Below are 115343 nucleotides of genomic sequence, written 5' to 3'. Positions count from 1 at the left end.
ATTGGCTGCCTGGAAATATGGTCTTCCCGAGGGGCTGACCAACGGGCAGGTACGGAGTGCATTAAGTGCAGTCATGAGAAATATGTTTTCAGTAGATGGAAACTTTGATGACAAGGGATTTCTGGCGCTTGGTTTTGCGGGACATCAGCCGGACTTGGCGAATTATTATACCAATAATGGTAGTTTGTACATGACTTCACTCGTCTTCTTGCCTTTGGGACTTCCTGCCTCGCATCCTTTCTGGAGTGACCCCGCTGAAGAATGGACATCTCAAAAGGCATGGGCGGGCAAAGCTTTTCCGATTGACGGACACCATTCGCTAAAAAACTAAGCGTATTTATCGGAATGAGATAAGTATATATCGACCTTTACAACAAGCATAAAAAAAGAAGTGATGTTACCCCCGTCATTACCCGTGTAAAACGGGTAATGACACATCCTTCTTTTTACATATGATTTGCATATAAGGATTTAGCTTTATTCTTCCGAACTCTGCAACATCTGGAACAACTTATCCAGTTTCGGAGCCATGATAATCTCCGTACGCCGGTTCTTGCTTCTGCCTTCGGCTGTTTCATTATCATCGACAGGCATATATTCACCGCGTCCGCTAGGCTGTATCTGCAACGGATTCACATGATAATTCTTAATCAGGATACGGACAACAGAGGTGGCGCGAATCACACTCAAATCCCAGTTATCTTTGAACTGCACTGTGTTGATAGGCTTGTTATCCGTATGTCCTTCGATGAATACGTCAATATCCGTCTGCTTGTTCAAGACTTCGGCCAACTTGCCAAGCGCTTCTTCACCACGTTTGTCCAAACGGGCGCTTCCCGACTGGAACAGTAACTTGTCCGACATTGCCACATATACTTTTCCGTCTTTCTCGCGAACGGTCAGTTCTTCACTGCTGAATCCTAATAGCGCATCCTTTACGCTGCTCAACAGTTGCTGCACTTTCTCGTTTTGCGCGTTAATCATCTGTTGCAGTTCGTTGATGGTACGTTCTCTTTCGTTCAGTTCATTCTTCTTTTGGTTCAACAAGGCATTCAGTTTCTCCTGTTCGGTCATGTTCACGTTCAGCATGCTTTGATACTGACGGATACTGTTTCCCATTCTTGTCGTATCACGCAGAAGATTCTTGATTTGTGCCGACATTTGAGCGTTTGTATGACGGCAGTCGGTCAATAATCCTTGCAGACTATCTTTGCTTGCGGTGGCTGCCATTTCTGCAAGCATGAATTTCTTTTTCGTCACACACGAAGTACATAACAGTAGCGTAAATAGAGTAAATAGAGTAATTTTCTTCATTGTGTTTTATGTTTTAAAGAGTATGGATAATCAACGTTGCAGAAATTCGCAGAGCTTCTGCACAGCTAACGCACGATGGCTGATTTGGTTCTTTATATCATTTCCCAGTTCGGCAAAAGTCTTGTCGTAACCCTCCGGTTTGAATATGGGGTCGTATCCAAAGCCCGAATCCCCCCGTTTTTCCTTGATTATTTCGCCTTTTATCACTCCTTCGAAGAGATATTCTTTTCCGTCCAGTATCAGTGATATCGCGGTGCGGAATTGCGCCTTGCGGTTCTCCTTTCCTTCAAGGTCATGGAGTAGTTTGAGCATATTGGCTTGTGCGTCGTGCCCTTCTCCGCCTGCGTAGCGTGCGGAATAAACTCCGGGAGCTCCGTCGAGGGCCTCTACTTCCAGGCCGGTGTCATCGGCGAAGCAATCTAAACCGTAGTTGTTAAAGATAAAGGAAGATTTCAACAGGGCATTTCCTTCCAGCGTATCAGCCGTTTCGGGAATGTCCGTATGGCAGTCGATATCATTCAGGCTTAACAGTTCTATCTGCTCACCTAATATGGCGGCCACTTCTTCCAGTTTATGAGCATTGTTGGTAGCAAATACAAGTTTGCGTTTCATCATATTGTTTCTTGTTTTAGCAAAGTTATCCGATAGTTGTTCCAATCAGTTATTTCACTTTCAGTTTGTCAAATCCTTCACCATATACTCCGATAACGGAACTTTGTGAGATAAAGGCATTCGGGTCGATGCGTTTCACCAGGCGGAAGATGTCGAGCGACTGGCGTTTCTTTGCCAATACGACGAGTACTTTTACATTGTTCTTGCTATACCATCCGGTGCCGTCGAGTACCGTTACTCCGCGGTCGGCGTCTTTGATGATGCGGTCGGCTATTTCGTCGTATTTCTTTGAGAAGATGAAGAACTGCACCGATTGGCGGGCACTGTTGATGATCCAGTCAAGCACAACGCCGATGATAAACAGCGTGACAAAACCGAAGATGACACGGCGCCAGTCGTGGAATATAAAGTAGCAGGAACTGATGATGAATACATCACAAATCATAATCATTCGGCCGAGTGACACGTCTTTATACTTGTTGACGATGGCGGCGATAATATCCGTTCCACCGGTACTTCCGTTGTAGTTGAAAGTAATGCCCAAGCCTACACCACACATGGCTGCGCCGATGATACAAGCCATAAAGTCCTGTCCTGCGCCGAGCAACAGCGGTTTGCCGTCCGGTGTCATATCCGGTGCTACCACATAATTGTTTACTATTAATTGAAAAAGCCAAAGCAAAAAGGTCAGTACAAAGATGGCATAGGTGGTCTTTATGCTGAATCGCGGGCCTAATATCTTGATGGCAAATGTCATCAGGATTGCATTGATAATAAAATACGACCATTGGATTGGAAATCCTGTCGCGTAGTAAATGATAGCTCCGATACCGGTGGTACCCCCTGTTGTTATCTGGTAGGGTAGCAGAAATGCCGCCCATCCCAAAGAATAACTTATCAATCCGAGAGTGATATAGACATAGTCTTTCACTTCTCTCATTATTTCCGCTTTTGCCGGTTTATGCATAGGGTTTATGATTATTTCAGTCACGGATTACACGGATTTCACGGTTCTGAATTGACTGTAAAAACTAACAACCGTGTTATCCGCGTAATCCGTGACTGATTTGTTTTATACTACAACGTTTACAATCTTCTTCGGAACAACGATAATTTTTTTCGGAGTTTTGCCTTCAATCCATTTCTGCGAACGTTCGTCGGCCAGTACTGCTGCTTGGATAGTTTCCGAAGCTTCATCTGCCGCAAATTCCATGTTGAAGCGTGCCTTTCCGTTGAAAGAGATAGTGTAGTTGATGGTATCTTCTTTCAAATATTCTTCGTTGTATGCAGGCCACTCGGCGTCACATATGGAAGTCTCGTGTCCGAGTACGTCCCACAACTCTTCGCAAACGTGCGGAGCGAAAGGAGCGAGCACGATAACCAGTTGTTCGAGTACTTCTTTCTTGTTGCATTTCAGGTTGAAGAGTTCGTTCACACAAATCATGAATGCGCTGACAGAAGTGTTGTAAGAGAACTGTTCGATGTCTCCCGTCACTTTCTTAATCAGTTTGTGAAGACTCTTCAATTCTTCTTTAGTTGCCGGTTCGTCCTTTACCAGATATTCGTCCGTGCGACTGTAGAACAGTGACCAGAATTTGCGGATAAAGCGGTGTACACCGTCGATACCGTTCGTATCCCAAGGTTTGGATTGTTCTACCGGGCCGAGGAACATTTCGTACATACGGAGTGTGTCCGCACCGTATTTTTCCACAATCATATCCGGGTTGACAACGTTGAACATGGACTTGCTCATCTTTTCAACCGCCCATCCGCAGATATATTTTCCGTCTTCAAGAACGAACTCTGCTGTTTTGTATTCGGGACGCCATGCCTTGAATGCTTCCAAATCAAGTATATCATTAGATACGATGTTTACGTCTACGTGAATAGGAGTCACCTCGTATTGATCTTTCAGATTCAGTGAAACGAATGTATTGGTATCTTTGATACGATATACAAAGTTACTGCGGCCTTGAATCATACCTTGGTTTACTAGCTTTTGGAACGGTTCTTCCATGACAGACACACCTGTGTCGTGCAGGAACTTATTCCAGAAACGGGAGTAAATCAGGTGTCCGGTGGCATGTTCCGTACCACCTACGTAGAGGTCTACGTTCTTCCAGTACTGGTCTATTTTCGGGTCAACCAGTGCTTTATGATTGCGTGGATCCATATAACGCAGGTAATAAGCGGAAGAGCCGGCGAATCCCGGCATCGTATTCAGTTCCAGAGGGAAGATGGTCACGTTGTCGATTTTTTCGTTGTCTGTGATACATTTGTTCACTGTATCCCAAGCCCATTTGGTGGCGTGTCCCAATGGCGGTTCACCGGTTTCGGTAGGCAGGAACTTGGCAACTTCCGGAAGTTCCAGCGGCAGGCAGCTTTCATCAATCATGTAAGGCATTCCGTCCTTGTAATAAACAGGGAACGGCTCGCCCCAGTAACGTTGGCGTGAGAAGATGGCGTCGCGCAGGCGATAGTTCACCTTTACACGTCCCAGGTTATGCTCTTTCACATATTGTTTTGTCTTTTCAATCGCTTCTTTGATAGTCAGTCCGTTCAGCGAAAGGTCACAGTAAGGAGTGACATCCGGACGCGGAGAGTTGCAGACGATACCTTCTTTGGCATCGAAACTTTCTTCGCTGACATCGCAACCTTCTACCAACGGGCGGATTTCCAGTCCGAAATGTTTGGCAAACGCATAGTCGCGGCTATCGTGGGCGGGTACAGCCATGATGGCTCCCGTTCCGTATCCTGCCAATACGTAGTCACTAATCCAGATGGGCACTGCTTCACCCGTGAACGGATTGATGGCATACGAACCACTGAATACACCCGTAACACTGCGGTCGGCGATACGCTCGCGTTCCGTACGTTTTTTGGTACGGTCGAGGTAAGCGTCTACTTCTGCTTTCTGTTCGGGAGTGGTTAATTGCGCCACCAGTTCGCTTTCCGGCGCCAATACCATAAAGGTAACGCCGAACATCGTGTCTGCACGGGTAGTAAAGATGGTAAATTCGAGGTCGCTGTCTTTCACTTTGAATTGAACTTCGGCACCTTCCGAACGTCCTATCCAGTTTCTTTGGGTTTCTTTCAGAGAATCTGTCCAGTCGATGGTATCCAGTCCGTCAAGCAGGCGTTGCGCGTAAGCAGATACACGCAGGCACCACTGGCGCATCTTCTTCTGAACAACGGGGAAACCGCCACGTTCGCTGACACCGTCCACTACTTCGTCATTGGCCAATACCGTTCCTAATTCGGCACACCAGTTTACCATTGTCTCACCCAGATAGGCGATACGGTAGTTCATCAGGATTTCCTGTTTCTCCTTTTCACTTTTTGCGTTCCATTCGTCGGCGGTAAAACTGATTTCTTCGCTGCAAGCGGCATTCAGCCCTTCGTTTCCGTAGATGGCGAAGGCCTTTTCCAGTTCCTCGATAGGACGTGCCTGTTGTTCGTCATTGCAATAATAGCTGTTGAACATCTTTTGGAAAGCCCATTGTGTCCAGTGGTAATATTCCGGGTCGCAAGTACGGATTTCACGGTTCCAGTCGAAAGAGAAACCTATCTTGTCCAATTGCTCGCGGTAGCGGTTGATATTATTGATGGTAGTGATTGCGGGATGTTGTCCGGTCTGGATGGCATACTGTTCAGCGGGCAGGCCGTAAGCATCGTATCCCATCGGATTGAGTACATTGAAGCCCTGCAGTCGTTTGTAACGGGCGTAAATATCCGAAGCGATGTATCCCAGCGGGTGTCCTACGTGTAGGCCGGCTCCTGACGGGTAAGGGAACATGTTTAGTACATAAAATTTTTGCTTCGAATCGTCTTCCGTAACTTGGTAGGTTTTCTCTTCCACCCACCTTTTCTGCCACTTCTTTTCAATTTCTCTGAAATTGTACTCCATAGTGATAAAGTTTTTATTTATAGTGATTTATACTGTATATTTCATTTTGAGGCACAAATTTACGTGTTTATTTTCAGATAACCACGTTTTACCTATTGACTTTCTCGTTTTTATTTCGTATATTTGGAATCAAATAAAACAGAAAATAGAATATGAAATATATAAATATTATTACATGTATTCAATAGGTTAGAGGTGCGTAATGCACTATGAGGATAACGAATGGGCAAGAAACTGTGAAGGTTCTTGCCCATTTTTGTTGCAATAATTCTATTTCATCCATCGAAAGCGTCTAAAAATAGTTTATAATAAACTTGGATACCGTTTATAATAAACTGTTTCATTATTTATTATAAACTCGAAGTAAGTTTATGCAGTTTCGGGCGTAAAGTGTAAAGAAGAGGGAGTGCTTGCTATTTAAAAAAGGAAATATTTGATAAACAAAACGTACATGAAAAGGAAGCTGTAATGGTTGACGTATTATTTTACAATATACAGTTTATACATTGTCTTTTTCTTCCTTCTCTATCATCTTGTCATAATATGCCATACATACGGCACATTTCCGGATAGTCACTTCACGTAACACCTCTGTTCGTACCGGCATATACTCGTATTTTTATTTATATGGAGGATTTTTTGCACATATATTCTCAATTCCCCGTATCTTTGCACCCTATTAAAAAACATTACCGTCATCTATGGAATTGAAGCATGGATATTATCATCTGATTGCTATACTTGTAGTTGCTGTCTGGGGACTGACCTTCATATCGACCAAAGTATTGATTAATCACGGACTGACCCCTCAGGAAATATTCTTCTATCGTTTTCTCATTGCTTATCTGGGCATTTGGGTAATTTCTCCCAAACGTCTGTTTACGAGTAGTTGGAAAGACGAACTTTGGTTGATGGCAGGAGGTCTTTTCGGCGGTTCACTCTATTTCTTTACAGAGAATACAGCTTTAGGCATTACGCAAGCGTCGAATGTCGCCTTTATCATTTGCACAGCTCCTTTGCTTACCACCATCCTTTCCCTTCTCTTTTATAAGAGTGAAAAAGCCACCAAAGGTTTGATTTATGGTTCCATATTAGCTTTAATCGGAGTGGGACTGGTGGTTTTCAACGGTAGTTTTGTGCTTAAATTATCTCCGGTAGGGGATTTGCTGACTTTACTTGCCGCCCTGTCGTGGGCATTTTATAGTCTGGTGATAAAGAAAATGACAGGGCGTTACCCTACGGTATTTATCACCCGTAAGATATTCTTTTATGGAGTATTGACCATACTTCCCGCCTTTCTGCTTCATCCGCTGCAACCGGATTTTGATGTACTTTTAAAGCCGGTGGTATTGTCCAATCTCCTGTTCTTGGCGGTTCTTGCTTCTTTAATCTGCTATATTCTCTGGAATGTGGTTTTGAAACAGTTGGGGACGATGCGGGCTTCCAATTATATCTATTTGAATCCGCTTGTTACGATGGTGGCTTCGGTACTCATTCTCCACGAGCAAATTACGTGGATTACTTTGATGGGAGCGGCTTGTATTATATTGGGAGTTTATCTGGCAGAAAAGAAATAGGAGAATATGACTTCTAATGGGAAGTTTAGAATAAATAATGATATTGTGTTCCTAAGAATTTCCGGATCTGTTTCAGTGCTTTCGTAATTTGCGCCTCTACTGTTTTAACGGATATGTCCATTGATTCTGCAATTTCCTGATTTGTCAGATTTTTCGTACGGCTTCTCAGAAACACTTCACGGCATTTGTCGGGAAGCGAGAGGATAGCTTCCTGAATCAGATTGTTCAGTTCTTCTGTTTCCAGTGAATCGGTGACGTTTACTTGTGGGGTATCCTGCCCGTTGATATCATCCAGTGATACAGTAGCCTTTCTATCCCGTATGGCGTTCAGGCATCTGTTTTTGGCAGCCTGGAAAAGATAAGCCTTGAAAGTGAGCCTGATCTCAAGTTTTTTCCTGTTCTCCCATACCGACACGAAGATGTCACTTGCTATATCTTCCGCTTCTTGGGTATCCCCTAAATACAGATACATAAAACGGCAAAGAGCTGTGAAATAAGTATCAAAGATATACTTGAACGCCTGTTTATCATCATTCTTTATTAATTGTAAAAGGAAGATATCGTCCATAGTGTTTGTAGTTAGGTTAGTAGAATGTTGCAAAGTTAAAGAATATTTTTTTAGTAGAAACTAAAAAAAACGCTTTTCTGAATAAGGGTATGATTCGTTTTTTGTGTCATAGTATCGGTAACAGTTAAAAAAGACAGCGAAGCATGAAAAAAGAAATACCTTGGGAGCTAATCATTTCCGACTTGAAACAGGACATATCCGATGCTGGCAAAAAGCAGTTGGAGGAGTGGTTGTCTGCCGCCGAAAACCGGGAAGTGTATGAAGAACTACGGGGAGTTTGGGAAAAGGTACGTGCAAAGGTTATCAGTTATACGCCGGACTTGGATTTCTACTGGAAAGAGTTGATGCAGCGTATGGAGAAGTGTGAAGAGGCTGAACAGAGACAGGCTGAAGAACAGGAAAAAGCGGAAAGTAAAGTTGAAGTGAGTTTCAAGGACAAGGGACAATCCGTTCGTTTGTGGGTTTCCTCCCGTTTTCAGCGTTATGTGGCAGCTTGCATAGTTATAGCTGTTTTTCTTTCCGCTTCTTTATATATAGGTATAAAGATTGGGCAGCCGGAAATGGCCCAACAAACCTATTCCAACTGGGGAGGAAAATCGGAAGTAGCCTTACCCGATGGATCGAATGTATGGATTCATTCGGCCACTTCGCTGACTTACAATACAAACTATTATTCGAAAAACAGAAATGTACGTTTGAGTGGCGAGGCTTACTTTGATGTGGCACACGACAAGGATCATCCATTTGTAGTTGAAACCGAAGGAATGAAAATCACGGTACACGGAACAAAATTCAATGTAGAATCCTTTCCCGGTTCGGAAAATACATTTGTCAGTCTGAAAGAGGGTTCGGTTTCGTTGGAGACGAAGGCGGAAACGCGCTTTCTACGACCGGGAGAAGTGGGTACTTTCAATAAACGGAACGGGCGGCTTCAGATAGAAAAAGGAGATATCGAACTGGCTGTCTCATGGGCAAGTAACCAGATTGTATTTAAAAACAGACCTTTGAATGAGATTTGCCCTCTTCTTTCCAAATGGTATAATTTAGAGATACATCTGTCTCCCGAATTACAGGAACAGTATAGATACACATTTACTTTGCGACACGAACCATTGGAAGAAATTATGAGAATCATGTCGCGCATCCATCCTATCAACTATGAATTTAGTGATGAGAATGTGTTGACGATTTTGCCGAAACAGAAATAATAACAATGAAATCATTTTTTTATAAACCGGATTACAGCAACAATTCATAGGCTGACCCCCTGTTAAAGTGAGTGGTGTTGTAATCTAATAGTTAACTTTTAATATTTAATCATTATGAGCATTTTTTTAAAGGGCGCAGAGCAGATTCGCCGGATCTCATGGGGTATGATACTATTGTTGTCGGTGCTCTCATGGTGGTCTTGTAGCGACAATGATGATGCGGACGAACGTAGCGGCTGGGTAAGAGTCCTGCCGTTGGATCTGAGTTTCAATTCTTCCGGTGGAACAAAGGAAGTTTATCTGGTAGTGACAAAAGATGTCGAGTTGAGCGGACTGCAATGTGCAGTGGCGCAAAACGGGCAAGACTGGTGCACACTGGAGTTGAATGATAATTTGCTGAAGGTGACCGTAGATCCTACGTATTATGAAGAACCACGTGCAACAGTAGTCACCCTTTCTTACGGTGAGCTGACCAGAGAGATACCTGTCAGTCAGGAAGCTTCTTCCGGCTCTGCCGATGTGCAAATTACCGTAAGCAGTGCGACGGCTACCACAGAAGAAGTGGAATCGGAACAACGCGGCATTGTTTGTTCTTTTGACGGTGACTACACTTCTTACTTTAATTCCAAGTTTGGGGCATTCACCGATTGGCCTTTCCAGATTACCTATACGCTTGGGAACTGTACATCATTGGATTACATCATCTATCATCCCCGTACGGATAACGGTACAAAATATGGAGCATTCAATAAGTTTGATGTTCTGGTATCTACTGCGGCGCATCCCGAATTTGTCAAAGTGAAGTCTTTTGAGCTGGAAACCAACTATACGGCTGCTTCCGTACTGCAACTGGACGAGGCTGTAAAAGATGTGAAGAAAGTACGTTTCGACATTCACGCAGCTCACAATAACCGTATCAGTTGTGCTGAAATGGAATTTTTCCAGACCAGTGATAATAAATATGATTACCTTCAGATTTTTACAGATAACTCTTGTTCCGAACTTCGTGAGGGCATTACGGAGAAAGATATCAAGAAGATGCCGGGCGAAACATACAAGAAACTTGCTACTGCCCTGCTGGGCGGAACCTATAATCCGGAATTCAGAGTTGCCGAATACCGTCCCTATCAGAATCCGGGTATCATGGCTGCTGTCAACAAAACAGGGCCTTATAGCCTGCGGGACAACCCTACCGGCATTTATGTAGAGCAAGGAGAGGAGATTCTGGTATTGGTAGGTGATACTCACGGACAAAACATATCTATGCTAGTTCAAGATTTGAGTCTGGGATATAACAGCAGTAAATCTTATCCTCTTCTTCCCGGTGAGAATAAGCTGAAAATGGCTATTGGCGGTTTGGTTTATATTCAAAATATAACTAATGACAATATTCCGTTAGAGTTGAAGACAGAAGCGGATCAAAAAGCTGCTGCTGCCAAATCTGTAAAGATTCACTTCCCGTTCGGTAAAGTGAACGGCTATTTCGATGCACAGACCGGAACGCAGGCTCAATTTGAAGAAATGCTGCGTAATGCGAAGTGGCTGGACTTGGATGTACTGGGTAAATATGTACATGTCACCTGGACTGTACTTGATTACAAACAGGCCAATACTCCTATTTTGGATGTAATGAATTTATTGGACGAGGTAGTTCGTTTGGAGTGGGATTTCATGGGATTATTCAAATATAATAAGGAGTTCGGCAACCGTATGTACCTCCATGTAGAGCATAATGCCAAGAATCCTTATTCGGCTTCCAATCATACGGCTTATTTACCGAGTTATCGCGATGTATTCTGTACGGTGGAAGGAATGAAAAACCGTGTTTGGGTATTGGGACATGAAATCGGTCATGCCAACCAGACCCGTCCGGGATTGAAATGGTCGGGACTGACTGAAGTGACGAATAATATTCTTGCCAATTATGTAAGGACTTCTTTTGGAAAAGGTTCCCGCTTGATGGATAAGGATACCGGCGTGACTGTTTACGAAGAAGCTATCGCCCGGATTGTGACGGCTCAACAACCGCACTGTCTGAAGAATGCATCCGATGAATTTTATGTGAAACTTGCACCTTTCTGGCAGTTGAAACTCTATCTGATGGATGTATTGGGCAAAGAGGATTTCTACCGTGATTTGCACGAGCACTATCGCGTGACTCCCGATCTGGATACAACTACTGCTACGCAAGGTATCTTGCAACTGGACTTCGTACGTCAGGTATGTAATCTGGCAAAAGTGGATTTATTGGATTTCTTTGAAAAGTGGGGATTCCTTCGTCCTGTAGATCTTGTTATGAATGATTATGGAGACAAACATTTTACAGTGACCGATGAGCAGATTCAAGCACTGAAAAAAGAGATAGAAGCAAAAGGATATACGAAAGCTCCGGAAAACTTATATCTGATAACGGATGAAAATGTAAACGATTATAAATAACGCAGAAAGATGAATACTATCAAATATATCACTAATTATTCCTTGTGGCTGGCGTGTGCATTGTTTGCTGTCCTGTTTACAGCTTGCGACGATGATGAAACGCCAGCACTGAAAGTCAACCGTTTGGCAGTGGCCGACGTGGCAGAAGGCACTATTTCATTGATTGAAGGAGACACATACGCTACTACTGTTACTACTCTTCCCGCGGATGCGGTAGATGCCGGAGAATACGCATACCGTTATACGAGCGGCAATGAGAAGGTATTTACCGTAGATGAATCCGGTGTTGTTACGGCTACCGGAGTAGGTGAAGCCGTATTGAGCGTATGGTCGCTCAATAATACGGATTTATGGACTACCTGTCTGGTGAAAGTGGAGAAGCGTATTTATCCGGTTACTTCCATTACCGTGGCCGAAGCATACAAAGACTATTATGTCGCCATGGATCGTACAATCAAACTGGGTGAGACGGTAACGGTATTTCCGGAGAATGCTTCCAATCCTGATGTCATTTATCTGTCTTCGGATCCTGAAGTAGCCGAAGTCAATGAATACGGTGAAGTTTATACTAAGGGACTGGGGGATGCGACTATTACCATTAAATCTACCGATGGAAGCGAAGTTGCCGCTACTTGTAATTTCCATATACGGAATGTAGAATATACCGACTATCTGGTACGTACAGATTGGACTGTGGAGACTTCTCATCCTTGGGCTGCTGATAAAACCGCTGGTGGTAACCCTTTAAATATGTTTGATGATAATACGAAAAGTTCCATTCTTTTGGTGAAAGCAAATGGTAAAACATTTACTGATGCTAATAATGTAAAAATAACGGTTCCTGTTGGCGACGTAGTCTATTTCATTATTGATATGCAGACACCACAGACTTTTGACTTTTTTAAATTGACTCACCGAACGGATAATAATACTGACAACCTTCGTGTGAAGAAAGTGTCTGTTTACGGTAGCAACGATAATGAAGAGTTTACCGAAATTCTGAAAGGTGCCGATATACCGGTAGCCAAGACGATTAGTGATGTAATAGTCGACCTGCCGATGAAAGTAACTTACCGTTACTTCAAGATTACACTGGACGCATGGAGCAGTAACGGAAACACGATGCAGATATCAGAATTCAATATCGGTAAGATGAATTTTATGGCAAACGAATAAGGGGAAAGGCAAGCCTATGATATAATCAAAATATAAAATAAAACAAGGGGGAAGTTCCGTTTCCGGTTTTCCCCCTGCCAATCAAGTTTTTATTAACCGAGGAAAGTGGGTGAACATTAAAATCTGACCCATTTTAACACACCCTCCTTACAGTTAACTTTTAACATCGCAAAAATATGAATTTAAAAAAGCATTTTGCACTTTTGACGCTATTATTTTTTAGCGTTGTACTTTCTGCACAAGTAAAAGAGAAGATGATAACGATAAGCTTCTCGAAGATTCCATTGTCCGAAGCTATGGCGCGCATTGAAAAAACGAGCGGTTATACCTTCTTTTATGACGCAACACAAGTAAATGTAAAACAGGAAGTCAGCCTGAACGTGAAGCGGGTTCCTGTGTCCAAAGCAGTAGGGGAAATGCTGAAAGGCATTGACTTGTCATTTGAGGTGACAAGCACACAGATTGCTCTGTTTCCCAAAAAGAGCAGTCCGGCACAGACGGGCAAGGCGACTACAATCATCGGTAAGGTTGTAGACGAGAACGGTGAACCCATTATCGGAGCTAATGTTTTGGTAACAGGCACGACAACGGGTGTGATTACCGATATTGACGGTAACTACAAATTGGAAGCTCCTTTCGGCGCATCCCTTCAGGTATCGTATATCGGCTACACTACCCAAACGGTGAAAGCGGGACAGAAGTCTATCATTAAGATGACAGAAGACTCCAAGACACTGGAAGAGGTGGTTGTGGTAGGTTACGGTACGATGAAGAAGAAAGACCTGACCGGAGCAGTAGCATCCTTGAAAGCCAGTGACCTTGAGAAAGAACAGCCAAAGACCGTTCAAGACATGCTCCGTACGGGTGTAGCCGGACTTTCGGTAGGTATCGAGACCGATACGAAAGGTAACTCAAGCATGATGGTTCGCGGTAAGAACAACTTGCGTGCGACCGATAATGATAAATCTTCTCTTGAGCCGTTGATTGTACTGGACGGAGTCATCTATTCGGGACAAATGACTGATATCAACCCTAACGACATTGAACAGATAGACGTATTGAAGGATGCCAGTTCTACAGCCGTCTACGGTGCGAAAGCGGCTAACGGTGTTGTATTGATTACTACCAAAAAAGGATCGAACACGAAAAAGCCGGTTATCAATTTCAGTGGTACATGGGGACTTTCACTAGTCAATTCCTTGCCTGAAGTTTATGAAGGAGAAGATTTCATCAACTTCCGCCGTGATGTGGAAGTGAGCAAGAATCCTTCGAAAGCTGCTACCGGATATTTTAACAATCCGGCTAATATGTCCAATGTGGATTTGGCAAACTGGATGGGCAATGACAAGGGTGACCCGACAAGTATTTGGTTGACTCGTCTCGAATTTACCAATACGGAAGTGAACAACTATCTGGCAGGACGCCTTGTAGATTGGCGCGATGTCATTTATCAGGATGTAGCGTTACGTCAGGACTACACTGTCAGCGTAGCAGGAAAAAAAGATGAAATGTCTTATTATTCATCTATCAACTACCTGAAAAACGAGAGTAACGTACGTGGTGGTGGATATAGTGCTATCCGTGCACGTATTAATCTGGAGAACAAAATACAAAGTTTCCTTACCTACGGTGTAAACGCACAGTTTACTTCACGTGACGAAGGATATATCAGTAACTCGTCCGATAATTACAACTCTCTTTCTCCTTTCGGAAGCCTTTACGAAGACGACGGAGTGACTTTGAGACAATACCCCACCGGCAATAATAATCAAAGTAACCCGCTGATTGCTCCGGCTTTCCAAAACAAACGCAATGATATTGAGAACCTGAATGCAGCTCTTTATCTGAAAATCACTCTTCCGCTGGGATTCTCTATCCAGACAACTTATTCTCCGCGTTTTGAATGGACAAACTATCTCTTCCATAAAGCAGCCGCTTCTCCCGATGCCGGAAAACAGAACGGCCGTGTGGAACGTAAACATACGAAAGACTTTTATTGGCAATGGGATAATATGCTGAAATGGAACAAGACATTCGGCAAACATGCTTTTGACTTTACTTTCCTTGCCAACTGGGAGAAGTTCCAGCGTTGGCACGACGAGATGACGAATGAGAACTTCCTGCCTACTGACGAATTGGGATATGGAGGTATCGGCTTCGGAACAACTCCGAACGTATCCAGTGATGATATTTACCGTACAGGAGATGCATTTATGGGACGTCTGCATTATGTATATGACCAACGCTACCTGATTACCGCTACCGTACGACGTGACGGATATTCGGCTTTCGGACTTGCCAATCCGCGTGCCACTTTCCCGGCCATTGCGTTGGGATGGGTCTTCTCCGAAGAGAAATTCCTGCACCGTCCCGATTGGTTTGAATATGGTAAACTGCGTCTCTCATGGGGTAAGAACGGTAACCGTGCCGTAGGTACTTATGCTGCATTCATGCAATTGTCTCCACGTAAATACATCTATGTGGATCCGTCAACCGGCGAGTTGATTACCGCCAACACTTTCTACGCTTCTACCATGGCTAACCCCAACCTGAAATGGGAATCGACTACTTCATGGAATGCCGGTATGGACTTGACTTTCCTGCAAGGCAGACTGAGTGCCAGCGTGGATGTGTACAAGAAGATTACAACCGACCTGCTCGTAAGCCGTGAGTTGCCCAGTTTGATTGGTTATACCTCTGTTATGTCCAATATCGGTGAAGTACAGAATACCGGTGTCGAACTTTCATTGAACTCGACGAACATCAAGATGGATAAATTTACCTGGCGCACTTCTCTTAACCTCGCTTACAACAAGAACAAGATTACTCACTTGTACGGTATTATGGAAGACGTGAAAGATGCTGACGGTAATGTTATCGGCCAGCGTGAAGCGGACGATATCAAGAATAAGCGTTTCATCGGACATGATATTGATGAAATATGGGATTATAAAGTAGTGGGAATCTGGCAGGAAGAAGACCGTGAAGAGGCTGCCAAGTACGGACAGCAGCCGGGCGATGTCCATCTGTTGGATAAGGACATGAACTACAAGTACGACAATGACGACAAGGAATTTATGGGAACCAAGATGCCGCGGCTTCGTTGGAGTATGCGCAATGATTTCACGTTGTTCAAGAATCTCAATATCTCCTTCAATATGTACTCTTACATCGGGCATAAACAAAGTTTGGCGCGTTTTACCAACGACAATGCTTTGCTGAATGTAACGAATCAGATCAAGCGTGACTATTGGACACCGGAGAACCGTAATAACGAATATCCGCGACTGGCGAACAAGAAGCCGGCAGGAGTTTCATATTCGATTTATAAGAACGCTTCTTTCCTGCGTTTCGATAATATCTCTATCGGATATACTTTCCCGAAGAAGTTGATAGAACCGCTGAGAATCCAGAATCTGAACGTCAACGCGACGATGAAGAATGCGGGTTACATCTCCGGTTGGCCAGGTTATGACCCGGAAAACAGCGATAAGAATACCCCGAGAGTAATTTATTTTGGAATTAACTTGACTTTATAATATCTACAGACTGATGAAACTAAATAATAAGAGAACAGGCATTGCCTGTATGATTGGATTAGCTGTATTAGCAAGTAGTTGTTCGGATTGGCTGGATCCGAAGCCACTGTCATTCTATACGCCGGAAATATCATTTGCCGATTACAACGGTCTGAAGACCGGAACGGATATGTTGAACCGTGATGTCCGTTACTTTGACTTTTATCCTACGGCAGGCTCTGCCGACCCTTGTATCCTTTCCGAATATTTCTTCTCGGATATCAGTGTCAACGGACGTACGGATGCGGCAAATTCTCCGCAGGACTTGAAGCGGCAGATTACGCCCAGTGCTTCACTGACAGGAAACGGCAGTCAGATTAATAACTACTGGACTTATCTGTATAAAGGTATTAAAGATGCCAACACTCTGCTGACCCGTTCGGAGACAGCCCAGTTTGACAATGAAGACCAGCGCAGGGAAGTGGAAGGACTGGCTTGCTTCCACCGTGCGTATCGTTACTACCGGTTGGTGCATCAGTATGGCGATATCCCGTTCATCACGGAAGAAATCACCGGTCCCCGTTATGACTTTTACTCAACGAGGCGCGAAGCCATTTTGCGCTATTTGAAGAATGACTTGGATCGTACGGCTCCCTATCTCAAGAACAACGTTTATATCGGCATGGTGACTCAGGCTGCGGCTTACCACCTGTTGACAAAGATAAATCTTGCATTGGGTGAATTTGACGATGCTGTCGAATCGGCAAATAAAGTTATCAACGACGGAGTTCACCACTTGATGACAGAGCGTTTCGGTATCGATAAGGCCGACAATACCAAAAATGTTATTTGGGATTTGCATCAATCGGCCAATAAGTCATTGCCTGAGAATAAGGAAGTGCTCTATATGGTACTCGACCGTTATGATGCAGGTGAGGATATCCGTTCGACTGCCGGACTGGAAATCAAGCGTCAGGTATTGCCTTGGTTTGCAAAAGATGGAGAAATCAAGACACCCGATGGCAAGAACGGATTTACCGACAATGATGCCACGAAAAATCCTTATCTGGAGCAATATGGTCGCGGAGTATGTACGGCACGTTCTACGTGGTATCATACACATATGATCTGGACATTGGATGACACTGACCTCCGCCATGCTCCTGGCAATTGGATAGAAATGACCGACTTGAAGTATAATAATCCTGCACTCAAAGGTACGGAATGGTATGGACAACCAGTCCGTTTCAAGGACGACAACGGGAACATTCTGGTAAATGATACAATCCGCGACTGGGTGGGATGGCCGCATTATAAGACCAATATTGCCGACCAGAAGGATAAATGGTGGCGTGGCGGATGGGCCGACTGGTATATCTTCCGTATTGCCGAAACATATCTGCTACGTGCTGAGGCTTATATTTGGAAAGGTGATGCTGCCAGCCTTCAGAAGGCTGCCGACGATGTGAACGCGGTACGCCGCAGGGCGGGAGCCGATGAACTGGATGCCAGTCAGATGACAATCCGCATGATTCTTGACGAACGTGCCCGTGAACTTTATTATGAAGAACCGCGTAAGTCAGAATTGACCCGTATCGCATTCATCTATGCCAAGACCGGAAAGGCTGATGACAAAGGCCGTACTTATCGTTTGGACAATTTCTCCCAAAAGAATTTCTTCTACGACCATATCATGGATGTGACGGATTTTTATAACAAAGGGGTGAAAACACCGATTGGAAATGAATATACCATTGCACCTCATAACGTATTGTGGCCGATAGCGTTGAATGCTATCTCTACAAATGTTCAGGGGCATATCAACCAGACACCGGGATATGCTGGTTCGGAAAATAATATCGAGCCGTTGGATATTGATTTCAGCAAGTGATGATATTGGTTTACTGATGGGGTAATGTCCCGTTAGTCTTTAGTTTGTCGGGCATATATATCCACCGTAGTGGATATATATGCCTACCATGCTGAATATATAGATTCACCACGCTGGGTATATATATTCACCAAATGGCTTAATTATGTCCGGTATTTGGCGTATATTTGTATTCAGCCGGCCGGATATCGGAAGAAGAGCAACAGCACAACAACTCCCATAATATTATAAACGAATGAATTTAAAAAGAAAAGCAGGAATTATTACCGCCTTATTGTTTGCTGTCGGCATACAGGCACAGGATATGCCTTTTCGTAAAGCGGAAATAAAAGAAATGATGAAGAAAGTAGCCGACTGGCAAATCGCCCATCCGAACAAGGGAGCCGAACATGGTGACCTGAGTTGGACAAATGCCGTACTTTATGTCGGCATGCTCGACTGGGCGGAACTGGCGGAACGCGAGGATGGCAACAAGGATTATTTTAAATGGCTTACCCGCATAGGGAGCCGGAACGGATGGCAACCGGACAAGAGAATGTATCATGCCGACGACATCGCTGTCTCACAGGCTTTTATCGACCTTTATCGGAAATACAACAATAAGTATATGCTTAATCCTACCATCGCCCGTACAGACTGGGTGATGAAGAATCCGCCGACAGACAACTTCAAACTGGATTACCGCAAGCCTGAAACGCTGGAACGCTGGACTTGGTGTGATGCACTTTTCATGGCGCCGCCGGTATACACCAAATTGTATGTTCTGACAGGTGACAAAAAATATATCCGTTTCATGAACCGGGAGTTTAAAGCTACTTACGACCACCTTTTCGATAAGGAAGAGAATCTTTTCTATCGTGACTGGCGGTATTTTGACCAACGTGAGGCCAACGGTCGGAAAGTATTCTGGGGGCGCGGTAACGGTTGGGTACTCGGCGGACTGGTGGAGATATTGAAGGAACTTCCCGCAAAAGATAAGAACCGGAAGTTCTACGAAACGCTGTTCGTGAAACTCTGTTCCCGTGTGGCAGGTTTGCAGAATGAGGATGGGTTCTGGCACGCAAGCCTGCTCGATCCTGCTTCTTATCCCTCGCCTGAAACAAGCTGTACTACGTTTATCGTCTATGCGCTTGCTTATGGCATCAATGAAGGATTGCTCGATAAAGAAACTTTTCTCCCTATTCTTGTGAAAGGTTGGAATGCACAAGTCTCTGCTGTAGATGCAGACGGACAGTTGGGCTATGTGCAGCCTATCGGTGCCGATCCTAAGAAGGTGACACGGGATATGACCGAAGTTTATGGTGTAGGTGCTTTCCTGATGGGCGGATGTGAGATTTATAGGATGGCCGAGTAACAAACACAATTAATAAAATGGTGAGAAATACAATGATTGTATTACTGTTTCTGTTGGCAGGAGTGGTGACAAACGGTGCATTTGCCCGCGACGTAATCTCCTTCAATGCCGGTTGGCAATTCAAACGGGGACCGTTCTCTGCGGAGCCCATGCGGGCTTCTGCCCAGTGGGACGGTAAGTGGGAAGAAGTGACCATCCCTCATACTTGGAATGCGAAAGATATGCAGCAGAAAGCTGATGCATTCTATGAGGGTGTGGGTTATTACAGAAAGAAACAGTTCTTCGGTAATGAATTGGCGGGCAAACGCGTCTTCCTTCGTTTCGAAGGGGTGGGAGCTTGTACGGAAGTCTATGTCAACGGTAAGTTGGCAGGGACGCATAAAGGCGGTTATAGCGCTTTTGCATTTGAGATAGGCGCAGCCTTGAAGTTGGGAGCTGAAAACGAGATTATTGTTAAGGCTGACAATGCGGCGCGTGCCGATGTGATTCCTGTCAATCAGAGTTTGTTTGGGGTGTATGGTGGCATATACCGTCCCATGTGGCTGATAATTACGGAACAGAATACTATCACAGTGACCGATTGTGCTTCTCCCGGTGTTTATATTACTCAGAAAAACGTATCGAAACGTTCGGCAGACATCACTGTCAGAGTGAAGTTGGACAACGGCAGTCTGACTCCCGCCCAACTGGTTCTTGAGAACTATATCTATACGCAGGAAGGAAAAAAAGTTGCTTCCCGGAGTATGCCGATTGAACTGACTCCGCAGGGGACACAAAGCTATATATCGACCTTTAAACTCCATAATCCTCATCTTTGGCAAGGTAGGGAAGATCCTTATCTTTACAAAGTGGTGTCGCGCCTGCTTGCGGACGGTAAAGTGATTGATGAGGTCACGCAACCTTTGGGCGTTCGTCACTACGAGATTATTGCCGGGAAAGGTTTCTATCTCAATGGCGAGAAATATCCGATGTATGGTGTCACCCGTCATCAGGACTGGTGGGGGCTGGGGAGTGCGCTGACCAATCGCGAACATGATTTCGACTTGGCTCAGATTATGGATATTGGTGCCACTACCGTACGTTTTGCCCACTATCAGCAATCGGATTATCTTTATTCGCGCTGCGATTCATTGGGGTTGATAATCTGGGCGGAAATTCCCTTTGTCAACCGGGTGACGGGCTATGAAGCGGAGAATGCACAGACGCAACTCCGTGAGCTGATCCGTCAAAGTTTCAATCATCCTTCCATTTATGTATGGGGACTGCATAATGAGGTCTATCATCCTCATGAGTACACAGCCGCACTGACCCAATCACTTCATGACCTGGCAAAGACGGAAGATCCCGACCGGTATACGGCTGCTGTGAACGGTTTCGGACACGCTAACCATCCGGTGAACCAGAATGCCGACATACAGGGGATGAACCGTTATTTTGGCTGGTATGAGAAAAAGTTGCAGGACATTGAGCCTTGGGTGGAAGGACTTGAAAAAGATTATCCGTGGCAGAAACTAATGTTGACCGAATATGGAGCAGATGCAAACATCGGTCACCAGACGGAGTATTTGGGGGATGCACTGAACTGGGGAAAACCTTATTATCCCGAAACTTTTCAGACTAAGACACATGAATATCAGTGGAGCGTGATTGCTAAACATCCTTACATCATCGCCTCTTATCTTTGGAATATGTTCGATTTCGCCGTGCCTATGTGGAGCCGTGGCGGTGTACCGGCACGAAACCTGAAAGGACTGATGACATTCGACCGGAAAATAAAGAAGGACTCTTATTATTGGTATAAAGCGAACTGGAGCAAATCTCCCGTACTCTACCTGACGCAGCGACGTAATACAGACCGCGAACGGAAACAGACTTCCGTCACTGTTTATTCAAATATCGGGACGCCTAAAGTTTACTTGAATGGTAAAGAACTGACAGGCATCCGCAAGGGATATACGGACGTGCATTATATCCTTGACCAAGTGACGCTTGATAATGGGAAAAACAGGCTCAAGACCGTTGTGATATATGGTGGAAAAGAGTATGCCGATGAGATTGAGTGGAATTATGAAGGCGAAAAGAAGCGCGATGCGGATTCTCACGAGAACAAAAACGAACATGCCGGATGGTAAATCCGGCAATTTCTTACTATGCAGTTTTTACGTTTCCTCTATGCAATAGCTTAGAGGAAACGTACAGGCATAAAAAAAGGAGCAACGCCTTGCTCCAACCTTTGTTAACCTTAAATCTAATACTATGAAAAACACATTGCAAAGATACGGACTCTTGGGAAATTAGCAAATTATCCAAGAAAAATAGTATGTTTTATAACACGTTTTAATAGTTTTGTCCTGTTTGTTAAGAAAAACGCTGTTTCTTTTTAAAAGTATGCAACACTTATTTTGAGAATAGAATCGGGGAGTACCGTTGATTCTCTGCCGGAAAACCATTATCTTTGTTCCGATAATCACAGTATATATTCAATAAAAAAGAAAAGGAGAGAACCGTGAACGAAGAAGAAATCGTCCTCACCCCGATGATGAAACAGTTTCTGGATTTGAAAGCACAACATCCGGATGCAGTGATGCTGTTTCGTTGCGGCGACTTTTATGAAACATATTCTACGGATGCCATCATCGCATCCGAAATTCTAGGAATCACACTGACAAAACGTGCCAACGGAAAAGGAAAAACTATTGAGATGGCGGGATTCCCGCATCATGCTCTCGATACATATCTCCCGAAACTGGTTCGTGCCGGAAAACGTGTCGCTATCTGCGACCAGTTGGAAGACCCCAAAATGACCAAGAAGTTGGTGAAACGGGGGATTACCGAACTGGTGACTCCGGGTGTTTCCATCAATGATAATGTACTGAACTATAAGGAGAATAACTTCCTGGCTGCCGTTCATTTCGGCAAAGCTTCCTGTGGAGTTGCCTTTCTTGATATATCTACCGGTGAGTTTCTTACTGCAGAAGGGCCTTTTGACTATGTGGACAAACTGCTGAATAACTTCGCTCCGAAAGAAATTCTTTTCGAGCGGGGCAAGCGCCTGATGTTTGAGGGAAATTTCGGCAACAAATTCTTTACCTTCGAATTGGACGACTGGGTGTTTACGGAGACTACTGCCCGTGAGAAGTTGCTGAAACATTTTGAAACGAAGAACCTGAAAGGTTTCGGAGTGGAGCATTTGAAGAATGGCATCATCGCTTCCGGTGCTATCCTGCAATACCTGACGATGACACAGCATACACAGATTGGGCATATCACTTCGCTGGCCCGTATTGAGGAGGACAAATACGTCCGCCTGGATAAGTTTACGGTGCGCAGCCTTGAGTTGATTGGCAATATGAATGATGGCGGAAGCAGTTTGCTCAATGTCATCGACCGGACGATCAGCCCGATGGGGGCACGTCTGCTGAAACGCTGGATGGTCTTTCCTTTGAAGGATAAGAAACCGATTGACGAGCGGTTGAATGTAGTAGAGTATTTCTTCCGTCAGCCGGATTTTAAAGGACTGATTGAAGAACAGTTGCATCTGATAGGGGATTTGGAGCGTATCATCTCCAAAGTGGCTGTCGGGCGTGTATCACCTCGTGAGGTGGTGCAGCTAAAGGTGGCTTTGCAGGCTATCGAGCCGATAAAGCTGGCGTGTTTGCAGGCCGATAACGCAAGCTTGAACCAGATAGGAGAGCAGTTGAATCTTTGTGTCACTATTCGCGACCGGATTGCCAAGGAGATTAAGAACGATCCGCCGTTGGCTGTCAACAAGGGGGGAGTCATTCAGGATGGTGTGAATGAAAATTTGGACGAGCTGCGCCGGATTTCGTATTCGGGAAAGGATTATCTGCTTCAGATACAGCAGCGTGAGAGCGAAAGGACGGGTATCCCGAGTTTGAAAGTGGCTTATAATAACGTATTCGGTTATTATATTGAAGTCCGTAATGTACATAAGGATAAGGTTCCACCCGAATGGATTCGTAAACAGACACTGGTCAACGCTGAGCGTTATATCACACAGGAGTTGAAGGAATACGAAGAAAAGATTCTCGGAGCGGAAGATAAGATTCTGGTTCTGGAAACGCAGCTATATACGGATTTAGTACAGGCGTTGATGGAATTTATTCCTCAGATACAGATTAACGCGAATCAGATTGCCCGTCTGGATTGCTTGTTGTCATTCGCCAATGTGGCTCGTGAGAATCGTTATATTCGTCCGGTCATTGAGGATAATGATGTATTGGATATTCGCCAGGGACGTCACCCGGTGATTGAGAAGCAGCTTCCGATAGGCGAGAAGTATATTGCCAATGACGTAATGCTGGACAGTACTACACAGCAGATTATCATTATAACTGGTCCCAATATGGCGGGTAAGTCAGCGCTTTTGCGTCAGACGGCATTGATTACGCTGCTGGCACAAATCGGCTCGTTCGTCCCTGCGGAAAGTGCGCATATCGGACTGGTAGATAAGATATTTACCCGTGTGGGAGCGAGTGATAACATTTCCGTAGGTGAATCTACTTTCATGGTGGAGATGAACGAAGCAGCGGATATTCTGAACAATGTTTCTTCCCGAAGCCTGGTGCTGTTTGACGAATTGGGACGCGGTACATCTACGTATGACGGTATCTCTATTGCCTGGGCGATTGTGGAATATATCCATGAGCATTCGAAAGCGAAAGCGCGCACATTATTTGCCACGCATTATCATGAACTGAATGAGATGGAGAAATCTTTCAAGCGTATCAAGAATTATAATGTATCAGTGAAAGAGGTGGATAACAAGGTAATCTTCCTTCGTAAACTGGAACGTGGCGGCAGTGAGCACTCTTTCGGTATCCATGTGGCAAAGATGGCAGGTATGCCGAAGAGTATTGTAAAGCGTGCGAATGAGATATTGAAGCAACTTGAATCCGATAATCGCCAACAGGGAATAGCAGGCAAACCACTGGCGGAAGTGAGCGAGAACCGTGGTGGTATGCAGTTGAGTTTCTTCCAGTTGGATGACCCGATTCTCTGTCAGATTCGCGATGAGATATTGAATCTTGATGTGAATAATCTCACTCCTATTGAAGCGTTGAATAAACTGAATGATATCAAGAAGATAGTCAGGGGGAAATAAGAAGAGTTGATAAATGAAATAAGAAGAAAGGGATTAGTGACTCAAACATCGCTAATCCCTTTTTTGTTGCCTTAAGCTATTTTCTTTTTCTTCTTGTCATAGAAGAACATGAAGTAGACACCTATTATTATAAACGGAACGCTTAACCATTGTCCCATATTGAGCATCATGCTGTTTTCGAAATCTTCCTGGTTTTCTTTCAGGAATTCGATGAAGAAGCGGAAGACAAAGATGTAAGTCAGGCAGAGTCCGAAGAAGAAGCCGCGGTGTAGTTTCTTGCTGTAATTCTTATACAGGTAAATCATGATGAAGAACAGGATAAGATAAGCAATGGCTTCGTAAAGTTGTCCCGGATGGCGGGGAATTGCCGGAAGTATTTCACCGTTTGCTCCATATTCTTTCACACGTTCGAAAACGAATGCCCAGGGCACATTGGACGGTTTGCCGATGATTTCGGAGTTCATCAGGTTGGCAAGGCGGATGAAACAAGCCGTGATGGGAGTAGCTACGGCAATCATATCCAGCACGTCCATATAATGAAGTTTTGTCTTGCGGCAATACAGCCAAAGAGCGATTATCAGTCCTAATGTACCGCCGTGGCTGGCAAGTCCTTCATATCCGGTGAATTTCCAGTTTCCATCCGGTAAGAATTTGATGGGAAGAATCATCTCCCAAAAATGGGACAGGTAATATCCCGGGTCATAGAACAGGCAGTGTCCCAGACGTGCACCGATCAGAATACCAAAGAAACAGTAAAAGAAAAGCGGGTCAAACTTCTTCTCCTCTATCTTTTTATCCCGGTACTGGTAGTGAACAATCACATAAGCAAAGAATATTCCTACTGCCCACAGTAATCCGTAATAACGGATAGAAATGCCGAACAAGTTGAATAGTTCGGGATTCGGGTTCCAGTTGATGGATAATAGCATGGTATTCATTCTATATTGGATTAATGTTAATGATTAAATTCTTTGAATTTCTCCGCAACCATCCGGTAGGTCGGTATATCTATTCCTTGTTCTTCGGCTGCCGCAATCATGTCGAAGAGCAGTCCTTGTATCTCCGAGTCGTGTCCGCGTGCCAGGTCTTTCTGCATGGAAGCGGTACTTTCAGGGTCAAGCTTGTCGATGACTTTCAAATTGTAGCCGACGGGGTCTTCCGGAAATTCAACCCCCAGCTTCTTTCCTAAAGCGGCGCTTTCCGTAGAAAGTCCGATAAATGTATCCCGTACCTTTCCCGGTTTCTGTACTTCTCCCATCGGAACGTCGTAATAAGCGCCTGTTACAGCCATTGCGGAGATGAACGACCATTTGATGAACGTATCCCGGTTGATGTCCGGTGACAGGTCTGCCTTTATACCTGATTCCAGCAAATCCTGCTGTATGGCTTCCAGCAATCCGGGTTTTACAACCGTGCCGCGATGGGCGCCATATACCAGCCGGAATATCTTTCCCATTTGAGTAATTTCTCCTGTGCCGGAAACAAAACCTACGATATAGATGCATCCGTCGAGAACGGTGACTTCCGGAACCAGCTTTTGTATGCGCGGCCCTGTACCGTACACATTTAGAATAGGGATGATAACTGTGTCTTTGTGTGCAGCCCTCTTTATCAGGTCTACGATAGAATCGACCGAATAACCTTTCACGCATACAAATATCACATCTGCTTTCCCGTTAAATTCTTCAGCGGTAGTAGCCGGAATCCGGAGCGTATGTTCGCCCTTCAAATCCGACTTCAGTTTCAAACCGTTCGTTTGAATCGACTGCAAATGAGCTCCACGGGCAATACAAGTTATATCTTTGCCTGCCAGCGACAAGAATCCTGCAATACTGCCGCCTACACCTCCCGTTCCTGCAATGAGATATTTCATATTGTTAGCGAATTAGTAATTAATAAGTCGTCGGTGGTTATTGATAATCACACGTTGAAACGGAAATGCATGATGTCGCCATCCTGCACGATATATTCTTTTCCTTCCACACCCATTTTTCCGGCTTCCTTCACGGCTGCTTCCGAGCCGTATTGGATATAATCTTCGTATTTGATAACTTCCGCACGGATGAACCCTTTCTCAAAATCGGTATGGATAACACCTGCGCATTGCGGAGCTTTCCAACCTTTCTCGTAAGTCCAGGCACGTACTTCCTGTACGCCGGCTGTGAAGTAAGTCTCAAGGTTCAATAACTTATAAGCCGATTTGATAAGACGTGCTACGCCCGACTCTTCCAGACCCACTTCGGCAAGGAACATCTGGCGGTCTTCATACGTTTCCAGTTCGGCGATGTCCGCTTCTGTCTTGGCTGCGACAATCAGGATTTGGGCATCCTCGTCTTTTACAGCTTCACGTACCATGTCTACGTATTTGTTGCCGTTTACAGCGCTTGCTTCGTCTACGTTACAAACGTACATTACCGGTTTGCTGGTCAGCAGGAACAGTTCACGGGCAATCTTCTGTTCGTCTTTGGTCTCGAAAGTAACGGTACGCGCCGATTTCCCTTGTTCCAGAGCGTCTTTATATCGCACCAGTACGTCATAAGCCTGTTTGGCGGCCTTGTCGCCACCTGTCTGTGCCTGTTTCTGTACTTTCTGAATACGGCTTTCGATGGTTTCCAGGTCTTTCAACTGAAGTTCGTAGTCGATGATTTCTTTGTCGCGGACAGGATTTACACTTCCGTCTACATGCGTCACGTTTTCATCGTCAAAGCAACGGAGTACGTGAATAATTGCGTCTGTCTCACGGATATTGGCAAGGAACTTGTTTCCCAGTCCTTCACCTTTGCTTGCGCCTTTTACCAGTCCGGCGATATCTACGATTTCTACGGTTGTAGGGACAATTCGTTGGGGATGCACTAACTCTGCCAGTGCATTCAGACGTTCGTCGGGGACGGTGATTACACCTACATTCGGTTCAATTGTACAGAAAGGGAAATTTGCCGCCTGTGCTTTCGCGTTCGACAAACAGTTGAAAAGTGTCGACTTACCCACGTTCGGTAGTCCTACAATACCACATTGCAATGCCATATTAATCTATTATTACTTTTGTTACCAAGTTGCTCATTTTAGTTTGCAAAGATAATCATTTTTGAACTAATAAAGGAAATTTGGTGCACTTTCTGTCTTTTCCTGCTGCTCTGGTGGTTTTGAAAAGAACGCAGTTTGAGCATTAGAGAATAGAATATAGGTAGAAAGTTTCAGTTTGTTTCGTTCATTATATCATATCCTAGAAAACGATATGCATTGTTCAATCACATTCAAAAGTCTCAAAGACTCAAAGACCCCAAGATGGTCAAGCTGGAAATGATTTTCTACAAGACCGGTTACACCCGCATTCCACGGGTCGTCAACATTACCGGAGCTTACAAATACTGGAACAACGAAACCCAAAGTTTTGAATCCGCCTCCAGCTCATCAACGCCAGAATCGAATACTTCGAGAACCATGAGAAATTCAAGAACGTTAGGAGTATCGGCACCGACGGCATGTACAAGCAGTTCCGCACCTCACTCTCAACCTTTTCCTTTTCAGCTTTTACAGCGGCGGTATGGCTAACGTCGATGTCGTCAACTTGACATGGGACATGATTAACGAAAAGGAAGGCATGATTGTCTATGCATCGACAACTACGTTTTCCCGATCTATACCGAAAAACACTACTACAAAAACACCAAGCAGGAAGAATTGCGCCAGCGCATGAATGCCCGTTACGGTAGCTGGAGACAATAACTCGATTGAAAACCATAAAACATACGCTGCAATGAAAAAACGAATATGAGCCGCAGAGAAATGAAATCATTTCGTTATATTTGCAATCGGAAATAAAACCAAAGCATTATGACAGACGAACAATTAGGCCCGATGAAGCTCATATTCAATTATAATGATGTATTTTACAGCTTCTTCTACGACGACCTCAGCGGGTGCATACACCGCTCCCGTGAATATGCCATCAATTATGTCTATTCGGGTGAGATGATTCTCGACAACGGGACTGAACAGATTCATGTAGGGAAAGGCGAATGCGTGTTTATTCCGCGCGACCATCACATCACGATGTATAAAAAGACAAAGGATGGCGAACGTTACTGTGGTATCTTTCTGATGTTCACGCGTCGTTTCTTGCGGGAAATGTACGGCAAGTTGGAACAACGTAAAGTATCGGTCAGTACTTCCAAACTCGATTCGGGCGTAATCAAACTGCCGAAAACAGTAGAGCTCGCCAGCCTGTTCGCTTCCATGACCCCTTACTTCGATCCGGAAGTGAAACCCAAAGACGATTTCATGAACTTGAAATTGCAGGAGGGGCTGCTTGCGCTGCTGCATATCGACAAGCGGTTCGCTCCAACCCTCTTCGATTTCAACGAGCCGTGGAAAATCGACATCATGGAATTTATGAACGAGAACTACATGTACGAGTTCACGATGGAAGAGATGGCGCATTACACGGGACGCAGCCTTGCTACGTTCAAGCGGGATTTCAAGAAAGTCAGTGACCTGACACCCGAAAAATGGCTTATCCGAAAACGGCTCGAAGTGGCCTATGCCAAAATGAAGGAGGGCGGTAAAAAAGTCGTGGATGTCTATGCCGAAGTGGGTTTCAAGAATCCATCGCACTTTTCGACCGCTTTCAAGAAACAATACGGCATATCGCCGACCGCCGCATTCGTGTAACTCGAATTGACCTTTTGGGAAATCTTATTTGAGCCTCACAGCAATTCCGCTGTGAGGCTTTCTCTTTAACTTTGCCACCGAAATCAGAAACATAAAAAGAAATAGTTATGATAAAGTGGTTAATATCTTTCATGATGGTATGTAGCCTGTCCGTTACGGTAAGTGCTTGCAACTCCGATGATTCTCCGAAAAAGACAGAGAATACGGTTCCCGAACCTGAACCGAATCCCGACCCGACACCTGAACCTGTAACCGGAAACGGAATGTTCGACCTGCGGGCTGTCAAAGCCGGAAAAATCCGGTTAGTCGGCGTGTCGAACTATTATATCAGGGAAATGACGGATTTTCTACCTCAAGTGACCATAAAGCCGGTATTGGTTCAAAATGAAATACATCCTTACTATTAGGAAAAGGAAGTCGTAAAATTCATGCACGAGAACGTCATCGTCATCGAAGGCTGGTATCCGCTCGGAGGCAGAGGTTATACGACGGCCATGCTCGGCAATGAAACAATCGGCCGGATTACGAAAGCGCATGGCAAATCGCCTGACCAAATGACCGAAACGAGAAACACGATTGGTATTAAAAACAATGATAAAATAGATTCTTATGAAAACGAACATGAATTTCCGCTCTGTTTTATCGCTGTACCTTTGCATTATAAAACAGAATGATATAATAGTAGAATGAAAACAACGACTCTGAAAATCGCAGCCATTACAGCCTTGTTCGGAATAGGACTGCTTGCCGGCTGCACGAACAGTATAACAAATCAAAAAACAAGTGATAATATGAAGACATTGAATTTGACACAGGAATGGGACAAGACCTTTCCGCAGAGCGACAAGGTGAACCACAGTAAAGTAACATTTACCAACCGCTATGGCATCACGCTGGCGGCCGATCTTTATGAACCCAAGAATGCCACCGGTAAACTGCCCGCCATCGCTGTCTGCGGGCCGTTCGGGGCAGTCAAGGAACAGGCAGCCGGACTGTATGCACAGACAATGGCCGAACGCGGTTTCCTGACCGTTGCTTTCGACCCCTCTTACACCGGAGAGAGTGGCGGCGAACCCCGCTATGTAGTGTCGCCCGACATCAACACCGAGGATTTTTCGGCGGCCGTCGATTTCCTTGCGACCAATGACAAGGCAGAGCCCGAACAAATCGGTATCATCGGCATTTGCGGCTGGGGCGGGCTGGCCATCAACGCTGCCGCCGCCGACCCGCGCATCAAGGCTACCGTCGCTTCGACGATGTACGACATGAGCCGCGTCAGTGCCAACGGCTATTTCGATGCCGATGACAACGCCGAAGCCCGTAATGCGCTCCGCAAGACCCTCGCCGCACAACGTACCGAGGATTTCCGTAACGGCTTCCCGAAACCGGGCGGTGGTGTTCCCGATGAATTGCCTGCCGATGCTCCGCAGTTCTTCAAGGACTACCACGCCTACTACAAGACCCCGCGCGGTTATCACGAACGCTCGCTCAACTCCAATCAGGGACGGAATGCGACGGAAACCATCCCATTCATCAACTTCCCGCTTATGAGCCGTGCAAACGAAATAGAGAATGCCGTACTTATCATTCATGGCGAAAAGGCGCACTCCCGTTACTTCGGCGAAGATGCGTTCAAGAAGTTGAAAGGTGACAACAAGGAACTGATGATTATTCCCGGTGCAAACCATACAGACCTTTACGACAATTTGACCGTTATCCCGTTCGATAAGATGGAAACATTTTTCAGGTCAAATCTTAAATAACAGACGGCATGAGAACGAAACTTTTGATACTTCTTTAATCCTAGAATATGAGGAATCAATCGATGTAACTTAGAATGTCGTAATTCCTTTCCGATAGAAGAATTTAACCTTTTCATTCTCTCATTAATCAAATAAAAGAAGTATATTTGCTTAATTATTAAACTATAAGCAATATGACTATCATCGCCAATCCCATTTACGACGCTGTCTTCAAATACTTAATGGAAGACAAGAAAGTCGCCAAGATATTTCTTTCCGCATTGCTCAAAAAGGATATTATAGACCTTGAAATGCGCCGCCACGAGTATACTTCCATGGAACATACTCGCATCTCATCTTTCGTATAGACTTTTCAGCAAAGATTCGTGAGAATGACGGTGCAGAACACCTTGTCCTTATCGAACTGCAAAAGACTTGGCTCATTACTGAAACCTTGCGCTTCCGGCAGTATCTGGGCACGCAGTATCTCAACAAGGAGAACATTATCGAAGAAAAGAATGAGCATGGACAAAGGCGTACATATGGTTTGCCCATCATTTCTATCTACATTCTGGGACACCCCTTGGGTAACCTGACCGAGCCGGTGGTTTACGTGCACCGCCGCTATCTGGATTATGATGACAATCCTCTTCCTTCTCCCGACCCCTTCATAGAGAGTCTGACTCATGACAGCATCATCGTGCAGATTCCTTTCCTCACCGGACGAACTCGTAACCGTCTTGAACGTCTGCTGAGTGTATTTGACCAAGAATATCGGCAGGCTGATAGCGAACACTATCTGGAAATTAACGATGAGCATCTTGATGATGAAGTGAAGTGTGTTGTTCATCGGCTGCTGAAGGCTGCCGCTGCACCCAACGTGCGGCGTGCCATGGAGATAGAAGACGAAATTCTTTCTGAAATAGAGGACAGGGATACGACAATTATGATGAAGAATAAGGAAATTGAGCAGAAAGAGCAGTTGATTGAACAGAAAGAACAGTTGATTGAACAGAAAGAACAAGTGATTCGTTCAATGATTAAGATGCTCTGTAAAAATGGGACATCGATTGAAGAGATATCCAAACAATTGTCAATGCCAGTGGAGTTAATCAAACAATACATTGATTAATATATTATGCTCCTCTGATAAAGATATAAACACTATAAAAATAGCAGCAAGCTACTCTTACAAACATGAGTAACTTGCTGCTATTTTTTCTGTTATTGTGGTATTATATTTTCGCTTTTCTTTGGCATATAAACCAGCTCGCTTTTTTATCTAAAATGTAAATACATATCGCGCTACGACCATGTAAAGATAAGAGATTATTGAATCAATAACCGTCCAGTTCTTTTTTTCATTTAATTGCTTGATTTTCTTTTTTTCGGGTATAACCGTTTCGAGAATATTTAGTATTTGGCTTGATATTTCTTATAGAAAATCAAAAACAGAATTTTATTCTGTGGGTGGGGCATGGAAGTTTGTCTTTATATTGAATCCCTGAAAAAGGGGACATATATTTAATTCACTTTGCTAAGGTATTATTACATGAAAAAACGAAGATTGCTGAAGAGGGCGCTTCAATTGATGGTATTCCTGTTAGCCGGAACCATTTGGGGCCCTGTAGCAGAGGCGCAAGATACTAAAGTGAGTATCAACGTCACAAAACAGCCGCTGGTGAAAGTCCTGGACGAACTTGAACGCCAGACGGAGTACACTTTCTTCTACAACAACGACCACATTTCCAAGGCTGCCCCGGTGACGGTCAGGATAAAGGACAAGCCTTTGTCTGTTGTACTTCAATCGATCCTTTCTGAAAGGAAACTCACTTACAGACTGGAGAGAAATCACATTATTATTTCGGAACTTCCTGCAACTACTCCCTCAAAGGAAAAACAAAAGCAGGAGACATCAGGAATTATAGTAGAAGGAATAGTTACCGACAATTCCGGAGAGCCGCTCATTGGTGTGTCCGTCATATCCGGAACGACAGGTGTCGTGACGGATGTAAACGGAGCCTACACCATTGAAGTCGGTCCAGGAGCTGTACTTTCCTTTTCTTGTATAGGCTTCAACACCATCAAGCAAAAAGCAGTGGCCGGAAGAAAACTGAATGTGATAATGACCGAAGATATAGAACTTCTGAATGAGGTTGTTGTTATTGGTTATGGTACTATGGATAAGAAAGAGGTGACCTCGGCAGTTGCACATATCGGTGAGAAGGATTTTCTTAAAATCAGTTCTTCAGACCCTGCAAAACTTATTCAGGGCAAGGTCGCAGGTGTTTCGATTGTTAATATAGGTGCAGCTGATCCGAACTCGACCTCAAGCATACAGCTCAGGGGTGTGTCTTCGCGTCAGTCGGGACTCGGCCCTCTTGTTGTCATTGACGGTGTGCCTCACAGCAGCATGAATGATGTCAATCCTCAGGATATTGCCTCTTTTGATGTGCTGAAGGATGGTGCGGCATCCGCCATTTATGGAACACGTGGAGCCAATGGTGTCATTCTTATTACCACCAAACGTGGCAGTCAGGACGGAGTTATCCATACAAGCTATTCCAGTGCTGTCTCTTGGGATGTTATGAAAAAGGAACTTGATATGATGACCGCCGACGAATATCGTCGCTATCCTGCGGCTTGGGGCGACACAGGCACTGACTACGGAGGAGATTATGATTGGCTGGATGGAGTAAGCCGCACTGGTTTTACCCACAAGCATACTCTCAGTCTTTCAGGAGGCAACAGCCGCACAAACTACCGCGTGAGCGTAGACTACAGGCAGGCACATGGTATTGACCTAAAATCAAAGCGTGAGGGATATGGCGGAAGGGCATCTATTATGCATACCACCAAAGACGGACTCTTTACTTTTACTGCAAATCTCGCTCCGAGGGTTGTAAGCAAGGTGTATGCCGAGTGGGATGTGTTCAGATGGGCACTTGAAGCCAATCCTACAACTCCTCTTATGGATCCTGAGGATCCCACCCGTTATTTCAATTTCGATAACCAGATTATAAAATATAACCCTGTTGAACGTCAGTTGCTTAATAAAGCCGGCGTAGACGAAAAAGTTATAGACTGGGACGCAACTGCAAAGCTCAATCTTCTGCCTGTCCTGCTTAAAGACCCCACTCATGACCTTGTTTTGAACACGCAGGTGACTCTTGCAGATTATCATTATGTGAGTGACACCAATTCCTATATTCCTTCTACATCCAATGATGCAATCAATGGTGGTTTTGAAGGTGAGGCTCGTCGTTCATCAGATTTCAGCCGTATGAAAATGCTGGAGTGGATAGGTAATTTCAGTGGAAAGTTCGGTGACAACAGTGTTAAGGCAGTGCTTGGTTACAGCTACAATGAGTGGGAAAACAGCGGACATTCTGCTATGAACCGCGATTTTGCCAATGACGGAGTCACTTCCGATAATATAGGTTCAGGGTCTTATGCGACTGAAGAAGGTATAGTTGGTATGGACAGTTACCGCAATTCCAGTAAACTGATTTCCTTTTTCGGCCGTGTGAGTTATGATTGGAAAAGCAGGTATTTCATAACGGTGTCACTACGTCGCGAGGGCTCTTCAAAATTCGGTGCCAATCACAAATGGGGTAATTTTCCAGCAGTTTCACTTGGATGGCGCATTAATGAAGAACCGTTTATGCAGGGTGTTGTTGATTGGTTGGATGAACTCAAATTGAGGGGTGACTACGGAGAGACAGGTAACCAGGATTTCAGCAGTTATCAGTCTATCCCGGCAATGAAAGGCTATGGCTACTATCTTATTGACGGAAAATTCACTCAGGTCTGGGGAACAGCGACTAATGTCAATCCTGATCTTGGTTGGGAGAAAAGCCGTAATATGAACATCGGTATTGATTTCTCCATGTTCAAGGGACGCTTCTCAGGTTCGCTTAACTTCTATAATCGCAAGACTACCGACCTGTTGGGAACATACGAAGTCCCTATGCCACCATATACACATGCCAATTCAACAGTTAATGTCGGAACTATGTCCAATCTTGGTTTTGAGTTCAATCTCAACATCGTGGCGGTGAATATGAAAGACTTCAACTACAATTTTGACCTCGTGGGTGCGACCAACCGCAACCGCTTCCTCTCTTTCAGCAACAGTACCTATGTGGGAAACAAATACTATGATGTAGCAGGAACTGAGGGCCCTTTCGGGGGATTCTATCTTCAGCGCATTGAGGAAGGACAACCGGTGGGAAATTTCTATATGTGGAAATATGCAGGCATCAATGACAAAGGCGAATGGATGGTCTATGACCGTGACGGGGATATAATCGAGGCCTGGATGGCAGATGAGAATGACAAGCAGATCTGTGGAAACGGTCTGCCTGAATTTACTTTTTCCACCACCCATAACTTCCGTTACAAGAATTTCGACCTTTCTCTCTTTTTCAGAGGAGCTTTCGGTTTCGATATTTTCAATATCCATGATTTCTATTACGGCACCCGTAAATTCAATGGCAATATGCTTACCAAAGCTTATAGCAAAAATTTTGATATAAGCCCTACATCTCCTCATGTGGCAACGGATTATTTTCTTGAAAGAGGAGATTATTTCAAACTCGAACAGTTGACCTTGGGTTATACGCTCAAATTGAAAGATGTACGTTTTATCGAGAGCCTGCGAATTTACTGCTCTGCCAATAATCTGTTTACAATCACAGGCTTTTCAGGTATTGACCCTTCATTATATAATGTCAATGGTCTTACACCTTCAGCCACTGGCAACCGCAGATTCTATCCGTCTACAAGACAGTATATGTTAGGTTTGCAGATTGATTTCTAAAAATGACGCTAAAATGAAACTGACAGTTAAAAAAATGATTTTAATGCTTCTTGCCTGTGTGGCAATGGCATCGTGTACCAATCTTGACGAGAAACTATATGGTTCAATAGGCTCGGACAACTACTATCACAAAGCGTCTGACATCAAACGTATGGTTTATCGTCCTTTTGAACATGCATACTGGACAATTACTGCCCGTATGTTTACTAATGAACTTACGGCTGACCAGATTATCTGCCCAAAGAGGGATGACGGCACTTGGGATAATAATGGAATGTGGCGCCGTCTTCATACCCATGATATAGACCCTACGATAGAACTCTATCCAAGTGAGTGGAGCAGTTGCTTTCAAGGCGTTGGAGAATGTAATTTCTCTTTGGAAGAATTAGACAGACTTAGTCCTGAAGATTTTGGACTCACTAAAGCTGAGTTTGACAACTGGAAATCCCAGAACCGTGTGCTCCGTGCATGGTTTTATCTGAGACTTTTGGATGCTTATCGCAATATTCCCCTGATAACCTTTTACACAGGAGCTACTATAAAAGATACAGAGCAGGTGGCACCCGAAGTGACTTTTAAATTCATAGAAGACGAACTTCTGGACTGTCTCAATTATATAGAGCAGAAGCAGGCGCTCGGTACCCAGGCTTCGATTGAAGGACGCTGGACTAAAGCCGGGGCGGCTGCTCTTCTTGTGAGACTTTATTTGAATGCTGAAGTATATCTCGGTGTGGACCGTTATGATGATTGTGCTTTATATGCTCAGAAAATTCTTGATGGCGAATACGGACCTTATACAATCGGAGACGGCTGGGATGAGATTTTTGATTGGAACAATGATACCAGCGATGAGATGATTTTCGGTTTTCCTTCTTCTGGAGGCTATACTTTCTGGGTCTATGATCATGAGGTCGGAGGAACTTATTGGAATACCGTGCCGTATAATTCCAATAAATATTTCGGCGATACAAAAGCTAATGCCGGAGTCCACAATCAGCGTTATTCCGTTTCTCCAAGCTATTCAACCTATGGAGAGCTCTATAATTTCGAACTTGGAATGCCGGTGCAGAAATTCCGTAAATATCCTCAGGATGCACGTATGACCAAATACCGCAATCTCGGAAACGGAAAGCGTGAGGGTATGTTCCTTTACGGCTATCTCGAATATGAAGAGGATGGTGCGACCAAACGTATTACGGCTGGCGACCAGTATGACATCTATCTTCGTGACGCAGTGGGAAATTTCGGTAGTCTTGACGCTGACAGTTGGCTGGGCGGCACCAGCGATATGACTACTGCCGACCGCAACTCGGGTTGGGCTTTTGTCAAATATCCTTTCTACGGCGATGATGAGAAAAGATATCAGTTGGAGGCTGATTTCGTTGAAATCCGTCTGCCTGAGATTATCTATTCGCTTGCAGAATGTAAACTGCGCCGGAATGACGTCGACGGGGCAGCAAGACTGCTGAATTCAGTCCGTCGCCGCAATTATCCTGAAGAAGTCTATGATGAAGTTCTCTATGCTCCTGAAGGAAGCGCAGTGCTCGATATGAATGAAATGCTTGACGAATGGGGCAGGGAATTCTTTGCCGAAAGCCGGCGTCGCATAGATCTGATAAGGTTTGACAAATTCTCTTCGGGAATATGGTGGGAAAAGTCGGCGGACCCTGACAAGCATTGCGAGATTTTCCCCCTTACTGCTACCATGCTCTCGCAGAACCATTATTTGAAACAGAATCCCGGTTATTCACATTAATAAAGCGAAATGAAATGCGTAGAATAAGACATATATTATTGATTCTCTTCAGTTTTCTGATGATAGGGGGCTGTAGTACAGAGAAAGACCTGATACACATCGGCAGTGACCGTCCTTTCAAACTGAAGAACTTGTATCTTCTGGGAGATGTGACTCCGGGCAATGACAATATGGACATCAACCGTCCGGAGCCTCTGGTTCAGGATGAGGACGATCCTTTTATCTGGCGTTATAGCGGATTGTTGAACGAAGGTATATTCAAACTCTGTTTCAAAATCGGCACATGGGACCAGCCAAATATTCATCCTTGGGAAAAAAACGAGTATATAGGAAAAGATCCTATTGTTGACAGAACCATGCAGCAGCCACGCAGCCGCGGTGAAGATGAATTGTGGGTTGTGAGTTATAGAGGAATGTATACTCTGACCTTCAATCTCCGCGACTTCACTTATAGCAGCGAGTTCCTTGGAGAAGCTCCGTATGACCTTACGGCTCTTTTCATTCTGGGCGCAACCCCTGATAATCCGGAAATGGATCCGACTTTGGCTGTTGCTTTCAAACAGAGTGTGAACGATGCGAATGTCTGGATTTATGAAGGTCCTCTTGTTGAAGGAATTTTCAAAATTGCAGTCCAAAACCGCGATTGGAACCAGCCTTTCATCCATCCTACTGAGAATGCTGAGCAGATAGGTGCGGATGATATAGTCGGTCGCCCTTTTAACGGGCCTTACAGAGGCGAACCTGACAATTTGTGGAGAGTTGTCAGGGCTGGCAATTACAGGCTTGTATTCGATTTCGGTACCAAAACTTATAATTGCACATACTTAGGAAAATAATAAAATTCAATTATGAAGAATATCAATATATTTTTAACATACTTTATCCTTTCCATCCTGCTCCTTTCTTTTGCATCCTGCCAGAAGGAGTATGAAATGCGTCCGCCATCCACGGCGCCGTATACAAAATTACCGGACGACCTGCCTGACGTGGGAAATATCCACACATACAAAGCCCCTTTGTATTGGTCTACCTATGGCTTCAACCGTGCTGGTTCGAGAGCCGGTAAGGCAAGCAATGACTGCCTGCCTACTAAAGAGGAATATTCTCAGATATTGGATTGGCTTCAAGAGAATTTTGTCCCTTACGGCTATGATTTGATTTGTACTGATGGTTGGGGGAATTTCAACAATATCGACGAAAACCATCCATATACGACAAGTCGTGGCTCGGGAAAGACCGAGGTTGAGATAAAATGGCTGGTCGATGAGGCAAACAAAAGAGGTATCAAGACAGGTATATATGACAGCCCGCTTTGGTACAATTGTGATCCTGAAAAACTCATACCGGGTACATCCTATACAGTCGGCTCGCTTGCTTTTGATCCTGAAAAGGATTATTCCGAGCACAAGCCTGATCATGAGGTGAATTCCTACAACTGGATTATTTACAATCATCCCGGGGCTCTGGAATACATAGAGGGCTTCTTCAAGCATTATAATGACTTGGGAGTTAAAATGATCCGTATTGACTTCCTTCTTTGTTACGAGGATGGCTGGAGCCGTATTGATTATGACTGGAATGGTTACGGATATGGCCGTGTCAATTACGCACGTGCATTGGGAAAAGTGGCACAGGAGGCTAAGAAACACGGAATCTTCACATCTCTTGTAATGCCTAATCTCTACAATAATGCTGAGGTTGAGGGATGCTATGGCAATATGGCGCGTATTACAGGAGATGCATGGGACGGTACCTGGACCATCACTTCGTCCAATTATCGTGGACAATCATGGTTCAATTTCCCGAATTGCCGCAACCAGTTTGACGGCTTCACCTATTGGAATCATGTCATGGGCGGTAAGGACAGAATCATTCCTGATGGCGACCCTCTGATGTTGCATACCTATGCTTCAGACGCTGAATGTGAGTTCGCTGTGTCGCTTCAACTGATAGCCGGTGGCCCTGTAGTTATCGGTGACTTGCCTTGGGACAAGGGTATAGAGAACAGAATCAGATTCTTCCAGAATAAGGAAATGCTTGCCCTGAATGCAGACCGTTTCTGCGCACATCCTTTGGATAGTAAAATCAACAGCGAAGGCAGCAATATATGGTATGGAAAAATGAGCGATGGTACTCCTATTGTTGCGTTCTTCAACCGTGATGACAGCGCCAGGACACGCACTCTCAAGTTGAAAGATGTCGGTCTGGACGGAGAGTGGTATGTCCGCGACCTTTGGCAACATAGAACAGAGACAACGAAAAAAAACGAGCTTTCATATACTCTTGGAGCCCATTCCTGCAAAATCATGAAACTGAGCCGCACTATTCCGGAGGAAAACAATTCATCGGATATTGACAGTAGTATAAATGACGCCGTTCATGAAGAATGGAATTATTAGAAAGGAGGACAAAATGAAAAATATCATCAGACTTATAGTATTGACAGCTATTGCAGCATTTGCATTGACAGCTTGCGAAAAAGAAAACAATTCAGTTGAACAGGGTGTGGCCACTACTCATACCCTAAACATAAATGTATCTTCATCCCAGTCTGACACCAAAGCGGCTTTCGGTGAACTGACAGAGGATAATAAATATCCGGCTTATTGGGAGAAAGGCGATGTTCTTCCTCTTTATGTCAATTCAAGCAAACTTATTGATTTGACTATTCCTTCTGATGGTGACGCTGCACATTTTGCTGAAGACGTCAAGATAACTGAAACTCAGGATGGCTACACTTTCTATTCTATCTATCCTGCAACGGAAATTTCTGCCGGCACAGCTACAGTTAATATTCCGACAGAGCCTGCTACCGGCGCTACCGTTGTCATGAATCTGGCTGCCAAGACCAAGAAGTTCGAGCAGGTACCTACAGACATTGACTTGACTTATATACATGTCAATGCTTATGCAAAAGTCAATATCAAGAATCTCGAGAATGAAGGCTCGGATGTCATATCATCTGTTACGATTAAATCGACTGAGGATATTTCCGGTACTTTTACTTATAGTTTTGCAGATGGCAAACTTTCTGCTTCAGAGGCTTTCAAGACTCTATCTCTTAATACCTCGGCATTGGAAGGAAATTTCTTTGCCTGCGCTCCTCAGACAGAGGCAGCCGAGTGGATTGTGACTGTGACATCCACCGGTGGAAAGACTTGGACCAAGAAATTCACTTTGGGCAAAGCTTTGCGTGCAGGTCTTGTTGCGGGAATGAATATTGATTTTGCCGGAATCAAGGCTACTACCGGAACGGAAGAAAACACTAAAATTTATGTGCGTGGTGCAGGATTCACTGTCAATGGTAAAGCTGTCAATTGGGGATTGGCGGGTGAGCCTGCTGTTGATGATTTGTGCTTCCCGGTGGTGGACGGTTTCGTAACGCTTGACTTTGTCATGAATTCTATTGATGCCGCAACTGAAATTTATATTTCCACTGCACCGGGCGACAGTTTTGATGCCAATCAGATTATGCCTGCTTCAATGTCCAACCTCAATGTTCTTCAGGATGTTGTCAGGAATACTGAAAAAACAGCTATTCCGTTTTCAGTGGAAAATGCTCCGGGATTTATGAACTGGACCTTGGAATTCAGTGTTGATCTCAGTCAGGTTAAAGTAATACGAGGAGCTTATGAGGCTCTCTACATCAGCGGATGGGGTATGAAAATCAACAATGCAGATATTAAATGGACTCCTGCTGATAATGCTCCTGTGACTCCGGAGAACGGCTGGTTCACCATTAATATCACCGATTGGAGCGGACAGCTTGGAATATTACTTAAGAATGAAGAGGGATATGGTCTTTCATACGATGAAAGTGTGGTTGTGGCAAGGTCAGAATGTCCATATGTTTCTCTCAACCACTTCAATGAAACATTGAAACCATCATTTGATAAAAGTAATGTTTATGTTTACCCTCCTTACAGTGGTTCATTCACAGTCAGAATCAAGGACGACCTTTCAGAAATGATTTACTCTGTAGCCGAACCTCGTGAAGTCTATATCAAAGGTGTTTACAAAAATGAATACGGCAACGATGAGTATCCGTCATACAAGATGACGACTACTGACGGTATCACATATACCTGTGTTATTGATGGAGAGAAAAACAAGATACCCGAAGGTTCCGAAGTATGGATAGAACACTCTGAAAGAGGCTGGAAGGGCGTGGCAGGCTTCAAATTCGGAGAGCATCAGACTTGGATACAGAGTGGTGAGAATGTGGTTATACCAGAAGAGTTTGTCGGTACGATTACAGTAGTGATGACCTGTGTGCCTACAACGCAACCTGGGGATATGGGCGGTTATTGGAACACCGGGTGTGATGTCATTTTTGAACCGGCTAAACAATCATGACTAATCATAGAAGATTACAATACCTTCGACTCCTATCATCAACGATTTGAGGAAGGCAATAAATGAACTTTCACGATAAAAATATAAGAAATGAAAAAAATACTGATATCGATATTGACTTTGTTACTTGTGCTGCCGTGCTTTGCGCGTGAGTGGTCACTCGCTTCACCTGACGGAGCATTGGAGATTACAATTACGGACAAACTGTCATACTCTGTAAATTACAGGGGTACTCATTTATACGGAGGAACAGCTTCTCTTACACTTGTTGGTGAACAGACGTTCAGTAGTGTCAGAGCTCCGAAATCTGCAAAGGTGGATGAACTTATTCCGTCTCCTTTTTATCGTGCTACGGCTATCAGGGATTGCTACAATAGTTTGATTTTCATTGCTGCAAAGGACTGGAAAGTGGAATTCCGTGCCTATAATGACGGCCTTGCCTACCATTGGGTCTATACTGGTCAAAATCCAGTGAATGTGAAGGAAGAAAGTATAAACTACACATTTGTCGAAGATGCACGTACTATTGTGTCATATATTCGTTTTGACAGATGTAAGGATAAGGAATCGCAATTCTTCAATTCTTTTGAAAACGAGTATGAGGAGGCGGACTTATCCAGGCTCAATCCTCAGCGTATGTCATTCCTGCCTGTTGTGGTGAAACCTTCGGACCGGGTGCGTGTGCTTTTTTCTGAAAGTGATCTTGCCGGCTATCCTGGAATGTATTTGCTTGGTGGAAACGGTACGACCCTCAAAGGAGTTCAAGCCTGCAAACCGAAAAAGGAGCATGTCGGAGGATATCTTGACATCCAGAAAATAGTGGATGAAAGAGAGGATTTCATTGCTACACTTGATGGTCCAAGAGGCCTTCCATGGCGTATAGCTGTCATTGGAGATGATTTGACACTCGCATCAAGTCAGCTTACATACCAGTTGGCTTCTCCTTGCCGTATAGAAGACACATCATGGATCAAACCTGGCAAGGTCGCTTGGGATTGGTGGAATTACTGGAATATCAAGGGGGTGGATTTTGAGGCAGGAGTAAATAATGAGACCTATAAATACTATATTGATTTTGCTTCTAAAAACGGTATTGAATATGTCATCATGGATGATGGCTGGAGTTGTCCTGGCTGTGGCAATCTCTTCGATATAGTGCCGGAAATTGATATGCCGGGTATAGTGAAATATGCCGAAGAACGTGGTGTCGGTATTATTCTTTGGGCAGGTTATGTACCTTTCGATAAAGACCTTGAAGAAGTGTGTCGCCATTATTCCGAAATGGGCGTGAAAGGTTTCAAGGTTGATTTTATGGATAGCAATGACGCACATGAAACTGCATTCCTTGACCGGGCAGCCGAGACAGCCGCCCGTTATCATCTTGTTCTTGATTTCCATGGCTCGCATATTCCTGCCGGCATCAACCGCAAGTGGCCTAATGTGTTGAATACAGAAGGTGTAAATGGTCTTGAAAGACTCAAAGGTTATGATATTCGTCTCGACCAGGTTCGTTACGACACTCAGATTCCTTTTATCCGTCAGGTCGGCGGTCCTATGGATTACACACAAGGTGCTATGCGCAACGGTACGCGAGAGAGTTATCATCCGAGCAATACCCAGCCTATGAGTCAGGGCACAAGATGTCATCAGTTAGGACTTTATGCTGTGCTGGACTCTCCTCTGAATATGCTTTGTGATTCTCCGACAAATTATGAAAGTGAGCAGGAATGTACTGATTATATTGCGGACATTCCTACCGTTTGGGACGAAACACGTGTTTTGGATGGAGTAATAGGGGAATTTATTGTGACTGCACGTCGCAAGGGCGGAGACTGGTATATTGGAGGTATTACCAATTGGACAGCTCGTGATGTAACAGTTGATTTATCCTTCCTTTCGCCTGATGCTCAGTATGAAGCTGATTGGTATCTGGATGGAGTCAACGCCCATCGGGATGCTACCGATTACAAGAGGGTAAAGGAAGTTCCTTCAAGTGCCAGGATTGTTCATATGGCTCCTGGAGGAGGCTTTGCAGCTAAGATTTCATTGAAATAGGTTTGACCCCCGGATTGTATCCTGATGAATGAAGTTAAGACAAATGATGACAAGCAATTGTTAGAGGCGTTGGGCAAAGGTGATCACAAGGCTTTTGATTGTATTTTCAGAAAATACTATGTCGATGTGGTGATGTTTTGCGGGCGTTTTATGGACAGAGTCGAGGACTGTGAGGATATCTCGCAGTCCCTCTTCCTGCATATCTGGGATATGAGAGAGATGATTACCGTCCATATCAAATTTCAGGTCATATCTCTTGAGAAGTGCCCAGAATATGTGTCTTAATGAATTGCACCGTTGTGACATTAAGAGTCGTTTCCGCTCCGACCAACTTCTTCGTGTGACTCCGTATACTCTCGGTGATGAAACGAACAAAATGCTGTTTTACAGCGAACTGCAGAAACTTTTAGCTGCTGCCGAAGCTACCTTGGAGGATAATGAACGTGAGGCGTGGCGTCTGAGCAGGCATGAAGGGCTGAAGTATTCCGAGATTGCCGTGAACTTGGGAGTTTCTGTCCGTACTGTTGAGGATCGTATGAGAAAGGCAAAGAAGCATTTTCTCAAGGTTCTGGACCGCTATTGGATTATTGTATTAATATTTTATTCTTTTCTGCAGCTATGAATGTAACAGAAGAAAATGTAGAATTGTATTCACAGATGGACGCCCTGATCGATAAGCTGCTCAGAGGCGAAGCCAATATCAGTGAGATCTCGTTAGTTGAAGAATGGGTGGAAACTGATGAGTCCCACCGTCGTTTTTTCGAAAATAAGAGGACTTTGCAAGCAGCATGTGATCCTCCGTTCAGTGATACTGATATCAATATAGACAAAGCTTTGCGGAAAGTGCATAGACAAATGCGGGTACGCAAATTCAGACGTCTGACATGGATGTCGGCTGCAGCTGTGGCAGCGGTTTTATGTGTAAGTGTTACTCTGGCTGTAATGCTCGGTAAGAAAGAACCGACCCCAGAGCGTTTTATCAGTCTGAGCTCTCCTTATGGAGCGAAGGTTGAGGCGGAGCTGCCTGATGGTTCTCATGTGTGGCTCAATTCCAATACCAGGCTTGAATATCCTGAGGCGTTTGACGGGGACAGAAGGCGTGTATCACTTGATGGAGAAGCTTATTTTGAGGTGCATGCTGACAAAGCATCCTTTTGTGGTCAAGGCCGGCGATATGGAGGTATGTGCAACCGGTACTGCTTTCAATGTCAATTCCTATGGCGGGAAATATCTGAATGTGATGCTTGCCACGGGTGTGGTTGATGTCACGACGGCTGAGTCTGCACACATAAAACTGGCACCTGAGGATAATCTTCATATAGGCAGTGACGGCATCCGCGTTATTCATCATGCAGATATCGGGAAGTACTGCGGATGGAAAGACGGACGTATTTGTTTTGACAACGACAATCTTCCAAGTGTGCTTGCGAGGCTGTCTCAAATTTATCCTGTAGAATTTGTCATAGTCGATTCTACACTTGTGAATGCACGTTTTCATGTCACTTTTGTCAACGAAGGGCTTAATGATATTTTACATTTGCTGGAGGTTGGCATTCCTATGCGCTGTGTGCATCGTCCGGATGGTGATTCTTCAGGTAATGCTGTGTATGATGTGTATGCCGTAAGGAAATGATTATATTCTGTTATTCAACGTATTTGATATGAATTTTAGTATTTTGATGAAACATATATTAGGGATGTTGCTTGCAGTTATGCCTGTCTTGTCTGCTTTTGCATCCGACATTTTGCCTCTTTCGGGGGATAACTGGACGGCCGTTCTGGATGCAAAACGCGGAGTTCTGTTGGAATATACTCAGTACGGCTCGGTTGTGCCTTTCAGGGTGGATGATTTTGCGGGTCCTACATGGGAAGGAGTGGAAATGTCGCCATGTGACGGGGCACCGCTTTCTTTCCGTGGCAATAAGGACGGGAATGTCTATACGATAAAATATATTCCTATGTCAGACCATTTGGCAGTGGAGTGTGGGATGCTTAACGAAACCTCTTCGACTTTCGCGCCTATGAGGGCAAGTCTGGTCATTGGCACGGACTCGGAAATGCGTTCGTATCCATTGTGGAATGACAAGTATTTCCCGACTCTGCTGCGTTGTGAGCGTGATTTCGCATGGGGCTATTTCATGTCACCGCTTGGTGGCATTATGGCAGTCGGTGTGGAAGACCCTGTAGCTTCTTATTCTTTGAATTATATTTACAGGGATATTAAGGAATGGAAATGGGGACATCAGATTTATACGGCCAGTTGGGATATGCTTCATTGCGGTCCTCTTCCATCCCGTCATCCCTCCGGTATGGCGCAGTTGCTCCCTGGAGAGAACAAGACGTGGACCATGCACTTGGGCTGTGTCGCTCGTCCGGAAGACGTGAAACCTGCTCTGTCTTCATGGTTGTCCGCCCCTTTGATGGAGGCAGATAAATATACGCTTGTCTGTGGAGAAAACGACAGACTGACAGTATATTCTTCATCTGACCTCACTTCATTGACCTTTACGGATACCAAGGGAAGGTCTCATAAGTTGAAAGCAAGTCATATTCAGGATAGCGTCTGGACGACTGTCCTTCCTGCTCTTCGCCAGGAAGGACAATGCCGGATTGTGGCTGTGAATGCCTGTGGAAAGCGTTCGGAAGCCATTCTGAATGTACGCGGAGACTGGTCACGCTATCTTTCTCAGGCGCGTGATTTCGTAATGAAGTACCCTCCTGTGATGGGTAATTCCTGCGAGATGTTCTATGGATATTATCCTGCTTTTCTTGCTTTCCGCCACTTCCCGTCTCAGGATGACGCCATTCTTGAAGAAAGGTTATTGCGGGATATGACCCTGCTCATAGAACCTGAGACTGGTCTTCCGGCTAAAGACGCCAATCCTCACAGAGTTCAGAATTTTTCCTCCTTGATGGGAATACTGGTGGATCTTTACGAAGCAACAGGCAAGGAGGAATATCTGCAGGTGGCTTCGCGTATAGGGGATTATATTTCAAGCGAAAGTATCCAGGCTGCAGATGGCTCTTACCGTTCGGGCAACATCCATTATACCGCAGTCATTTATCCTGCCAAATCCATGTTGGAGCTTGCCGAAGCGGAAAAGGCCCATTTTGAGACGACTGCCGACTCGACTTGGCTTGCGCACTATTCGCAACACTATGACTCCGCAATGAGGGCTGTTGAGGATTTGGCTCGGCGATTGGACAATATTGAGACGGAAGGTGATATGACTTTCGAGGACGGAATGATAAGCTGTTCGGCCTTGCAACTGGCTTTGGGCGCGCTCAATGCAGAAGATACTGCCACTCGAGATAGATACTGCAATGCGGCTTCATATATGCTGGAAAGACACCGCTGTCTGGAGCAGAACCTCATTCCTGACGCACGTATGCGTGGCGCGACCCTTCGTTACTGGGAGGCTCTTGATGTTTATTTCACTCCAAACCAGGTTATGAACTCTCCTCACGGCTGGACAGCATGGAAAATCTATGCGGTTTACTATATGTACCTGCTGACAGGGGACTTAAAGTACTGGAATGATTTGAACGATACGCTCGGCTCCTGCGTTCAGTTGATGACAGCAGACGGTCATCTGCGCTGGGGCTTCATTCCTGACCCTTATATGGACGGACGAATCTGTGTCTCGGACGGAAAAGGGGGGATCGACTACAAAGATAAGGTAATAGGCGAGCAGTATCTGGAGATGATAAGCCCATGGTTGCGTCCTGCAGATGAAACGAAACTCTGTAATTTCGGTGAAATCGGAGGAGCCGGCGACCACACAGTCTATGAGATTTTCAAGGCTTTGGAGGAAACCATGATTTCAACAGCCTATGTCCGTGTTGAGTCTGACGGCAGGTTCAATGCTTTGAACTGCAGGGCAAGACTTCGCGGAGACAGTCTGTATGTATCTACTGACCGCCACATCAGACGCCTTCATGTCTGTACTTCAAACCCATTGCAACTATCTGTCAATGGAGGAGAAACACAGTCTTTGTCTTCATGCTCTGTAAACCTAACCACCGCTCAGTGAACTGCAGCGGGTGATTGGTTATTTCAAAAGCTTTCTGTTGTTATCTTCATTTTCCAGTACGCTCATTTCTTCATACCAAACTCAACCTGATACCTGTTACTTTTTACCTTTTCTTTTTTGCGGGTGCAAAGGTAAAACAAAATCAGCCAGGATGAGTTTGGTATGAAAAATTTTGATTTAAGTCAATTCTTATTCGTTAATTACAAGATTGCGGATTACACATTCCGTACCTTTACTCTTCGTATTTTTATCTTTGGAGATACGTACGGTTAGTTTGTGCGTCTTTTGGGAATCCAGTTCCGAATCCAGTACATATAGCCAGGGAAGATAGAGTCCCTTGCTCCATTTGGTAAATGTATCCGGTTTGCGGAATTCCTTGCCGTCAATGCTGTATTCGATGATTCCCGAATATGGACCGCAAGCCATGAACAAGCCTACTGCTTTTCCTTTGAAGGAATACGTGAAAGTTGCTTCCGGAGTATCGGAGTACAGCATCGGGACATCGACAAACCCTTTTCGTGTACCCGTTTTCTCTTTCGGTTGCCAGGAAGAGAGGATGCTCCAGCCTTTCTCAATCCGGGCTTCTTTCAAGTCGACAAACTTTCCGTTGGTGTAGCTGTATTTGTCCAAAGCCTTTGCAGGTATTTCGTGCGGTTGGCGCGTGCAATTCTCCGGCAATGACCACATTTCGTCCCATAGTGCTTGTATGTCGGCTGCATAAAACTTGTGTCCGAACCATTTAGGATGTACACCGCCGAATTCTTTCCAGGTGAATTCTTTATCTTCTATCCGCTCTGAAACTTCTTGTGCACAATTAATAGAAGGAATCAGATAATGATTGGCAACCCTTTCGTGGTTCAGGATAACATCCGGTGTCTGCCCTTTGGGGAACATCTGAAGGAAAGGTTCATATACAAAGTGCAGCATGATAATGTCGGTATGAGGATTTGCTGTCAGTGCATGGCGGACTACCCCTTCCATTCCCCGGATTTGGTCGCGTGGCGAGAACCCGTTGGTATGGTCGTTTACGGCACCTTCGATAAACAGCAGGTCGATATCTCCTCTTGACAATACGTCGTTTTCCATTCGGAAGGCATGGGGAGTTGTTCCGGTTGAAGGTATGCCGGCATCGACAAAATCGAATTCGGTGAAAGGGCAACGTTGTTTCAGTTGGTCTTGAATCATATTTCTCCAACCGCGCATCTCTGTGATAGAACCGCCAAAGAAAGCGACACGGCCTTTCCGTTCCTTCTCAAAACGGATGAAAGAGTTTGCCAGGCATTTCCTACATTCAAGCGGGTGAGGATGCATGGTGGGAATCCCAGGAAATCAGAAGTATACGGTTACACAGCGTGGAATGAGAAACAAGGATATATCTCCGTTCATAACCCTTCGGAAGAGCAACGTGAATATAAGATAACCTTGGATCGTAAGACTGGATTGATTCCGGATATGAAGAGAGCTTACCGGGTTTCTTCTGTATTGGGGGATAAGTCGGATGTGGCTCGGAAGCAGTATCGTTATGGTGATGTTCTTTCGTTGACACTTCGCCCGAAAGAAGTCTTATTGTTGGATTTCGCAGCATATTGATAAATTAGAGTATAAAAATTTTTAATCTTGGGGAGTAATATAATGAGGATAAAAAGACTGATAAGTTTTATGGTCTGTTGGCTGGCTTTGTATTCGGCAAACGGACAGGTGCAATGGGAGCAGGTGGAACCGGGCGTATGGAAAGGTACAGTCGGTAAGCCGGAAGCGTATTCATTGTTGGGAGTGTCGGGAGCCACTCCTTTGAAAGAGGGGTTCAAACGGCTGCCTGAAGTTGGATTACCCGGTTTGGCCGGCCAGGTTGTCGGGCGGATTGAAGGCGGCAGGACAACGTTGCGTTTGCCGCTTCGTAAGGAAGAACAATTGTACGGTTTCGGGCTGAACTGGTTCTTCGTCAAATTTGGTGGTACTTCTTCTATTGTGAATAAAGAATCTTGGCTCTCAGTAGTTTAGTTCCTGCCCTATTGTACATCTGTCTTTTTACCGCTTTAATTTTATTCACTGGAGGTTGTGTCAAAACGTTGGCACAACCTTTTTTATGCACAAGGAGATGTGCCTTAGTTTTGACACACCCCCTTGTTTTGCTCCGGTTTCGTCTATATACGGAAAATCAATAGCCTTCTGATAAAGTGCGGACATTCGCGAGACGAGTTCAGGAAAACTTTCCTCATAATTCAGGGCATGGGTCTGAGCGTATATTCCCGATATTTTCACAGAGATATAATTAATATCGGGTGATTCCAGCGCTTCTAAATAATGGTGGTAACGATGGTCGGCTTCCCCGTTACCAAGCACTACTTCACCCAGCAGATTTACGTTCTGCCCGATTTTCTCTTGTGCACGGGTGGCGAGATGCTTTGTGAGTTGCGGACGTTCCTCATTGATGATGACTTGCGAGGTATCCATGCGCAAACGCTTTTTGATAATCGGGATAGCGATAAAGTCGAAATGATAGCCGAATGCCTGATACATTTTGAAGAGGAAAGCATCCCGTTTATTCAGAAATTCGGGTACGCCGTATTGGTCGAGAAGAGTCTTGATGCGTTTGGCGAGTATTCTCCGGTCACGGATTTGTGAAGATTCATCGAGCATCTTGACCAGGAACTTCTTGTCCTGCGGGCGCTGCACCATAACGGCGTATTTATGCTGTTCCCGTCGTTCGGCTTCAGTAATGGTATCTTCACAAGTCTGATATAGTTTGAGTACCCAATCCTGTACTTCAGTGAGGGTCGGTTGAAATTGTTTGTCCATAAGAATTTGTTCTATGTAGATGGTGGAAAATGAAGAAAAGAATCTCAAATTGCAATTTACATATCACGGAAGGTGGGGCTGAACATAACAGCACGGTAGCGATGCAGGGTTTGCAACGCTTGCTGCGAGAAGCGGTCGAACAGATATTGTTGTTTCATATTCGTCGTTTTTTAAAGTTATTAGAAACAAAAGGCTACACTTCTCACAAAGATAAAAATAAATTGTTGATTTTCAAGTAAAAGGAGAAGAAAATGCAACTGTGCTGAATTCGAATTTCAAAAGATTTAGTCTGAGTTGGTTTATGACTGATGCGGAAATGAACTAAATATTTCTCCATATAAAATGAAAAGGTTCTTCGTCAAATTTGGTGGTACTTCTTTTATTGTGAATAAAGAATCTTGGCTCTCAGTAGTTTACTTCCTGCCCTATTGTACATCTGTCTTTTTACCGCTTTAATTTTATTCACTGTCCCCTCCAGTAATCCGTTACTGAAGGGGATATCAATAGCTGCCTGTACTGCCTCCCAGTCTTTTTCAATACCATATGCAAAGTTCGTCAGTGCCATATTCCGTGTTGCCTTCGCTTTTTCAATCCACTTTCTAATATCCTTATCATAAGTGTTCCCATTAATCATATCTCTGAAATTCTGACACACGCCTAAGAGTTCTTTAATCTGTGGTGAGGACTTATACAGTTCCGCTAGTTTAGGATTATCCGATTCTCCCTTTAGAATGTATTTGCGTATCTGATTCTGTGAAACTCTTTGTGTTTTACTTCCGTTTTCAATGCTCTCATTATGCTCCTTGACTTCCTTCCTCTTTTGTTGATACATTTTTCGCAAGCTGGATGTTATCCTTCTAATAAGTGCGCCACTGATTTTACTCCCCATTTTTTGTGCCAATATTTTTCGGGTAATACAGCCCGCACTAATGATTGTAGCCAGTTCGGATACATATTTAAGAGCTGTCTTCTGTTGCTCATTCAAGTATGCCCCTATTCTCCTGTTGTGAATGAGCTTATAAATGTAGCGACTTTTCTTGCCCAAATGTGTGGCTGTCTGCTCAATGGTCATCCCCTGCATTTTTAAGTTCAGGCTTTCCCTGTATATCTTCAATTTTTCTCTGTGTCGGACATCTCCCATGTTAAATATGTCCTGAAGAATTAACGAAGAAGCCGTGTCTCTGTCAGGATATTCGTACTTGAGCTTTTTCTTGGTCTGACGAATCATTTTCTCTATTTCCGGTATCATCGTGTCCGTCATATTCTTGATTAGATGGAACCGGTCGCAGATTTGTGTAACACCAGGGATTATTCTGTTTATAGCCTCTGTGAAACATCTTCCACGGTCTCTCGTTATATATTGTATTTGAGGATTCCGGATGAGCCAGTTATCAAGTGCTTCTCCGCTTCTATCCTCTAACAAAGCAATAGGTATGTGTGTCATCTGGTCTACGACCACACTCATATAATCCTTACCTTTTTTATAGGCAAAATCATCAATACCTACATAAATACTTTTATTATGCATAGGATTATGTTGCCCGCACTGTTGTAGGATGCGTAAGCAGGAAGAGCTACTGGCCGTTATATGGAACAGTTGCAAAAGAGAAGAGGCCTTTCGGGAAGTAAGTTCCAAGCTTATCGATCTGATGCGTTCCTCAACAAGATAGCTCCGTCTACCATACCGACGAGCCAGAAAAGACAACGGTTCGCAGAATATTTTTTGCGGACAAGAAACATTGTCACAATAATATTTACCAACCTTGATGACTAACTCCAAACTATGACCGTAAACTTCAAGATCCTGAATATGACGGGAGTAGTAACTGTGCAACCGGTGACTGAAATGTCCGCAATAAGGACAGGAAGCCCCCTTGCCAGCCGTATGTAAAAAGACCCTCAATGAGCCAACTGCTTCAGAGATACCATCTTGTTGCAGATTATCGTAGCCAAGACTGAATCTGAAATCATGGAATAATCCCCTATTTGTAGGAGTATTTTCTTTTTTTGATGTATATTTGTACGTTGTAGATATGGCTTGTTGCATGGTAACTCTTAATGATGTGGTGTCTTTAAAGTTACTAAAAAGCAAACATATCTACAACTTTTTATAGGATTAAGGAAGAAGAAGAGGAAAACCATCGAAATAAAAAAGAGATTACCACCAAATTTGACGAAGAACCTTTTTCATTTTATAAGGAAGGTTATTTTGCTCAAAACCGTACGGAAATAAACAAACTCATCCCTACATAGTTTTGTTCTACTGTAGAAATGAATAAGATTTTAAATCGTATTGATAGTAGTCTAGAGCAGTTGCTCAACAACTTGAATATAAAGTCTTTTTCTTCTTGGGCGGTCAGATTCTTTGAGTACTGATTATCTCATTTCTGCTTTCTTTATTTTGTTGCTAATTAGATTCTTATTCGCTGGATTGTATGCGTTGTTCTTTATCTTAAATCAAATTTTACACTTTTGTGTAGTAATAAAATTAAAGCTAAGCCTTATCTTTACGCAAAACAATGTTTTTATGGAAGAAAGATATAGCCGTAATTGGATTTATGTAAGTGAAGCGGAACAGAATTTGCTTAAAAAATATCGCATAATATTAGGCGGAGCCGGTATTGGAAGTATTATTGCTGAATGTGCCATAAGGTTTGGATTTGAGTCTATTACTATTGTTGACGGGGATAGGGTTGAACTTAGTAATTTGAATAGACAGAATTATGATATGTTAGATGTTGGGCAATATAAAGCTGAATGTCTATCCAAAAGACTATTGAATATCAATCCGTCTGCGAGTATTAATTATCATAATTGTTTTATTAATAAAGATAATGTAGAAAGCTTGATTAAGGATCACGATGTTGCAATTAATGCGCTGGATTTTGCATCTGATATACCATTCGTATTTGATAATATTTGTGAGAAATATAATATATCTGTGTTGCATCCGTATAATTTTGGGTGGGCTGGATTTTTGACGATAGTTAAGCCTGATGGAATTAAATTATCGCAGTTGGCAAGCACGCCAGAAAGATTTGATTTGGAGGTAGCTAAATATGTTACTCATTATGGTAATTTTGGGAATATGCCCAAAAAATGGCTTGAACAAGTAATAGACACGTATCAAAAAGAATATGGTATTTCACCAGTTCCGCAGCTTTCTGTAGGATCCTGGATTGCCGCTGGGCATTGTGTTCACGCTTTATATAATTTAGCGACAGGCAAAGAACTTAAGTTTTTTCCGAAATTTTATTTGTCTTCTATTTTTTATGATAATAATTAGGCTATAATAATTTGTAATTTGTAGCAAAAGATATGGCTTCGGCAATGTTTTTAACATTCAATTTCTGAAATAATTTTCGTTTGTAGAATTTTACTGTATCTATTGCTACGCATAAATAATCAGCTATGTCATTCATGGTATATCCTCGTGCTGATAATGATAAAATATCCTTTTCTTTTTCAGTTAGAATTATTCCTGAATTTTCTATCCACTTGTGATTATCTAATACATATTCCCAGAATGATGTTTGTCCTTGTTTTCGTATTTCAATGTGACCAGGTGATTCATGGGCGGATAGCGATACCACACAGACCGCCAGCCAAATTCTATTATCTTTGCTTAGGGCGATTGGTGTCAGTTTATGATTGATGAGGGTTTTCTTCTTATTTGATATAATATGAAAGTCATACGATATGCTGTAACTCATACGTTCTTCTATTGGCAATCTTTCATAAAAATTAAATCCACTTTTATTTAGTTCTACTAGCATTTTTTGTTCCTCATTTGGCACATGTTTTATATAGAACATGAATCCCATTTCTTTTATTTCATCAGCGGTATGTCCACATAATAGTAATTGATTTTCTGAAACATATAGGAAATCGTTTCGGAAATAATCTATTATATAAAGGCTTTGATAAGTTGTGCGTGCTATAGCGTCTAATATAACTAATAGTGATTTAGCTTTATCATACTCCTCTTCTGAAATATTCTCTATATGTTTTGTTGATATAAGGAAGTCTTCTATTATAGCCATGATTTATTGTTTTTACAAAAGTATAAACTTTATTCTTTAAATGTGTCTATTTACTGCACAAAAGTGTGTTATTTATGTGATTTTGTCATATTATACACTTTTGTGTAGTTGATTTCGTCTTGTGGCATAGTAATTTTGTGCAGTCAAAAAATAATAAATATGAAAAGACTTTTAATAACAAATACTAATTATAATATCTTTCAGGTTGATAGATCTTATTTGTATAAAATCGCTGATTTTATAGTTCGCGAAAATTACAAACATCATATAGGGGATACTTGTTTAGTGAATTTTGAGCAAGAAATTCAATATATATATGAAGAGGAAATGAGATATGTGTCTTCATCATATCTTTTTGTAGCAGAAGATACTCAAGGTGATTTGATAGGGTGTATTCGAGTAATGGCATGGGATCGCCATTCTATACTGCCGATACAGAAAATATTTGATATTGATCCTCTTAAAGAACTTCATAATTCAAATCAATTCTCGTTCTGGCATGTTGGAAGATTTGCTGTTCATTCATGTTGTAATGCCTCATCATTAATCCTTTTTAAGCAGTTAATGATGCTTGCCATTCATCCAATTGTTAGTCACACCAATAGTTATATGTTGGCTGAATCGGATAGCAAATTATTGCGAATCATGAGAATGTTATCTATTGATGTAAAAACACTTGGCAGAGGGTGTGTATATCTTGGTTCTGACACTATCCCAATATATTCTTCTTCTGAAGGGTTGAGAACATTCTATAAAAAATATGAGTTGCTACTAATATCTGAAAATTCAAAACAAAAAGTCGCATAATGTAAGTGGAGTTTAATCTACCTTGAACTTGTTGATAACAACATTAAATATTATAATAAATGGAACTAATTAAACAAATTTCTCCAAGAACAATATCTTTACTAACAACTTATTATTGTACGGCTGCTTGTAAAAACTGTTGTTTTGAGTGCAATCAAGACCGTAAAGGTAAAATGTCTTTTGAACAAATAAAGATGTATATTAATAAATGTACAGAAGCCTTTCCTACAATACAATTGGTAGTCTTTAGTGGTGGAGAATGCTTTTCTTTAAAAGATGATCTATATCATGCCGTGCAATTTGCAAATGAAAGAGGTCTTATGACTAGAGTTGTTTCCAATGGTTATTGGGCTTCCAGTTATGATAAAGCATACTCTATATTAAAAAAAATGAAGGCATTAGGTTTGAATGAGCTGAATCTGAGTACTGGTGATGATCATCAGGTTTGGGTTCCTTTCAATAATATAGTTAATGCAATTAAGGCATCTGCTGAATTAGATTTAGTTTGTTTGGTAAATATTGAAACTAACCCCAATTCAACTTTTAATGAAAGAAATTTTCGTGAGCACGAAGAATTGAAAGAGTATATTAAAAATAATAAGGTCGCTTTTTCTTCTGGTATATGGATTCCATTTAATTCTGAAGATAAAATTAAACGAGATATAAATTATAATGAATTGCTTCAATGTAGATGTTTGCAACGTCCTGTTGTACCCTATGGATGTACTAGTTTATTTGAAAGTATTCCTATTGATGTGGAAGGGTATGTATATGCTTGTTGTGGATTAGCTTGTAAAAGGGTTAAATATCTAAAATTGGGTAATATTAATTCCAAAAGTATTCAAGAAATATATGCAGAACAATTTGATGATTTTTTGAAAGTATGGGCATATGTTGATGGACCAAAATTTATTTTAAAGAAAATAGCCGAGGACAGGAATGAAAATATTGAAATTAATGTAGATATGCATAATTGTGAGGCTTGTCTCGCCCTATTTAATGATTGTGATAAGATAGAATATGTGAGAAAAAACATACACAAATATGCATCCAATGTGATATTAAAGTATAATGTTAAACAAAAAAACACTGAAAAAAATGAAAAGTAAAATTTTGTCAATTGGTGTTGGAGCAGCGATAGCTGCTACTTCGCTGCAATCTTGCAGTAATTCAGATGGAATACTGAATGTGGACTTACCTAAAAATGAGGTCGTAAATCCTGATGCTACTGCTATTTCAATGAAAAATCTGTCAGAGTATGAAAGAAACTATATTCAGGATATGGGCTTACTATCTCAATTGATTTTGAATGAAACCACTGCCGCTGATTCTTTTTATAAAGACCCTGTAGGATATGCTCAATCTTTGGGATTGAAAACAGAGATAAATGTAGATGACGGAACTGTACGTTTCTTATTAGCAATTTGTCAGCCTGAATTTAGAGATGCAATTGAGAAGAGAGATATTCGCCGATTTGTTACTTTATGTGAAGATAATGATGTATTCAAGAATGCAGTATCTTCTAATGTGAATCTTTTGAAGAACAGTATGACTAGAGCTTCAAGACCAGATACAGATGTTTCAATGGGTTTTTGGTGGATTGGTGAATGGATTTTGATTGGAGTTGCGTATGCAGGAGTAGGGCTTGAATATAATGCAATTGGTGGTCCTAGTGGTCCTGTCGTGGCCGCTACTAATACTATTAATAGCGAAACTGCATTACAAGTATGGGATGCTCAAACGCAGGATGGAAGTGTGTATAAGTTAGCTGATGAATATAACAACCTGTATATTCAAGATGTTGTGTCTTTAGTAAAAGAAAAGCATCCGGAAGTCAAAGAACAATATACTGATAAGGAACTTGTTGAATTAGTTCAGAATGCATTAAATTTGTGATTATTATGTATAAATCAGATTATCAACCTGTAATGAAGCGTATGGAATTCTGGCTGAAAGCTATTTTATTAGTAGCCGGTTTGGTGTTCTTAGCGAAATCGTATCTGATGCAGTCTGTGTCTGATAAGCTACTAAGTCTATTGTTGGCTATAACTTTGCTCTCAATTTTTGTTTATATGTTAGTTGTAATTCCACAGGCTATTTACTTGGGAGAGAAACAACTTTTCATAAAAAGGGCTTTCAATAAGAAAGGTATTGTGTATTCTTCTATCAAAAAGGTGATTCCCTATAATGAGGTACAGAATGATATTCGTTACTTTGGGAGTAATGGTTTCCTTGGATATATAGGGGTAATGGGGAGTACGCAATACGGCAGATATTATTCTTATGTGAAAAATGCGAAACAACAAGTTCTTATCTTGACTACAGGCAAAAACTATCTACTTAGTTGTAATGATAGAGACAGCTTTATAAAAGAACTATCAAGAAAAATAGTCCAAGATACGCATCATGAGTAAGCTATAAATAGAACTTTGGTATTTCAATTAGTTGATAATAGGGGTAGGGAGAAAAGTCTAGAAGTTTTCTCCCTACTTGATTTTTGTTTTTTTATAACAAATAACTGCACAGAAATGAACTCTAAATTATCATTTCATTCATAACCCTACCGAAAAGAATTCATTCATTCCTAATTAAAAAATGAATCTTTCAGCTAAAGAGGAACAGGCTGGATTAAAGTGTACTCAATCTCGTTTCTAATGGGATTTACAAAAATAAGGGGAACAGCCGGATAAATCCATTTGCTCCCCTTCGGGTCTCGCTAAGCCTTGATAGAATTTTGTAAAAGCAAGTAGCAACACCTTCGAGAATATTAGTATCTGGCTTGATATTTCTTATAAAAGATAAGGAATAAAATAAATCCAATCAGCGCGAAAGGAACACCTGTGAGGGCGGGGTAACGATAGCCTTCACTGATAGCGAGTCCGCCTGTATAAGCACCGATGGCATTTCCCAAATTGAATGCAACCTGTACGCAAGCGGCTCCCAACATTTCACCGCCTTTTGATACACGGATAATCAATATTTGTTCAGGACTGGATACGGCAAACAGTCCTGCCGTACAAAGACACATTAGCAAAGCTGCCGCCCATTTGTAAGGCGAAAGGAAGAATATAAGCAACAGCATAATGCAGATAAGTGCCTGCGCGGCGGTTCCCACCTTTCCGGGAGTATGACGGTCGGAGAGACGTCCGCTAATCAGATTTCCCATTACCATTCCGAGGCCTGCAAGAATCATTAAAGGAGTAATACTTTCGGCAGAGAAACCGGAAACATGTGTCAGCATGGGATTAATATAGCTATACCAGCAGAATACACCACCATTTCCTAATGCCGTAGCGCCGAGAATCAGCCACGGCGCCGGAGTTTTAAGAAAGCGGAATTGTCCCTTGAAACCTGTATCTTTCAATCCTTCCACGTGAGGAACCCAACGCCAGATATAATACAAGATAACAACTCCCCAAATACCTACCAACAGGAAGGTGGCACGCCAGGAAAGCATAGTGCTAAGGGAAGTTCCCAGCGGTACGCCGAAAAGGTTGGCAATAGTCATTCCGGCAATCATAATCGAAACAGCTTCCGAACCTTTTCCCTTGTCGGCCAGTTTCTCGGCAACAATGGAACCCACGCCGAAGTACGCTCCATGAGGCAGACCGGAGATAAAACGGGCAGCAAGCAACACCCAATAATTGGGAGCCATAGCCGCGCAGATATTACCTACCATAATCAAGGTGACTAATACTAAGAGAATATGTTTCAACGGATATTTGCGAGCCAGTGTCAGTACAGGTGCGCCAATACAAACGCCTAAGGCGTAAGCTGAAATGAAATGTCCCGCCATAGGGATGCTGATACCTAAATCTTTTGCCACGTCGGGCAATATTCCCATCATTACAAATTCGGCAATACCTAATCCAAGCGTACCGAATGCCAATGCAATAAGACTTTTCTTCATACGAAACTATACCTGATACCTGATTTTATTTTTACCTTTTTCTTTTGTGGGTGCAAAGGTAGAACAAAATCAGTCAGGGTAGAGTTCTGTATGATGGATTTTGATTTAGGTCAATTTTTACAATGCTGTGTATTTAAGGCTATGGATTTAATGTACTATAGTGAATCATAAAGAAATAGGAGTGTGGTATCAGCGAATGCTGTTCGGAAAGTATAGCATTGATAGGCTCATTGTTTCTGTATTCATTCGGTAATATCTTTCTTGAATGGCTGTAAGGTTCATTGTCACATCCACTTGGATGTCCTTTTCTCCGTTTAGAGCGAATACCGGACATTTTACTTTTTTCATTGCTTCAGCCGGGGCATATCTCATAAAATGAAGATACCACGGTGAAGTCATTGAACTTATTTGGGTTGAAATTTTCTGTACAGTAGTCAAGTCTTGCAGTTGTTCGGACGATATGTTTTTGGTAACGTCTGCATATAACTTCTTTTGAAGTTCATCCGTTGTCTTGTCTGTTTGTAGCAGTATGGTATATCTGTTTCGTATCGACGGTTTCATTCCTTGCCAAAGCGCATCCGGCATTCCCTGGGATTTAAAAATCATTTCTACTTGTTTCAGCATTAGGCTGTCGCCTCTTACACTGACTCCTGCCAATGAAATAATAAACGCGACCGACGGGTCTTGGGCGGCCACGATGAAGGCAATGGTTCCGCCTGCACTATGTCCGATAATGCCAATATTTTTTGTATTTATTTCTTTTCTGCTGCGCAGATAGTTGATAGCGGCTTCCGTATCTGTTACAAAATCCTCGTTGGTAGCTGTTGCGTGATTGCCTTGTGAAGCGGCTGTGCCACGGTCGTTACATCTTAATACTGCAATTCCGTTCCGCGTCAGGTGGTCGGCAATGACAAGGAAAGGCTTGTGACCCATCATCTCCTCATCCCGGTTTTGTGCGCCGCTTCCTGTCACCATGACTACTGCCGGAAATTTGTTTCCTTTTTCTGGAAGAGTCAGTGTTCCCGCAAGATTGATGCCGTCCTGTTCGTTTTTTACTGTGACTTCTTCGGTCTTATAAGGAAAAGGCGGCTGAGGCTCTTGCGGGCGTTTGGGGTGGTTTACTTCGCCTTTTTTCAGATTCAACGGCATGGGCATTCCTTGTGTGAATGTTCCGGTTATCTTGTTGTCATTTGTGCACAGAGGGAAACAGGGATGAGGAATCCGATGATTAATCCGATAGCAATAGCTATTCCGGATTTTTGTTTTGGTTGTTTCATGAATATAATCGCATTAATTTTCACAAATATACTGATTCTATTCTATTTCTTATGGAAAATCAGCTATTTACCTGAAGTAGCAGTATTAAATGTGGATACTTTTGTTTCACAGTTATTCTCTATAATCCATGAATCCTTCCATTCAATGACTAATTCTTCCGTCTCAAAACGGATAGGCAACCAAATGTAGCGGGAATTTATCAAATCCTTTTTCATCCAACGGTCGAACATGGCGATATAAGTATCTTCCTTGCCTGCTACGGGTAGCACATGGGTACTTTGCCCATAAAATGTTTTTTCGGCATCTTTCCCACGGCAGGGATTACTCTTTAATGTCCATGGCCCTAAAACGGAATCAGCAACAGCATACATAGCTTTATTGGGTGACCAGCCGGTACAACCGGAAGTAATCATATAATACTTTCCTTTTCTTTTAAAAACAGCCGGTGCTTCCCGTGATTTTCGCTCAAAATTCCGAGTGAATGTACCTGTATGGTCAAGATAATCATCTGTCAATAAACTGATATGCAATGTGGCATTCCCCTCGGATGAATATAAGAGATAGGCTTTGCCGTCATCATCCTTAAACAGTGTCATATCACGGCTCATACTTTGATTGGGGCGCATGGAACGTATATACTTAAATTCTCCTGCAGGAGTATCACAGACGGCCACTCCGGCACATGCTTTTGAATAATCATCACTATCGACATGCAACCACATCACGAATTTTTTGGTCTTTTCATTATAGATAACCTTGGGACGTTCCAACACATTGGAAGGATGCAGGTCGGAGGTTCTATCCGTTAAATCCGGCTTTAATACCACGCCTTCAAAAGTCCAGTTATAAAGGTCTTTGGACGAATAGCAAGAAATTCCTCCGGCTTCCGTACGGTAACATTCCCAGTTCGGTACGTTCGGATTCCAATAGGTAGAATCGCCTTTCAACTCTCCATACCAGTAATAGGTTCCTTCATGATAAAGAATACCTCCTCCATGTGCATTAATCATCTGTCCTTTCGTATCTTTCCATAAAGCGCCGGGTTCGATGTTCCGCTTCTCTTCCACCAATTCGAATACGCTGCTCGAAGTATGGCGGTTGGATAGAACTGATAGCCCGACTGACATTAAGTAGTCTCCGGAATAAACTTTACCGGAGACGGCACTTTTTCGTTGCCCTTCAGGTACGTTAAGTTCATCCAGACGATAAAAGGCATCCGCTTTGAGCCCTTTCAAGCGTACATTATTCAGGGGCGAGGCATAACGGGGATGCAGGTTGTAAATAAACAACACGCCTCTGTCCTGTTTTTTAGCCGTATATAAGAAAGCGGCATGATCTGTTTCATAAGGAGAGACAAGCCGATATTGGTCCCCTTCCAGAATGACGGGCTTCAATCGGTTAAAATCGCTTACCGCCTGATGACAAAGTGAGAGTTCTTTTTCTGTCATCTGTTGTGTACGAATATCAAAGCCCAGTTTACACATCATGGCGACATCAAGGCGGAATTTCAAAGGTTGTTTCCCCCAACCGGTCACATGAGCCGCCATACTTTTCACCGGAAAGAAATGAGAAAATCCCCATTGGATGAAAATACGTTCTATAGGATCGGTATTGTCACTAGGCCAGAAATCCGTAAAGTATTTAAGTGCTTCATAATCAGAACGTCCTCCTCCACCGGAACAAAGCATCATCGGTAGGTTCGGATATTTTGCCTTAATACGGTCGAGTATTCGATATAAGCCTCTTACATGTCCGATGTATAAATGAGTTTGCTTATTCTTCAGATAGGCGGAGTAGATATTCGTGATGGGGCTGTTGCAGTCCCATTTGAAATAAGCTATCCCGGGATATTTAGTCATCAGGTCATCTACCACTCCGAATACGTAATCCTGCACATCCGGATTGCTCAGATCTAATACCAGTTGATTACGGAAATAGTATTCTTCCCGGTTTGGCAGACGAATCACCCAGTCACGGTGCTTTTCATAAAGCACACTCTTCGGATTTACCATTTCCGGCTCAATCCAGAGTCCGAATTTGATACCTTTATCAGTGGCGGTCTTCACTAAATAGCCGATTCCATGCGGGAGCTTGTCTTTCGTCTCTTCCCAGTCTCCCAGTCCCTGATGATCGCTGCTACGCGGATATTTGTTCCCGAACCACCCGTCATCAAGCAGAAACATGTCTACGCCCAACTTGACGGCTTCATCCATAATATCGGACAACTTCTGCTCATCAAAATTAAAATAAGTGGCTTCCCAGTTATTCAGTAAAGTCATCCGGTCGCCCATTCCCTCTTTTAACTGGTACTTACGTGCCCAATCATGGAAATGGCGGCTTGCCGTTCCTTTTCCGGAAAGGCTGTAGGTGAAAATAAACTCCGGGGTGGTGAATGTCTCGTCCGGTTTTAATTCATATTCCGAAGCATACGGATTGATGCCGGAAAGTACACGAAGATGATTCTGATGATCTTGTTCGAATGTGAACCGGTAGTTGCCCGTCCATCCGAGCGTACCCAATAATACCTCTCCTTCATCCTCGGCTGCCGGCTGACCGAATGAAAGTACGAAAAAGGGAGAGCAGAACATATTCGCCCTGCTTCCCAGCTTTGTATCCAACACCTTTTTACCATAAGAAAGTTGAGATTCGGTCATATTCACCTCGTGTGCCCAGTTACCCGTAAATTCGGTCAGATAATAAGCCTTGCCTGCGAAATGGAGCAAAGAGGAAGCATAGTTGTATAACGTGACGGGCTTCTTTTCGTGATGCCTTATTTCCGCATATGTTTTGATGACATCTTGTTCCGGATAGGATATATAATGCAAATCTACTTCTACCGGATAGGCTTCATCACGCAAGCGGATTACGGTTGCCGTACTGCCATCCTCATTCTTCGATAACTGGTGGCCTGCATATTTTAGCAGCAAAGAAGGATTCCCGTCATTGTGCAATATGCGGATGGCCGGTTCATAATAATCTTCCATGCCATGTGTCAGATAGATTTCCTTTCCTGACGGAAGATGCTTGAAATCTGATTCAAACTGCAGGCGCTTGCCTATATATTGCTGATAGACACGCCCGTTACCGGCTATCTTGTAAATAAGGTCTATATTCCGGGTAGATATACGAATTATCTCTTTCTCGCCACCGCTTGCCGGGAGTATCCATCCCAGCAAGCAGATTAACAAACAAAACTTACTCTTCACTATTCTATTGTTTTTTATACGGTTATTGTTTTAACTTCACTTGTTCCAGACGAAGTTGCAAATTCAGCAGGACTTGCGGATATTCCGAAGCACGATTCACCTTCTCTTCTTCATCATCGGACAACCGGTAAAGTTGAGGCTCCTGGCTGTTGCCCAATTCTATATTTGCCGCTGTATATCGGGCGGCTCCTTTCCCCGGTGCAATGTATTTCCAGTCACGGGTCCGGATGGAAAGATTGTTGTTTACATTTTGTTCGATGACATATTCGCGTCCCGCTTTATCCTTGCCCAACCATGCATCCAATTGTTTTTCACTGTCCGGCCCGGCACCGGCAGGTAAAGTTACATTCAGCAACTGGGCAAAACTACTCATCCAGTCTATTTGGCTCACCATAGCATCGGAGACGGCGGGCTTTACCGTTCCCTTCCATCTTAAAATGCACGGAACGCGGGAACCAGCTTCATAGCTGCTATACTTTCCTCCTCTTAAGTGTCCCCACGGACGGTGATTTCCCAACAGTTCTACCGCCTGGTCTTTATAGCCGTCATCTACCACCGGTCCATTATCACTCGATAAAACGATGATTGTATTTTTATCCAGTTTCAAGCGCTTCAATGTTTTCATAATCTCTCCTACGCACCAGTCGAATGAAAGCAACGCGTCTCCACGGGCTCCCATACCGCTTTTCCCGCGGAAGCGGGCGTGAGGGATACGAGGGACATGAATATCATTTGTTCCCATATACAGGAAAAAAGGATTTCCCGATTGCTGGTTTTCTATAAAACCAATCGCATGTGCCACGATACTGTCTGCTATATTTTCGTCTTTCCAGCGTGCCGAATGTCCGCCCTTCATATATCCGATACGTGAGACTCCGTTTACAATCGCTTGATTGTGTCCATGCGAAGGATGAAGAGTCAGAAGTTCGGGATTGTCCTTTCCGGTAGGTTCACCCGCTATCGGTTTATTATAACTAACCTCTATCGGATCGGAAGGATCCAGCCCTACCACCCGGCCATTCTCCATATATACACAAGGAGTACGGTCGGCAGTAGCAGCCATGATATAGGAATAATCGAATCCCAAGTCCGAAGTATTGGGAGTTACCAGACCGTTCCAGTCCTGTTTACCGGTTTCTGCTCCGAGCCCCAAATGCCATTTGCCGACGACCGCCGTTGCATATCCGGCATTTTTGAACATATCGGCAAGTGTATAACGTTCCGGTGTGATAATCATACCTGCGTTTCCGGCTGCAATTCCTGTTCCCGGACGACGCCAGGCATATTCTCCCGTAAGCATGGCATAGCGTGCGGGGGTACTTGTTGCTGCTGCGCTGTAAGCATTGGTGAAACGAACTCCCTCGCTGGCCAGTTTTTCCACATTGGGAGTAGAAATGGTTTTCACCGTCTGATTACAACTCAAGTCACCGTAGCCGATATCATCCGCGTAGATGAATATAACGTTAGGTCGTGATGATATTTCTTTCTTCTTTTCCGCTTCCTCGTCTTTGTCGGCGGGAAGTCCGTCGGTGGTATTGTGGCAAGCATATACGGAAGTCAGTGAAGAAGCGACAACAGAAAAGGTTGCCAACGGGTATAATATGGATTTTCTTTTCATATCTTCTTATTTTTTATTTTCGATTATTCGTGCGGTATATCATATACAAGCGTACGTGTACCGTCCCATGCAACGGCTTTGATGCAAGTAGAGCCTTGAGGATAAGACACTATGGTAGAACCGCCATAACCGAAACCTGTTCCACAGATAGCAGCCTTGGTCAACTGATTGCCTGCATAGGTTTCATAAGCAACCGCATTTTTCCAGACATCAACAGACACAGTACGAAAATTCTTGTTCTCCTTATCATCAATTATGGAGTTCGTCACCCCTTTGTTTAGTGTACCCGTCACGGTCAGCTTGTCACGGAACATTTCCACACTATTGCCCGAGATATAATTCAACACGGTTGTAGCAGGTTTCGGATACTGCGAGGCATGAGTTTTCATAGTCTCGACATCGGCAGCAGTAATCACCAATTTAGCCTTGTTACCGTAATCATTAACCTGCAAATCCACTTCTTTCAGCATACCGGCTTTCTCAAAAAAATCCGTCAAGTCCTGTTGCATGATATCGCATGCATTCTTTATAAAATTGAGTTGAATCTTACCAGGTCCGGACAGGTTAGGAGCTTTCCATGCCTTTGTCAGCAAATCGGGATAGAAATCTTCAGGTCCCATTTTAGCTATTTTTGTATATAGTTGCAACTGCCAAAGTGGTATTAGGCTGACAAACACGTTGCCGTTCGCCGAGTCTAACTGACCATACCCTTTTTGGAACAGCCACGGATCTCCTCCGATAACTCCACTCAAAAGATAACTGCTGTAACGACCTCCGATTAATTTCGGGCTACCCATTCCGTTGGAAACATATTCATGCTCCAAGCGCAATTTATGGGGTGAGTAGTTATATTGTACCCACATTGAATACAAATTATTAGTAATCTCAGTTGTTCCATGCCACTTCATGTTGGGACGTATCTGATTGATGTGTCCCAATTCATGTGCTATCACCCAGCACATATTTCCTATATTGTCCGGATTCAGAGGCACATCCGGCAAAGAGATGCCGCGGCTGTTGGCATTCGGGCTTCCTCCATAGCTCTTACGACCAAACATTCGGTTTACAGGTCGCCAATTATGTTTGTACATGCCCATCATTTCCTGTTCCAAGCGTACAATTTTATCATATTGTTCAATCATTTCCCGCCCACGTTCCGGACATTTCTTCGTCAAGGAGTTTTTGTCTATCGCTAATTGGATGTACTTGCCGCGAATATCCAAAATATCACATTCCGACTGTTCATTGTTCAATAGCTGGATCCACTCCGTTTTATCATCTCCCCGCTCATAGTCGAACCAGCCGTTCATTTGCCCGGTAGCAATATGGATTTTCACATCGGGCACCGTTTCCGAAGCCTTCAACCAATTATCGATATAAGCGAGTCCGTTCTGCGACACGGTGAACGTATTGATACCCATCGCCAACGGATAAACACTTGTCTTTTCGCCTCCTTCCTTGCTCCAGTCTACCACTTTCATGCTTAATGTCTGTTGGCTTTCTCCTACGAAAACCATGGCCAAATCTCCCGCTTTGAAATAAATGCCGGTCGGATTCTCAAAGCGATTATATGCACCCAATTTCTTGGTACTTGCTTCCATATCCGGATAAGCCTGATACATCTGAATGCGTTTCATATCATACGTCTTGTCATACAATGCCAAAGCAATCTGTTTCAGTAATGCCGAGCCGCCTTCCGGCAGAGCCTGTATCTGTTCTTTCGTCACTTCCGGCCTCAATTCCGAGCAAGTAATATCCGTAAACAGTTCGACAGCCGTTCCTTTCGCCTTCTTGTAAAATTGCATTTCAGCGCAACTAGCTTGATCGTTGTAGCCGGATTTGATAATGAACCGAACCGCTTTAGGGTTCTCTATGGGCCGTTCTAGAATTTGCTTAGTATAAGTTGTTTTTTGCTGAAAGTCAAAATCACCAACATGAACAAACTCTCCAGTTGCGTTCTGATACAACATCTCAAACTCTCCCCAGTTCCCGTTCTGGTTTTTGTCCTGACGAGGGTAATAGATAAAATAATCAATACAATCCGGCTGTTCTTCTGCGAAATAATAGGTCACTGTAACAGGCAGATAACCTTTTCCCTTCGAATTGAAGTGTGTTCCCGGTTTTCCGTCAAATGACAACTCTATTTTCTGATTCTGATACCAGAACTTATCCGTCTCCACTTCGTCAATAAATCCCGTAGCCGTTGCAGAAGAGATTTTAAACATTACATCCACAAATTCCTCGTTATCAAAAGGGTCTGCATTTCCAGGCTCTTCCGGTTGTTCCAAATCAGCAGGAGGATTCTCTATCAATTCCTCACTACTATCACTACATGCGGTAAACAGAGTTACACATGTCAGACTTAACAGTAAAAATAAGTTTTTCATAATCGTACTTGTTATTCAAAGTTATAATTAAAAATAGGGTTCTTTGTATGTGCTTGCTTTATCAATGCCTTCAGTTGTTCCACACGGTCGGGATGCAAAACGGCTACATTATGCTGTTCCTTGGGATCAGTCTTCAGGTTGTACAATTCATAGTGAGTCTTCTTAGGGGCATTGACCTGCAAAGAGATCAGTTTCCAATCATCTTGAATGACTGCCTGCGTACCTTGTTTTTCATAGAATTCATAGTACAGATAATCATGTTCGGGCTGTTCCAGCCCTTTCAGTACAGGCAAATAAGAAATGCCGTCTATATCATGGGGAGTGGAAATGCCTGTTATATCACAAACAGTCGGCAGAAAATCCCAAAATGCGGAAACATGCTGGTTCCGGCTGCCGGGAGCTATCATTCCCGGCCATTCTACAATAAAAGGAGTACGGATACCACCTTCATAAAAATCCCGTTTGATGCCTCTCAGTCCTGCATTGCTGTTGAAATACTCCGGGTCATGACCTCCTTCTTTATGTACTCCGTTGTCCGAAGTGAAAATGATGATTGTGTTCTCATAGACTCCTTTTCGTTTCAGCAGCTCGATGATTTGTCCGACATTTGTATCCAGCAATGTGACCATTGCCGCATAGGCAGCCCGTGGTTTCGGTTGTGCGCAATAATGTCCGCCGGCGAAAGGTTTTTCCTGAAATTGCCCTTCGTATTGTTGCATATTCTCTTCGGGCACCGCCAGTTCGGCATGAGGAATCGTAGGGCTGAAATATAGGAAGAACGGGTGTTCTGCATTTTTGTCTATAAAGTCTAATGCTTTCTCCACTATCAGATTATGAGAATAATGTTTCTTTTCCAGCATAATCTTTTCATTATTCTCAAACAAGAAAGGCGGATAGTAAGAGTGAGCATGTCCTTGTCCCAGATATCCATAGAAGTAGTCAAATCCATGACGGTTAGGATGCCCTTCGCTATCCGGGCCACCCATTCCCCATTTTCCGATACAAGCTGTCCGGTAGTTTTTTTGTTTCAGCAATTTGGCTACCGTCACTTCCTTAGCAGGCAATGGAGTATCGTATTTCTCTCCATCTGCCAATGTCACCGGTTTGTTACCGCGGATCGCCGCATGTCCCGTATGTTTTCCGGTCAATAATGTACAGCGTGAGGGTGCGCTGATGGACGAACCTGAATAATGCCTCATAAACATCATTCCATTGCGGGCCAGTCCGTCAATACATGGAGTCTTTATTTGCTGTTGGCCGTAGCAGCCTAAATCTCCTATTCCCAAATCATCCGCCATAATATAGACAATATTGGGAGTCTGCATGGGAACTTTCCCGTTATCCTGTACATTTTCCGATTGACAGGCGACAGGAACCAGAAGTAAGGTTGACACAAGAGTTTTGTTCATCATGTTTTTCATTTATAGTTAGTTATACGAATGGTTAGTATTACTTTTTTGCGCAAAAATACGGAGGATATACCGGAGTGGCAGCCCCTTCTTGTAACACATTAAATCCCCTCCAGTAACATTCGTATAAAAGTTCGTTAATGATAAGTTTTCAAGAAAAATCTGTTTGTAGTCTCATTCTCTCTTTTTATCTTTATCCTCGAAATAAGATAAAATGCTATGCTAAAAAAGACACATTTACTCCTATTCTTGTATTTATCATTGTTGTTCCATAGCCTGTCATTGGCTGCTGTCTCCCCACTCAACAGCAATCTCCGTTTCGATCATCTGACTATTGATGACGGATTGTCACAATCGGATGTAACTTCTATCATACAAGATCAGACCGGATATTTATGGATAGGAACCAATAACGGACTAAACCGCTATGACGGTTATCGTTTCACTAAATGGAAGTGGGATCCTAAAGCTACGGAAAGCACTATTTCCGGCAACACCGTTATGTCTTTATGTGCAGGGAAAGACGGAAAGGTATGGATTGCCACCACCACCTCTCTCGATGCTTACGACCCCGACATGGCAGGATTCATCAATTATAAAGAAAAACTAAAAGAAGTAATCCCCGGAACCAACACTTTCAGGATCAATGCAGTCTTCTGCGACGACAGTGGAGACATTTGGTTGTGTTTCCGCAATAAATTACTGAAGTTTGATTCATCTTTGCAGAAATTCGACTTATGGACTATTCAGGACAAAGATATTACACCTTATTATATACAGGATATTAAAGCCGATTCCCATCATAATCTATATTTAGGGAGTAACCGGGGGCTTTTCCTTTTTGATACCAAGTCCGAGACTTTCCGTTATTTATACGACAAAAAACAGCCGGAACACTATCTTCGCAACCAAATCAACTCTATATTAATAGAACCTACCGGGAATATACTCGCCGGAACCGTCAACGGGCTTTGGCTATTGTCTCAACGGGGAGAAATTATAAAAGAAATTCCTTTGGAAAACCAGTCGAATAATGTGATAACCACTTTATATAGGGATTCACAGAACCAAGTATGGGCGGGAAGCCGCAAAAACGGGCTGTACTTGGTCAACAATGCCGGCATACGGCAGTTCAGGACTGAGAGTTCCCGCTATAATAACCTCAACAGTAATGAAATACTATCTTTATACGAAGACGGATCCGGTATTTTATGGATAGGAACGGCTACGGGCGGGATGAATAAGCTGGTTCTCAACGAATCTCCTTTTATCAATATCCAGCATCAGACGGAAATGGCAAATACCATAAGCGACAATCTGGTACATGCCATTTATACAGAAGACAACGAAACGGTCTGGTTCGGTACCCAGAATGCTGTTCTCAACCAATGGAACAAACAGACTAATAGATTTCACCATTATATTTTTCCCAACCATATCACTGTAATCAACAGACGAAACGCCGATGAACTTTGGGTCGGTACAGGCGGAGGGCTCAAAACATTCAATAAGAAGACAAAGATGATAAGTGATTTCTTACCGGAGAACCGCATCAACCATTCGTTTACCAGCGTACTTTACAGGGACAATGAACAAAACCTGTGGTGCGGAAGCGGTGGAGGGATATGTCTCATTGACAAGGATGGGAACACTGCGCCGTTGCTTACTGACGGCAATCCTTTCAAAAGAAACACACGAGCTATCACACAGACAAAAGACGGTGATATGTGGATAGGAACTCGTGACCACGGAATTATCCACCTGAGGCGTGACGGGAAAGGCTTCCGGTTTATGAACAACGGAAAAAACCGGACGATGTATACTGACATTTCCTATCTGTTTGAGGACTCGAAAGAACGTTTGTGGGTAGGGACATGGGGAGCAGGATTATATCTGATTACTAATCGTGACACGATTGGTTTCCGTAATTATTCCGAGACCGACGGTTTATCGGACAACCTGATATATAGTATTTATGAAGATTGTAACGGTCAATTATGGATAAGTACCTGCAACGGACTCACTTGTTTCAATCCTGACAAAGAGTTGTTCTATAAATATACCTCCTATGACGGGCTGCCGAGCAATGAATTTGCAAAAGGAGCACATTTTCAGGATGCGCAAGGGATGATTTATCTTGCCGGAATCAATGGAGTCACTATTTTCCAGCCCGAAGAGATTCATATCCGGCAACAAGCCTCGAAAGTAGCTATCACCGGACTGCAAGTATATAATACTGACATACGTCCTGGAAAAGAATATGAAGGTAAAGTCATCTTGTCCCGCGATATCACCTCTACCGAGCATATCACACTGAAATATGACGAACGGCATTTTACATTCAACTTTATCACCTTCTCTTACCACGCACCGCAGAAGAATCGTTTTGCATATCGCCTGTCCGGCATTGACAAGGAGTGGATATATACCAACGAGCATAGCTCCGCTTCTTATTCTCATCTGGATCCGGGAACCTATTTGTTTGAGGTGAAAGGCTGTAATTCCGACGGAGTATGGAACGAACGTCCGGCAAAGATGACAGTGACTATCCTTCCTCCTTTCTGGGCGAGTCCGGTTGCTTATCTGGTGTATATCATCTTAGTCGCTGTACTGGGAACTGTTATTATTCTTTGGATTAGAAGAAGGAACGAATTGAAACGTATACTTTTTCAAGAAAGGATATATGAGGAGAACCAAAAGGAGCTATACAATGCTAAAATGAAATTCTATACAAATGTCTCGCATGAGTTACGTACACCTGTGACTCTCATTGTCGGTCTGATTGAGAAGCTGGAAGGCAGTTTCAATACTGAGGGAGAAGAGAATAAAATGCTGGCCATTATCTCCAAGAATGCGCAAATACTTCTACGTCTGATAAATGATTTGCTTGATTTCCGTAAAATAGAAACCGGAAATATGCAACTGGAACAAGCACCGCAGGAAATCGTGGCTTTCGTACGTACCATCTGTTCTTTCTTTGAAGAAAGGGCCGGAGAACGTAATGTCCGCCTGTCTTTCTATTGTGATGATTGCGATCATCTGATTCTGCTGATAGACGCCAATAAGGTACAGCGTATCATTTACAACCTCTTGTCTAATGCCGTCAAATTTGCGCAGACTTATATAGAAGTGTCTGTCAAGCGGGAAAAGCGTAACGGGCAAGAATGGCTGCTGATTTCCGTAAGAAACGATGGAAAAGGCATTGCAGAAGAAGAACAAGAGAAAATATTCTCGCGTTTTTATCAGATTGATGCGGGAGATTCTCCTACACCGGGGTCTGGCATCGGTCTTAATCTTTGCCGGGAGCTGGCTCATTTACATGGAGGTGAAATAGAATTGTTCAGCAAATTGGGAACAGGCGCCATGTTTACTCTATGCTTGCCGGCGGTATATCCTGAAATGGAGCAGTTGCCGGTTGTGATGCAAGAGCCGACCGGCAGTGAGAAAGAAGAGAAACAATTGCCCATTTTACTTGTCATTGACGACAATGAGGATATACGCTATTATATGAGGCATTTGCTTTCGGACGAGTATGAGGTGCTGGAAGCAGGAGGAGGTGTGCAAGGGTGGGAAATGGTACAACGTTATCTGCCCGATTTGGTGATTAGCGATGTCATGATGCCGGATATGGACGGCATTGAACTGTGCCGCCATATCAAAACTTCACCTGATACCTGCCATATTCCGGTGGTATTGGTGACCGCCAAACTATCTGATTCGTCCCAAATACAGGCTTTGGAATATGGGGCGGATTCTTATATTGTCAAGCCTTTTACGGAAGCACACATAAAAGCCCAGATAGCCAATATTCTGGTGAGCCGGGAGAAACTGAAAGAACAGTTGTTGAAAGAACTCTCCAATAGTATCGGACAGCCGGAAGCTGCTCCGATACAGGACAAACTGCTGCAAAAAATAGTAGATGCCGTAGAAGCCAACCTTGACGACTCGGAATATGATATTGACCGGCTCAGCAAGGATATAGGATTAAGCCGTATGCATCTGTACCGGAAGTTGAAAGGTATTATCGGGCAGACTCCTGCCGATTTTATCCGTGACTATAAATTGGCCCGTGCTGCCGAATTATTGAAACGTCCGGATCTGAATGTCACAGAGGTGAGCGACCTGACCGGTTTTGTCTCTCCTAAAATGTTCCGGATTTATTTTAAGAAAAAGTATGATTTAACTCCCTCCGAATATCAGAAAAAGTATTTTCCGTCATAAAAGCGAATAGAAAAGAAGTAAAAAAGTATCAGTGTTACACATCGGGACGCAATCTGTTACAGGCAATTCCCGTTCCAAAACCGCATTCACCATACATTTGCGGCAGATAATGCTGAATCTAATTACTAACTTAAATGTGGAAAACATGAAAAAACATGATCCAATGAACTTAAGGATTTTCCGAAAAGTAATGGTCGGTTTGAGTGCCGTTACTTGTTTAGTTTCTCCTTCTTATGCATCCGGAGATGCAAACAGCTCTTTCTTTACTGAAAAAACGAAAAACACACCGGCTGTCTATGAGGTCGGGCAAACAAGAGAAAAACTCATTCAAGGTTTTGTACGTGACAAAAAAGGGGAAGCGGTTATCGGTGTCAATATTCAAGTGAAAGATAAGGGCACCGGAGTGATTACCAATATGGATGGTTTGTACCAGATGAAGGTACCGGAGAATGCTGTTCTTATTGTCAGTTGTATAGGTTATAAGACACAGGAAGTCGTTGTTGGTAAGAGTTCCACTGTCAATGTGACCTTGGAAGAAGATGCCAGGCAATTGGATGAAGTAGTAGTCACCGCTTTTGGTATCAGCCAGAAAAAGGAGACTTTGGTAGGTTCTGTCGACCAGATTAAACCTGATGCGCTGAAAGCGCCGACCACCAGCCTGAGTAGTAACTTTGCCGGTAAACTGGCCGGTGTGATTGCTGTACAACGCTCCGGTGAGCCGGGTGCGGACGGGGCTAATTTCTGGATTCGCGGTAAATCGACCTTCAGCAGTGCAGCCGGTGCGAATAGTCCTTTAATTGTGCTCGACGGTGTGGAAATCAGCTCCGGTGATTTGGACGCTTTAGATCCGGAAGTTATCGAAGGTTTTTCTATCCTGAAAGACGCTACCGCTACTGCCCTGTATGGTACACGCGGAGCTAACGGTGTAATGATTGTAACTACCAAACAAGGTGCCGACCTGGCTAAACCGATTATCAATTTCCGCTTTGAAACAGCCATCAATGTGATGAATGAAATACCGGAAATGGTAGACGGTGTATCATACATGAAATTGTATAACGAAGCCCGCCGAACTCGTAGGGAGGAGGGGAAAGTATATTCGGAAGAGAAAATAGCCGGAACAATAGCCGGAAAGAACCCGTATTTATATCCGAATGTAAATTGGTTTGATGAAATGTTCAACAAGATGTCTGACTCCGAACGTTTCAATTTTAATATCCGCGGAGGTAAAAAGGCTGTCCATTATTTCATGAGTGCTTCTATCAAAAGGGACGGGGGTAATCTAAAATCACGAAGTAAGGAGTTTTTCTCGTTCAATAATAACATCAACGTGATTCGCTATGACTTTGTCAACAATCTGAGTATCAAAATGACACCCACCACTAAAGTCGCTTTAGGATTGAATGTCAGTATGAAAGACTGGAAAGGGCCTGCTAAAAGCGCAGATGAGATATTCAGTCTTTCACGGCAAGCTTCTCCTGTCGATTTTCCGGTTTATTATCCGTCTGAGTGGGAAAAACTTTCATATACATTGTGGGGAGGTATGGAAGGCGGCACATTCAATAATGGATATCGCAACCCGGTAGCTGAATATGCAACCGGTTATAAAACGACCTTCTCTTCTACAGTAGACGCGAAGTTCAGGATAGACCAGGATCTTAAAATGATACTTCCCGGACTAAAATGGTACGGGTTGGTGTCTTTCAAGAACTATTCGAGCACTGTCGTTACACGTACTGCCGGATATAACCAATTTCAGATAGCTTCGGACAATGGCGATGGGACGTATACGCTCGGACGTGTCAATGAAGAAGAAAAGGCTGCCACACTTGGAACAAAAGGAAGTTCTTCCGGCGACCGTTGGATGTATGTCCAGACACATCTGGACTATAACCGTAAATTCGGTGACCATAAAGTGAACGTGATGCTGTTGTATGACCAGAAACAGACCAATGTCAATAATCCGGACGGGTTGCTTGCTTCGCTGCCTAAGCGTAAACAAGGGGTGGCCGGGCGCCTTTCTTATGGCTATGACGACCGTTACTTGATTGAAGCGAATTTCGGTTGTACCGGTTCCGAGAACTTTGCTGCCAAGCATCGCTGGGGATTTTTCCCTTCCGTAGCTGTCGGTTACAATATTTCACAAGAGAAATTCTGGAAACCGATGTCGGATATTATCTCCCATTTGAAGTTCCGTGCCTCTTACGGTCTGGTAGGTAATGACGGAGTAGGATCTCGGTTCGCTTATCTGGAAGATATCGTATTAGGTAGTTGGGGATATACCACAGGAACGGCGATGAATACCACCTATAAAGGACCTGCATGGAATCGCTATTATAATCCTGATCTCACATGGGAAATTGGTAAAAAGCTGAATGTGGGTATGGATATTCAGTTATTTCACGATTTCAATTTGCACGTCGATGGTTTCAAGGAAATAAGAAGCAACATCTTTATGCAGCGTTCCAATACTCTACCCAAGTTTGCAGGTACAGGAGGAACTGCCATTTATGGAAATATGGGCAAGATGAAAAACGTGGGGTTCGACATGTCGATGAATTACCACAAACGAATCAATAAAAACTTCTTTATCTCTGCCCGGGGGACGTTCACTTTTGCAAAGAACACCATTCTTGAAAGGGACGAACCTCCTTATCAGCTCTATCCGCAATTATCCAGCGTAGGACACTCTGTAGACAGTTATCTGATTTATGATGCCATAGGACTGTTCAAAGACGATGCGGAAATAGCCGGCAGTCCGGAACAGACATTGGGATATATACCGATGCCGGGAGACATCAGATACAGGAACATTGCGAATGCGGAAGGAAAGACAGACGGAATTATCGACAAGAATGACCGGATATGGGCAGGTTACCCCAAGACACCGGAAATCGTTTACGGATTCGGTTCTTCCATGAAGTACAAAAAGTGGGATTTCTCTTTCTTCTTCCAGGGAGTGGCGCACACTTCATTGTTGATAGAAAACTTCCATCCGTTTGTAACCAAGGATAAGACAACGATCCCTGGTGTCATGAAATTTATTACAGATGATTATTGGAGTGAGGACAATCCTAATCCGAATGCCGCATATCCGCGACTGACGAATGGCGTCAATGAAAACAACCAGGCAGGTTCTACTTTCTGGCTGCGGAACGGTGCTTTCCTGAAACTTAAAAATGCGGAGATAGGATTTACACACAAATGTTTCAGAGCTTATATCAGTGGACGTAATCTATTAACATTCTCCCCATTCAAGTTATGGGATCCCGAGATGGGAGGCGGAAACGGAATGTCATATCCTACACAGCGTACATACAATATCGGTATTCAATTCACATTCAAATAAGTAAGTATATGAAAACGAAATATATATTATTATCTATCGCAACTGCCGTTCTGATGTCCGGATGCAACTATCTGGATATTGTTCCCGAAGAGCGCAATACTCCTGAGGATACTTATAAAAATCCGGCAGCAGCCCGGGGCTTTTTGTACTCTTGTTATAGCAAACTGCCCAACTCCAGAAAACCTGAGCATATTGACAAATATTCGGCTGGGGAAGTTTGTTTTCCGATGGAGAAGAATGACTTTCAGACTTTTCCGCGCGGATACTATTCACCTGTCTTTTTAAGTATCACAGAAAGTTATTATAATAATATTTGGGAAGGTATCCGTCGTTGTTACGAATTTCTGAATGTCATAGATTTAACGCCCAATATGGTAGAGGATGATCTGAAGTATTATAAAGCAGAGGCTACCTTTCTTATTGCATACTATCATTTTCTTGCATTGAGAGCTTACGGACCAATACCTATTATCAAGGCTCCGCTAGATCCGACGACAGATGCCGGCACTTATCCCGAACGTTCGTCGGTGGATGAAGTAGTGGAATTCATAGATAAAAAGATAGAAGAAGCATTGCCTGATATGGCGGAGTCTTTTGAATCGGACGAATACGGTCGTTTCACACGTTATGCAGCCATTGCTTTGCGGGCACGTTTACATTTGTATGCAGCCTCACCTCTTTTCAACGGAAATAATGGAAAAACTGAATTTTATGCCGACTTCAAGAGTAAAATAGACGGGCGGTATCTGATTGCGCAGACGGAGAGCAGGGAGAAATGGGAGACAGCAGAAGAAATTACCCGGAAAGCTATTGAAGAACTGGATACCAAATTCCGGCTTTATGATAAGACGGACGCAGGTACGCCCGATGCTGCCAAGCCCGGACCGGCAGAAGCTAGCCAACGGGCAGTCAGATATACATTTATGGATAATGCGACAGGTATCAATCCGGAATTAATCATGGTGGATACACGTCCGGAAACCCAATATGAGATACAGAACCAATCATGTCCGCGTCAGAACGACAAAGGTTATAAGAATGCATATAATTCTTGTGCGCCTACTTTACAGATAGTAGAATTGTTCTATACCAAAAACGGATTACCGATAGAGGAAGATACCGAATTTGATTATCCCGGACGTTATTCTGTTGTCAATATGCCCAATAATTACGACGGCAACAATTATAAGAACCCCAACGGAAAGACACTCAAACTGCATCTGGATCGTGAACCGCGTTTCTATGCCTGGATTGGTTTCCACAACGGGTTCTTTGAAATAGCCAAATACAACGGTGCCAACACAAATGCTGCCAATAATAAGAAAGCTATCCAATTAAAGCTCATGTGTGGAGAGGCGCAGGGTGCTAAGGAAGATGGCAATGACGCCAATTACTCCGGAACTGGTTATCTGAACAAGAAATTCTTTCATCCGGCTTTCCAAAACGGGCTGAACGCCACTACCAAATATCCTTATCCGCTCATCCGTATGGCGGAGCTTTATCTCAATTATGCGGAGATATTGATAGAGTTGGGCGGAGAAGACAACTTGAGCAAAGCGAAAGTGTATATTGATAAGATACGTACCCGTGCCGGTATTCCTACAATTGATGTTGCCTGGGAGAAGGCTGCGCATCCGGAAAAAGCCAATACACAAGATGGGTTACGGGAAATTGTACGTCGTGAACGTCAGATTGAGTTCTATCTCGAGAATCACCGTTTCTGGGATTTACGCCGTTGGAAACAAGCTGAAATATTAGGAGAAAAAGTCAAGGGGCTGAACATTTATGGCAAGACAGAAGAAGACTTTTTCCAAGTGAAGGAACTGAACGTAATCCGTACTTTCAAAGAAGCACAATATCTGATGCCTATCCCGCAACCGGAAATTAACAAGTGTCCGCAGTGGGTTCAAAACCCCGGCTACTAACAAGTAAAGTTTCTGATAGGTTGTCAAGCCCTACATTTTCAGGTGCAGGTAAGTATGACTTGTATTTCAAGTGTTTATCTGCATCTGTTATAGGTATACTTATTTTCTAGTAGATAATTATGAGAAAGATATTATTGATTATCATTGTCGGCTTATTTTTGTTGACAAGTATAGACGGTTATGCACAAAAAAGCAAAGTTGTCCGGTTGCCTATTCGAACAGAAATACCTGTTCGTCCGGCAGGGCAACTGGATGTGATTCAACTTACCGCCCCCAAAATTGATACGGTACGTGTGGGTTTCATCGGATTGGGTATGCGTGGTTCCAGTGCAATAGCGCGCTGGACACACATTCCGGGGATACAAATTATTGCCTTGTGCGATCTTCTTCCCGAACGTGTAGAGAAATCACAAAAAGTTCTGAGAAAAGCCGGTCTGCCGGCAGCGGTATCTTATGCCGGTTCGGAAGATGCATGGAAAAAATTATGCAAACGCAAAGATATCGACCTTATTTATATAGCAACAGATTGGGAACATCATGCCGAAATGGGTGTATATGCAATGGAGCATGGAAAACATGTGGCTATCGAGGTTCCTGCTGCAATGACTTTGGATGAAATATGGAAACTCGTTAATACTTCAGAAAGAACTCGTAAACACTGTATGCAATTAGAAAATTGCATATACGACTTTTTTGAATTAACTACTCTCAATATGGCACAGCAAGGTGTATTTGGTGAAGTTTTACATGTAGAAGGGGCTTATATTCATAATTTGGAAAATATATGGCGACGCTATTGGAATAATTGGCGTATGGATTACAACCGAAAACATCGGGGAGATATATATGCTACTCATGGCATAGGCCCTGTATGCCAGATACTTAATATTCATCGGGGAGATCGCATGAAAACCTTGGTTTCGATGGATACAAAAGCTGTAAGTGGTCCGGCATATATCAAAAAGCAAACGGGCAAGGAGATTGAAGACTTTCAGAACGGAGACCAGACATCTACCTTTATCCGTACGGAGAACGGTAAAACGATTTTGATTCAGCATAACGTGATGACTCCCCGTCCTTATAGTCGGATGTATCAGGTAGTAGGGACGGATGGATATGCCAGCAAGTATCCGATTGAGGAGTATTGTTTAAGACCTTCTCAAGTTAATTCTGAGGATATTCCTAATCATGAAAATCTAAATACACATCAGGCAGTCGCAAAAGAAGTAAAGAAAGTTTTGATGGATAAATATAAACATCCTATTCATAAAGAACTGGAAGAGAGAGCTAAAAAGGTAGGCGGACATGGTGGAATGGATTATATCATGGATTATCGGCTCGTATACTGTCTGCGGAATGGCCTGCCGCTGGACATGGATGTTTATGACTTAGCAGAATGGTGTTGCATGGCGGAACTCACACGCATTTCCATAGAAAACGGTTCGGCTCCGGTAGCTGTTCCCGATTTTACCCGTGGAGGATGGGATAAGGTAAAAGGTTACCGGCACTTTCTTGTTAAATAGTTCAGTTACTGAAAAAACGATGATTCTTAAAAACGGAATATTTAATCATCGGAGAAGGACGTAAATCGCAGTTTGGTAAGGAAAAGCAGGAAGATGCCAAGCATTTGTAATTACGTGATTCTCTATTTCTGCTGTTTTGAGAATATTCTATTCGAAGTATGACAGATTATCGATTATTCTAGTTATTCGGATAGTAAATATCCGAATAACTAATCATTTTATTGTTTTTTCCTTTCCGATATGTTATGATAAACTAGAGAATAAATACTTCTTAATAGCCCATTTTTATCTTCCTCACCGGGAAACGATAGCTTCCCCGGTGAGGAACAAGTCGATGCACACCGAGGAACACCTCGTTGGTTTTAAAGCAATGAACAGTTTCCGAATAGAGAAAGATGCATATCTTGTTTGGTTTTATGCAATATTAGGCTGTTTTTTGTATGCTCATGCATTTATTTATGCAGTTTATTTTCTGGTTCGTTATTTTCTAACCAGCTATTTCCCTGCAAAATATTAAAAATAGAACATTGACAGGCTTATATTATCATTTCGAATTCTGCTTTGCTTACTTGGTATATTTCAATACCGCCTTCACCGGAAAATGGTCTGAAGGAATGCGTGCTTCATACTTTCCGGTGGCTTCGTTTTTAATTCGGTAAGTATCTGTCAGCACTCCGTACTTTTCAACAATAAAGTTTTTGGTAACGAAGATATGGTCGATACGGTTGGGAGTATATGTGTTCGGATTCCATCCTGCACATGTTCCATTAGTTGCATAGCTCAGTTGTGCGACCTCATAAGAGTCTGATAATATTCCGGATTCGTGAAGTACTTGATAGCTTTCGCTGGTCTGGTCTACATTGAAATCTCCGGTGAGTATGACGGGGTCTTTACTGCACATCTCTTTGATTTTGCTGATAACCAGCTTGGCACTTTCGCGACGTGCCATTACTCCGATATGGTCCATGTGCAGGTTAAAGAACCAGAATCTGAACTTACCTGTAATATCTTTGAATTCTCCCCACGTACAGATGCGGGTATAGGCTGCATCCCATCCTTTATTCGGCTTCGAGGTATCTTCCGATAACCAAAAGTTTCCAGATTTGAGTAGCTTGAATTTATCTTTCCGGTAGAAGATAGGCGCATATTCCCCTTTCGTTTTACCGTCATCCCGTCCTACGCCTATATAGCTGTATTGCGGCAAGGCATTCAACATATCTTCCAGTTGGTTATGTTTCACTTCCTGCGCTCCGAATATATCGAAGTCATGGAAAGTGATTAACCGGGTGAGTACCGGGCAACGCTGTTCCCAGCCGTTTCCGGCTTTGGCATCGTTCGGATTACTGTTTCGTACATTGTAAGAAGCAACATTCAGTTGTTGCGCGTTCAGTATTGACACACCGCAGAGCGCCAATACAATAAAAAGTTTTCTCATTGTTTCTTTATTGTTAGATGGTTATTAAGTATCCTTTTCTTCTGTCTGTCCGCTCCTGTATTCTTTGGGAGAAGTGTTGTATAACTTGGCAAACTCCCGGTAGAAATAAGACTTGTTTGAGAAACCCGATTTATACATAATCTCGGTAACGGTAAGCTTGGTAGTCTTTAATAGGCCTGCTGCATATTCCAGGCGGATGGTACGGACAAATTCGCTTGGTGTCTTTTCCGTCAATTCTTTGAGTTTACGGTACAATCCCGCTTTGCTTACTCCTATAAAGTCTGCGAGAGAATCCGGATTCATGGATTCGTCGTCAATATTATCTTCGATGAATTTGATAATCTTGTCCAGTAACAGCTCATCCTCTTTATGCATGGTGATTCCATCCCTTACGATGAGAGAGGAACGGCTGGATTTGAAATACTCTTTCATCAGAGAGTATTTATTAATCATATTCTCTACCGCGCTCAATACATGCCTCGGATGGAAAGGTTTGGGGATATATAAGTCTGTTCCATGTTTGTAAGCGTTAATCTGGTCTTCGATGGAGTTCTTGGCGGAGATATGGATAATCGGAATGTGGGCAGTCCGCTCGTTGGCTTTCAATATATCCGTCAGAGTGATGCCGTCCAGCCTGGGCATCAATACATCGCTGATAATAATATCCGGCTGTTTCTGCTCGACCTCTTTCAGCGCCTCTTCTCCATCGGCGGCTTCCCGAACCTGGTAGTAAGGAAGCAGGATATCTTTCAGAAGTTCGCGGATATTCTTTTCATCTTCTACAATCAATATACTAATTTCCTTTTGTTTTGGGACAAAAAGCATTTCACCGGCTTCTGCCTCTTCTTCTGCCGGTTGACTTTCTTTTCCGGAATTCACGTGCATGGACGGTAGAGACACATTGAATTCTACATACTCTCCCAATACACTTCCTACGGTGATTTCTCCGCCCAATAACTCCGTCAAGCTCTTGGTCAGATTCAGGCCGACTCCGGTGCTTCCCGCATGTTTCAGGTTACTGCTCTCAAAAATCTTGAACCGGCTGAATATCTCACTCATTTGTTTCTCAGTCAGTCCCTTGCCCGAGTTACGTATGTGGAAATGCAATGTCCCGTCAGTAACATTCTCCCGTATTTCAGCACGGATATATCCACCGGACGGCGTATATTTGAAAGCGTTGGAAAGCAAATTGAATATTATTTTTTCCAGTGCATTCCGGTCTGTTGTAAAGGATGATACCTCTTTGCTTTTGAAACTGAAGTCTATCTTGTTTTCTTCAGCTATTTCGGTATAGTTGTCCGATACATAATCGACGAGCAACTGAATATCCACTTTTTCCGCATAGATAGCTGTATGTCCCGCTTCTGCTTTTCGGAACTCCATCAGTTCGTTGATAAGCTTCTGCATCCGGTCGGCATTGTTCTTGATGATGTAGATATATCTTTTTGTATAACTGTCGAGGTCCGCCTTTTCCAACAAGTGCTGTGCCGGGCCGTAAATCAGTGTCAACGGAGTGAAAAATTCATGTGCCACATTCGTGAAGAAGTTCAACTTCGATTCATGGATACGTTGCTGATTCTGTTTCTCGATATGTTCCAGTAGAATCTGACGGTTCAGCCGGATTCTATTCTTGATGACGGATTGCGTGATATAGATAGCAACGGCAATCAGGATAAAATAAATAATAAAAGCAGTGGTACTGAGCCACCAGGGGTAAGCAACGTCCAAATTGAGGGAATAGGTTTGACTACTCCATACTCGGTCGCCATTGGTGCATTTTACTTCCAGTTTATATTTTCCCGGTGGTAGTTTGGTGATAACAATATTTGGGTTATTCTCGTTGTAAATCCATTCGTCGGCAAAGTCGATAATGCGGTAGCTGAACTCACAATTCTCATTGTTGATAAAATCATGTGCGGCAAATCCCAAGGTGACATAAGGCTCGTCGTAGTCCAGCCGGAGCGTATGATTACGGATACGTTCGTAGATATTCTGGCTTGTATTGTTTATCTTCAGGCTGTTCAGGCTTAATGATGCGATATGTTCCCGTAAGCGTATCTTATTTTCGTCGAAATAGTTCAACCCGCTGACTCCGCCGAAATACAACCACCCGGCTTTGTCCTTAAAAATAGCTCCGTCGGAGAATTCGTCGTTTTGCAGCCCGTTTCTTGAAGAATAATTGGTGATTTTTCCCGAGGGCAAGTCGATAAAGGAAATGCCTTGATTGGTGCTTGCCCAAATATTCCCGTTCTCATCTTTCAGGATGCCGTGAATCGTATTATTGGGCAATCCGTTATTATCCGTATATTCGATGATAGAAGGCGGTGTGGCTGTCGGGAACAATCGGTTAAGACCATAACTGGTACCTATCCAGATACTGGCAGAATCTCCTTTAGTCAGATAAATCACGTCATTGTTAGTCAGAGACAAACCGGGGTCTATTTCATTCATCTGCCGGAAACGTTCGGACTCGATGTCGAACTTATTAATTCCCCCCCCTCGCGTGCCTAGCCAAAGTTCATTCTCATCGTATCCGGCGATAACCGAATAAATAATATTATTACTTGGCGAAGAAGGGCCGGGAGATTTATATTGTTTCATGTCCGTTACTCTATAACTTTTTCCTTCCCTTTGCAGGCTCAGCTTGATAAGTCCGTAGCCGGAAGTCCCCAACCATAAAAGTGAATCGTTATGGGTAAACAGGATACTGTACACTGCCCTGAAAGCTGGAAATTCAGCAGGAATACCCAGTTTCTTCACCTGGTTGCTATTGAGTGGAATATAATTGATACCCGCCCCTTCGGTTCCGATGAATATATCCCCGGACATATTTTTGCGGATAGTATAAACGGAGTTGGAGATTAGCCCGTTGCCCGTTGAAAGATAGGGGATGACTTTCCGTTCCTGCTTGTTGAGTAGCAGGATACCTTCTCCTTTTGTTCCAACGAGTATATTACCATTGTCTTCCTCACAGAAACAACGCACAGGATAATCTGTTTTTACGGTATGGAAAGGCGAACTATGTTCATAGACTTCCAATATCCCTTGTCCGTCCGTGCCTACCCAAAGGATATTCTGTGAGCCGATATAAATAGTGAAAATGGAAGCTTTCTCCGGTAATTGGAGTAATTCCGTTGAAGTTCCATTTTCAAGATTATACCTGATGCATCCTCCCTCGATAAAGCTGATAAGGAGATATTCACCGTGGCAGACAGCTTGTGAAACGGTTTTGTTCTCAGGAATATTTATACTGTCCAATATACGGTTATCTTGTGAAACAGTCAGTGTCCGGTCATCGTTAATGATGAGGCAGTCCTGGGAAAGATAAATATTGGAAACGGGAGCAGAGTGCCTGATTTCTTCTTTGAACGAGAGTTCGGGACAGGAGTTACGGACAGTCAGTTGATAATGCAATAATTGTCCATGTTCTGTGAGAAAGAATATCCGGTCTTTGGAATCAATGACGAAGTTCCTGATGTCATCGGGAAGGTCATTCTTCAAGGATACAAACTCCTGTTTCCGGTCATCGAAACAGAATAGACCCTGCTCTTTCACGTAACAGATAATATGCTTGCCGGAAGTGATACCCAGCAGAAATGACTTCTCCTGTTTCGGCGGATTATTCTGTGTACCTAGATAATAAGGAGTAAACTGTTGTGTAGAGCGTTTCCACCGGTTTACCCCATAGTCCGTAGATACCCACAGGATAGAGTCGCTTTGCTCGATAATCTGCCAGATGACATTATTGCTGATAGACCCTGCATCCTTTTTATTATAAGAATAGGTTTTGAAGCTACGTCCGTTATAAGCATTCAATCCGTCCCATGTCCCTACCCAGAGCGTATGCTCCGAATCTTCGAGGAAGCAATTCACCGAATTATTGGATAATCCGTCCGCATTGGAAATCTGTTTTACTACATTTTGCGAATGTAATAAAGCAGGCATCAGGCATGAACAAATAAGGATGCAGATGCAGCGGAAATAGGAGTGTTTTCGTAGAATCATGTCGCAAAGATAGAGAGGAAAAATAAGAAAACAAAGATAAAAATATGCTGTACAACACCTGTATACCCTTTTGAGAATATAGTACACTCTTCCCGTCGCCGTGTGGGGTAGCTTTGCCACGAGAAATAAAAACAACACCTATTTAATGATTAGAAAATGGATATTGCAAAACGATTTCATCAGAACCCATTATTGAAACCATCCGATTTACAACCGGGAATAGAAGGTATGGAAATCACCTGTTTCCTGAATCCCGGCGTATTCCGCTTCGACGGAAAAACCTGGTTATTACTGCGGGTAGCCGAACGCCCCGTACAGAAACAGGGAGTGATTAGTTTCCCCGTATATAATAAGGAAGGGAAGATAGAAGTGCTTTCTTTCGACGAGAATGACCCGGAACTGGACGCTTCCGACCCTCGTGTGATAGGATATGCGGGACAGGATTATCTGACTACCATGTCTTATCTCCGGTTGGTATCGAGCGAGGACGGCATCCATTTTAAGGAAGAACCGGATTATCCGCCTATTTTCGGTAAAGGGACATTAGAGGCTTTCGGCATCGAGGACTGCCGGGTGGCGACTACCGCCGACGGTTATTACCTGACGTTTACCGAAGTCTCTTCCGTTGCCGTCGGTGTAGGGCTGATTCATACCCATGATTGGAAGAATTACACTCGTCACGGCATGATTTTCCCTCCTCATAATAAAGACTGTGCCTTGTTTGAAGAGAAGATAAACGGTAAATATTTCGCCTTGCATCGCCCGAGCAGTCCCGAACTGGGTGGCAACTATATCTGGCTTGCCGAATCACCCGACCGGTTACACTGGGGCAACCACCGTTGCGTTGCGACCACTCGCTCCGATAGCTGGGATTGTGCCCGTGTGGGTGCAGGAGCCGCGCCTATCCGTACAGAGGAAGGCTGGCTGGAGATTTATCATGGTGCAGACTATCAGAACCGCTATTGCCTGGGAGCCCTTCTGCTTGACTTGAACGACCCCTCAAAGGTAATCGCCCGAAGCAAAGCTCCTATAATGGAACCGACTGCTCCCTACGAGCAAACCGGATTCTTCGGGAATGTGGTCTTCACGAACGGGCATCTGGTAGAAGGGGATATGGTGACTGTTTACTATGGTGCGAGTGATGAAGTAATCTGCGGAGCGAAGTTCTCCATTGGGGAAATCCTTCGTTCATTAAAGTCATGACATATATAAAGGTATAGAATGAATAAATTGAAAAGAGAATATCAATTCTTCAAGCAGCAGACTCCCAATGTACGTGTACTGTTGATGACTAACCTGCTCTATGCGTTCGTGCTTCCTGTGGTGGAGATATTTGTAGGCGCTTATGTGATGCGCCACACGAGCGAGCCTGTTTCCGTAGCTTTCTATCAGCTTTTTATGTATATCGGCATCATTGCGACCTCGTTTGTCAACGGCTTCCTGTTGCGGCATGTCAGCGTGAAAGTACTGTATGCAGGCGGGATATTAGTTAGCGGGCTGTCGATGTTTGCCATGATGCTGGTGAAGTCATTGGGCTTTGTAGAACTAGGCATAGCAGGTTTTGTCCTCGGAGCCGCATCGGGTTTCTTTTGGACCAACCGCTATCTATTGACTCTCAATAATACGACCGACAGTAGCCGGAACTACTTTTTCGGACTGGAATCTTTCTTTTTCTCCATCACTTCGATAACTGTCCCTTTATTGATTGGCGCATTCATCAGCCAGATAGACGGCAAAGAAATCATGGGATGCCTGATTGATATAAATGGAGCCTACCGTTTGGTCACAGTCGGAGTCATAGTAGTGACCCTGTTTGCCGTAGCTGTCTTGTGGCGTGGTAAGTTTGCCAATCCGGTACAGAAGAATTTTTTGTATTTCCGGTTCTGTATACTGTGGAAGAAAATGCTGTTACTGGCTTCCCTGAAAGGAATGGTACAGGGATTTCTGGTGACTGCTCCCGCCATCCTGGTTCTGAAACTGGTTGGTGATGAAGGGACATTAGGCTTGATACAGGGAATCAGCGGTACGCTGACGGCTATACTGGTCTATGTACTGGGGCGTATTGCCAAACCCGAAGACCGCCCGAAGATATTTATTGCCGGGTTACTCGTCTTTTTTATCGGTACTCTGTTCAACGGGGTCTTGTTTTCAGCCACCGGAGTGATTATCTTTGTCCTCTGTAAGGTAATCTTTCAGCCCTTGTTTGACTTGCCTTACTATCCCATTATGATGCAAACCATCGACGCAGTAGTTAAAATCGAGAAAAGAAATGAATACACTTATATTTTAAGCCACGAATTCGGACTATTCTTGGGGCGTGCTTTCGGGCTTATCCTTTTTATGGCGCTTGCCTTTGCCATATCACAGGATTTTGCATTGAAGTACGCATTGATACTGGTAGGAGCTTTACAGTTGATAGCCTATCCGTTGGCTCAGAACATCATCAAACAGAACCAAACGGTTCACTAATATTTCAAAACCATTAAGCTGTCATTGCAAACGGATGAATTATTATGTTGTACAGCACCTATATACTCTTTTGAGAATATAGTACACTCTATTTTTTGCGGGGTACGATAGTTTTGCCGGCAGAAAAACGATGAACGACCGATTCGGGAAAACTAAAAAAAACGACGTATGATAAAACTAAAATCTGTAATCTATTTAATCAGTATGATGACATTAGTCGGATGCTCCGGGCAGAAACAGGCATCCGTAGCTGTCGAAGAACAGAGCGGACAATGGGTACTCGGCCCTTTTGTCCGTCCGGAAGGGATGAATCCGGTGATTTCCCCGCAACCGACTACTTTTCAATGTCCGATGCGCAAGCAGCCGGTAAGATGGGAAGAGAGTGACACTTTCAATCCGGCGGCAACTGTCAAAGACGGGAAGATTGTGGTACTCTACCGTGCGGAAGACAATTCGGCGCAAGGTATTGGAAAGAGAACGTCCCGTATTGGCTATGCGGAAAGTACGGACGGAGTGATGATGAGCCGGTCGGACGCACCGGTATTGTGTCCTTCCGAAGACGAATTTAAAGAAATAGAATGGGAAGGTGGTTGCGAAGACCCGCGTGTGGCAATGACGGAAGACGGATTGTACGTTATGCTTTATACAGCCTGGAACCGCAATCTTCCCCGCTTGGCAGTAGCTACTTCCAGAGACTTGAAAAACTGGACGAAGCACGGACTCGCTTTTGCGAAAGCATACAACGGGCGTTTTGCTAATATAGCAAGCAAATCAGCTTCTATTGTCACCGGAGTGAAAGATGGCAGGCTGGTCATTGAGAAAGTGGACGGCAAATACTTTATGTACTGGGGAGAGAATGCGGTATGTGCCGCAACTTCCGATAATCTGACCGACTGGACTCCGGTACTCAATGAAAACAACGAACTAAGGGAGATAGCCAAACCCCGCAACGGGTATTTCGACAGCCGCCTGACTGAGTGCGGGCCGCCGGCTATCAAGACCGTGAACGGTATTGTATTATTATACAATGGCAAGAACGGATACAAGGAAGAAAGGGACTCGGCATACCCCGCAGGCGCTTATTGTGCAGGGCAGTTCCTGTTTGACGCCAACGACCCTTATAAGGTACTCGACCGCCTGGATAAACCCTTCTTTGTGCCCGAAGCCGCTTTCGAGAAGAGCGGCCAGTACAAGGACGGAACAGTGTTTATCGAAGGATTGGCTTACTTTAAAAACAAATTATATCTCTATTATGGCTGTGCCGATTCGCAGGTTGCAGTAGCGATATGTGATGATAATATAGATTCGAAACTTAAAACACATAACTAATTTAATCTATGAAACATGCTTGTAAAATGAACACGGTTGTCTTAAAGTCGTTCAACGACCGGCTGAAGATAGCTACTGTTTCAGCTTTAATGGCAGGGACTTTCCTGTGCGTGCCGTTTACGGTATATGCAGAAAGCCCTTCGGTATCGGGTATCGAACAGGTCGTTCGGAATATCACGGTGAAAGGTGTGGTTGTTGACGCCGGCGGAGAACCGGTTATCGGAGCTTCGGTGCAACTGAAAGGTGCTGCCGGTGTGGGGACGATTACCGATGTGGACGGTAAGTTTACCTTGCCGGTTCCCGCTAATGGAGTGTTACAGATTTCCTATATAGGATATAAAACAGCAGAAGTGCGGGTGAACGGACAAGCCGGACTGAAAGTAACTTTGCAGGAAGATACCGAGACACTGGACGAGGTAGTGGTGGTAGGTTACGGCATTCAGAAGAAGGCTTCTGTGACCGGTTCGGTCGCTGCTATCTCTTCGGACAAGTTGATGGAAGTAAAAGCTCCCAGTGTGACGAATATGCTCGCCGGACGTTTGCCGGGCTTGCGTGCCGTACAGCGTAGCGGAAGCCCCGGTGATGATGGAGCTTCTGTTGATATTCGCGGATATGGAAGCATGCTGGTGATTGTAGACGGCATTGAGCGTGATTATACGCAACTCGATCCGAATGATATCGAGTCCATCTCTATCCTGAAAGATGCCGCTGCAGCGGTTTACGGTTTTAAAGGTTCAAACGGTGTTCTGTTGGTTACTACTAAGAAAGGGACGGAACAGAAGGTAAAGATAGAATATAACGGCTATGTAGGCTTTCAGAAAGTGACCCGCTATCCGGAGATGATGAATGCTTATGAGTACGCTTCTCTTTACAATGAAGCGATTCACAATGCCAACCCGTGGCGCGGAGCTTCCGCTTACTCACAAGAACAACTGGAAGCCTACCGGAACGGTACGGCAGGTACAGACTGGTGGAATGAAACGATGCGTAGCACCGCTCCTCAGACTTCACACAACTTGAGTCTGACAGGCGGTACGGAGAAAGTGAAATATTATATGTCTATCGGATATATGGACCAGGGCGGTATCATCCGTTCGGGCGACTGGAATTACCAACGTTACAACGTCCGTTCCAACCTGAGCGTGGAAGTGGCTAAAGGACTGAACGTGGAACTGCGTTTGAGCGGGCGCTTCGACAATCGCAAAAAGCCTTACAATGGCGACAACCTGTTCCGTTCGGCACAAATGGCTATCCCGACTTACTCCATGTATGCCAATGACAACCCGGATTATTGGGGAGCCGTAGGAGATATGGCGAACCCCGTGCATGTTTCCGATTCGGACGACAGTGGTTATGAAGACCGCCTGCGTCGCGAATTTAACAGCTCGTTGGCTATCACCTGGCAACTTCCCTGGGTGAAAGGACTGATGGCGAAAGCATTGGTTGCCTACGACTATACGAACAAGGAATGGAAAACGTGGCGGAAAGACCTCTCGGAATATACGTATGATTATGCGAATGAAGAGTATATAGAGAAAGTGGTTAATACCGCGCATTTGGAATCGAAACTGGAAAACTATGACAAACCGACCTATCAGTTCTCTATGAACTACAACAATACGTTCGCCAAGAAGCATAATATCGGTGCCATGCTCGTATGGGAAATGTATAATGACAAGAAGAACTGGGTGACCGGGACACGTGATTTTGCTATCGGGCTGATTCCTGACCTGGACTATGGGGATAAGACGAACCAGGAAGCTTCCGGCAAGACACAGGAAACGGCTCACGCCGGCTTGGTGGGACGTCTGAACTATGATTTCTCTAACCGTTATCTGGTGGAATTCAATTTCCGCTATGACGGAACCTATAAATTCCGTGCAGGTAATCGTTGGGGATTCTTTCCGGGTGTTTCATTGGGATGGCGTGTTTCCGAAGAGGCTTTTTTCAAGAAACTGTTGCCCGATATGGATAATCTGAAAATCCGTGCTTCGTACGCCAAAGTGGGAGATGAAGGAGATTTCGATGCGTTCCAGTATCTGGATGGATATACGTCTCACGGAAGCTATATCATGGGCAGCAACGGAGTGACTTCGGGCATGACTACGGTAGGTATGGCAAATCCGTGGCTGACCTGGTATGAATCGAAGATAATGAACATCGGCTTTGAGGCGTCTTATCACAGGGGACTGATTTCTGTGGAGTTCGACTGGTTCCGCAGAAACCGTTCCGGTCTGCCTGCCACCCGTGTAGGCTCATTGCCTACTATCTTCGGTGAATCAATGCCGCAGGAGAACCTGAATTCTGATATTAACACCGGATTCGAGATTGTAGTCGGGCATAAGAACCGGATTGGCAATTTCAATTATAATGTGTCGGCCAACTTTTCTACTACCCGGATTAAGTATGACTATGTAGAGCGGGCGGCTTCCACCAATATGTATGACGATTGGCGTAATAACACCAACGGGCGTTACAAGGATATCCGCTGGGGAAAGAAAGTAATCGGGCAGTTTACTTCTTTCGAGGAGATTTTGAACTCACCGGTTCAGGATAAGGACGGTAACCGTTCGCTGATGCCGGGTGATTTGAAATTCGAAGACTACAATGGCGACGGTATTATCGATGATAACGATACGCAACCACTCGGACACGGTGCCACTCCTCGTATGTACTACGGGCTGAATATGTCCGGAGAATACAAAGGGTTCGACCTGACTGTCTTCTTCCAGGGAGCTGCCGGACACGATATTTATGTCAGCGGGGATATTCTCGACCCGTTTATCCAGCAAGGTTTGGGTAATGGGTTGGCCATCATGACCGACCGCTGGCACCGGGAAGACCCGACCGACCCTTATAGTAAATGGATTCCGGGATATATGCCTGCCGCACGCGTGGCAGGTGTCGCCGATAACCGTTCCAGTAACTCATGGTCATTGCACAACGCAAGTTACCTGCGCCTGAAAACCCTGGAACTGGGATACACGCTTCCTAAAGCCTTGACCAAAAAGGCGGCTATCGACCGGGTGCGTTTCTATATCAACTGCAACAATCTGCTGACTTTCACCAAGCGTGACGGACTGATGAAGAACGTCGACCCCGAAAGCAATTCCAGCGGAATACGCTACTACCCGCAGATGAAGACGTATAACTTTGGCGTAAATGTAACCTTCTAAAACCAGTAAAGACAATGAATAGGAATTATCTGAAATATATATTGATAGGCGGGGTATCCATCTTCGTATGGACGGGGTGCGATGATTACCTGAACCGTGAGAGTACCAGTGGTGTCAATACACCGGATTTGATTTGGCAAAATCCGAAAGCAATCACAGCCGTTTTGGCGGATATGTATGACTCGGGGCTGAAACTGGATGAGTTCGACGACTGGTATGGAAGCAAGAAAGCGAACCTGGCGAATCAGACCAGCCTTTCGGATGAGGCTACCGCCAGTTATCAGAAAGAGAGCGCATTCGACAAGTCGAACTCTACTTATTCTTATGGCGACTATGTATTCAATGACGACATGGTGACCCGCTATAAGCAAATCCGTATTGTAAATAACTTCCTGCTGAATATTGAGAAAACTTCCGTATTGAGTGAGGATGAGAAAGAAGAACTCGGCGCAGAAGCCCGTTTTATCCGTGCTATGCAGTACTTCGGACTGGTGAAGCGTTATGGGGGCGTTCCTTTGCAGACTGTTCCGCAAGAATATACCGCAGGAAATACGGAAGCTCTTTATCAGGCTCGTGATACGGAAGCCGCGACCTATGATTTCATTATCAATGAATGTAAGGCTATCTATGAATCATTGCCGGAAGTACGCAGCAGTGATGCCAAATACCGCGCAAATCGTGGAACGGTGCTTGCCTTGTGGTCACGTGCCGCACTGTATGCCGGTACTATCGCCAAGTATTCCAAGACACTGACTCTGACAGGCGAAGCTGTTTCCAAAGGATATGTTTATATTCCGGAGACAGAAGCGGAACGTTACTTTGACGAATGTTACACTGCTTCATCGAAGATTCTGGATGAAATGGTTCCCCGTGTGTATAGCTTGTATAAATCGACCGGTACGGAACCGGAAGAGCTGGCGCAAAACTTTTACAATCTCTTCTCCAAAGCAGTGAATGGGGATAACGGCGAATATATTTTCCAGAAACAGTATAATGTAGCTGCCGGTAAAGGGCATATGTGGGATAAGCTGAATGTTCCTTTCTCTTATCGTGGCGACGGTTGGGGATGCGGCATGTCTCCGGTACTGGAAATGGTAGAGGAATTTGAATATATTGACGGTACGGAAGGGAAGCTGAAGATGAAAGACAGCGGTGGAAAAGCTATCAGCTATGATAGCCCGTATGATATCTTTAAGAATAAAGACCCTCGCTTATTAGGTTCGGTTTACCTGCCCGGTGCTGATTATAAAGGATACGGCGGCGGTAAAATCGAATGGATACGCGGTGTCATCAACGGACAGGATGGGATAGGAACCAAGTATGAAGCTTCCGCTCAACCGGATAAGGAGAACAAGGTCGTAATAGACGGACAGACTTATAATACTTCGGGAAAAGACGGTGGCTCGTTAAGTGTAGGCGACGCCAGCAAGACGGGTTTCTATCAGCGTAAATTCCTGGATGAAAGTCTGACGGACTATACGGACATCGACGCAAAACGTTCTTCTACTCCCTGGGTGGTTTTCCGTCTGGCAGAAATCTATCTGAATCGTGCAGAGGCTTGCATGGAATTGAATCAACACCTGGACGTGGCATTGAAAGATATCAATGAGATTCGCGGCAGGGCAGGCATCAAACTATTGACTGCGGGTAACCTGACGCTGGATAAAGTGCGCCATGAACGGAAAGTGGAACTTGCTTTTGAAAAGCACCGTTACTGGGATTTGAAACGTTGGCGTCTGGCTCATCTTGATGTCAGCAAAGGCGGTCTGACCAATTTCCGCGGCACGGCTCTCTGTCCGTATTACAATGTCAAGAGCGGCAAATACACTTTTGAAACCGGTGTGCCCGAAAAGAGAAAGCGGCTTTTCCTTGAAAAGAACTACTATACGGTGTTCCGTGCCGAGGACTTGAGTACGAATCCGTTGATGGTACAGAATCCGGGTTACGGTAATTGATACGTCCAATTGTAAGTTTAAAGAAGAAACGATATGAATAAAATAATAAACATAGGATTGACTGCATTATTCGCCTGTTTCGTGGCGGCATGCGAAAATGACATCGATAATTATGATGCGCCGAACGGTGGTGTGTATGGCACTATCTATGATAAGGAAACGAATGAACCGGTTCCTATGCCTGTGCCGGGAAGTAGCGGTGTGATGATGAGTTTGTACGAGCAGAATACGGGGGCTACCGCCTCTGTCGATTTCCGTGCCCGCCAGGATGGAACGTTTGAGCATACGAAGGTATTTAACGGCAGCTACCGTATTCAGGCAAAGGATGGCCCTTTTGTCGGGGTCTGTGAGGGATATGTCACCGTAAACGGACAAACGCAGGTTGATTTGTACACAATCCCGTTCTCGCGTATCAGCCTTGATGTGTCTGTATCGGTAGATAATAAGTTGACACTGACCTATGATGCGAAGACATCGAACGAGACATTGCAACTGACGGATGTTTCCGTTATATGGAATTATGCTCCGGGAGTGGATGTGAACAATGCAAACCATGCCACCCTCTCTTCACTGGGGACAAAGGCCAGTGGCACGCACGTCATCGACCTGATGAGTGATACTGAATTTATAGAGAATCATTATAAGATTGTTTCCAACAAGAACAGGGTGTATGTGCGTGTTGCGGCTACGGTGACAGCAGAGAGCAAACCGTATGTGAATTACAGCCGGGTAGTGGAAGTAATTGTGAATGATATAAGATAAACGATAAAAAAGAAGGTAACAATGAAACATAAATTCTATTTATTACTGATACTGTTGGTGGGCGGTTTGTTTGCCGGTTGCAGTTCGGACGATGACGGTGTGACCCCGCCGGACGAAAAGGACGGGGTATTGGTAAAAGTCATGTCTTACAATATATATAGCGGGCAGAAAGTTTATTCCGGGAAAAAGGGAATGGAAGCGATTGCCCAAGTGATTAAAAAGATAAATCCGGACTTGGCAGGTTTGCAGGAGTTTGAGACGAAGACTAACAAGGTGGAGAAAGCGGATATTATCGCCCTGATGAAAGAAGTGACCGGAATGCCTTATGCTTTCTTTGTCAAAACCCGTGATGTGGACGGCGGCGAGTATGGAAACCTGATTCTTTCGAAATATCCGATAAGTGATGAAGTGAATTATGATTTGCCGAGAATAGAAACAGTGGAAGATGTCTACCCGCGTTCGATGGGAGTAGTGAAAACAGAAAAAGATGGAAAGGGTTTCTATTTCGGAGTGACGCACCTGTCTCATGTGGGCAACGAAACTAATCGTATCAACCAGACTACAACGATTATCGAAAAGACAAAGGGCTTGGATAAGCCGATGATATTGACTGGCGATTTCAATGCTTTAGCCGACTCCGGCCCGATGAAGATATTGTATGAGCGTTTTGAAATCGGTTGCCTGAACGGGAACTATGGACTGACAACGGGAACGCCCGTTCCGGTGAAAGCGATTGATTTCGTATTGTACACTCCGGATGAAGGAATGTCTCCGAAAGCCTATGATGTGTATTATGATGCTTATGTAGAATCAGACCACTTTCCGGTGGTAGCTACGTTCAGTATAAACGATTAACCTAAAAAGACAGAAACATGAAAACATTGATACATCATTTGAAACGGTTTTCTATCTATTCTCTGATGTTTGCGTCAATCTGCTTTGTCGCTTGCGAGGATGAGAACCGGCAGGATATGACACCTGAAATCGGAGAGGGCGAAGCTACTCCCAAAATCACTATGTACACGCCGACAGCCGGCGGGAAGTCTACAAGCCTGACTTTATACGGTACACATTTCGGTACGGATTTGGAACATATCCGCGTGACAGTCAACGGGGTGGATGCCGAAGTGACGGGTGCGTTGGGGAATATTATTACTGCCAATGTGCAGAGGGGTTCCGGCTCCGGTCCGGTGAAAGTATACCTCGGTCAGGGAGAAGCTATGCAGGAACTGACATATAAAACGGAGTTTGAGTATTCTCAGTCTCCTATTGTAAGTACTTATATCGGCAGTTATGTTCCTGCCGCAAAAACGGAGAAGAAAGAGGGGACCCTCATGGAAGCGGTTCTTTGGAAACCGGGTTCTATTGCTTTCGACAAGGAAGGTGCTTTATATATTGTGGAAGATGATGACCGTGATATCCGTATCGCGAAAAATAATCAGGTCGCTACTTTCTTACGCGGTGATGGAACGGGTGGAACTGTATTCAGAATGATGAATATCGCTTTCTCATTGGATGGCAATACTTTATTCTTATCCAATGATGCCAACGCTTCGGGCAATGCACATATTGCAACGATGCTATGGAACAAGGATACGCATCAGTATGATGCTGCTAATCTGTCTGCAATATGGTCAATCACTCCTTCTTTGGGGAATGGCGTCACTAATGTAGGTGTGCATCCTGTCACGGGAGAGGTTTTCTCCGTGGCTCATGGAAATGCCATGATTTACAAATATGACCCGGAGCAGAATACGATGGTGGCAACTGGCATGCAACTTCCCGACGCAGAAGGTAAAAATGCGTCGAAAGTGAAAATCCGCTGTATCCTTTTTGACAAGGCAGGGACTACCGTGTATATGAGTTCACAGGAAAAAGATGTGATTTATAAAGGAGATTATGATATGTCGACAGGCGAATTTTCTAATCTCCATGTTTGGGTAGGGCAGTACGAGAAAGCAGGTTTTACAGAAGGTCAGGGAAATGAAGCCAAACTGGAAGAGCCTTGCCAGATGGATTTGGATGAAGAAGGAAATATTTATGTAGCAGTCCGTAAAAAGCATCGTATAGCGAAAATTACCCCTGACGGTATGTTGACAAACTACACCGGTACAGGCACTTCCGGTACGACAGACGGCCCGTTGGATAAAGCGCAATTCAACCATCCGGAAGGTGTACAGTTCGGTCCGGACGGAGCATTGTATATTTCAGATTATTGGAATCATAAGATTCGTAAGATAGAAAAGGATTAATTTTGTATCAGGTAGGAAAGATTGTTTTTCAAGATAACATTCACTTATTAATTGGTCATATATGAATTTTAGAATATGCATTTCATTGTTTCTATTGTGTTGTTTGTTACAACCCTCAACGGCACAGAAACCTGTGACAAAACCGAAAGAGGTCACAGTAAAAGCTATGACTTACAACACGTATAGCGGTCGTAAACAAGGAATTGATAAGATAGCCGAAGTCATTAAGAAAGAGAACCCGGATATCGTTTCACTCCAGGAAATAGAAAGAAACACGGAGATTAACCCTTGGGATACTCCGAAAAAACTGTCGGAACTAACGGGAATGAAATATTATTATTTTGCCCATGCGCTCGATATTCCGACTGGCGGAGATTACGGAAATGTGATTCTTTCCAAATATCCGGTTTCCGAGGAAAAGAGTTTTAAGTTGAGTGTACTGAAAGAAGGTGATTATGTCCGTTCTTTCGGTTATGTAAAAGTCGCGAAGGAAGGCAAGGAATTCTATTTCGCTACGACGCATCTGGACCATAAATACGAAGATGCTGCCCGTCTGAAACAGATTGATGAGATTCTCGCGTGCGTGGAGCAACTGGATAAACCTGTTATCTTGGGGGGAGATTTGAATTCCCGTCGTGGTTCTGCTACCATGGCTGCTTTTCAAAAGTATTTCACCGTAAATTGTTTGAGTGATGGTGCACCATGGACAGTGCCCGTTCCAAGTCCGGCTTACGCATGTGACTGGTTGATTTATACGCCAAACGAGGCTTTTACGGTGAAGGCGTATAATGTTTGTTATTGGGCGGATAAGGAATCAGACCATTATCCGGTAGTGGCTACTTATCTTATCAAATAAGATTAATTGTCCGACCGCTATCAATTAGTCTTTCGTATGTATCAAACTAACCCTTCAATCGAATAACTTTATTCGTCTGACAGTTGTTGTTCTTTCGTCTAACAGTTGTTGCTTTTTCGTCTGACAACTGTTAGACGAAAGAGCGACAACTGTTAGACGATTAATTTTGTGCATACACTTAATTAGTTGTATGCAAGAGACTGAATAATTTCTCACATACAACTAATTAAGTGTATTCTTTGTAATTAAGTATATTCTTTGTGTATCTTAAATATGTCCGTATTCGAATTCCGGTATATCTCCTTTCGCGGACATTTTAGCAAAATCAATCAGGTTGGACAAATGGCGGAGCACCAATTCTTTCATTCCTTCTTTGTCTCTATCTTTTATCTTTTGTAACATCTCTCTATGTTCCGCATGAACTGTTTTCTGAGGAACGGCACAAACTTTATATTTTTGATAATATTTTAAAATATCGGGAGTTATAATGAGCAGGAGCGAACTGATTACCGGATTGTGTCCGCCTTGTGCGATGGCTTGATGAAAGGCAAAATCTTTTTCTACGCGAAGGTCAGTATCAAACTTCTCTTCCAGTTCGACAAGGGTGCTTTCTATATTCTTCAAATCCTCTTCTGTACGGTTCATTGCGCATAATTTACATACCTCTATTTCCAGTAATACACGTACATAAACCAAGCTTGAAAAATCATATCTGCTGATTTTCAATGCATCGGTAATCATAGTATCCAACTGGTCTTTGGAAAATTCGGATACAACTGTCCCGCTTTGAGGATATGTTTTTACAATACCGTATAATTCCAGTTTCTGCAATGCCTCACGAACATGAGACCGACTGACTTTTAGAAGTTCGGATAATTTACGTTCAGAAGGGAGACGCTCTCCCGGTAAAATCTGACGTTCTGATATTTGTTTTTTTATGTGTTCAATTACATGCTTAACTGGTTGCGAATTGATTTCGTCTTTCATAAGATATAAATATTTTAAAAAGATTCCCTTTTCCGTTTCGGCTGTAAAAGTACGAATATTATCTTTCAAAGTAAAGCTTTCTAGTAAAAATATTCTTCTGTCCTTTTATAAATAGGTACGCGTAACTTGTTATTTATAAGTGATTTATATCTAATTATTAATAAATATTAATTGGTAGACCAAAATTTTGGTTTACCAATTTTAATCACTACGTTTGTCACAGAAATTAAAACACTAATCTATGAACAACTCCTGTATTTTTAAAAAAGTCGTGTTGATGTTCCTATTGTTGGTAGGGGCATTAAACGTTTACTCCCAGCATGTAGTTACTGGTAAGGTGATAGATGAACAGGGTCCGTTGATTGGAGCTTCGGTAACAGTGAAAGACGCTGCCGTTCCTACCGGGACTGTGACGGACGCTGAAGGTAAGTACTCCATTAAAGTTCCTAATTCCAAGACAATTTTGGTTTACTCGTATATCGGTTACGTTGATAAGGCGGAAGCGGTTGGCAAACGCACGGTAGTGAATGTGACGTTGGAAGAAGATTCGAAGATGTTGGATGACGTTGTGGTAATTGGTTACGGTACACAGGCAAAATCCCATTTGACGGGGTCGATTTCAAAACTGGAAGGTGAGAAACTGATTAATGCTCCGGTGAGTGATATGACATCTGCTTTGCAGGGGGCAATGACAGGATTGACGGTTTCTAATGAAACATCAGAAGTGGGTGTAACTCCTTCTATCCGGGTGCGTGGCACAGGCTCCATCTCGGCAGATAGTGAGCCATTGGTTATCATAGACGGATTTCCCGTATCCGGTGGTTTGTCGTCTATAAACGCTGCGGATGTGAAGTCGATTGAAATTCTGAAAGATGCCGCTTCGGCTGCCATTTACGGTTCACGCGCTGCCAATGGAGTGATTATGGTGACTACCAAAAGCGGTACGCCGGACAAACCGAAATATTCATTCAAATTCTATCAGGGATTTAAATATGCTTATCAGTTGCATGATATGATGACTTCTTCCGAATGGTTGGGTTTGTTGGAAGAAGAAGCTGCTTTAGGTGGCCCGAAAGTACCGAGTGCTGCACGTGGGGCTGCTTATTTAGAGAGCCAGATGGGAACTACCGACTGGCAGAAAGAGGGCTTGCGTGATATGGCAGGTATCACGAATGTGCAGATGAGCGTTTCCGGTGGACGTAAAGAGACGAAATATTTTATTTCGGCGGCCTATACTAAAGACCAAGGGGTGATGCTTAACAATTCACTGGATAAGCTGAATTTCCGTACTAAGGTGGATACCAAACTCTCGAAGATAGCTACGGTAGGTGTTAATATTTCCGGTACATATAGTAAGACGGAACGTCCGAAAAATAACTTTATTGATTTCTATCGTACTCCTTCTTTTTTACCGGTCTATCATAATGCATATAGCACAGACCTGACCGGATATACCGGATTTGCAAGAGGTAGCCATTTTAATAATATCATGACACCGACTGCCGTGGATGCCGATGGAAATCCGTTGTTGGATGCCGATGGTAATCGTGTATTGGAAAAATCGTCTCCATTTAGCTCTGCCAATAATAACCCGGCGAGCGTAATGACTAATACTTTCCGTTGGAGCGAGACTATGCAGGGATTGGCCAGCATGTATCTCACGCTTGATCTTTGTAAAGGATTACAGTTCAAGACATCCAACGGCCTGAACGTTCGTTTTGCCCCTTCTTATTATTATGCAAATAAGGACGCTACGAAAGATAAGGAGGCAAGCCGTGCTACTTATTCCAGTGCGCTTTATATTGATTTGTTGAGTGAGAATACCTTGAGTTACCATTTGGACTTTGGAAAGAATAAAGATCATAGTCTTGACGCTTTATTGGGATATACTGTAGAAAAGACACGGAATCAGCGGGTGGCTATGGCTGCAACGGGGTTTGCTACTGATGATATCCATACTTTGAATGCTGCCACCGTTTACGAGTTGGCTAGTGTGGGTAATGGAAATACGGCGGGTACGGGAACTTTCAGATATCCGGATGTCGTATTGGAGTCTTATCTGGGACGTGTCAATTATAGCTATTTAGGGCGTTATTTGTTATCTACCTCTTTGCGTCTGGACCGTTCATCGCTCTTTTCCAAAGGTAACCGTAATGCTTGGTTCCCTTCCGTATCATTGGGTTGGCGCGTGAGTGAAGAGAAATTCATGAAGGGTGTCAAGGCTATTTCTAATTTGAAACTTCGTGCATCGTATGGTGTGACAGGAAATAACCGTATCAGTTATAATGCGGCCCTTGAGGTATTGAACAGTGCGAATTACGTGACCGGCAAAGGTACGGGTTCGTTGGTCAATGGCTCTGCAAATATTTCCTCTTCGCTGGCTAATTCTAATATTACGTGGGAACAGACTGATGAATTTAATTACGGTCTGGATTTGGGACTTTTCAATAACCGGATCAATTTGGCGATAGATGCTTACTATTCAGTGACACGTGCGTTATTGTTTGAACAACCTACACAATCGTTTACCGGTTACACACACTATTGGAATAATATAGGAAAAGTACGCAACTCGGGTTTGGAGATTCAGCTTGATACACATAATATGAAAAGCCGCAAGTTTTCATGGGATACTAATATAAATTTTTCACTGTCGCGTAATAAACTATTAGAGTTAGGTGGCGAACAACAAATGATTTCTTTAGGTGAAAGAAATGAGGGTTATCTTGCCAAAGTGGGCGAGCCGTTGATCCAATTTTATGGATACAAAACGTGTGGTGTATGGAATAGTGCGGAAGAGATTGCAGCTAATCCTCATTTTTCAGATGATGCGCCGGGAGGGATACGCATTGTAGATACCAATAATGACGGTTCGTTGACTCCTGAGGATCGTGTTGCGTTGGGGACTCCTTACCCGGATTTCACATGGGGTATCACCAATACTTTTCAAATTAAAGATTTCGACATCTCATTCCTCATTCAGGGCGTACAGGGAATTACGGTGCTTAATGGTGATGTATATTATAATGAAACAAAGAAGTGGAACAAGAAGTATACAAAGAACCGTTGGGTAAGTGCAGAACATCCGGGTGACGGAAAAACGCCTTATCAGAATGTAAAAACGGGACATGACCTTATGCTTACTGATTATCCTTTGCAAAACGCCTCTTATGCTTGTCTGCGTAACTTTACAGTGGGATATACCTTGCCGGCAACCGCTGCCCGTAAGATTAAGTTATCAGGTGTGCGTTTTTATGTGTCGGGCAGTAACTTGCTCTATATTTGGGGAAGTGGTTACAAAGGTATTAATCCGGAGTCGCGTATGACATCCGGTAATTATTCCAGTGCCATGATTTCGGGGTATCAGCGTGGTGGATTCCCGTTGACTTCTACCATTTCTGCCGGTTTTGATATTAATTTTTAATGGAGGAAAACGATGAAAAAAATAAATTATATAGGATTATTGTTAATCGTCATGGTATTTTCCGCTTGTGATTTGGATCAATATCCTTATTCGGAAGTGGCGGCAGATGAGTATGTGAAGGATGCTTCGTCGGTAAATAATCTGGTGCTGGGGTGCTATAACTCCCTGCATGATGTGATGTATTACGAATGGGCCATGACAGAATTGCGTTCGGATAACGGGCGTATGTATGCTGCCGGTTCTTCTTCGAATACTACACGACTGGTGGAACAGCTTGACCAAGGTACTATCGTACCGGAAAACGAATGGGTGGAAACGTACTGGAATGCCTGTTATGCCACAATTGCACGGGTAAACAATGTTATATCTTACCTTGATGTAGTAACGGACGGGACATTGCGGAACCAATATGAGGGAGAAGTGCTTTTTCTTCGTTCACTGGAGTATTTCAATCTAGTCCGTTTATGGGGGCCGGTATTTATCGTTACTTCCAAGGTTCCTTCTGAAGTGGCCCGTGATATGCAACGCTCTACGGTGGATGAAGTATATGCGCTTATTGAAGGGGATTTGGAGAATATTGTCAATAATGAACTGTTGCCCGGCAAGATGGCGGACGGTGACTTGGGGCGTGCTGACCTGAATGCGGCAAAAGCGTTGCTTGCCAAGGTATATGCTACACATTACCGGGCGGGTGATGAGAAATATGCCCGTGCCGCCCAACTATGTAAGGAAGTGCTTGAAAGTGAATCAGTGGGCAACCCGCAATCGGGTAGCGATCTTGTTGCTTATGATAAAGTTTTTGATATAAGTAATGAGATGAATAAGGAGATAATCTTTGCAGTTCGTTATCTTTCGGGGAATGTCGGTATCGGTTCACCGTTCGGCAATATGTTTGCTCCGGTCAATAATGGTGCAAATGTGATTATCGGTACTTCTTCCGGTTATAATACTCCCACTGACAACATTATTGCAGCTTACGAGCAAAGAGGTGCGGGGGCTGATAAACGTCTGGATGTGAATGTCGCCCAAAAATATTTCAATACAACTACTCAGACGTGGGTGACGGAAGGTAATTGCCGTTACTGTAAGAAGTATGTAAATCCGGTAACTACACAGTATGATGGCGAAAGCGACTGGCCTGTGATTCGTGTGGCTGATATAGCTTTGCTTTATGCTGAACTGACAAATGAAATATCGGGGCCTTCGGCAGACAATCTAAAGTATTTGAATATGGTTTGTGAACGTGCCGGTGTTTCTACATATACATTGGCCGATTTGCCTGGTCTTTATGATTTTAGAATGGCTGTACGTAATGAGCGCAGGCTTGAACTGGCTTTTGAGAACCAGCGTTGGTTTGATCTTCTTCGTTGGGGTATCGCTACTCAGACAGTAAACAACTACTTGAACAGTGAGCTCCTTTATACGGAATATTCTTATACGGTGAATGATATAGAAGATTGGCAAACATTTCTGCCTATTCCGGTGAGTGTGATTGACATTAATCCAGAGATAGCACAGAATACGGGTTATTAATTTTTTTAATGCTTACGAATATGAAACAATATAGAAAATTGGGTCTGGCATCATTGTTTGTCTGTTTATTCTTTTTGTGTGGTTGTGATTCTACATCGATGAAGGATGTGGCGGTTAGTTCACCGGAGATTCTTTCTTTTTCACCTGAGAGTGGAAGCGTAGGTAGTGAGATTGTTGTTACCGGAGAATATTTGGATGATGTGGTAGGTGCTACTATTGGCGGTGGAAAAGCCGTTATCCTGCAGAAAGTGTCCAATCGACGTTTGTCTTTGAAAGTGACAAATCAGGCACGTAGTGGTAAGATTGTATTGGTAAACTCGATTGGTGAGGGTGTGTCCGAGGGAGAGTTTACTCTTGAATATCCGGCTCCTGTCGTTTCACAGACCGGGATGCCTTCGGAGGTTGAAATGGGTAATAATTTGTTGCTCTCCGGCAGTTCCATGAATGTGGTGAGTGCTGTTCTCTTCACTGCTGAAGGCGGGACAGAAGGAAATGAGGCGGAAATCATCTCGCAAAGTGAGAATGAGATAGTAGTAAAGGTTCCTTATGTGGGAAGTGACAAGGCTATTGTAACATTCAAATATTTTAATGGTACAAAAGAAGTGGAGACTTCAAGTTCGTCTGCGCCCAAGTTAACGGTGAAACGTTATCAGCCGGAGGTGGCAACTACTGTGTTTGAACCTGCCAACGTGGGAGATATGGTGGTGCTGGAGGGAGCATATCTTAATAAGATTGATAAGGTGCTGTTAGATGATATTGAGTGTACTGTTACGTTGCAGACTGAAAGTGAGTTGAAGTTTGTTGTACCTTCGTCAGAGAACTATGTAGATGGAGATAATACGATGGTACTGAAGATTTCTTATTTTGACGGACGCGAGGTGCTCTCCTTGACGGATGAGTTTGTGGTGAAAGTACCTTTCGTTTATTTCTGGGAGAATAGAAAAGTATATGCTCAGGGACGTATTGAGGGACAGTTATCTTCTTTCTTCTCGCCAGAAACAGGATTGGTCTATGCAAATAGTGATTGGAGTACTGTAGTAGATATAGTTTCTATGAAATATAAGGATGCTACTTGTTCTGCTAATAATAAACCGGCGGTTTCAGAGAGCGAATATAATTCAGTAAACCCCTATTTTTTCTTCTCAGGAGCTTCTGCAGGGCAATTACAGATTAATAGTCCGGCAAACTCAAAAACACAATTGAGAAACTTCTATTCTACAACAAATTCCAGTTCGCAAGTGACAGGAGGAAAAATAGATTGTTATGGTACGCCGGCATTAACTTTCTTATGGCTTGACCCATCTAAATCAGGCTATAAAACTCTGATTGATGAAGTGAAGAACGGTACATTATCAAAGATCGATGAGACTACTTTCCCAATAGACGTGGAAGCTAAAACTTGCCGTGGTTTTAGTATTGCAAGTGCAAAGGCTTCGCCTAATACAGATGTTTGGGCACCGGATATATTTAAGGTAGGCGAAGAAAAGATAGCCAATGTGGATGCCGTTTTGCTTGTATTTTATTATAATGTAAAAGGGTCGGTCGATAATGTGGCTGATAATATAAAACGTATCGGAGTTTTACACATAAAAACAGTTGACTTTAAGTTGTATAATAACACGAATGCGCCTTCGTCCAGTTCGATTGAATTTGATATGTACTGGCAGAAACAAGATTACGATTACTCAAAAGTTCAATAATTGATGATGACACGAAATATACATAAGGCAATTATAGCTCTCCTGCTTATCGGGCTACCGTCAGTCTCTTTTGCAAAGAGATATGATGTAACGCTTCCCGAAGTAGCTTCCTGCTTGAAGACTGCACAACCGGGTGACCGGATTTACATCAAGGATGGTCAATACAAAGACATGCAGTTGAAATGGATAGGTAAAGGAACGGAGAAATCTCCTATTACCATAGAAGCCTTAAACCCCGGAAAGGTAAAGGTAGAGGGTGGTTCTACCTTGCGGATAGCGGGCGAGTGGCTAACTGTCAGCGGATTGCATTTCACTGACGGATACGCTCCTAAAGGTTCCGTAATAGAATTCCGTAACGGACAAGAACTGGCTAATTACTGTCGTCTGACGAATTGCGTGATAGACAAATTCAATCCGTCCCGCCGGGACCAGGCTTACAGCTATATATTGCTCTATGGTCGTCACAATAGGGTAGACCATTGTTCGTTGACAGGAAAACTTAACTTGGGGGTGACATTGATTGTCATCCTCAACGACAAACGTTGCCTGGAAAATCATCACCGGATTGACCATAACTACTTTGGAGAAAGACCCGTGTATGGCTCGAACGGTGCCGAGACAATGCGTGTAGGCACTTCCCAGCAAGCTTACAGTTCTTCAAATACAGTGATTGAGAATAACCTGTTCGAACGTTGCTCCGGTGAAGTGGAAGTAATTTCAATTAAATCGAGTGATAACATCATCCGCAACAATACATTGCTGGAATGTGAAGGAGTGGTAGCGCTGCGTCACGGCGACCGTAATACGGTGAATGATAACCTGTTTATCGGTAACGGACGCCGTAACACCGGCGGTATCCGCGTAGTCAATGCCGGACATCAGATTTACGATAATGTATTGGTCGGCTTGGCCGGAACCCGTTTCTTCTCAGCTTTGGGAGTTATGGATGCCGTACCCAATTCGTTACCTAACAGATATTGTCAAGTTGTTGATGTCAAGATGTACCGTAACACATTCGTAGATTGCACGAATATAGAATTTGGTACAGGCAAGGATATGGAACGTACTCTTGCACCGGAAAAAGTGTCTTTTACAGACAATATTATCATCAATAAAGAACTCGAACAGCCTTATATAGCTGTTGACGATGTATCAGGCATCCGGTTCAAGGATAACAAGGTGCAATTGGCAAAGAACTACTCGGCTCCGGGATTTACTACGGAAAAAGTAAAAGCTCCCCAATTGCCCGATGATGCTGCGATACGTAAGGATAAAGGTGCTTCCTGGTTTAAGAACCAAGTGGCACAGCCCGCAGCGAATGTTCATAAGGAATACAATGTATCCCCGGGAACGAACCTGTCCGAAGTCATTCATTCGGCAGAATCGGGCGGTATCATTACTTTGGCGAAAGGTATATACCCCATCCAACGTGCTATGCTTATTGATAAACCGTTGACCATCCGTGCCGCCGATGCCGCTAATAAACCCCTTGTCCGTTTCAATGGAGATAAACCGGATAATATGGTGACTATTGCCGATGGTGGCGAGTTGGTCATTGAGAATATTGCATTCGATGGCGTATTGGAACCCGGAAAAGCGTTGGCTAAAGCAGGAATTTCTACTGCCTTTGATATGATACAACCTTATACACTGACAGTAGACGGCTGCGAATTTCAGAACTTCGGGGAAGGCGGATTCTTTGCTATCAAAGGAACAAAAGCTACTTTTGCCGAAAGCGTAACCATCCGCAATTGTTTCTTCCGTGATTTGTCAGGAGATGCTATCAACTATGCAGCAGAGAAGGATGATATAGGCCGTTATAATGCCGACGACATGTTGATTGAAAACTGCTCTTTCTACCGTCTGCTGGGTTTACCTATTAATATTTATCGCGGTGGAAGCGATGAAAGTACAGCAGGCCCTTATATTACTGTCAGACATTGTACCTTTGTAGACTGTTGCAACAAAGAACGCGGAAGCGTCATGCGCCTGATTGGCCCGCAAGTACTGACAGTAGAAAACTGTAACTTTGATAATAGCGGACGCGGCGGGGCAACCATCCGTCTGGATGAGGCGACCTGGGAAAAAGTACGCATCGCAAACTGTAATCTGTGGAACTCCGGTAGAATGATGACTACCACTTCTCAGGCAATACAGGGAAAGATGTACAATATCCGTCCCGCATATATCGATGCCGAAGCATATGATTATACTCCGGTTAAAGGTAGCGAACTGGAAAAACTTTCTATTGGCTTGAAAAAGAAGTAGAACGGCTGTCATACGATACCATTGTTGAAATAGAAAATGACGTAAGATGAGAAAATATATTATTTGCATATTCATGGTTTTAGGTGGATGCCTCTTTTCATTTGCCCAACATCCGTCCCTTCTTTTCACACAGGAAGAAGTGAACGAAATTAGGGCAGGGAAGGGGACAGTACCCGCATTCGATAAATCTCTTTCTGAAGTGTTGACCGCAGCCGATGCGGCAGCAAGCTCTCCTGTCTCCGTTCCGGTTCCGATAGATGGTGGTGGCGGTGTGGTACACGAACAGCATAAATCCAATTACTATGCCATGTTTCATTGTGGAGTTGCCTATCAGTTGACAGGGGATAAGAAATATGCCGCTTACGTAGCTGATATGCTGGAAGCTTATGCCAAACTATACCCCACTTTAGGGTTCCATCCCTTACAACTTTCCCCCGTTCCGGGACGTCTGTTTTGGCAGACGCTGAATGAAAGTGTGTGGCTGGTACACACAGCGGTTGCTTATGACTGTATCTATAACACACTCTCACCCAAACAGCGTGCCACTATTGAGAAGAATCTCTTCGTTCCGATGGCGGACTTCATCATGGACGGTATGGGAGACAACCATGCAAATAACAAGACTTTCAATAAAATGCACAACCATGCTACGTGGGCTACGGCTGCTGTCGGTATGATTGGTTTTGCAATGAATCGTGAAGATTACGTGAAGAAAGCGCTTTACGGCTCTGACGAAACAGGCAAACGGGGTGGCTTTATCCGCCAAATGGATTACCTGTTCTCTCCCGACGGTTACTTCACGGAAGGGGCGTACTATCAACGTTATGCCATTTGGCCTTTCGTCATCTTCGCCCAGTGCATCGAGAATAAACTGCCGGATTTGAAAATCTTCGACTATCGGGACAACATTCTTTCAAAAGCCCTCTTCACATTGGTACAACTTTCGTATGAAGGTGAATTTTTCCATATCAATGACGCCTTGCTGAAAGGGCTCTCCGCACAGGAACTGGTATATGCGGTAGACATATTGTATAACGTCAATCCTTCGGAAAAATCACTGCTGTCTGTTGCAGATAAACACCAGCATACCTATCTCCCTATTATCGGCGGTTTCAAAGTAGCCCGTGATATTGCCCGCGGAGAAGCTGCCCCGATTACCTATCGCAGCGGTGTATTCCGTGACGGACGCAAGGGAGATGAAGGCGGCATAGCTGTAATCCGCTCTACAGATTCTAATCTGAACAGTGCCCTGACACTGAAAGCTACCTCACACGGCTTGAGCCATGGACATTTTGATAAACTGACAATGGCTTATTACGACAATGGAAACGAGATTCTGGCCGACTACGGTGCTTCCCGCTTCCTGAATATCGAAGCCAAGTACAAAGGGCATTATACCCGCGAAAACCAATCGTTTGCCAAACAGACAATCGCGCATAACACATTGGTAGTAGACGAAACATCCCACTTTGCCGGAGATATAAAAATCTCTTCCCGTTATCATTCGGACATCATCTACCATGATTTCGACAACGGACATTTTCAGGTAATGGTGGCGAAAGACACCAATGCCTATCCCGGAGTAGAGATGAAACGTACACTGGCTTACGTGACTACCCCTTTCCTGCAATTCCCGCTAATTCTGGATGTGCTGCAAGCAAATGCGGACAAGGAGTACCAATACGATTACCCTATCTGGTATAACGGACACTTCGTTTCCCTGAACTTCCCTTACACCAAAGCAACTAACGAACTGAAAACTCTTGGCACGAAGGACGGTTATCAGCATCTTTGGCTGGAAGCCTGGGGACAGAATAAGAACCGGAATACATCGAGCTTCACCTTCGTTAATAAGAATCGTTTCTATACTATCAGTACGGCTACTACTCCGCAGACAGAGATGAAAATGCTTCGTCTGGGAGCCAATGACCCTGATTTTAACTTGAGAAACGAAACCGCTTTCCTGATAAGGGAAAAATCACGGAAGAACCATACATTTGCCACTTCCATTGAAACACATGGAGAGTATGATGTGGTAATGGAAACTTCCAGTAACCTGACTTCATCTTGCGAAGAAGTGAAAGTGTTGATGGATACGGCTTCCTATACAGTGGTGAAAGCAACTTATAAAGGCGGGCATTCCGTACTGCTTTGCCTGAGTAACACCGATACTGACAAAGAAAAAGAACACCGTCTGACGGTCGAAGGCGTCATATATGCCTGGAACGGTCGTTGCGGAGTATTTATGAAATAAACAAACCATTAATAGACAAAAGTATGAAAACATGTAGTGAAACTTATCAGTTTGAGAAAGATTTGAAGTGGGAAAATCCTGCTCCGGGTGTGAATCGTCAGATTATGGCGTATGACGGCCAGTTGATGATGGTCAAAGTGAAATTTGACAAAGGTGCGGTAGGAACCATGCACGAGCATTATCACAGTCAGGCAACTTACGTAGTAAGCGGCAAGTTTGAACTAACCATCGGTGACAAGAAAGAAATCCTTTCTGCCGGAGACGGCTATTATGTAGCGCCCGATGAGTTGCACGGCTGTGTTTGCCTCGAAGCCGGTATCCTGATTGATACGTTCAGCCCTGTGCGTGCAGACTTCTTAAACCTGTAAACGTATGAAGGTAAAAGGACTCCGATGGATGGTTATCGGGTTAATCATGCTGATAACCATTATCAATTATCTGGATAGGGGGACGCTCAACTATATGTGGGTGGCTAATATCGACTATCGCCTGGTTCCCGAAGCGGATGCGTTGGCAGATAAAGGTAATCATGCCGTCTTGGCAGGAGAGCAGTATATCCTGACAGCCGCCAACGGCAACCGGGATTCTGTCAGCGTAGCTAACGTACAGATGAAGGAGAAAAACGGCGTTACATTCGTGACCAATCGCGAAGGTATTGCCATCGACCTCGGCTTGATAGACCGCAATGACCCGGATGCTTCGCAGAAAGCGAAAGACATTCTCGGTCTGATAACTATCTTCTTTATGATAGCATACGGTATCAGCCAGCTTGTCTCCGGGAAACTGTACGACAAGATTGGATGTCGGAAAGGTTTCTTCTGGAGCGTACTCATCTGGGGTGCGGCGGATGCATTGGCTTCTCTTTCACGGGGAATCTTTTCGCTGACTTTCTTCCGGATGATGCTCGGATTGGGTGAAGCCGGCCCGTGGCCCGGTACAACGAAAAGCAATGCCGAATGGTTCCCGCAGAAAGAACGCGCTTTCGCACAGGGACTGTTCGGGGCGGCAGCTTCCATCGGTTCAATCCTTGCACCGATTATCATCCTGATGCTCTTCATAGCTTTTGGTTGGAAACTGACTTTTATTGTAGTCGGCGGATTGGGATTAATCTGGTTGATTCCCTGGCTGATTATCAATAAGGAAGGGCCGAAGAAGCATCCCTGGATTACAGAAGAAGAGCGTACTTATATCCTGAGCGGTCAACCCGAACAGGAACTGAAAACCGAGGATAAAGGAAAAAGCTGGGGCGAACTGCTCCGGGTGAAGAAAAACTGGTCTGTCATTTTAGGACGGTTCTTCCTCGACCCTATCTGGTGGATGTTCGTGACATTCCTGCCGTTATATCTGGCAGATGTGTTCCACTTGAATATCAAAGAAGTGGCATTCTCCGCTTGGGTTCCGTATGTAGGTGCGGCATTGGGAAGTATTGCCGGTGGCTGGTATTCCGGTTGGCTGATAAACCGGGGACATACGGTGAATTATGCCCGTAAGGCAGCGATGCTGCTTGGTGGGATTATCATCATCCCGTCTATCCTGGCGGCTATCATGTCTACTACGGCTCCTGTTGCTATCATCTTTATGGCGTTGGTGTTGGGAGGCTTCCAGTTCTTCATGACGAACTTGCAGACCATTCCGAGCGATTTGCACAGTGGCAAGTCTGTCGGCTCGCTGGCAGGATTGGGCGGCGCTTCGGCCGTATTGGGTACTATTCTGGCAATCCTTTTTGCCAGCTATATTACGAATTGGATATTATTATTCAGTCTGTTGGGAGCTTTGGTGCCGCTATCGTTGTGCTCCATCTTCCTGACAGTAGGAGAGATTAAACAAATAGAAAAATAACCGTATTTTAAAAACAAGACAATTATGAAATTAGAAGGAAAAGTAGCCATCGTGACAGGTGGCGCACGCGACCTTGGCCGCGCAATATCAGTGAAATTGGCAGCAGAAGGTGCAAAAGTTTGCCTGAACTATTTCGACAATGAAGCCGATGCACAGGAAACATTGGCACTGATTAAAAACGTCGGTGGCGAAGCAATCGCTGTCCAGGGTGATATGACAAAGGCTGCTGCGGTAAAGAATCTTTTTGCAGAGTGCAACAAGGCATTCGGCGACAAGGTAGATGTATTGGTGAATGTAGTGGGCGGCATCGTAGGCCGTAAGAAAATCACCGAACAGGACGAAGACTGGTATGACTTCCTGATGGATGTCAATATGCGTTCCGTATTCCTCTGCACACGTGAAGTGGTTCCGATGATGCCGGAAGGTGGTTCTATCGTCAACTTCTCTTCATTGGCTGCCCGTGACGGCGGTGGCAACGGGGCTTCCATGTATGCAACCGCGAAAGGTGCGGTAATGACATTTACCCGTTCTATGGCGAAAGAGCTCGGCCCTCAGGGAATCCGTTGCAACGCTGTCTGCCCGGGTACGATTGCCACTTCTTTCCACGACCGTTTCAATACGCCGGAGAACCGCGAACGTATGAAAGGTTCTTACGCATTGCGCCGTGAAGGAACTGCCGATGAAGTTGCCGACCTGGTTTGCTTCCTCGCTTGCTCCGAATCTTCTTACCTGACAGGTACGAACATTGATATCAACGGTGGTTGTTTCTTCTCTTAAAGAAGAAATCTGATACCGTCATTCCGAACGTAGTGAAGAATCTGCCCTTTTGCAGATACAAAGAGCAGATTCTTCGCTTCGCTCCGAATGACATACTTACCTACTTTAAAGAAAATAGTTATGAGACGAATCTTTACTATATGGGCTGTATGCCTCTGTTGGGGAATACTGAATGCCGCTCCCTTAGGCCCGTTTAATGCGACTTTGCTTGAACAGCTAAAAAACGACTATCAGAAAGGTGACAAAGAAGTTACCCGGTACATTGAACTTCAGGAAAAGGTGGCAGAGAAATATATAAAGATGACTCCTCTATCGGTAACTGCCAAGAAAAAACTTCCCCCCAGCAAAGACCCCCGGGATTATATGACTTTATCTCCTTACTGGTGGCCTGATTCGACCAAGACCGACGGACTTCCCTATATCCGTAAAGATGGCGAACGCAATCCTGAAGTCTACGAATACCCCGAACGTGAGAATGCCAACCGTTTCGGTGATGCCGCTTACTGCCTGGGAGTACTCTATTATATCACAGGAAAAGAAGTCTATGCCAAAGCATGCGCCCATCATTTGCGGACATGGTTTACAGACCCGAAACTGGGCATGAACCCGAATATGACCTACGCACAAGCCGTGCCGGGCATGAAAAATATGAGAGGTTCGGGCTTCATTGATTCGCGCCGTTTCAGTCGTGCACTGGGTGTCGCCAAATTGATAGAAGGCTCGAAAAGCTGGACTCTCTCGGATAAGAAAAAACTCGATGAGTGGGCTACCGCCTTCTGCTACTGGATGGAGAACAGCACGCAAGGGCAAAGAGAATCCCATGCTGCCAACAATCATGGCTTGTGGTACGAAGCCATCCACTTGATGGTACTGGCTTACCTGGACCGTACCGACCGTATCCGCGAAGTGGCGGAACAAAGTATTCTCCCTAAGATGGGTGCACAGATTGCCGACGACGGCTCGTTACCCCAGGAACTGAAACGAACTCTCTCCCTGCATTATTCCACTTTCGCTCTGGAAGCCTTGATGGAAGCCAACCAAATCACCAGCCAGATAGGTATCAACCTATGGAGCACCCCTGCTTCCAACGGAAAAGTAGCTTCGCAGGCAGTAGATTATCTGTATCCGTTTTATCTGAATCCGGAAAGCTGGAAATTCAAACAGATTAAACCTTTCGACCAGTCCCGCGCCGCCATTCTTCTTTATGAAGCGGGAACGGCATTGGGCAATCAGAAGTATGTCGATATGGCAAAGCGCATTGGTCTGAAATACAGTACGTCCGATGTGGAAACAATACCGTATCTGGTTTTAAAGAAGAAATAAAGTTTGAAGAAGAAATAAAATTATTCCTCACCTAATATGAAGTGATAACATGAAATTGAAATTGATTTTTTGTTTGTGTATGCTGCCGCTTTTCTGCCTTGCGCAAGAAGCGCAACCACAGCAGTTCTCCAACCGCTATGGCATGAAGATGACACGGAATGACGACGGTTCATACGCCTTGCTGTATGCAAAGAAATACGCGAAGTTTATTGATGTGAACACCATTCCCGATGTGATGGTTCCCTATACCTATCAGGCAAACCGCTTGAAAAGCAAGGATTATAAAGGAGTGACTACAAAGGACATCGTCTACAAGAAACATAAGGATTATGAACTGATACTCACGATGGACTTTGCAGAGACAGACAAGCCTGCACCGTTTGTCGTTTATATCCACGG

General features: G+C 43.8%; 74 protein-coding genes and 4 pseudogenes (2 of these 78 only partly in view). 56 read left to right on the top strand and 22 right to left on the bottom strand.

From position 1 onward, the window contains the following. Positions 1-331, top strand: partial view of a DUF2264 domain-containing protein gene (locus ACGHVY_RS23870; protein WP_390602072.1) — the 3' end only. 905 nt of this gene lie to the left of the window's left edge; 331 of the gene's 1236 nt are visible here — the last part of the coding sequence; its start codon lies off the left edge, out of view; the stop codon is at positions 329-331. 146 nt (positions 332-477) lie between these two features. Here ACGHVY_RS23870 and ACGHVY_RS23865 read toward each other — a convergent pair whose 3' ends face one another. From ACGHVY_RS23865 to ACGHVY_RS23845, 5 genes and pseudogenes are all read right to left on the bottom strand, one after another. Then, a complete protein-coding gene (locus ACGHVY_RS23865) occupies positions 478-1314 on the bottom strand; it encodes an OmpA family protein (protein ID WP_390601990.1) in 837 nt (278 codons plus the stop codon). Positions 1315-1344: 30 nt separating this feature from the next. Beyond that, on the bottom strand, positions 1345-1926 hold the full coding sequence (locus ACGHVY_RS23860; RefSeq protein ID WP_308744083.1) for a non-canonical purine NTP diphosphatase: 582 nt from the start codon (positions 1924-1926) through the stop codon (positions 1345-1347). Between the two features lie 49 nt (positions 1927-1975). After that, positions 1976-2893 (bottom strand): YitT family protein, encoded by a 918-nt coding sequence (locus ACGHVY_RS23855; protein WP_308744056.1) that lies wholly within the window; start codon positions 2891-2893, stop codon positions 1976-1978. Positions 2894-2998: 105 nt separating this feature from the next. Next, positions 2999-5833, bottom strand: a complete 2835-nt coding sequence (leuS, locus tag ACGHVY_RS23850) for a leucine--tRNA ligase (RefSeq protein WP_390601989.1) — start codon at positions 5831-5833, stop codon at positions 2999-3001. 499 nt (positions 5834-6332) lie between these two features. Then, positions 6333-6452: pseudogene (locus ACGHVY_RS23845) on the bottom strand (toxin); the annotation flags it as partial. A gap of 82 nt (positions 6453-6534) precedes the next feature. Here ACGHVY_RS23845 and ACGHVY_RS23840 point away from each other — a divergent pair. Further along, positions 6535-7410, top strand: a complete 876-nt coding sequence (locus tag ACGHVY_RS23840; RefSeq protein ID WP_390601988.1) for a DMT family transporter — start codon at positions 6535-6537, stop codon at positions 7408-7410. A 25-nt stretch (positions 7411-7435) separates the two neighbouring features. Here ACGHVY_RS23840 and ACGHVY_RS23835 read toward each other — a convergent pair whose 3' ends face one another. After that, entirely contained in the window at positions 7436-7978 is a 543-nt protein-coding gene (locus ACGHVY_RS23835) for an RNA polymerase sigma-70 factor (protein WP_308744059.1), read from the bottom strand. 143 nt (positions 7979-8121) lie between these two features. On the opposite strand from ACGHVY_RS23835, the gene ACGHVY_RS23830 reads away from it, so the two are divergent. From ACGHVY_RS23830 to mutS, 8 genes are all read left to right on the top strand, one after another. Next, positions 8122-9186, top strand: a complete 1065-nt coding sequence (locus tag ACGHVY_RS23830) for a FecR family protein (RefSeq protein WP_390601987.1) — start codon at positions 8122-8124, stop codon at positions 9184-9186. A gap of 114 nt (positions 9187-9300) precedes the next feature. Beyond that, on the top strand, positions 9301-11625 hold the full coding sequence (locus ACGHVY_RS23825; RefSeq protein WP_390601986.1) for a M60 family metallopeptidase: 2325 nt from the start codon (positions 9301-9303) through the stop codon (positions 11623-11625). 9 nt (positions 11626-11634) lie between these two features. Beyond that, complete coding sequence (locus ACGHVY_RS23820; RefSeq protein WP_308744062.1) at positions 11635-12801, top strand: discoidin domain-containing protein; 1167 nt, start codon at positions 11635-11637, stop codon at positions 12799-12801. 254 nt (positions 12802-13055) lie between these two features. Continuing rightward, on the top strand, positions 13056-16340 hold the full coding sequence (locus tag ACGHVY_RS23815; RefSeq protein ID WP_390601985.1) for a SusC/RagA family TonB-linked outer membrane protein: 3285 nt from the start codon (positions 13056-13058) through the stop codon (positions 16338-16340). Positions 16341-16353: 13 nt separating this feature from the next. Further along, positions 16354-18210 (top strand): RagB/SusD family nutrient uptake outer membrane protein, encoded by a 1857-nt coding sequence (locus ACGHVY_RS23810; RefSeq protein ID WP_390601984.1) that lies wholly within the window; start codon positions 16354-16356, stop codon positions 18208-18210. A 235-nt stretch (positions 18211-18445) separates the two neighbouring features. After that, on the top strand, positions 18446-19564 hold the full coding sequence (locus ACGHVY_RS23805; RefSeq protein ID WP_390601983.1) for a glycoside hydrolase family 105 protein: 1119 nt from the start codon (positions 18446-18448) through the stop codon (positions 19562-19564). Between the two features lie 32 nt (positions 19565-19596). After that, entirely contained in the window at positions 19597-21696 is a 2100-nt protein-coding gene (locus tag ACGHVY_RS23800; protein ID WP_390601982.1) for a glycoside hydrolase family 2 protein, read from the top strand. A gap of 404 nt (positions 21697-22100) precedes the next feature. Next, on the top strand, positions 22101-24689 hold the full coding sequence (gene mutS / locus ACGHVY_RS23795; RefSeq protein WP_308744084.1) for a DNA mismatch repair protein MutS: 2589 nt from the start codon (positions 22101-22103) through the stop codon (positions 24687-24689). A 71-nt stretch (positions 24690-24760) separates the two neighbouring features. Here the strand turns inward: mutS and lgt are convergent, their stop codons facing one another. Genes lgt through ychF form a run of 3 tightly spaced genes read right to left on the bottom strand, consistent with a single transcriptional unit; the run spans position 24761 to position 27713 of the window. Continuing rightward, positions 24761-25627: a prolipoprotein diacylglyceryl transferase gene (gene lgt, locus ACGHVY_RS23790; RefSeq protein ID WP_390601981.1), complete on the bottom strand. Its 867-nt coding sequence runs from the start codon at positions 25625-25627 to the stop codon at positions 24761-24763. A gap of 17 nt (positions 25628-25644) precedes the next feature. After that, positions 25645-26562: a ketopantoate reductase family protein gene (locus tag ACGHVY_RS23785; protein WP_390601980.1), complete on the bottom strand. Its 918-nt coding sequence runs from the start codon at positions 26560-26562 to the stop codon at positions 25645-25647. 47 nt (positions 26563-26609) lie between these two features. Further along, complete coding sequence (gene ychF, locus ACGHVY_RS23780; protein ID WP_308744078.1) at positions 26610-27713, bottom strand: redox-regulated ATPase YchF; 1104 nt, start codon at positions 27711-27713, stop codon at positions 26610-26612. A gap of 810 nt (positions 27714-28523) precedes the next feature. On the opposite strand from ychF, the gene ACGHVY_RS23775 reads away from it, so the two are divergent. The 16 genes and pseudogenes from ACGHVY_RS23775 (at position 28524) to ACGHVY_RS23700 (ending at position 48125) form a co-directional block, all read left to right on the top strand. Further along, positions 28524-29360, top strand: a complete 837-nt coding sequence (locus tag ACGHVY_RS23775; protein WP_390601979.1) for a helix-turn-helix domain-containing protein — start codon at positions 28524-28526, stop codon at positions 29358-29360. 107 nt (positions 29361-29467) lie between these two features. Beyond that, positions 29468-29767 carry an aldo/keto reductase gene (locus ACGHVY_RS23770; protein ID WP_390601978.1) on the top strand — a complete coding sequence of 100 codons (300 nt, stop codon included), beginning with the start codon at positions 29468-29470 and terminating at the stop codon, positions 29765-29767. A 21-nt stretch (positions 29768-29788) separates the two neighbouring features. Then, entirely contained in the window at positions 29789-30034 is a 246-nt protein-coding gene (locus ACGHVY_RS23765; protein WP_390601977.1) for a hypothetical protein, read from the top strand. 12 nt (positions 30035-30046) lie between these two features. After that, a complete protein-coding gene (locus tag ACGHVY_RS23760) occupies positions 30047-31123 on the top strand; it encodes an alpha/beta hydrolase (RefSeq protein ID WP_390601976.1) in 1077 nt (358 codons plus the stop codon). A 173-nt stretch (positions 31124-31296) separates the two neighbouring features. Beyond that, positions 31297-32234, top strand: a pseudogene (locus ACGHVY_RS23755) (hypothetical protein). 420 nt (positions 32235-32654) lie between these two features. After that, positions 32655-35924: a SusC/RagA family TonB-linked outer membrane protein gene (locus tag ACGHVY_RS23750; protein WP_390601975.1), complete on the top strand. Its 3270-nt coding sequence runs from the start codon at positions 32655-32657 to the stop codon at positions 35922-35924. A 34-nt stretch (positions 35925-35958) separates the two neighbouring features. Further along, positions 35959-37680 (top strand): RagB/SusD family nutrient uptake outer membrane protein, encoded by a 1722-nt coding sequence (locus ACGHVY_RS23745; protein ID WP_390601974.1) that lies wholly within the window; start codon positions 35959-35961, stop codon positions 37678-37680. A gap of 14 nt (positions 37681-37694) precedes the next feature. Then, positions 37695-38516: a hypothetical protein gene (locus ACGHVY_RS23740; protein ID WP_390601973.1), complete on the top strand. Its 822-nt coding sequence runs from the start codon at positions 37695-37697 to the stop codon at positions 38514-38516. Between the two features lie 12 nt (positions 38517-38528). Next, a complete protein-coding gene (locus tag ACGHVY_RS23735; RefSeq protein ID WP_390601972.1) occupies positions 38529-40079 on the top strand; it encodes an alpha-galactosidase in 1551 nt (516 codons plus the stop codon). A gap of 13 nt (positions 40080-40092) precedes the next feature. After that, entirely contained in the window at positions 40093-42036 is a 1944-nt protein-coding gene (locus ACGHVY_RS23730; protein WP_390601971.1) for a hypothetical protein, read from the top strand. Between the two features lie 90 nt (positions 42037-42126). Further along, positions 42127-44091, top strand: coding sequence for a glycoside hydrolase family 97 protein (locus ACGHVY_RS23725; RefSeq protein ID WP_390601970.1), 1965 nt, complete (start codon positions 42127-42129; stop codon positions 44089-44091). 24 nt (positions 44092-44115) lie between these two features. Next, on the top strand, positions 44116-44376 hold the full coding sequence (locus tag ACGHVY_RS23720) for an RNA polymerase sigma factor (RefSeq protein WP_390601969.1): 261 nt from the start codon (positions 44116-44118) through the stop codon (positions 44374-44376). Next, entirely contained in the window at positions 44366-44713 is a 348-nt protein-coding gene (locus ACGHVY_RS23715) for a sigma factor-like helix-turn-helix DNA-binding protein (protein ID WP_390601968.1), read from the top strand. Before ACGHVY_RS23720 ends, ACGHVY_RS23715 begins: the two co-directional genes overlap by 11 nt. A 233-nt stretch (positions 44714-44946) precedes the next feature. Further along, the gene (locus ACGHVY_RS23710) at positions 44947-45354 is read left to right on the top strand and encodes a FecR domain-containing protein (protein WP_390601967.1); all 408 of its coding nucleotides are present in this window, start codon (positions 44947-44949) and stop codon (positions 45352-45354) included. Then, entirely contained in the window at positions 45332-45724 is a 393-nt protein-coding gene (locus ACGHVY_RS23705) for a FecR domain-containing protein (protein WP_390602071.1), read from the top strand. Before ACGHVY_RS23710 ends, ACGHVY_RS23705 begins: the two co-directional genes overlap by 23 nt. A 46-nt stretch (positions 45725-45770) precedes the next feature. After that, positions 45771-48125, top strand: coding sequence for a hypothetical protein (locus tag ACGHVY_RS23700; protein WP_390601966.1), 2355 nt, complete (start codon positions 45771-45773; stop codon positions 48123-48125). A 189-nt stretch (positions 48126-48314) separates the two neighbouring features. On the opposite strand, the gene ACGHVY_RS23695 is transcribed toward ACGHVY_RS23700, so the two are convergent. Further along, the gene (locus ACGHVY_RS23695; RefSeq protein ID WP_390601965.1) at positions 48315-49436 is read right to left on the bottom strand and encodes an SGNH/GDSL hydrolase family protein; all 1122 of its coding nucleotides are present in this window, start codon (positions 49434-49436) and stop codon (positions 48315-48317) included. Here ACGHVY_RS23695 and ACGHVY_RS23690 point away from each other — a divergent pair. Both ACGHVY_RS23690 and ACGHVY_RS23685 read left to right on the top strand, forming a co-directional pair. Then, entirely contained in the window at positions 49431-49715 is a 285-nt protein-coding gene (locus tag ACGHVY_RS23690) for a hypothetical protein (protein WP_390601964.1), read from the top strand. The two genes, ACGHVY_RS23695 and ACGHVY_RS23690, sit on opposite strands and share 6 nt — an antisense overlap. A gap of 42 nt (positions 49716-49757) precedes the next feature. Next, complete coding sequence (locus ACGHVY_RS23685; RefSeq protein ID WP_390601963.1) at positions 49758-50126, top strand: hypothetical protein; 369 nt, start codon at positions 49758-49760, stop codon at positions 50124-50126. A gap of 123 nt (positions 50127-50249) precedes the next feature. Here the strand turns inward: ACGHVY_RS23685 and ACGHVY_RS23680 are convergent. Continuing rightward, positions 50250-50924 (bottom strand): annotated as a pseudogene (locus ACGHVY_RS23680) (proline dehydrogenase); the annotation flags it as partial. A 379-nt stretch (positions 50925-51303) separates the two neighbouring features. Beyond that, positions 51304-52971: an ISL3 family transposase gene (locus ACGHVY_RS23675; protein ID WP_390601962.1), complete on the bottom strand. Its 1668-nt coding sequence runs from the start codon at positions 52969-52971 to the stop codon at positions 51304-51306. 480 nt (positions 52972-53451) lie between these two features. Between ACGHVY_RS23675 and ACGHVY_RS23670 the strand changes: the two genes are divergently transcribed. Then, positions 53452-54210: a ThiF family adenylyltransferase gene (locus ACGHVY_RS23670; RefSeq protein WP_390601961.1), complete on the top strand. Its 759-nt coding sequence runs from the start codon at positions 53452-53454 to the stop codon at positions 54208-54210. A 1-nt stretch (position 54211) separates the two neighbouring features. On the opposite strand, the gene ACGHVY_RS23665 is transcribed toward ACGHVY_RS23670, so the two are convergent. Continuing rightward, the gene (locus ACGHVY_RS23665) at positions 54212-54967 is read right to left on the bottom strand and encodes a helix-turn-helix transcriptional regulator (RefSeq protein WP_390601960.1); all 756 of its coding nucleotides are present in this window, start codon (positions 54965-54967) and stop codon (positions 54212-54214) included. Positions 54968-55126: 159 nt separating this feature from the next. Between ACGHVY_RS23665 and ACGHVY_RS23660 the strand changes: the two genes are divergently transcribed. Genes ACGHVY_RS23660 through ACGHVY_RS23645 form a run of 4 tightly spaced genes read left to right on the top strand, consistent with a single transcriptional unit; the run spans position 55127 to position 58188 of the window. Beyond that, positions 55127-55774, top strand: a complete 648-nt coding sequence (locus ACGHVY_RS23660; protein ID WP_390601959.1) for a hypothetical protein — start codon at positions 55127-55129, stop codon at positions 55772-55774. 59 nt (positions 55775-55833) lie between these two features. After that, entirely contained in the window at positions 55834-56883 is a 1050-nt protein-coding gene (locus ACGHVY_RS23655; RefSeq protein ID WP_390601958.1) for a radical SAM/SPASM domain-containing protein, read from the top strand. Then, a complete protein-coding gene (locus ACGHVY_RS23650; RefSeq protein WP_390601957.1) occupies positions 56873-57670 on the top strand; it encodes a hypothetical protein in 798 nt (265 codons plus the stop codon). Before ACGHVY_RS23655 ends, ACGHVY_RS23650 begins: the two co-directional genes overlap by 11 nt. A 5-nt stretch (positions 57671-57675) precedes the next feature. Then, the gene (locus ACGHVY_RS23645; RefSeq protein ID WP_390601956.1) at positions 57676-58188 is read left to right on the top strand and encodes a PH domain-containing protein; all 513 of its coding nucleotides are present in this window, start codon (positions 57676-57678) and stop codon (positions 58186-58188) included. A 353-nt stretch (positions 58189-58541) separates the two neighbouring features. On the opposite strand, the gene araJ is transcribed toward ACGHVY_RS23645, so the two are convergent. From araJ to ACGHVY_RS23615, 6 genes and pseudogenes are all read right to left on the bottom strand, one after another. Continuing rightward, positions 58542-59684: an MFS transporter AraJ gene (gene araJ / locus ACGHVY_RS23640; protein WP_390601955.1), complete on the bottom strand. Its 1143-nt coding sequence runs from the start codon at positions 59682-59684 to the stop codon at positions 58542-58544. Positions 59685-59939: 255 nt separating this feature from the next. Beyond that, positions 59940-60875 (bottom strand): annotated as a pseudogene (locus tag ACGHVY_RS23635) (alpha/beta hydrolase family protein); the annotation flags it as partial. 149 nt (positions 60876-61024) lie between these two features. Beyond that, the gene (locus tag ACGHVY_RS23630; RefSeq protein ID WP_390601954.1) at positions 61025-64168 is read right to left on the bottom strand and encodes an alpha-galactosidase; all 3144 of its coding nucleotides are present in this window, start codon (positions 64166-64168) and stop codon (positions 61025-61027) included. A 22-nt stretch (positions 64169-64190) separates the two neighbouring features. Beyond that, complete coding sequence (locus tag ACGHVY_RS23625; protein WP_390601953.1) at positions 64191-65786, bottom strand: sulfatase-like hydrolase/transferase; 1596 nt, start codon at positions 65784-65786, stop codon at positions 64191-64193. A 23-nt stretch (positions 65787-65809) separates the two neighbouring features. Further along, positions 65810-68173: a M60 family metallopeptidase gene (locus ACGHVY_RS23620; protein WP_390601952.1), complete on the bottom strand. Its 2364-nt coding sequence runs from the start codon at positions 68171-68173 to the stop codon at positions 65810-65812. 11 nt (positions 68174-68184) lie between these two features. Beyond that, positions 68185-69585 (bottom strand): arylsulfatase, encoded by a 1401-nt coding sequence (locus ACGHVY_RS23615; protein WP_390601951.1) that lies wholly within the window; start codon positions 69583-69585, stop codon positions 68185-68187. Positions 69586-69801: 216 nt separating this feature from the next. Here ACGHVY_RS23615 and ACGHVY_RS23610 point away from each other — a divergent pair, with 216 nt between their 5' ends. The 4 genes from ACGHVY_RS23610 to ACGHVY_RS23595 all read left to right on the top strand — a co-directional run bounded on the left by ACGHVY_RS23610 (position 69802) and on the right by ACGHVY_RS23595 (position 80600). Continuing rightward, positions 69802-73803: a two-component regulator propeller domain-containing protein gene (locus tag ACGHVY_RS23610; protein WP_390601950.1), complete on the top strand. Its 4002-nt coding sequence runs from the start codon at positions 69802-69804 to the stop codon at positions 73801-73803. A 163-nt stretch (positions 73804-73966) separates the two neighbouring features. After that, entirely contained in the window at positions 73967-77152 is a 3186-nt protein-coding gene (locus ACGHVY_RS23605; protein ID WP_390601949.1) for a SusC/RagA family TonB-linked outer membrane protein, read from the top strand. An 8-nt stretch (positions 77153-77160) separates the two neighbouring features. Then, positions 77161-79077 carry a RagB/SusD family nutrient uptake outer membrane protein gene (locus ACGHVY_RS23600; RefSeq protein WP_390601948.1) on the top strand — a complete coding sequence of 639 codons (1917 nt, stop codon included), beginning with the start codon at positions 77161-77163 and terminating at the stop codon, positions 79075-79077. A 119-nt stretch (positions 79078-79196) separates the two neighbouring features. Beyond that, positions 79197-80600: a Gfo/Idh/MocA family protein gene (locus ACGHVY_RS23595; protein WP_390601947.1), complete on the top strand. Its 1404-nt coding sequence runs from the start codon at positions 79197-79199 to the stop codon at positions 80598-80600. A gap of 565 nt (positions 80601-81165) precedes the next feature. On the opposite strand, the gene ACGHVY_RS23590 is transcribed toward ACGHVY_RS23595, so the two are convergent. Both ACGHVY_RS23590 and ACGHVY_RS23585 read right to left on the bottom strand, forming a co-directional pair. Continuing rightward, positions 81166-82035, bottom strand: coding sequence for an endonuclease/exonuclease/phosphatase family protein (locus tag ACGHVY_RS23590; protein ID WP_390601946.1), 870 nt, complete (start codon positions 82033-82035; stop codon positions 81166-81168). A gap of 24 nt (positions 82036-82059) precedes the next feature. Further along, positions 82060-86040 (bottom strand): two-component regulator propeller domain-containing protein, encoded by a 3981-nt coding sequence (locus ACGHVY_RS23585; RefSeq protein ID WP_308744213.1) that lies wholly within the window; start codon positions 86038-86040, stop codon positions 82060-82062. Between the two features lie 156 nt (positions 86041-86196). Here ACGHVY_RS23585 and ACGHVY_RS23580 point away from each other — a divergent pair, with 156 nt between their 5' ends. The 9 genes from ACGHVY_RS23580 to ACGHVY_RS23540 all read left to right on the top strand — a co-directional run bounded on the left by ACGHVY_RS23580 (position 86197) and on the right by ACGHVY_RS23540 (position 98839). After that, a complete protein-coding gene (locus tag ACGHVY_RS23580; RefSeq protein WP_390601945.1) occupies positions 86197-87243 on the top strand; it encodes a glycoside hydrolase family 130 protein in 1047 nt (348 codons plus the stop codon). A gap of 18 nt (positions 87244-87261) precedes the next feature. Beyond that, positions 87262-88509 carry an MFS transporter gene (locus tag ACGHVY_RS23575; RefSeq protein WP_285820233.1) on the top strand — a complete coding sequence of 416 codons (1248 nt, stop codon included), beginning with the start codon at positions 87262-87264 and terminating at the stop codon, positions 88507-88509. Between the two features lie 168 nt (positions 88510-88677). After that, positions 88678-89838, top strand: coding sequence for a glycoside hydrolase family 130 protein (locus ACGHVY_RS23570; RefSeq protein WP_390601944.1), 1161 nt, complete (start codon positions 88678-88680; stop codon positions 89836-89838). Between the two features lie 8 nt (positions 89839-89846). Next, positions 89847-93014, top strand: a complete 3168-nt coding sequence (locus tag ACGHVY_RS23565; protein WP_390601943.1) for a SusC/RagA family TonB-linked outer membrane protein — start codon at positions 89847-89849, stop codon at positions 93012-93014. 14 nt (positions 93015-93028) lie between these two features. After that, positions 93029-94969 (top strand): RagB/SusD family nutrient uptake outer membrane protein, encoded by a 1941-nt coding sequence (locus ACGHVY_RS23560; protein ID WP_212134031.1) that lies wholly within the window; start codon positions 93029-93031, stop codon positions 94967-94969. Positions 94970-95002: 33 nt separating this feature from the next. Then, positions 95003-95731 (top strand): DUF3823 domain-containing protein, encoded by a 729-nt coding sequence (locus ACGHVY_RS23555; protein WP_390601942.1) that lies wholly within the window; start codon positions 95003-95005, stop codon positions 95729-95731. A 21-nt stretch (positions 95732-95752) separates the two neighbouring features. Beyond that, the gene (locus ACGHVY_RS23550; protein WP_308744207.1) at positions 95753-96586 is read left to right on the top strand and encodes an endonuclease/exonuclease/phosphatase family protein; all 834 of its coding nucleotides are present in this window, start codon (positions 95753-95755) and stop codon (positions 96584-96586) included. A 17-nt stretch (positions 96587-96603) separates the two neighbouring features. Continuing rightward, positions 96604-97983, top strand: a complete 1380-nt coding sequence (locus ACGHVY_RS23545) for an SMP-30/gluconolactonase/LRE family protein (protein ID WP_390601941.1) — start codon at positions 96604-96606, stop codon at positions 97981-97983. Positions 97984-98044: 61 nt separating this feature from the next. Continuing rightward, positions 98045-98839 (top strand): endonuclease/exonuclease/phosphatase family protein, encoded by a 795-nt coding sequence (locus tag ACGHVY_RS23540; RefSeq protein ID WP_390601940.1) that lies wholly within the window; start codon positions 98045-98047, stop codon positions 98837-98839. Between the two features lie 267 nt (positions 98840-99106). On the opposite strand, the gene ACGHVY_RS23535 is transcribed toward ACGHVY_RS23540, so the two are convergent. Next, a complete protein-coding gene (locus tag ACGHVY_RS23535) occupies positions 99107-99826 on the bottom strand; it encodes a FadR/GntR family transcriptional regulator (protein WP_390601939.1) in 720 nt (239 codons plus the stop codon). 241 nt (positions 99827-100067) lie between these two features. On the opposite strand from ACGHVY_RS23535, the gene ACGHVY_RS23530 reads away from it, so the two are divergent. The 10 genes from ACGHVY_RS23530 to ACGHVY_RS23485 all read left to right on the top strand — a co-directional run. After that, positions 100068-103250, top strand: a complete 3183-nt coding sequence (locus tag ACGHVY_RS23530) for a SusC/RagA family TonB-linked outer membrane protein (RefSeq protein WP_390601938.1) — start codon at positions 100068-100070, stop codon at positions 103248-103250. Positions 103251-103262: 12 nt separating this feature from the next. Next, the gene (locus ACGHVY_RS23525) at positions 103263-104783 is read left to right on the top strand and encodes a RagB/SusD family nutrient uptake outer membrane protein (protein ID WP_390601937.1); all 1521 of its coding nucleotides are present in this window, start codon (positions 103263-103265) and stop codon (positions 104781-104783) included. Positions 104784-104803: 20 nt separating this feature from the next. Beyond that, complete coding sequence (locus ACGHVY_RS23520; RefSeq protein WP_390601936.1) at positions 104804-106483, top strand: IPT/TIG domain-containing protein; 1680 nt, start codon at positions 104804-104806, stop codon at positions 106481-106483. 3 nt (positions 106484-106486) lie between these two features. Next, complete coding sequence (locus ACGHVY_RS23515; RefSeq protein ID WP_390601935.1) at positions 106487-108751, top strand: chondroitinase-B domain-containing protein; 2265 nt, start codon at positions 106487-106489, stop codon at positions 108749-108751. 46 nt (positions 108752-108797) lie between these two features. Beyond that, positions 108798-111005 (top strand): heparinase II/III family protein, encoded by a 2208-nt coding sequence (locus ACGHVY_RS23510; protein ID WP_390601934.1) that lies wholly within the window; start codon positions 108798-108800, stop codon positions 111003-111005. A gap of 23 nt (positions 111006-111028) precedes the next feature. Beyond that, positions 111029-111373, top strand: a complete 345-nt coding sequence (locus tag ACGHVY_RS23505) for a cupin domain-containing protein (protein WP_390601933.1) — start codon at positions 111029-111031, stop codon at positions 111371-111373. A gap of 4 nt (positions 111374-111377) precedes the next feature. After that, a complete protein-coding gene (locus tag ACGHVY_RS23500; RefSeq protein WP_390601932.1) occupies positions 111378-112844 on the top strand; it encodes an MFS transporter in 1467 nt (488 codons plus the stop codon). Between the two features lie 24 nt (positions 112845-112868). Beyond that, a complete protein-coding gene (locus tag ACGHVY_RS23495) occupies positions 112869-113621 on the top strand; it encodes an SDR family NAD(P)-dependent oxidoreductase (protein WP_390601931.1) in 753 nt (250 codons plus the stop codon). Positions 113622-113741: 120 nt separating this feature from the next. Beyond that, positions 113742-114944 carry an alginate lyase family protein gene (locus ACGHVY_RS23490; RefSeq protein ID WP_390601930.1) on the top strand — a complete coding sequence of 401 codons (1203 nt, stop codon included), beginning with the start codon at positions 113742-113744 and terminating at the stop codon, positions 114942-114944. A 49-nt stretch (positions 114945-114993) separates the two neighbouring features. Further along, positions 114994-115343, top strand: the start of a protein-coding gene (locus ACGHVY_RS23485; RefSeq protein ID WP_390601929.1) for an alpha/beta hydrolase. It continues 640 nt past the right edge of the window; only the first 350 of its 990 coding nucleotides appear in the window; it begins with the start codon at positions 114994-114996; its stop codon lies beyond the right edge, outside the window.

It is taken from the genome of Bacteroides sp. f07 (assembly GCF_042854785.1).
Lineage (GTDB): Bacteria > Bacteroidota > Bacteroidia > Bacteroidales > Bacteroidaceae > Bacteroides.
The sequence above is the reverse complement of the archived record's forward strand: the minus strand, read 5'-3'. Positions and strand labels throughout refer to the sequence as shown.

What these genes read in the sequence shown, in the direction of transcription:
- ACGHVY_RS23865 (WP_390601990.1), bottom strand. Translation starts at nt 1,314, where the DNA reads ATGAAGAAAATTACTCTATTTACTCTATTTACGCTACTGTTATGTACT.
- ACGHVY_RS23860 (WP_308744083.1), bottom strand. Translation starts at nt 1,926, where the DNA reads ATGAAACGCAAACTTGTATTTGCTACCAACAATGCTCATAAACTGGAA.
- ACGHVY_RS23855 (WP_308744056.1), bottom strand. Translation starts at nt 2,893, where the DNA reads ATGCATAAACCGGCAAAAGCGGAAATAATGAGAGAAGTGAAAGACTAT.
- leuS (WP_390601989.1), bottom strand. Translation starts at nt 5,833, where the DNA reads ATGGAGTACAATTTCAGAGAAATTGAAAAGAAGTGGCAGAAAAGGTGG.
- ACGHVY_RS23840 (WP_390601988.1), top strand. Translation starts at nt 6,535, where the DNA reads ATGGAATTGAAGCATGGATATTATCATCTGATTGCTATACTTGTAGTT.
- ACGHVY_RS23835 (WP_308744059.1), bottom strand. Translation starts at nt 7,978, where the DNA reads ATGGACGATATCTTCCTTTTACAATTAATAAAGAATGATGATAAACAG.
- ACGHVY_RS23830 (WP_390601987.1), top strand. Translation starts at nt 8,122, where the DNA reads ATGAAAAAAGAAATACCTTGGGAGCTAATCATTTCCGACTTGAAACAG.
- ACGHVY_RS23825 (WP_390601986.1), top strand. Translation starts at nt 9,301, where the DNA reads ATGAGCATTTTTTTAAAGGGCGCAGAGCAGATTCGCCGGATCTCATGG.
- ACGHVY_RS23820 (WP_308744062.1), top strand. Translation starts at nt 11,635, where the DNA reads ATGAATACTATCAAATATATCACTAATTATTCCTTGTGGCTGGCGTGT.
- ACGHVY_RS23815 (WP_390601985.1), top strand. Translation starts at nt 13,056, where the DNA reads ATGATAACGATAAGCTTCTCGAAGATTCCATTGTCCGAAGCTATGGCG.
- ACGHVY_RS23810 (WP_390601984.1), top strand. Translation starts at nt 16,354, where the DNA reads ATGAAACTAAATAATAAGAGAACAGGCATTGCCTGTATGATTGGATTA.
- ACGHVY_RS23805 (WP_390601983.1), top strand. Translation starts at nt 18,446, where the DNA reads ATGAATTTAAAAAGAAAAGCAGGAATTATTACCGCCTTATTGTTTGCT.
- ACGHVY_RS23800 (WP_390601982.1), top strand. Translation starts at nt 19,597, where the DNA reads ATGATTGTATTACTGTTTCTGTTGGCAGGAGTGGTGACAAACGGTGCA.
- mutS (WP_308744084.1), top strand. Translation starts at nt 22,101, where the DNA reads ATGATGAAACAGTTTCTGGATTTGAAAGCACAACATCCGGATGCAGTG.
- lgt (WP_390601981.1), bottom strand. Translation starts at nt 25,627, where the DNA reads ATGAATACCATGCTATTATCCATCAACTGGAACCCGAATCCCGAACTA.
- ACGHVY_RS23785 (WP_390601980.1), bottom strand. Translation starts at nt 26,562, where the DNA reads ATGAAATATCTCATTGCAGGAACGGGAGGTGTAGGCGGCAGTATTGCA.
- ychF (WP_308744078.1), bottom strand. Translation starts at nt 27,713, where the DNA reads ATGGCATTGCAATGTGGTATTGTAGGACTACCGAACGTGGGTAAGTCG.
- ACGHVY_RS23775 (WP_390601979.1), top strand. Translation starts at nt 28,524, where the DNA reads ATGACAGACGAACAATTAGGCCCGATGAAGCTCATATTCAATTATAAT.
- ACGHVY_RS23770 (WP_390601978.1), top strand. Translation starts at nt 29,468, where the DNA reads ATGATAAAGTGGTTAATATCTTTCATGATGGTATGTAGCCTGTCCGTT.
- ACGHVY_RS23765 (WP_390601977.1), top strand. Translation starts at nt 29,789, where the DNA reads ATGCACGAGAACGTCATCGTCATCGAAGGCTGGTATCCGCTCGGAGGC.
- ACGHVY_RS23760 (WP_390601976.1), top strand. Translation starts at nt 30,047, where the DNA reads ATGAAAACAACGACTCTGAAAATCGCAGCCATTACAGCCTTGTTCGGA.
- ACGHVY_RS23750 (WP_390601975.1), top strand. Translation starts at nt 32,655, where the DNA reads ATGAAAAAACGAAGATTGCTGAAGAGGGCGCTTCAATTGATGGTATTC.
- ACGHVY_RS23745 (WP_390601974.1), top strand. Translation starts at nt 35,959, where the DNA reads ATGATTTTAATGCTTCTTGCCTGTGTGGCAATGGCATCGTGTACCAAT.
- ACGHVY_RS23740 (WP_390601973.1), top strand. Translation starts at nt 37,695, where the DNA reads ATGCGTAGAATAAGACATATATTATTGATTCTCTTCAGTTTTCTGATG.
- ACGHVY_RS23735 (WP_390601972.1), top strand. Translation starts at nt 38,529, where the DNA reads ATGAAGAATATCAATATATTTTTAACATACTTTATCCTTTCCATCCTG.
- ACGHVY_RS23730 (WP_390601971.1), top strand. Translation starts at nt 40,093, where the DNA reads ATGAAAAATATCATCAGACTTATAGTATTGACAGCTATTGCAGCATTT.
- ACGHVY_RS23725 (WP_390601970.1), top strand. Translation starts at nt 42,127, where the DNA reads ATGAAAAAAATACTGATATCGATATTGACTTTGTTACTTGTGCTGCCG.
- ACGHVY_RS23720 (WP_390601969.1), top strand. Translation starts at nt 44,116, where the DNA reads ATGAATGAAGTTAAGACAAATGATGACAAGCAATTGTTAGAGGCGTTG.
- ACGHVY_RS23715 (WP_390601968.1), top strand. Translation starts at nt 44,366, where the DNA reads ATGTGTCTTAATGAATTGCACCGTTGTGACATTAAGAGTCGTTTCCGC.
- ACGHVY_RS23710 (WP_390601967.1), top strand. Translation starts at nt 44,947, where the DNA reads ATGCGGGTACGCAAATTCAGACGTCTGACATGGATGTCGGCTGCAGCT.
- ACGHVY_RS23705 (WP_390602071.1), top strand. Translation starts at nt 45,332, where the DNA reads ATGCTTGCCACGGGTGTGGTTGATGTCACGACGGCTGAGTCTGCACAC.
- ACGHVY_RS23700 (WP_390601966.1), top strand. Translation starts at nt 45,771, where the DNA reads ATGAAACATATATTAGGGATGTTGCTTGCAGTTATGCCTGTCTTGTCT.
- ACGHVY_RS23690 (WP_390601964.1), top strand. Translation starts at nt 49,431, where the DNA reads ATGCATGGTGGGAATCCCAGGAAATCAGAAGTATACGGTTACACAGCG.
- ACGHVY_RS23695 (WP_390601965.1), bottom strand. Translation starts at nt 49,436, where the DNA reads ATGCATCCTCACCCGCTTGAATGTAGGAAATGCCTGGCAAACTCTTTC.
- ACGHVY_RS23685 (WP_390601963.1), top strand. Translation starts at nt 49,758, where the DNA reads ATGAGGATAAAAAGACTGATAAGTTTTATGGTCTGTTGGCTGGCTTTG.
- ACGHVY_RS23675 (WP_390601962.1), bottom strand. Translation starts at nt 52,971, where the DNA reads ATGCAACAAGCCATATCTACAACGTACAAATATACATCAAAAAAAGAA.
- ACGHVY_RS23670 (WP_390601961.1), top strand. Translation starts at nt 53,452, where the DNA reads ATGGAAGAAAGATATAGCCGTAATTGGATTTATGTAAGTGAAGCGGAA.
- ACGHVY_RS23665 (WP_390601960.1), bottom strand. Translation starts at nt 54,967, where the DNA reads ATGGCTATAATAGAAGACTTCCTTATATCAACAAAACATATAGAGAAT.
- ACGHVY_RS23660 (WP_390601959.1), top strand. Translation starts at nt 55,127, where the DNA reads ATGAAAAGACTTTTAATAACAAATACTAATTATAATATCTTTCAGGTT.
- ACGHVY_RS23655 (WP_390601958.1), top strand. Translation starts at nt 55,834, where the DNA reads ATGGAACTAATTAAACAAATTTCTCCAAGAACAATATCTTTACTAACA.
- ACGHVY_RS23650 (WP_390601957.1), top strand. Translation starts at nt 56,873, where the DNA reads ATGAAAAGTAAAATTTTGTCAATTGGTGTTGGAGCAGCGATAGCTGCT.
- ACGHVY_RS23645 (WP_390601956.1), top strand. Translation starts at nt 57,676, where the DNA reads ATGTATAAATCAGATTATCAACCTGTAATGAAGCGTATGGAATTCTGG.
- araJ (WP_390601955.1), bottom strand. Translation starts at nt 59,684, where the DNA reads ATGAAGAAAAGTCTTATTGCATTGGCATTCGGTACGCTTGGATTAGGT.
- ACGHVY_RS23625 (WP_390601953.1), bottom strand. Translation starts at nt 65,786, where the DNA reads ATGAAAAGAAAATCCATATTATACCCGTTGGCAACCTTTTCTGTTGTC.
- ACGHVY_RS23620 (WP_390601952.1), bottom strand. Translation starts at nt 68,173, where the DNA reads ATGAAAAACTTATTTTTACTGTTAAGTCTGACATGTGTAACTCTGTTT.
- ACGHVY_RS23615 (WP_390601951.1), bottom strand. Translation starts at nt 69,585, where the DNA reads ATGATGAACAAAACTCTTGTGTCAACCTTACTTCTGGTTCCTGTCGCC.
- ACGHVY_RS23610 (WP_390601950.1), top strand. Translation starts at nt 69,802, where the DNA reads ATGCTAAAAAAGACACATTTACTCCTATTCTTGTATTTATCATTGTTG.
- ACGHVY_RS23605 (WP_390601949.1), top strand. Translation starts at nt 73,967, where the DNA reads ATGAACTTAAGGATTTTCCGAAAAGTAATGGTCGGTTTGAGTGCCGTT.
- ACGHVY_RS23600 (WP_390601948.1), top strand. Translation starts at nt 77,161, where the DNA reads ATGAAAACGAAATATATATTATTATCTATCGCAACTGCCGTTCTGATG.
- ACGHVY_RS23595 (WP_390601947.1), top strand. Translation starts at nt 79,197, where the DNA reads ATGAGAAAGATATTATTGATTATCATTGTCGGCTTATTTTTGTTGACA.
- ACGHVY_RS23590 (WP_390601946.1), bottom strand. Translation starts at nt 82,035, where the DNA reads ATGAGAAAACTTTTTATTGTATTGGCGCTCTGCGGTGTGTCAATACTG.
- ACGHVY_RS23585 (WP_308744213.1), bottom strand. Translation starts at nt 86,040, where the DNA reads ATGATTCTACGAAAACACTCCTATTTCCGCTGCATCTGCATCCTTATT.
- ACGHVY_RS23580 (WP_390601945.1), top strand. Translation starts at nt 86,197, where the DNA reads ATGGATATTGCAAAACGATTTCATCAGAACCCATTATTGAAACCATCC.
- ACGHVY_RS23575 (WP_285820233.1), top strand. Translation starts at nt 87,262, where the DNA reads ATGAATAAATTGAAAAGAGAATATCAATTCTTCAAGCAGCAGACTCCC.
- ACGHVY_RS23570 (WP_390601944.1), top strand. Translation starts at nt 88,678, where the DNA reads ATGATAAAACTAAAATCTGTAATCTATTTAATCAGTATGATGACATTA.
- ACGHVY_RS23565 (WP_390601943.1), top strand. Translation starts at nt 89,847, where the DNA reads ATGAAACATGCTTGTAAAATGAACACGGTTGTCTTAAAGTCGTTCAAC.
- ACGHVY_RS23560 (WP_212134031.1), top strand. Translation starts at nt 93,029, where the DNA reads ATGAATAGGAATTATCTGAAATATATATTGATAGGCGGGGTATCCATC.
- ACGHVY_RS23555 (WP_390601942.1), top strand. Translation starts at nt 95,003, where the DNA reads ATGAATAAAATAATAAACATAGGATTGACTGCATTATTCGCCTGTTTC.
- ACGHVY_RS23550 (WP_308744207.1), top strand. Translation starts at nt 95,753, where the DNA reads ATGAAACATAAATTCTATTTATTACTGATACTGTTGGTGGGCGGTTTG.
- ACGHVY_RS23545 (WP_390601941.1), top strand. Translation starts at nt 96,604, where the DNA reads ATGAAAACATTGATACATCATTTGAAACGGTTTTCTATCTATTCTCTG.
- ACGHVY_RS23540 (WP_390601940.1), top strand. Translation starts at nt 98,045, where the DNA reads ATGAATTTTAGAATATGCATTTCATTGTTTCTATTGTGTTGTTTGTTA.
- ACGHVY_RS23535 (WP_390601939.1), bottom strand. Translation starts at nt 99,826, where the DNA reads ATGAAAGACGAAATCAATTCGCAACCAGTTAAGCATGTAATTGAACAC.
- ACGHVY_RS23530 (WP_390601938.1), top strand. Translation starts at nt 100,068, where the DNA reads ATGAACAACTCCTGTATTTTTAAAAAAGTCGTGTTGATGTTCCTATTG.
- ACGHVY_RS23525 (WP_390601937.1), top strand. Translation starts at nt 103,263, where the DNA reads ATGAAAAAAATAAATTATATAGGATTATTGTTAATCGTCATGGTATTT.
- ACGHVY_RS23520 (WP_390601936.1), top strand. Translation starts at nt 104,804, where the DNA reads ATGAAACAATATAGAAAATTGGGTCTGGCATCATTGTTTGTCTGTTTA.
- ACGHVY_RS23515 (WP_390601935.1), top strand. Translation starts at nt 106,487, where the DNA reads ATGATGACACGAAATATACATAAGGCAATTATAGCTCTCCTGCTTATC.
- ACGHVY_RS23510 (WP_390601934.1), top strand. Translation starts at nt 108,798, where the DNA reads ATGAGAAAATATATTATTTGCATATTCATGGTTTTAGGTGGATGCCTC.
- ACGHVY_RS23505 (WP_390601933.1), top strand. Translation starts at nt 111,029, where the DNA reads ATGAAAACATGTAGTGAAACTTATCAGTTTGAGAAAGATTTGAAGTGG.
- ACGHVY_RS23500 (WP_390601932.1), top strand. Translation starts at nt 111,378, where the DNA reads ATGAAGGTAAAAGGACTCCGATGGATGGTTATCGGGTTAATCATGCTG.
- ACGHVY_RS23495 (WP_390601931.1), top strand. Translation starts at nt 112,869, where the DNA reads ATGAAATTAGAAGGAAAAGTAGCCATCGTGACAGGTGGCGCACGCGAC.
- ACGHVY_RS23490 (WP_390601930.1), top strand. Translation starts at nt 113,742, where the DNA reads ATGAGACGAATCTTTACTATATGGGCTGTATGCCTCTGTTGGGGAATA.